Below are 111,203 nucleotides of genomic sequence, written 5' to 3'. Positions count from 1 at the left end.
TCTATTTCGAACCGCTGACGGCCGAAGACGTGATCGAAATCATGCGCGCCGAGCAGGAAAGCGGCACGCTCGTCGGCGTCATCGTCCAGTTCGGTGGCCAGACGCCGCTGAAGCTCGCCGAGGCGCTGGAAAAGAACGGCATCCCGATCCTCGGCACCGCGCCGGATGCGATCGACCTCGCCGAGGACCGTGACCGGTTCCAGAAGCTCCTGATGAAGCTCGACCTGACGCAGCCGAACAACGGCATCGCCTATTCGGTCGAGCAGGCCCGCCTCGTCGCCTCCGAGATCGGCTTCCCGCTGGTCGTGCGCCCGTCCTACGTCTTGGGTGGCCGTGCAATGCAGATCATCCACAACGAAAGCATGCTGCAGTCCTACCTGCTCGACACCGTTCCGGGTCTTGTTCCGGAGGACATCAAGCAGCGTTACCCGAACGACAAGACCGGCCAGATCAACACCCTGCTCGGCAAGAACCCGCTGCTGTTCGACAGCTACCTGACCAACGCGGTCGAGGTCGACGTCGATGCGCTCTGCGACGGCGAGAACGTCTTCGTCTCCGGCATCATGGAGCACATCGAGGAAGCCGGCATCCACTCCGGCGACAGCGCCTGCTCGCTGCCGTCGCGCTCCTTCTCGCCGGAACTGCTGGACGAGCTGGAACGCCAGACCAGGGCGATGGCGAAAGCGCTCAACGTCGGCGGCCTGATGAACGTGCAGTACGCCATCAAGGACGGCACGATCTACGTTCTCGAAGTCAATCCGCGCGCCTCGCGCACGGTGCCCTTCGTCGCCAAGACCATCGGTGCGCCGATCGCCAAGATCGCCGCCCGCATCATGACCGGCGAGAAGCTCGACCAGGCGATCGCCGCCTATGGCAGGAAGCCGGATCCGCGCAACCTGAAGCACATCGCGGTCAAGGAGGCCGTCTTCCCGTTCGCCCGCTTCCCCGGCGTCGACACGCTGCTCGGCCCGGAAATGCGCTCGACCGGCGAAGTCATGGGTCTCGACACCGACTTTGCGCTGGCCTTCGCCAAGAGCCAGCTCGGCGCCGGCGTCGAACTGCCGCGTGAAGGCACGGTCTTCGTTTCGGTCCGCGACGAGGACAAGGAGCGGGTCCTGCCGGCCGTGCGCCTCCTCGCCGACATCGGCTTCAAGGTCATGGCGACCGGCGGCACCCAGCGCTTCCTCGCAGAGAAGGGCATCGACGCCGTCAAGATCAACAAGGTGCTCGAAGGCCGTCCGCATATCGAGGATGCCATCCGCAACCGCCAGGTCCAGCTCGTCATCAATACGACCGACGGCAACAAGGCGATCTCGGACTCCAAGTCGCTGCGCCGCGCCGCGCTGATGCAGAAGGTGCCCTACTACACCACCATGGCCGGCGCGCTGGCCGCGGCGGAAGCGATCCGGGCGCTCAAGAGCGGTCAGCTCGAAGTTCGGCCGCTGCAGAGCTACTTCTGAGACGGAACCACAACGCGAAAGCCGGTCAAGACACCCCTTGACCGGCTTCTTTTTACCCGGCGCTTGACCGTCAAGTTGCCTGCCTTCGCGATTGAACATGCGCACTGACCCGGCATAGCCGGACGGCAGCCGTCACCCTGCGCCGATCAACCGCAAATTGTTGTACGGCACACCACCTGCTATGCTTCCCGCGTGACGGCGGAGAGCGTGCATCATGGCGAAAAACATCGTCCTCCTGTTCGACGGCACCTCGAACGAGATTGCCGAGGACCGAACCAACATCCTGCGCCTCTTCGGGGCGCTGAAGCGAAACACCGACCAGATCGTCTATTACGATCCGGGCGTCGGCACCTTCGGTGCGGTGAACGCCTGGCTGAAGCCCTATCGCGATGCAGTCGAGATATGGGGTATGGGCACCGGCTGGGGCCTCGACCAGAACGTCAAGGACGCCTACCGCTTCATCGTCGAGAACTACGAATCCGCCTCTAGCGGCCGGGGCCGCAGGAAAGACGGCGAAGACGACCATCTCTTCCTCTTCGGCTTCAGCCGCGGCGCCTATACCGCAAGAGTGCTGGCCGGCTTCATCCATGCCCTCGGCCTCGTCAGCCGGCACAACCTCAACCTCGTCGACTACGCCTACAGCGCCTACAAGGCGATCCCGGATTTCGTCCCGCCGCCGGGGGACGCCGCCGCCGGCGAGGACACGCCTTCGGCCTTCTCCGTCATGCGGCTGCACGAGCGGGCGCTGAAGACCTACCGACCGAAGATCAAGATGCTAGGGCTTTTTGATACGGTGGGCTCGGTGATCGAGCACGGCTCCTCGGGTGTGCGGCTGAAGACGCATCCGTTCACCCGGCGCAATCCGAGCGTCGAGATCGTTCGTCATGCGCTGGCGATCGACGAGCGGCGGACGATGTTCCGCCCGCAATACTGGGAAATCGACCAACCTTACTGGGGCAGCCCCTTCCGTCCTAAGGACGATCCTCCACCGCAGGACGTCAAGGAGGTCTGGTTCGCCGGCTGCCACGGAGACGTCGGCGGCGGTCATCCGGAAAGGGAAAGCGCACTCATCAAGATCCCGCTCGCCTGGATGATCCGGGAAGCGACCGGCAAGGGGCTCGAGTTTATCACCCGCACGGTGAACGAGATCGTGCACGGGCAGAACCCGCAAAAGCCCCATGTCGCGCCTGACCCGAAAGGGCCGGCCCACGACAGCATGAACCCTGCCTGGCGGCTTCTGGAGCTCGTGCCCCGACGTATTCCGGACAGCTCATGGCGACGTCACGGTATCGCCGGCGGCGTCTACGTCCCGCTGAGCGACCCGCGTTTCATCCCGGATAATGCGCTGGTCCACCAGTCGGTCGTCGACCGTCTCGGCTCCCCGTTGCCCGAAGGGCCCTACGCGCCGGAGAACCTCCCCGCCCGCTATCGTGTGGAATCCTGATCGCGAAGGCAGCCGCAGGCGGGCGCGACAAAACCTCTGGAAATTCGGACCGCGCTGCTATACCTTTCGAACTGATGATTTGAAACACGGTTCCGGGGCGGCGCTCCGGAACCTGTTTTCTTTTATGTCTGCGCCATGCAGGCGCCACATGCGAAGGAAGTCGAAATGGTAGAAAAGGTACCGATGACGCAGAACGGTTTCGCCAAGCTGCAGGAAGAACTGCGCTGGCGGCAACAGGAAGAGCGCCCGCGGATCATCGAGGCGATCGCGGAAGCGCGGGCCCATGGCGACCTTTCCGAAAATGCCGAGTACCACGCCGCCAAGGAAGCCCAGAGCCATAACGAGGGCCGCATCACGGAACTCGAGGACCTGATTGCGCGCGCGGAAGTCATCGACCTTTCCAAGATGTCGGGTTCCAAGATCAAGTTCGGCGCGACGGTGAAGCTCGTCGACGAGGACACCGACGAGGAGAAGGTCTACCAGATCGTCGGCGACCAGGAAGCCGACGTGAAGCAGGGCCGCATCTCGATCTCCTCGCCGATTGCCCGTGCCATGATCGGCAAGGAAGTCGGCGACTCGATCGAAGTCGTCGCACCCGGCGGCTCCAGGGCCTACGAGATCCTGGCGGTGCAGTGGGGCTGAGGGCTCTGTCGCCGGAACAAGGATTGCCCGCGTGACGGATATCGCAGACGTCGAGGTCATCGCGCCGAATTTCAAGCAGCGGCTTTCCGGCGTCACCTCGACGATCATCCAGCTCGTTCCCGTACAGACCCGGCTCGGCCAGAAGGTTGCAACCCTCGGACCGGGCCTTCCCTCTTCGCTTCCGCGAATCGGCTATGCCGACCTGCTGCGGCTCTGGAAGAGGCTGCGCAGCGGGCGCAAGCGCGTCTGGCACGCGCGCCGCAACAACGAGATGCTCGCCGGCCTCGTGCTGCGTGATCTCCTGCGCATGCCGATCAAGGTTCTCTTCACCTCCGCCTCGCAGCGCAAACATACCCGCTGGACCAAGGCGCTGATTGCCCGCGTCGACGCCGTCGTCGCAACGAGCGCCCGCACTGCCGCCTATCTCGAAGTCGAAAACAGCGTCGTCATGCACGGCATCGATACGGCGCGCTTCTTCCCCCCCGCAGACAAGACTGCGGCGAAGCAGGCGGTCGGGCTCGATCCCGAAAAGAAGATCGCCGGCTGTTTCGGCCGCGTGCGCCACCAGAAGGGCACTGACCTCTTCGTCGACGCGATGATCGCCCTGCTGTCCGACCGGCCGGACTGGAGCGCCATCGTCGCGGGCCGGGCGACCGCCTCCCACGCCACCTTCGAGACCGAACTCAAGGAGCGGGTCACGAAAGCCGGGCTTTCGGACCGCATTCTCTTCGTCGGCGAACACGCCAACATCAACGACTGGTACCGGGCGCTCGACCTCTTCGTCGCGCCGCAGCGCTGGGAGGGTTTCGGCCTCACACCGCTGGAGGCGATGGCAACCGCCGTGCCCGTCGTCGCGACCGATGTCGGCGCCTTCCCCGAACTGGTGGTGACCGGGAGGGATGAGACCGGTATCGTCATCCCCGCCGACGACCTCGCCGCGATGACGAACGCCGCCGGCGCCTTCATGGACGATCCGGCACGCCTTTCCGCGGCGGGCGCCCGGGCGCTGGCCCACGTCTCCGGAAATTTCAGCATCGAGGGCGAGGCCCGCCGGCTCGGCGAAATCTACCGCCGCCTCATCGATGACGCCCCCTAGGCCCGACCATGGATGTGATCATCATCAATCTTGACAGGGCGACCGAGCGCATGGCCTTCCAGAAGGCTCAAATGGAGGCACTTGGGCTGACATACCGGCGTCTGCGGGCTTTCGATATGGCAAGCGCTCCGGCGTTACGTCCATCGACCTATTGGGACACCTGGGAACGCCCGCTCGTGGATGTCGAGAAGGCCTGCCTGCTCAGTCATCGCGCAGCTTGGGAAATGGTCGCGGCGAGCGACACGCCGTCCCTGATTCTCGAAGACGACGCGGTTCTTTCGAAGCGCGTCCCTGATCTTCTTGCCCGCCTGGAGAAACGGAACGACACAGATCTGGTGACGCTGGAAGTGCGTGCCCGCAAGAAACTGGTGTCGAAGAGCCCGAGCGGGCTCCACACTGACCTGCCGATCCGCAGGCTCTACCAGGACAGGACCGGCGCCGCCGCCTACGTGCTCTGGCCGGAAGGAGCGCGAAAACTCATGAAGAGAACCGCACGGAGAGCGGGACTTGCCGACGCCGTGATATGCGCCGCCTATGAACTGAAGGCCTATCAGGCGGACCCGGCTCTCGCGCTCCAGATCGACCGCTGCCGCCATTACGGCATTGAGGAGCCTATTGCCACACGGTCGGCGATCGACGCCGGCAAGAACGCAACGGAAGCCGACCCGCACAGGAAACTCGTCTTTCGGTTCCGCCGTGCCCTCGCGCAACTGCGCATGGGGCTTCGCCGCGTCATCAAGGCTCCCGTTGCCGTCCGCCGCGAAATCATGCTCGACCCTCGCGACTTCGACCATCTGAGGGAACTCACGCGCGGATGATTGCGGCTACCACCAGCCGGTACGGTCGCGTCGATGCAGCGCCCGAAGGCGGGCAAACACGGTATCGTTGACCTGAAGGCGGTCATAGACCGTCTTCAGGATCATCCCGAGCACCCCGTCGTCGAATGCTTTCTCGAGCCGCCAGCGCATGTTGCGGAGCGTGTCGTCGGTCCCGACGGTGAAACACGAGAGGCCCTCGAAAAGCGGCACGAGCTCGGTTTGCAGGAGTTCGATCCTGTCGTCGAGGACAGAATTGCCGGCAGCGGCCGTGATGAACCGCTCGGTCTCGTAGACCTTCACCGTATTGACCAGCAGCGACACGAGGAGCGCCGCGTTGCGCACGGCCCGGTCGGGATCATGATCTGCGAAGGTGTCCGCGGCGGAAACCAGCCAGCGGATGTTGAGATGTTCGCACAGGAACTCGGCTTCGCTTTCCCAAAGTCCCTTGAATTGGGCAAAGGTCTCCTTGACGCGGAACTCGCGGCGCAGGAGGACGATGAGCTTGGCATGATGGTAGACGAGCTCCGACCGACCCGAAAACTCGCGGCGCAGGTTGGCAAGATGCTCATCAAGCGATTTTTCCGAGCCGCGCGTCTGTTGCTGCTCGCCTCCCTCGACGATCGCCGCCTTCAGCACCGCGAAATCGACCTCGGTCGGCAGGTGCCGACGGGCACCCCACCGCTTGCGGTGCTGATTAAAGGAAAGGAAGCGTTCGAGCCCGGTTTTCTTGCGCGGCATGTGACCTTCTTTCGCAGCCGCGTCACCACATCTGGCGGCCTATCTGTGAATAGCAACAGCATCTTCGGATGGAAACAACAACCTTGACCGCTTCTTGACCCCGACAGACTTCCGGCCTTATCCACCGAAACACAGGCACTGAAGGGTTCAACCTATTGCGCCGGTCCCGATTCCATCGATAGCTTGCAACCAGTAACCGACACTCTTTTCCAGAATGGCGATCATGCTCGACAAGACAATCAAGACCCGATGGCTCAGCGCCAATTCATATGATGTGAAGTGGGGAGAGCGGAGCGGCGAATTGCTCTCCATGTTCCTCGATCACGAGAGCAAAGAAGAAAGGTGGACGTTTTCGGAGTACGGGTGCGGTCCCTACACCCCATTTCGAAAAATTGCGTCAACGCAATACGGATATCACGTAGACTGCTATGATTTGAAAAAATGGAGCGACGAAAATGAAGTCGTAGATTTGAATGAAGATGCGATTTCCGTCACGAAAAATTCCGTCGGGGTATTGAGCGGCGTTTGCGAGTACATGAACGATTTAGGAAAGACACTCGCGTTGCTGAGCGAATTCCATCAGTACTTCCTCCTCTCATATGGTCCCGTTCCTCTGTCGTCGGAGTTCCACGACGCAAAATACCTCAAAGAAATCCGGATCAGATCAACCAGCAGGGGCTGGCGCAATCATATGAACATGAAAGACCTCGTAGGCGTGATTTCAGCGGTCGGCTACATAGCCGATATCAGAAGCTGGGATCGGCAGGTCCTGCTCTACATCAGAGGCTTCAACACCAACCTGTAGACGTGTATGCCCGCTGGAAGGCGGGGCCTGCCCCCCATGTCATAACGTGCATCACGATGGCGCCTTGATTGTCAGGACGGATGTTGCTCGGAGGAGCGAATGCGATTAACGAGACGACCGATCCGTCTGTTCTTCAGTCGCCGACGCAATGGCGCAACAAACTTCGGTGACGATATATCGCCGATCCTAGTGTCTCACATTACTGGCCGGGAGGTTCATCACGCAACCGTATCGCGGTGCGACTGGGCGGCGATTGGCAGCATCATCGAAATGATCGCCGAACGGCGCATCAAGCGGATTCTGCACGGGCGCTTCCTTCCGATTCAGATATGGGGCTCCGGCTGCCTTCGTGCGGGCGACAATATCTCGCGCATTTTCACTAATGTGCTGGCTGTGCGAGGAGAGCACACAAGAGAGCGACTGGCCTGCCCTTGCGACTTGCCACTCGGCGATCCTGGACTGCTGTTCAATCGATTGCACCAACCGGCTTCAACCAAGCGCTACAAGTGGGGTATCACCGCGCATTATACCGACGCAGATTCACCGTTACTCAAGAAAATCGTCGAGCAAACGCCCAATTCACTGCTGATCCCGCTCGACATCGATCCGATGGATACATTGAGGCTGATCGGCGAGTGCGAGCATATCGCGTCGTCCAGCCTGCATGGACTGGTCGCAGCTGACAGCTTTGGTATCCCAAACTGGCGTATAGCATTGGGCGACCGAATTGCCGGAGGCAACTACAAGTTTGAAGACTATGCAAGCGCAATTGGGCGAACAGCGCCCCAACGGCGACACCTGGACCAAAGTGGAAATCTGGACCTCTTGCTCAACGAAGGGTATCCTGACTTCAGCTATATGCAGTCAATCGAGGAAATCGCCGGCAGGCTCGAAAAGGTCTTGCTGTCCGCCGCCGTCTAGAGCATCTCATGCTCTGAAGATCGTCTCGATCCGGGCGTCGAAACTGAAGTCGTAGACCTTCAAAGCGGTCATGAAGCCCTCCGACAGATCGTCGCTTCCCCGCTCATTCTCGCGCTTCTTCGAACCATCGACGAAAGCCTTGAGGGAACGTGAGGCCTGTTTCTGGTCAATGAAGGGCCGCATCTTCTTTTGCCTGGGATAGTAAAGGACGCGGTCGCGCAGATCCCGCAGCCACGGTCGCGGGAAGCGAAAGATGCCGTCATTCATCCAGAGCGTCGAAAGATCCCGCTCCCGCGCTGTCTGAAACCACGCAAGCGTCAGCAGCACCTGATCCCATACATGCGGATTGGCCCGGCAAAGTTCATTCCATCGACGCACGATGGCCCCCGCCCCCTCCGTCTTGTTCAGGTAGATCAAGCCCGACATGACATACCAACCGTGCCGCTGTACCGCCGAAAAGTCGAAGGGATTGTCGAACACGAAATAGGGCGTGCGGAGGACTTCTGCGTCGGCGTCGACCCAGCAGATCGGCCCGTCGCTTTCCTGCCAGACGCGCTCGATGAAGGCGGCCTTGAGCCCGGTATTGGCGACCCAGCTGCCGCGAGACGGGATCGCTTCGATACGATGCGGCAGGCCGAAACGGTCCAGCGACAGCCTCAGACGTTCGGCGAGTGCTTCGTAGGGCGTGTCTGCGGTGAAATAGGAGACGAAAAGCGGCGGCTTTTCCCTTCGTCTTTCCGCAAGGGCGATGAGATCCTTCAGACCGGCCTCGGCATATTGATCGCCGTCTTGCGGCCGGCGCAAATGGGCGACGACATGTCCTGCACGACGGTCCGCCGAAGGGGCTCCCGTTTCCAGCCGGATCGCGCCGAGAAAAGTCTCGATCGCCGCTGCCGAATTGCCGACCTGCACCAAACCTGTCACGTTCAGATCTCCACCAGCCCGAGCCGCTTCACCTGCCGGATGGTCAGCATCGTGCGGACGGTATGGACGTGGTCGTTGGCCGTCAGCACCTCGATGACAAAGTCCTGGAACTTCGTGAGGTTCTCGGCGACGCAATGGAGCAGGAAGTCGCTGTCGCCGGAGACCATCCAGGCCTGGCGGACGAGCGGCCAGCTTTCCGTCGCGGCGGCAAAGGCCTTGAGGTTGCTCTCCGACTGATGCTTGAGACCGACCATGCAGAAGGCGACGAGGTCGAAGCCGAGCTTCGGCGCGTTGAGGAACGCGTGATATCCCTCGATGATGCCGGCCTCCTCGAGCTTGCGCACGCGGCGCAGGCAGGGTGGCGCGGAAATGCCGACGCGCTCGGAGAGCTCGACATTGGTGATGCGGCCGTCGCGTTGCAGCTCGCGGAGGATACGGATGTCGATGGCGTCCAGCTCGGCGCGGAACAAGGGAGAAACCTTCTCAGATGTGGCTGCGCGGATATGTACCGCATTCCCGCGATTACGCAAGAATCAGTCCCCGCCAGGCACAATTATTGCCGTACGGTGTGGATGCCGTGCCGTTATTGCAAGGCTGACCTTGAATAAACGCATGGAGCAATCATAAATGGGGCGGCAGACATATGGCCCCGATGCGAATCGATCGTTCATCCTCTGCGACATCCCTGAAAGGAACGACCATGACTGCCCGTCATACCAAGGTGTTGATCATAGGCTCCGGCCCGGCCGGCTACACCGCCGCGATTTATGCAGCGCGGGCCATGCTGAAACCCGTGCTGATTGCCGGCATGGAACAGGGCGGACAGCTGATGATCACGACCGACGTCGAGAACTATCCGGGGTTTGCCGATCCGATCCAGGGGCCGTGGCTCATGGAGCAGATGCTGAAACAGGCCGAACACGTGGGCGCCGAGATCGTCAACGACCTCGTGACCGAGGTCGACATGGACCACCGCCCCTTCACGGTACGCACCGATTCCGGCGCCGTCTGGACGGCCGATACGCTGATCATCGCGACCGGCGCCAAGGCGAAATGGCTCGGGATTGAAAGCGAGCAGCATTTCCAGGGCTTCGGCGTCTCGGCCTGCGCCACCTGCGACGGCTTCTTCTATCGCAACAAGGATGTGATCGTCGTCGGCGGCGGCAACTCGGCGGTCGAGGAAGCGCTCTATCTGTCGAACATCGCGAAGTCGGTGACGGTCGTCCACCGCCGCGATTCCTTCCGCTCGGAAAAGATCCTGCAGGAGCGCCTGTTTGCGAAGGACAACATCAAGGTCGTCTGGAACGCGGAAGTGGAGGAGATCACCGGCGAGGCCGCAAAGCCGCCGATGCCGCCGTCCGTCACCGGTGTCCGCCTCAGGAACACGGTGACCGGCGCGGTCTCTGACATGGCGATCGACGGCGTCTTCGTCGCCATCGGCCATGCCCCGGCAGTCGAGCTCTTCAGGGACAAGCTGAAGCTCAAGTCCAACGGCTATCTCTGGACGGCCCCTGACTCCACCGCGACCAGCGTCGAGGGCGTCTTCGCCGCCGGCGACGTTACCGACGACGTCTACCGCCAGGCGATCACCGCCGCCGGCATGGGCTGCATGGCCGCTCTCGAGGCCGAACGCTACCTGACGGCCGTCTCCACCCGAGCCGAAGCGGCGGAGTGATCATGATGAGAGGCGGCGGAATGCCACTGGACTGGGACAAGCTGCGCATTTTTCATGCGGCAGCGGAGGCAGGCTCGTTCACGCATGCGGCGGACAAGCTGCATCTGTCCCAGTCGGCGATCAGCCGCCAGGTCAGCGCGCTGGAACAGGAAGTCGGCGTCAAGCTCTTCCACCGCCACGCGCGCGGCCTCATCCTCACCGAGCAGGGCGAGCTTCTCTACCGCACCGCCCACGACGTGCTGCTGAAGCTCGAGACGGTGAAGATGCAGCTCACCGAGACGACGGAGAAGCCGAGCGGCAAGCTCCGCGTCACCACGACGGTCGGCCTCGGCCAGGGCTGGCTCACCGACAAGATCCAGGAGTTCCTGCAACTCTATCCCGACATGTCGATCCAGCTCATCCTCGACAACGAGGAGCTGGACGTGAACATGCGCCATGCGGACTGCGCGATCCGGCTGCGCCAGCCGCAGCAGTCGGATCTGATCCAGCGCAAGCTCTTCACCGTGCACATGCACGTCTACGCGGCCCCCTCCTATATCAACCGCTACGGCGAGCCCCAGTCGATCGAGGACCTCGACAACCACCGCATCATCACCTTCGGCGAACCCGCGCCGATCTACCTGCTCGACGTCAACTGGCTGGAAGTCGCCGGCCGCACCTCCGACAACCCGCGCCAGCCGCACCTGCAGATCAACAGCCTCACCTCGATCAAGCGCGCCTGCCTGCTCGGGATCGGCATCGCGATGCTGCCGGACTATATCGTCGGCCGAGATCCCGGCCTGCTGCAACTCGTGACCGGCGCGGACGTGCCGTCCTTCGACACCTATTTCTGCTATCCGGACGAGATGAAGAACGCGGCGAAGCTGAAGGCCTTCCGCGATTTCATCGTGGCGAAGGCCCGAAACTGGAACTTCTAATTCGCGCGGTGCGTGCGGATTTTGCAAGGTCTGCAACATGTGCATGCCAGACATGCATTATAATGCATTGTTCACTGCACAAATAACGACCATATCGCACATAGCTGATGCACATGGTGGCTTTTCCTCCCAGTTCCACCGCAGCAGCTGTTCCCCTCTGGAGGTTTTTTTGACCTTCACACTTATAGGGCCCTGGAGCGATCCGGTGGCCCTCTTTTTTTGTCCTTTTCCGCTCCCCTTCGGGGCTGGCGCTATCTCGTATTTTCGAAATATATCGCATTCGCAGATGTTGATTCTCGGGCGCAGGCTCATATGTCAACGCGGGAGACGCGGAAAGGGAAACGACGGAAATGAACCTCGACGAAGTCCTCAAGGCGCTTGCTCATCCGGCCAGGATCGAAATGTTGACCTGGCTGAAGAATCCGCATGACCACTTCGAGAGCCAGCAGCATCCCTTCGACATCGGGGTGAGCGCCGGGCAATTCGAGCGGTGCGGGCTTTCGCAGTCGACCGTCTCGACGCATCTTTCGACGCTGCAGAGGGCGGGCCTGCTCTCCTCCACCCGCGTCGGCCAGTGGGTTTTCTACAAGCGCAACGAAGAAACCATCGGCGCGTTCCTCAGCGCCCTTGCCTCGAAACTCTGATTCCTGCCATTCTCCCCTCGCGACGGTCGTCCCGCCCTCCTCCCATCGGCGGATGAGCCGCCTCCTTCCGTTCCGAAAGGCATCATCCCATGACCACGCTCTTTGATCCGATCCAGCTCGGAGATATGCACCTGCCCAATCGCGTCGCGATGGCGCCGCTCACCCGCAACCGTTCGCCGGGTGCAATCCCGAATGACCTCAACGTCACCTATTACGTGCAGCGCGCGACGGCAGGCCTCTTGGTCAGCGAGGGCACCGCGATCACCCAGCAGGGCCAGGGCTACGCCCAGGTACCGGGCCTCTACAAGCCGGAGGCGCTCGCCGGCTGGCGGAAGGTGACCGACGCCGTTCACCAGGCCGGCGGCCACATCGCCGTCCAGCTCTGGCACGTGGGCCGCGTCTCCCACACCTCCTTGCAGCCGGGCGGCGGCGCACCGGTCGCCCCCTCCGCGATCCGCGCCAAGTCGAAGACCTATATTATCGGTGAGGACGGCAGCGGCGCCTTTGCCGACACGTCCGAGCCGCGGGCGCTTGAACTTTCGGAAATCCCCGGCATCGTCGAGGACTACCGCCGCGCCGCCCATGACGCGATCGATTGCGGTTTCGACGCGGTCGAGATTCACGGCGCCAATGGCTACTTGATCGACCAGTTCCTGCGCTCCGGCACCAATCACCGCACCGACGCCTACGGCGGATCGATCGAGAACCGCGTCCGCTTCGCGCTGGAGGTCGTCGCTGCCGTGACGAAGGAAATCGGCGGCAAGCGTACCGGCATCCGCATCTCGCCGGTGACACCGTCCAACGACGCCTCCGACCCGGACCCGCAGCCGCTCTTCAACCATCTCGTCGAACAGTTCGCGGCGTTCGACCTCGCCTTCATCCATGTGATCGAAGGTGCAACCGGCGGCGACCGCGATTTCCGGCAGGGCGACAAGCCCTTCGACTGGGCCGGACTGAAGGCGGCCTATCGCAGCAAGGGCGGCAAGGCCGTCTGGATGGTCAACAACGCCTACGATCGCGACAGCGCCATGGCCGCCGTGGCGAGCGGTTATGCGGACATGGTCGCCTTCGGTCGCGACTATATCGCCAACCCGGATCTCGTGCGGCGGCTACGGGAAAATGCCGAACTCAACACGCCGAACCGCGCCACCTTCTACGGCGGCGGCGCCGAAGGCTATACGGACTACCCCTTCCTCCCCTGAGGAGGGCATGCCCCGCAGCGTCCGTCGCGGGGCAACCGAAATGCTCAACCGCGGGCGGCGACGAGCCGCCCGTCCGCCTTCTGTCGAGCCGGCAGGCAGCCGAGGCTTGCCAGCGTCTCGGCGACCGCCAAATCGAGTGGCGTGTGCGGCTCGGCACCGAGCACCTCGACGAGGCGCCGGTTGCTCATCCGCAGCGGTTCCCGCCACAGATAGCGCATCTCCATGATCTCCCGGAAGAGCGGTACGAACGGCGCGGAGAAACGCACGAAGAGCCACGGGAAGCGCCGGAGCGGCAGCCTCGGGTCACCGACGACGCGGCGGATCGCTTCGGCAAGCTGCAGGCCGTCCGCATCGAAGACGCCCTCCATATGAAACCGTGCGAACGTCGGCAGACCATCGGCGCGCTCGACGAGCTGCATCATCGTTTCCGCAACATCCGGCAGATAGGCCCACTGGTGACCGATGCCGGGCGCTCCCGGAAGTGTGACCACCTTCAGCGGCGCCCCGGGCTTGACGAGTCCCAGGGCGAACCAGTTGTTTCCGGCGCCGGGTCCGAAGAAGTCCCCTGCCCTGACGATGATCACCGGCACGCCCTCTGCCGCAGCGGCTTCGAGACGCTCTTCGAGCGCGACGCGAATCTTGCCCTTCACGGTCGCCGGCCGCTGCGGGCTGTCCTCGTCGAGGACCGGGAAGGCGTCGGGACCGAAATTGTAGACGTTGCCAGGCATCAGAATGCGCGCACCGGCCGCCTTCGCCGCGGCGATCGTGTTGTCGATCATCGGCAGCACCAGACGCGCCCAGTCGCGGTAACCGGGCGGATTGACGGCATGCACGATCAGCGACACGCCTTCCGCCGCGGCAACGACGTCGGTGCGGTTCATGGCATCGCCCTGCCGCCAGTCGATCGAGGGATTGCGCGCCGCCATCGCCGCGGCATTCCTGTGCAGCGCGCGGACGCGGTAACCGCGGGCGGCGAGCTTCGCAGTCATGGCACTACCGATGCTTCCCGCTGCGCCGAGAACCAGCGCGACGGGTCGTGAAATCAGTTCCTCGGTCATCATCCTGCTCCGTGTGTCGTCGAGATGAGCGAAGCATGCGTCACGGCAGAGACATACGGAATTGCGATATTTCGTTCATCGGCTATACATATTTGCATGATGAAGGAAACCGAAAGCTGGGACCACTACCGCACCTTCCTCGCCGTCCTGGAGGAAGGGTCGCTCTCCGGCGCCGCCCGCGCCCTCGGCCTCACCCAGCCGACGGTCGGGCGCCACATGGACGCGCTTGAGGCCGCAAGTGGCGCGCCGCTCTTCCTGCGTACGCCGCGGGGCCTGCTGCCGACCGAGACGGCGCTGCAGATGAAACGCCACGCCGAGACGATGGCCGCCACCGCCGCGGCACTGGCGCGGGTAGCAAGTGCGGCGCCTGGCGAGGTGAAGGGCACCGTGCGCATCAGCGCCAGCGAGGTGATGGGAGTCGAGGTGCTGCCGCCGATCCTCGCCGAGCTTCAGGAGAGCCATCCGGGACTTTCGGTCGAACTCTCGCTCTCCGACGCGGTGGAGGATCTGCTGCGCCGGGAAGCCGACGTCGCGGTGCGCATGACCGCGCCCCGGCAGGAGATGCTCCTCAGCCGGCACGTCGGCGCGATTCCGCTGGGTTTCTACGCTCACGGCCACTATCTTGCGCGACACGGCACACCCGCAAGCCTGAAAGACCTTGCCGGCCACCGGTTGATCGGCTTCGACCGGGAACTCGCCTATGTGCACGCACTGCTGCGGGAGAAGCCGGATTTCGCAGCACTCGATTTTTCCTTCCGCACCGACAGCAACCTTGCCCAACTGGCGGCGATCCGTGCAGGCATCGGCATCGGCATGTGCCAGACGGGGCTCGCCCGCCGCGACAAGGATCTTGTCGGGCTGCTTGCCGGAGCGCTCGACCTGAAGCTCGAGACCTTCGTCGTCATGCATGAAGACCTGAAGACGACACCGCGATTCCGGGTCACCTTCGACGCGCTTGTTAACGGGCTGCTCGCCTATATCGCCGAAAAATAGCGGTCAGATCCGGGCGTGGGTGCAGAACCCCACCGCCTCGGAAGACGCTGTCATCGGGCATGAGCTGATGCCGCCATCTCCTTGATGCAACTCGATGGAAAGGCCAGATCGCCACGGCGGGCGTGGCGTCGTCCGTCGCGGGACTGAAGGCACGGATCAGGTCGCCGGCGAGCTTAAACCGAAGCCTCGCCGGGACGGAACCGGTCTATGATCTCGACCTCCGGCCGGTCGCCGCCGTCGCTGTACTCTTCGCGCCACTTGCCGGACTCGTCCTGGTAGCTGATCTCGACCGGCTCGTCGCCGACCTGCTGTTCCTGGACCACGATACGGACAGCTTCGAGCGCCTCGTCATGGCTGGCGAAGGTCTCGGAGTAGACATCACCAAGCTTGTACGCCCATCCACCGTCGTGCGGCACGATTTCGTAGGTGACCTTGACCATGCATGTCTCCTGGATGCGTTTTCTCGCCCACGGCACTATCTCATCAAAGCCGCCGATCTGCAAATTGCGGGAGCGGCACGAGGATCATGATACGCCGAAAAGGCTTTGTCCGGAACAGCCTGCAAGATGCCTGCGGCGGTACGACGCCCCTTTCTTCACGAGGCGCTCCGGGAAACGAGATCACTTCCGCGCGAGCGTCCGAAACTCTCGGTCCGCACCGGCCGTTTCTTCGGCCATTCCTTGCAGCCACCGGCGTGCTGCGCCGCAATCTGACCAAAATGCGCGACAACAACGCTTCCGCGCGGGATGGGGCGAAGCAAGTCGGGAGCACGGCTATTGAAGAGACTGGACCTCATCGACGGCATGCGAGGCTACTTCCTCGTCTTCATGCTGCTCAACCATCTGGTTTTCGCCGGCGGGCTGTGGCTCGTCCAGATCAATCACCGCAACCTCGCCTTCGTCGAGGACGCCCAGGGCTTCGTCTTTCTTTCCGGGCTGCTGACCGGCATGGTCTACGCACGCAAGATGCTGAAGAGCGGCTATGCCGCCGGTCGCGAGAGGCTGTGGACGCGCGCCCTCGAACTCTACCGCTACGCTATGGGCATCGTGCTCGTCATACTTCTGCTGCAGCACCTGCTGCCGGGTGCAGCGGCAATCTGGAAGGACTGGCTCGGCGGTACCCGGTTCGACGATCCGCTGCGGCTCGGCACGATCGCGGCCTTCCTGTTCCAGCCGACCTTCATGGACATCCTGCCGCAATACATCGTCTACATGGCCGTGGCGCCGTTCGTGATCCGGCTCTGCCTCGACGGCCGCTGGCGGACCGTCGCCATCACCTCGCTGCTGGTCTGGATGACCGGCCAGCTCGGCCTGCATCGCCTCGTCACCTATCCGCTCGACGGCTGGCTCGGCGCCACGCCACAGAAGGAGGGCATCCGCGCGAGCTTCAACCTGCTCGGCTGGCAGATCATCTTCTTCGCCGGGATCATCGCCGGCACGCTGACCTCGATGAAGAAGGTGGATTGGAAGGAGGTCTTTCGTCCCGACCAGACTTTTCTCGCCAAGATGTCGCTCGCCGTCTGCCTCTTCTTCCTGCCGCTGAGGCTCCTGACGGCGCATAACCTGATGCCCGGTTTCGTTCTCGAGAAGTTCGGACTGATGGAGATCCGCGCCGATTTCGGACCGGTGTACCTGCTGAACTTCGCCGCCGCCGCCTATGGCGTCGCCTGGCTGCTGATCGCCGGACCCCGCCATCACCGGGCGGTGATCCGCCGGATCGCGTCGATGCTGACCGGCCTCTTCTCGCTGAACTATCTGCAGCTCCTCGGGCGGCATTCCCTGCAGATCTACGTCTGGCACGTGCTGATCGTCTACGTGATCTTCTATCTCGACGGACGCACCGGCGAATTGACCCAGCTCACCAAGACGATGATCGCGCTCGGCGCGCTGGCGCTGCTCAGCCTGCCGGCCCTCTGGCGGGAGCGCGACCGTTTCCTCGGCCCGCCCTCGAGCCCGGCGCCGAGCGTCGCAAGCTGAGGCGCCTATACTCCAAAGAAAAAGGGCGGAGCCGCGAGGCCCCGCCCTTTCCGGTTCTTGTCGTCCGGCCGATTACTTGCAGTCGGCGCAGAAGCGCTGGATGCGGCGGCAGGCTTCCTCGAGCTTGTCGTTCGAGGTCGCGTAGGAGACGCGGAAGTTCGGCCCGAGGCCGAAGGACGAGCCGTGAACGGTCGCAACCCCTTCGGTCGCGAGCAGTTCCATGACGAAGTCCTCGTCGGTCGCGATGACCTTGCCCGACGGAGCCTTCTTGCCGATCAGCGCCGCGCAGGACGGATAGACGTAGAAAGCGCCTTCCGGCTTCGGGCAGACGAGGCCGTTCGCCTGGTTCAGCATGGAGACGACCAGGTCGCGACGTTCCTCGAAGGCCTTCTTGCTCATCGGAATGAAGTCCTGCGGGCCGTTGAGCGCCTCGACGGCGGCCCACTGGGCGATCGAGCAGGCACCGGAGGTCTGCTGACCCTGGATCATGTCCATCGCCTTGATGAGCTCGATCGGGCCGGCGGCGTAGCCGATACGCCAGCCGGTCATCGCATAGGCCTTGGAAACGCCGTTCATGGTGAGCGTGCGGTCGTAGAGGCCGGGTTCCACCTGCGCCGGGGTGTAGTAGACGAAATCGCCGAACACGAGATGCTCGTACATGTCGTCCGTCAGTACCCAGACGTGCGGATGCCGCATCAGGACGTCGGTCAGCGCCTTGAGTTCGTCATAGCTGTAGGCAGCACCCGACGGGTTCGACGGCGAGTTGAACATGAACCACTTGGTCTTCGGCGTGATCGCCTTTTCCAGCTGTTCGGCCGTCAGCTTGAAATTGTTCTCGATCGTCGTCTCGACGAAGACCGGCGTGCCGCCGCACAGCGCAATCATTTCCGGATAGGACACCCAGTAAGGTGCCGGGATGACGACTTCATCCCCCGGATTGATCGTCGCCATGAAGGCGTTGAAAAGAATCTGCTTTCCGCCCGTACCGACGATCGTCTGGCTCGGCTTGTAGTCCAGCCCGTTCTCGCGCTTGAACTTGGCGGCAATCGCCTCGCGCAACGGCTGGATGCCCGAAACCGGCGTGTACTTCGTCTCGCCGCGCTGGATGGCCGCGATCGCCGCATCCTTGATATTCTGCGGCGTATCGAAATCCGGCTCGCCGACCGACAGCGAAATCACATCCTTACCCTGGGCTTTGAGGTCCCGGGCCATCTGCGTGACGGCAATGGTCGCGGAAGGCTTGATGCGCGAAAGGGCGTCGGCGAGAAATGCCATGATTTGTGTGTCCTGAAGCTGTTGAACGGGGGAACCTCGTGGTGCAGGGCTCCAGGTTCAAGTTCTATGGCGAAATCACTCCGCTGTTTCAAGCCCAATCCGGCGTCAGCGCCGGGAAAACGCAAGGCCGGCGGACGTGCCGCGCAATTAATCGGCAGGTAAGCCTTCCGCGCTAGAACTGAGGCATGCGTGCAGAATTTCATCCGTGCGGGCCGTTCTGAATGACCACACCGAGCATCTTCAACAATCTGGTCCGGGGCGAGGACGGCGCCTGGTCGACCGTCTACGGCCCATTTGTTCTCAGGTGCGCGCTGCAACCGGTGTTCCGCCGGCTCTCCCCGAAGGTGCTCGACATCCATTCGTTCCAGGGTCTGGTGCGCGCGGAACGCAATGGCGAGCCCTTCGCGCCGGCGCACTTCTTCCCGCTGGTCGAGCCGAACGACCTCCCGGAAATCGAAAGCCTGCTGCGGACCATCCACATTCTGAATGCCGGCCTGCTGCACAGAAGACGGGCCATGGCCCTCGTCAGCTTCAACCCGGCGCTCTATCCGGACCCGACGCGCCTGCGCGTCGAATTCGACCGCATTCGTCTGGCAAGCCACAGTGCCGGGCTCGAACCCGGCCGCGTCATCTGCGACATCTCCGGCGCATCCGGGATCGAACTTCCGCGGCTGACACGCCACGTCGAGCGCCTCAAGGAAGCCGGCTTCCGCGTTTCGCTCACCGACCATGGCGCCGGCGACACCGACATCGAGCGGGTCCGCACACTGCGGCCCGACTTCGTGCGGCTCGACGGCGACTGGGTGCGCGACTACATGCACAATTCCGCGGGCTTCGCGCTGCTGCGCGTGGTCGTGCGGCAACTCTCCGAGCACGGCACCGAGACGATCCTCGAACGCCTCGAAGAGATCTGGCAGGTCGACCTCTGCGAGGAACTCGGCGTGTCGCTGATGCAAGGCTATGCGCTCGCCAGGCCCGAAATCGCTCCGACGAACTTCAACGCGGAATATCCCGAGATCATCCTTCCGCTCGCCGACCGCCACCCGGACCTGCCGGCCCCGGCGCAGGCGGCGATCCCTGCGACGACCCAGCCCGCCGCGAAGGCGGGGCCCCAGCGGACCACGCCCGTCTTCGGCAAGCGCCGCAGCTGACGACGGCGACCGGCGCACGGCGTTGACGAAGCGTTAAGCCTGCCGCGCAATTGCCGCGGAAAGACACACCGGCGCCACATTCCCGTCCCGGAGATGTCCACAAAGGCGGCGCACTATCCGAATGGATCCGGCAAACAGGACGTCGGCGCCTGCGAAATACCAGCTTCCCATTTCCGACGCCCGTCTACCGTCCGCCGTGTCGGCCGAGCTTCGTGACCGGGAGGCAAGATGCGTCCCCGAGGGCTTCAGTCATGCTGATCGACAACGAAGGAAAGACCGCACGCAAGAGAACGCGTGCGGGTATGACAACCGTTCTTTTCACCGCAGTCCTCCTGCTTCCATCCGGGGTGGGCCTTGCCGGGACGCCCGCGCGCGCCGCCATGCAGGTAACCGTTGCACAGGCGGCTCCCGCGCCTCCGGGGCCGAGCACCCCCGCCCCGCCCTCCGCCGGCATCACCGAGGCGCCGGAGCCCGACATCTCGCCACTCATCACCGGCTCGATCACGCCGGCGGTCCGGGCACAGAGCGCCGGTGTCATGGGGTCGGTCGACCGGCGCCTGCTGATGGCGCTGATGATGATCGGCTTCGTCGGGATGGCATCGGCCAGCGTCTCCCTGTGGCGCCGCAGCATTCGTGATTTCGTCCAGGCAGAGCGGAAACGCCGCGGCCGATAGGGCGCGTCGTCGGCTCGTCGCCGACGACGATCTTGCCAATCTGTCACCGCTCTCCAATATTCGGAATGGAGGAAGCGACAACGGCGGGAATGGGAGGCGTCATGCACATCAGACGATCGTTCGACACACGAATACTCGTAGCGGTCCTGCCGCTGCTCGGCTTCGGCGCTTCCTCCTCTTTCGCCGAGGAGTATCCCTCGCAGAAGGCCGAGCTGGAGGTCACGAAGATCGCCGGCGGCCTCGACCATCCATGGGCCGTCGAAGTCCTGCCGGACGGGGCCTATATCGTCACCGAGCGACCGGGACGCCTGCGGATCATCCGCGACGGCAAGGTCGGCGAGCCGATCTCCGGTCTGCCGAAGGTCTACGCCGAAGGGCAAGGCGGCCTGCTCGATGTCGCCCTCGCGCCCGACTTTTCCCGCAGCCGCAAGCTCTACTTCACCGCTTCCATCCCCGGCCCCGGCGGACAGGGCACGGCACTCTTCAGCGCCACCCTGTCACAGAACGAGGATCGCCTGGACAACCTCACCAGAATCTTCCAGATGAACCGCTTCACGGAGACCGAGGTCCACTTCGGCTCGCGGATCGCCGTCGCCGCCGACGGCAGCCTCTTCTTCGGCATCGGCGAGCGGGGCGAGATGGACCGTGCGCAGGACCCGCGCGACCATGCCGGCTCCATCCTCCACATCGAGCCGGACGGGAGCATCCCGCAGGACAACCCCTTCGCCAGAAGCGAGACGGCCGCCCATGAAATCTGGTCGATCGGCCACCGCAATCCCCAGGGAACCGTCATCGATCCCGCGGACGGAAAGCTCTTCGTGGTCGAGCACGGCGCCCGCGGCGGCGACGAAATCAACGCCGTGACCGCCGGCAAGAACTACGGCTGGCCGGTGATCGCCTACGGCAAGCACTATTCCGGCGCGGAGATCGGTATCGGGCAGGCGGCAGAAGGCTACGAACAACCGATCTACTACTGGGATCCGTCGATCGCGCCGGGCGCCATCGACGTTTATCACGGCAAGATGTTCCTCGAATGGGAGGGAAATTTCCTCGTCGCTGCGCTCAAGTACCAGTTGCTCGCGCGCATCGAGCGCGACGACAGCGGCACTCCCGCCCACGAGGAACGATTGTTCGAGGGGGAATTCGGCAGGCTGAGAGACGTCAAGGTCGCGCCCGACGGTGCGGTGCTGCTGGTGACCGACGAGGACGACGGTGCACTTCTGCGGGTTTCCCGCGCCGGCGCGCCCTGACCCTGGCGGCTTGCCTGCCGCCGGCGCTTGCTGCCCGGGAGACCTCCTGATAACTCTTGCCGCCTTCGAACCTCCCCGAGAGAAAGCCTGTCCGCGATGTCACGAATTCAGGCCAACCTGATCTTGCTGCTTGCCGCCGCCATCTGGGGTGGCGGTTTCGTCGCGCAGTCGAGCGCCATGGACATGCTCGGGCCGAACTGGTTCAACGGCATTCGCTTCGGTCTCGCCTTCCTCGCCGTCGTCCCCTTCGCTTGGCGCGAGGCAAAGAATGCCGCGCGACCGCTGGCAGCCGGCGACATCGGCGCATTCGTGGTTATTGGCGCCGTCCTCTTCGGCGCCCAGACGTTGCAGCAGATCGGCATCAAGACGACGACCGTCACCAATGCGAGCTTCCTCACCGGGCTCTACGTCGTCCTGGTCCCTGCGATCGCGGTGTTGATCCTGCGCCGCAAACCGCATTGGATCATCTGGCCCGCGGCGGCGTTGACGCTCGTCGGCATCCTGCTCCTGAGCGGCGGCTCCCTCTCCGGCCTGACGGACGGCGACCTCCTCATCATGGTCTGCGCCGTGCTCTTCGCCGTCCAGATCACCCTGACGCCGATCGCAGTCGGGAGGAGCGGCAGGCCGCTCGCGCTGGCGGCCCTCCAGTTCGGCGTCTGCGCGCTGGGTGGCAGCCTCGGCGGCGCGATCCTCGAGCCGATCACGGTCGATGCCATAACGGGTTCGCTCACCGAAATCCTCTATGCGGGCCTGCTCTCTTCCGGGCTCGCCTTCGTCCTCCAGATCATCGGTCAGCGCTACACGACGGCGCCGCAGGCGGCGATCTTCCTTTCATCCGAGGCCCTCTTCGGAGCGCTCTTCGGCGCCATCCTGATGGGTGATTCGCTTCCGGTGATCGGCTACGCCGGATGTGCGATCATGTTTGCGGCGATGCTGATGGTTGAACTCGTGCCGGAGCTGACGCGCCGCAGGGTAGCGACCGCCTGAAAAGGTGCGCGTCGGGTATGCGATTCTTGGCACTCCGGCGAAGGAAGTGCTGCCCGCGTGATATAACCCTTTTGGGCTAGCCCGCGAAAACTCGTAAAAATGACGAAGGATTTCAATGAAATCCCATAAAACCTTATGGCTACAATGCGTTGGTCGTCGTCGTCCAAAAAGTTTCGCTTGCCAATCTTTTATAAAGAAAGCACTGTTGCGCCGTTCGGGCAGTTTTACGAGCACGGGAAGACCTTAGAACCAATGCGCTCCGGATGCGCAAAAGATATCCGGGCAGCCGAGCGGCGAAGCGGTCGACAGGACTGGTTCGGCGTTTTTTGGTTGTTTAAGAGGGGTTCCTTTCCTCCTGCGTCAAGACGCGCCTGCACCACTCCGAATTGGGGTGAACTTGCAATGCTGCCCGCGATTTCGGGCAGAGAGAAAAGGACCTGACGCATGGCCGAGACTGGCATTGTAAAATTCTTCAATACCGACAAGGGCTTCGGCTTCATTAAGCCCGACAACGGTGGCGCGGACATCTTCGTCCACATTTCCGCCGTTCAAGCTTCCGGACTGACCGGTCTGAGCGAAAACCAGAAAGTAAGCTTCGACACCGAGCCGGACCGTCGCGGCAAGGGCCCGAAGGCAGTCAACCTGCAGATCGCAGGCTGATCTTCACGACGGCTTTCGTCTTCGCGTAGCGGCCCGGCATAACTGCCGGGTTTTTTTGTTCAGCTTGCGTTCAGGTCGGCTGCGTTAACTATTCCTCATCGTCGGAAAGACAGTGCGACGAGAGTCGCAGACGCAGGAAGGCAACGCCATGACCAAGTTCGCAAAATTCACCCTCTTGTCGGCAGCGGTTGCGACCGTCGTAGTGTCGGCTTCGAGCCCCGCCCTGGCCGGTCATCGCCACCACCGCAATGATGCCGCGATCATCGCAGGCGTCGTCGGACTGGCAGCCGGTGTTGCCGCGGGCAGCGCGCTGGCAAGCCAGCCGCGTTACGTCGAGCCGGACCCGGTCTATGTCGAGCGTCCGCCGGTCTACGTCGAGCCCCAGCCGGCCTATGTGGACGAATATCCGGCGCCCCCCCGCCGCACTTACGTCACCTATGATCTCGAGCCCTGGTCGCCGCAGTGGTACCGCTACTGCTCTGACCGCTACCGCAGCTTCAACCCGCGCTCCGGCACCTATGTCGGCTATGACGGCCGCGAGCACTTCTGCACCGCCGGCTGATCTGCGACCCCAAGTGTTGAATGCCCGATGCGCCGCCTCGCCGGCGCATCGTTCGTTTCGGGAAACCTCAGAGCCCCTGGAGATAGGGGTTTGTGCGGCGTTCCTCGCCGATCCGGCCACCCGGTCCGTGGCCGCAGATGAAGCCGACATCGTCTCCGAGCGGCAGGACCTTGTCCCTGATCGAATTCAGGAGCGTCTGGTGGTCGCCCCCCGGCAGGTCGGTCCGGCCGATCGACCCGTTGAACAGAACGTCGCCGACATGGGCGAAATTCTGCGCCCTGTTGAAGAAGATGACGTGTCCCGGCGCGTGGCCCGGGCAATGGTAGACCTCGAAGACGTGCTCGCCGAAGGAGACCTGGTCGCCATCCCTCAACCAGCGGTCGGGGATCACGTTGCGCACCTGCATCGGCACATTGAACATCAGCGCCTGTTTCTCGAGATTCTGCAGCAAGGGCAGATCGTCCTCGTGGGGACCGACGACCGGAACCCCGAGCGCCTCCCGAAGTTCGTCGGCGCCGCCGGCGTGGTCGATGTGACCGTGCGTCAGCCAGATCTCCCTGATCGTGATGCCGTTGCGCTCAATGGTCTGCCGGATGACATCGACATCGCCGCCGGGATCGATGACGACCCCTTCCTTCGTCTGCGAATCGAAGAGGATGGTGCAATTCTGCTGGAAGGGTGTGACCGGGATGATTCCGGCCTGCAACTGTCCCATGGCGTTCTCTCGAAGCTCCGGTCTCGCGTCTGTTCGCTACGGCGCATAACATGTCTGGCCGGAAACGAAAACCGAAGCCTGCCGGCTCGACACCCTCCTCGCCGTTTGGCGGGCGACCGGATGTCTTCCCCGTTCGCCGAAGGTCCGGAAGCAGCCACCACCGCCACGGCCGCACGAGGCCACCCTCACCCGCGAAACTGTGCGATTCTGCTAATTTCATTGGTGTTTCCGGTGATCTCCGCTTAGTTTTGGCCGCGACATCGGCGCGCCGATGCGAGACCTGCCGGCGGATGCCGGACAGCCGAATGAAAGGAAACGAGAAAGTCATGCGACAGTCTGCGGGCAAGACTGCCAGGAAGGAACTTCCGCAAATGCCGGTCGTCGACGACACGACGATCGATTTCGACACGATCGAACGCCTGTTCTTCGCCTACCGCGATTTCGTTTCGGACCCGGACGCGATCCTCGCCAAGATCGGTTACGGCCGCGCCCATCACCGCGTCGTCTATTTCGTGAGCCGCCGACCGGGCATGACGGTCGCCGACCTCCTCGGCATCCTGCAGATCACCAAGCAGAGCCTTGCCCGCGTGCTGAAGGAACTCATCGATTCCGGCTACATCCGCCAGATCGCCGGTCCGGCGGACCGCCGCCAGCGCAGGCTCTATTCGACCCTTGCCGGCCGGGAACTCGCCCTTGCCCTCTCGCAACCGCAATCACTGCGCATATCACGAGCACTCGAGGGCTTTACCCCCGAGATGAGGGAGGCGGTGAAACGGTTCCTGGAAGGCATGACCCAAACACCGGCAGCCGGCGAGCCGCAGACGTCCGGAGACGAATGAATGGCAAGAAAGAAGACGATTGCTGACGACGCACCGCATCTCCTCGTGGTCGACGACGACACGCGCATTCGTGACCTGCTTCACCGCTACCTGACGGAACAGGGCTTCCGCATCACCGTTGCGGCGGATGCCGGCGAGGCGCGGCGCAAGCTCGAGGGGCTGAATTTCGACCTTCTCGTCCTCGACGTGATGATGCCGGGCGAATCCGGCCTTTCGCTGACGCGCAGCATTGCCGACGAGAAGAGCATTCCGGTGATCCTGCTGACGGCGCGTTCGGAGGCGGAGTCGCGCATCGCCGGCCTCGAAGCGGGCGCCGACGACTATCTCGCCAAGCCCTTCGATCCGCGCGAACTGGTGCTTCGCATCAACAACATCCTGAGGCGCAACACCGTCGCCGATGCGCCGAAGATCGAACAGGTGATGTTCGGCCCCTACACCTTCTCGCTCTCGCGACGGGAACTGAAGAAGGCGTCGGAACTCATTCGCCTGACCGACCGCGAGCAGGAAATCATGGTGCTCTTCGCCAGCCGTGCCGGCGACACCATCCCGCGGCACGAACTTGTCGGCAACGACACCGAGGTCGGCGAGCGGACGATCGACGTACAGATCAACCGGCTGCGCCGCAAGATCGAGGACGACCCGGCCAACCCGGCCTGGCTGCAGACGGTGCGCGGCATCGGCTACCGCCTCAGCATGGACTAGGCGAACGCCGGACAGCACCACGACGGTAAAGGACATCATGGCTCTGTTCGACACCATCCGGCGAGATCACGAACGCCCCGGCGGCAGCGGCTACCGGGCGTTCTCGCGCTGGCTGCGGCACCGGCTGCCGACAGGGCTCTATGCGCGGTCGCTGCTGATCATCATCCTGCCGATGCTGATTCTGCAGACGGTGCTCGCCTTCGTCTTCATGGAACGCCACTGGCAGATGGTAACGGATCGCCTTTCGGCGGCCGTGACGCGCGACATCGCCTCGATCATCGAGTTCATCGAACTTTATCCGGGCGAGCAGGACCTTGAAAACATCGTCCGCATCGCCCGCGAGAAGATGAACCTCACCATTTCGCTGGAACCGGGCGGCGAACTGCCCGCACCGCGCCCGAAACCCTTCTTCTCCATCCTCGACCAGATCCTGAGCGACCAGATCGAAAACCAGATTCACCGGCCCTTCTGGATCGACACGGTGGGAGATTCCCGTCTGGTGGAAATCCGCATCAAGCTCGAGGAGCGCACGCTCCGCATCTTCGCCCGGCGCAACCAGGCCTATGCCTCGAACACCCACATCTTCCTCGTCTGGATGGTCGGGACCTCGCTGGTGCTGATCGTCATCTCGATCCTGTTCCTGCGCGGACAGATCCGCCCGATCCTGGCGCTCGCCCGCGCCGCCGAGAGTTTCGGCAAGGGCCAGAAGGCCGAGAACTTCGTTCCGCGCGGCGCCGACGAGGTCCGCCGTGCCGGTCTCGCCTTCATCCTGATGCGCGAGCGCATCGAACGCCAGATGGAGCAGCGCACCGCCATGCTGACCGGCGTCAGCCACGACCTGCGCACGATCCTCACCCGCTTCAAGCTGCAGCTTGCGCTCGCGGGCGACAATCCCGAACTCGAAAGCATGAACAAGGATGTCGAGGACATGCAGTCCATGCTCGAAGGCTACATGGCCTTCGCGCGCGGCGAGGCGGAGGAGGATGTCGGCTCGCTGCAGCTCAGCACGCTGTTCGAAAAACTGCGCAACGACTTCGCCCGCGAAGGCAAGGCGCTCTCCTATACGATCGAGGGTGAGGACGACGTCATCATGCGCCCGAACGCCTTTGCCCGGCTCGTCGGCAATCTCGCCTCGAACGCCGGCCGCTACGCACATCGCCTCGACATCGAGGCGAAGCACAGCGCCAAATGGCTGACGATCACCTTCGACGATGATGGGCCGGGGATTGCCCCGGAGATGCGGGAGGAGGTGTTCAAACCTTTCTTCCGGCTGGACAGCGCGCGCAATCTCGACTCTTCGGGAACGGGACTCGGCCTCGCGATCGCCCTCGACATCGCCCGCAGCCACGGCGGCAACATCACCCTCGGCGACAGCCCGCTCGGTGGCCTTCGGGCGACGGTGCGCGTTCCGGCATAATCAAACGGCAAGGGGCAGACGCATGACGATCGGCAACTGGAACGGCATGAGCTGGTTCAATCCGCCTCCTCTGCTCGAGATCGCGGCCGGCGATCTGCGGCTAGCGACGGGTGACCGGACCGATTTCTGGCAGCGGACCTATTACGGCTTCCGTCGTGACAATGGCCATTTCCTTCACCGCCGCCGCGACGGCGATTTCACCATGGAGACGGCCTTCACCGGCCGCTACGAGGCTCTATACGATCAGGCCGGCCTGATGCTGCGCCACGACGCGGAGAACTGGATGAAATGCGGTGTCGAGTTTACCGACGGCTGCCGCCATTTCAGCACGGTCGTGACCGTCGCCGGCCGTTCGGACTGGTCGGCCTTCGCCTTGCCCGACGGAAATGGTCCGGTGGAAGCCCGCGTCACCCGTCTCGCGGATGCGCTGTTCGTGCAGTACCGGCTCTCGGAACCGGATACCTGGAAAATGGCACGACTCGGCTACTTTCCGCCGGAACTGAAATCGCTGGAGGTCGGCGTGACCGCCTGCTCGCCGCAGAGAGCCGGCTTCGAAGTCACCTTTCACCGCTTCGTGCTCACGGACCCGCTCAGCCGCGACATCCACTGAGGCCGGACGGCCTCACATCAGCTTGCGGCCGTTCGGTACGGATCGTTCGACGGCGGCGAGCACGATGGCGCCGGTTTCGTCCTCGAAGCCGAGGGTCAGCACTTCCGAGCGGAAGGGGCCGATCTGGCGTGGCGGGAAATTGACGACACCGAGAACCTGACGGCCGACGAGCTCGGCTGCGCCATAGTGCACGGTGATCTGGGCGGAGGATTTCTTCACGCCGATCCCGGGGCCGAAGTCGATCTTGAGCTTCCAGGCCGGCTTGCGGGCCTCGGGAAACGGCTCGACCTCGATGATCGTGCCGACGCGGATGTCGACCTTCTCGAAATCGCTGTAGCTGATCAGTTCGCTGGTTCCCTCTGCCTCGCTCATTCGGCGAGCTCCTCGGCGCGCTTGCGGGCGGCCTCGACCGCCCGGTCGAAGAGCGGCTGCATGCCGTCGTCGGCCATCAGGACGGAAAGTGCGGCCGCCGTCGTGCCGCCCGGCGAGGTGACGTTCTGCCTCAGACGCTGAGCGTCGTCTGGGGACTGGTGAAGCAGTTCACCAGCCCCCGAGACAGTCTCCCGTGCAAGGCGCATGGCGAGGTCCGCCGGCAGGCCCGCTTTGCGACCTGCCTCAGCCATGCATTCCACGAGATAGAAGACATAGGCCGGGCCGCTGCCCGAGAGCGCGGTAACGGCATTGATGTCGGCTTCGGAGGATACCCATTCGACCGGGCCGGAAACCTTGAGCAGGCCGTCGACGACCTGCCGCTGCGCCTCGCTTACCCCGGCATTGGCGAAAGCGCCGGTGATGCCGCGGCCGACCATGGCCGGCGTGTTCGGCATGGCGCGCACCATCGGCGCGGCGCCGAGATGGCTCTCCATGAAGGAGAGCGTCTTGCCGGCCGCGACCGAGACCACGACCGTTTCCGGGCCGACCAGTGACTTCAGCGGCGGCAGTACCGCACCCATGACCTGCGGCTTGACCGCAAGGAACAGGATGCCGACCGAAAGCCCCTGCGGCACCTCGCTGGTATAGGTGGCGCCCGCTTCCCGGATCCGCGCCAGCATGGCCTCGGACGGACCGGGATCGATGACCGTGATCGAGGAACCCGGAATGCCGCTTTTCAGCCATCCCGCCAGCATGGCACCGCCCATGTTGCCGGCGCCGACGAGGACGATGTTGCCGGTCGCAGCCATGGATCAGGCCTCTCCGGCGGTTTCGAAGAGCACCGCGTCCATGGCGCTCTTGGCGTCCATGCCCGACCACACGACGAACTGGAAGGCCTGGAAATAGGCTTCGCACGCGTCGATCGCGCTCGAAAGCAGGACCTCGACCTGACGGTTGGTCGGCTCGGCGCCGCCGGCGAGCAGCAGCGACTGGCGGAAGATGATGACATCCTCCTGCCGCCACAGGTCGAAATGCCCCATCAGCACCTGGCCGTTGATGTAGGAGAGGAGCCGGATGACCTCGTTGACACGGGAGTCGGGAATGCGGATGTCGAAGGCGCTGGCGAGATGAAGCGCCTCGAACTCTTCCATCCAGGAGAACGAGACGTGGTAGTCCGCCCATCGCCCCTCAACCGTCATGGCGATTTCGTCTTCGCCCGAGCGCTCGAACGACCAGTCGTTGTTGGCTGCAACGAACTCGATCATGTCAACCGGATTGGACTGACGTTCAAATTCCATTTCCATAAGGCTCATGCAGCACCTTCTTGACCGGAGCGAAAGGCGACAATTCGCGTGGTGGCACACAAACGAACAGACATCATCCTGCCGGAAACAACACTGGGAATGATTCCCCCGCGACCATCAGGACACCATAGGCACCCTGCCCGAAACTTGTGATGGCCCGTTTCGAATCATCATTTAAAATCAGTGTATAATGGCGAAGTCGAAGTACCAGCCCAGAAATGCGTTTCGGCCGACGGGACTGTGGACAGGTTCGGTTCCACAATATCGGCAAGTAGACTTAAACGACTCTGCCGATTGGCTTTTCGGCCGCTGTCCACATGTGGACAACGAGGACGATTATTTTCGCTTGCAGCGACAGGCGAATCCGGCCGTCGGCGTTTCTTTCCGCAAAAGCACCCGTCGAAATGCGACCGCCGCCGAATCCCGCTGGAAGTTCGGTGACTTCCGGAGATTCGGCGGCGGTGTTGATCGTCGGTCGTGAAGGAGCCGAACGGCTCACTTGTCCTTGGCGTCGAGCCGTGCCTCGAGGGCCGCGATGCGGGCGAGCAGCGCGTCGTTTTCCTCGCGCGCCTTCACCGCCATTTCCCGGACGGCCTCGAATTCCTCGCGCTTCACCACATCCATGCTGTTCAGCCAGCGCTCGGCCTGCGCATGGAAGGCGGTCTCCATTTCCTTGCGAACGCCCTGGGCGGCGCCGGCAGCATCGGTCATCAGCTTGGCGAATTCGTCCAGAATGCGGTTCGGTCCAGTGGACATCGGGATCGGCTCCTCTTTCGCAGTCGACGCCGTCCGCCGGCGCCCTTGTTCATGGGTTTGAGGTAGGCATTTGCCGGGAGCGATGCAAGCCATAATCTTGCCGGGAGGGTCGGGCAGCTTGCCGGCCGTCCAGAATCCATCTTGACCGTCCCATTTCAGAACGCCATTTTCCGCCGACAATAACGAAGGTTCAACCGTGCAGTCAGCCGCCGCCCTGCTTTCCATCGTCAGCTTCCCGGCAATCGATCCCGTGGCCATCGCCATCGGGCCGATCGCAATCCGCTGGTATGGCCTCGCCTACGTCGCCGGCATCATGCTCGGCTGGTTCGTCGCCCGCCGCATGCTCGCCAACACGGCGCTCTGGCCGAACGGTACGCCCCCCTGCACGGCCGCACACCTCGACGACTTCCTCGTCTGGGTCGCGCTCGGCATCGTGCTCGGCGGCCGCATCGGCTACATCCTCTTCTACGATCTCGAAGCGGTGCTCGCCGAACCCGTGCGCGCCATCCAGATCTGGAACGGCGGCATGTCCTTCCACGGCGGCTTCCTCGGCGCGACCACGGCGATGATCCTGTTTTCCCGCCGCCACGCGATCCCGCTCTGGAGCCTCTTCGACATCGTTGCGAGCGTCGCGCCGATCGGCATCTTCTTCGGGCGGCTCGCCAATTTCATCAACGGCGAGCTCTGGGGCCGCATAACCGACGTTCCCTGGGCGATGGTTTTCCCGACCGGCGGCCCGATGCCGCGCCATCCGAGCCAGCTCTACGAGGCGGCCCTCGAAGGCCTCCTCCTGTTCATCGTCCTGCAAATCCTCGCACGCGCCTTCAAGGCGCTGCGCAGGCCCGGAACGGTGACCGGCGCCTTCGTCGCGCTCTATGCCCTCGCCCGCATTCTGGTCGAGTTCTTCCGCGAGCCCGATGTGCAGATCGGCTATCTTGCCGGCAACTGGCTGACCATGGGAATGGTGCTGTCCCTGCCCATGCTGGTGGCCGGGCTCTGGGCAATCCTTCGCGCGCGCCGAGCGAGCGGCCGTTGACAAAACGAGAGGCGTTGACGTGACCACACCGCTTGCCACCAAGATCAAGGCGCTTATCCGTGCGAACGGCCCGATCAGCGTCACCGACTATTTCGCGCTCTGCCTCGCCGATCCGGAACACGGTTACTACAAGACCCGCAATCCCTTCGGCAGCGATGGCGACTTCGTGACCGCACCCGAGGTCAGCCAGCTTTTCGGCGAGATGCTCGGCGTCTTCATGGTGCTGGCCTGGCGCCGCCACGGCGAGCCGCAGCCGGTGCGCTTCGTCGAGGTCGGCCCCGGCCGCGGCACGATGATGTCGGACATGCTGCGGGTGATCGCCCGCATCGCGCCCGCGCTCTACGAGGCGGCGACCGTCCATCTGGTCGAAACCAGCGGACGCCTTCGCGAGGTGCAGAGGAAGACACTCGCCGGCCATGAGGACAGGATCGCCTGGCACGAGAGCTTCGACGAAGTCCCCGCGGGTTTCGTCCTCGTCGCGGCAAACGAACTCTTCGACGCGATCCCGATCCGCCAGTTCGTGAAGACCCCCACCGGCTTTCGCGAGCGCATGGTCGGCCTCGACGCCGACGACGAACTGACCTTTGCCGTCGGCGTCTCGGGCATAGACCCCGCTCTGTTGCCGACGGCCGGCAACCTGCCGCCGGACGGCACCATTTTCGAGATCGCCCCCGCCCGCCAGGCGGTTCTGGAAACGATGTGCGACAGACTGCGCACCTCCGGAGGCACGGCCTTGATCATCGATTACGGCCATATGGCCACGGCCTACGGCGACACCCTGCAGGCGGTGCTCGCTCATGAATTCGATCCGCCGCTCGCCCATCCGGGCATGGCCGACCTGACGAGCCATGTCGACTTCGAGCAGCTTGCGATCACCGCGAGCGCCGCGGGCGTGCACGTCAACGGCTGCATGCACCAGGGCGATTTCCTCGTCGGCCTCGGGATCGAGGAACGCGCATCCGCGCTCGGCCGCGGCAAAGATACCAAGACCCAGACGGAGATCGTGCAGGCGGTCGAGCGGCTGGCCGGCGCCGGTGAAGGGCGGATGGGCGAGCTCTTCAAGGTTCTCGCGCTTTCGAGCCCCGCCGTGCCGCTTCCCCCCTTCAAGCCTGCGGATTGACAGAGGCGGCGGGCTTGGGTCACCATCCCGCCAAATCCGGCAGGGGCAGAAGGCGCCGTCTCTTTCACAAGACCCGGCAGGTGGACGAAGATCACTCTCACCAAACGCGGACACCGGAAAGCCATGCAGAATCAAGCGTCTCCAGAGCCGATCGAAAGTACGCTCCTCGCGAGGAACGGAAGGGATCGCTTTCGCCACGGCTTCTTCACCCGCAAGGGCGGCGTGTCGGAAGGCATCTATGAAGGCCTGAACGTCGGGCTCGGCTCCAACGATGCGCCCGAGCGCGTGCACGAGAACCGCAGCCGCGTCAGCCGCTGGTTCGGACTGCCTGCGGAGCGGCTCGCGACCGTCCACCAGGTCCATTCGCCGGACGTGATGGTCGTCGACGCCCGCTACGACGGTTCGCGCCCGCAGGCCGATGCCATGGTGACTTCGGCGCCGGGCGTCATCCTCGGCGTCCTCACCGCCGATTGCGGGCCGATCCTCTTCGCCGACCCGGAAAACGGCGTCATCGGCGCGGCCCATGCCGGCTGGAAGGGCGCCCTCACCGGCGTTCTGGAAAACACGATCGCCGCCATGGAACAGCTCGGTGCCGCCCGCGAGAGCATCGTCGCCTGCCTCGGCCCCTCGATCAGTGCGCAGAATTACGAGGTCGGCCCCGAGTTCGTCGCCCGCTTCCTCGAACAGGATCCGTCCTACGAGGCCTTCTTCTCTTCTTCCGCCAAGGAAGGGCACGCAATGTTCGACCTGCAGGGCCTGACGCTGAAACGGCTCACGGATGCCGGCCTCAAGGCCGAAAGCCTCGGCCTCTGCACCTATGCCGACCCCGGTTCCTTCTTCTCCTATCGTCGGACCACACATGCGGGGGAACCGGACTACGGCCGCCAGATTTCCGCAATCGCAATCACGGAGGACTGACATGGCGCTGCACTTCGACGCGAGCGAATACGCTGCCCGGCTCGACCGCCTGACGGCGCGCATGGCCGAAGAAAAGCTCGACGCACTGCTGCTCTTCGCCCAGGAGAGCATGTACTGGCTGACGGGCTACGACACCTTCGGCTACTGCTTTTTCCAGACGCTCGTGGTGAGGGCGGACGGCTCGCTGACGCTGCTCACCCGCTCCGCCGACCTGCGCCAGGCGCGCCACACCTCGACGATCGAGAACATCGTCGTCTGGGTGGACCGCGTGAATGCCGATCCGGCCATGGACCTGCGCAACCTGCTGAGCGACATGGACCTGCTCGGATGCCGCATCGGCGTCGAATATGACACCCACGGCATGACGGGCCGCGTCGCGCGGCTTCTCGACAACCAGCTCACGACCTTCGGCCAGATCGTCGATGCCTCTTACCTCGTCAGCAATCTCCGGCTGGTGAAGAGCACCGCCGAAATCGGCCATATCGAGCGCGCGGCAGCCCTTGCCGACGACGCGCTCGACGCCGCCTTGCCGCTCATCAGGGCAGGTGGAAACGAGGCGGACATCCTCGCGGCGATGCAGGGAACGATCCTGGCGGGCGGCGGCGATTATCCGGCGAACGAATTCATCATCGGTTCCGGGGCGGACGCCCTTCTCTGCCGCTACAAGTCCGGTCGCCGGACGCTTTCCGAGAAGGACCAGCTGACGCTCGAATGGGCGGGCGTCGACGCCCATTACCATGCGGCAATGATGCGGACGATCCTCATCGGCGAGGCGACCACGCGCCACCGCGAACTCTACGCGGCCTGTGAGGCGACGATCCGCGAGATCGAGGCGGTGCTGCGTCCGGGAAACACTTTCGGCGACGTCTTCGACACGCACGCCCGCATCATGGACGAGCGGGGCCTCACCCGGCACAGGCTGAACGCCTGCGGCTATTCGCTCGGCGCACGTTTCTCGCCGTCGTGGATGGAGCACCAGATGTTCCATGCCGGCAATCCGCAGGAGATCCTCCCCGACATGTCGCTTTTCGTGCACATGATCGTCATGGATTCCGAGCGCGAAACGGCAATGACCCTCGGCCACACCTATCTGACGACGGAGGAAGCGCCGCGTGCGCTCTCGCGGCATCCGCTCGAACTTCTCGTCCGCTGACGCGGCCTCGTGAAATTTCGGGGAATTGACAGCACCCCTCCCGGACCCGATAAGAAGGGTGGATGAAAAGCTTGACCGAACAGGAAGGGCAAATGGCAGGATGAAGTGGATCGCGATAGCATTGAACGTGCTGATCCCGGCGCTCGCCCTGTCCGGCTGCAATACCACCGATGCCCTGACGCCGCGCGCCGACGTCGGCGGAGGAACGCAGGTCGCGAGCTCCCCCGTCACGCAGTCCGACACCGACCAGATGGCCGGCGTCTCCGCAGGGCAGCAGTCGCTCGCCGGCCAGGAATACGCGACACCGCCGCAGAACACGCTCGAAGCCCAGGCCCAGGCGCTCGCCGCCGGCAGTCAGCCGATGCAGCCTCCCCCGCCGGTCGGAGGCGTGACGACCCAGCAGCAGCCGGCCGCTCAAGCGTCTTCACCGGCGCCGACACAGACGGCCGCCCTCGCCCCCGCAAAGGGTACGATCCGCTTCCTGCCGATCATCGGCGCGCCGATCCAGGCGGTAACGCCGCTCTCACGCCAGCTCGGGGCCGAGGCCCGTGCGCACGGACTGGCGATCAAGGGCTCGAACGACCCGGCGGCCGACCACATCCTCAAGGGCTATTTCTCGGCCTTCTCCGAAGGCGGCAAAGTCACGATCATCTATGTCTGGGATATTCTCAACCAGAGCGGAAGCCGCCTGCACCGTATCCAGGGCCAGGAGGTCGTTCCTTCCTCGGCGACCGAGGCCTGGGCCGGCGTGCCCGCCTCCCTCATGCAGCAGATCGCGACCAAGACAATCAACGAATACACGAGCTGGCTGGCCGGACACGGCGGATGACCACTGGTCACAAACTTTTCACGAATTTCGTGGTCGCGACCGCAAGGCCTCTTGCATTCAGGTTCAAGGACGCTAAAAAGCGCCCATCCAGCATGACAACAGGCGGGCCAAAATGAAGGTTTTCGCGGGGAATTCGAACCGGCAGTTGGCCGAGGCGATCTGCAATTATCTCAATGTTCCTCTTGGAAAAGCCACCGTTCGACGGTTCGCGGACCAGGAAATTTTCGTAGAGATCCAGGAAAACGTGCGCGGCGAGGACGTTTTCGTCGTCCAGTCCACCTCCTTCCCGGCCAACGACCACCTGATGGAACTGTTGATCATGATCGACGCGTTCCGCCGCTCCTCCGCCCGCCGCATCACCGCCGTGCTTCCCTATTTCGGCTACGCCCGCCAGGACCGCAAGCCGGGCCCGCGCACCCCGATCTCCGCGAAGCTGGTCGCCAATCTCATCACCGAGGCCGGCGCCGACCGCGTGCTGACCCTCGACCTGCATGCCGGCCAGATCCAGGGCTTCTTCGATATCCCGACCGACAATCTCTACGCCGTGCCGCTTCTCGCGCGCGACGTGAAGGAACGCTACGACACCAAGAACGTCATGGTCGTTTCGCCGGACGTCGGCGGCGTGGTTCGCGCCCGCTCGCTCGCCAAGCGCCTCGACTGTCTTCTCGCGATCGTCGACAAGCGCCGCGACCGTCCGGGTGAGTCCGAAGTCATGAACGTCATCGGCGACGTGACCGGCAAGGACTGCATCCTGATCGACGATATCGTCGACTCGGGCGGCACACTCTGCAACGCCGCGGAAGCGCTGCTGAAGAACGGCGCGACCAGCGTGACGGCCTATATCACCCACGGCGTGCTCTCGGGCGGTGCGGTGACCCGCGTCGCCTCGTCCAAGCTGCGCGAGCTGGTGATCACCGACTCCATCCAGCCGACGACCGCCGTCCAGTCCGCCCACAACATCCGCGTTCTGACGACCGCCAACCTGCTCGGCGAAGCGATCAACCGCACCAGCGCGGAAGCCTCGGTTTCGAGCCTCTTCGACTGAGGCTCGCCTCCCCTGTCGTAAACAATGACGGATGCCCGCATCGTCGCGGCATCCGAACATTCGACAGTGTTTACTTAAGATTGCCGTAAGCAATTTCCGCGACACTTCCGCGCAATCTAGTTGCGGGAGGAGAATATTTTATGTCGCGCACCGATATAGGGACGGACCGAATCCGTCCTCTGTCGTCCGTCAAGGCGAAATTCGCCGGCCTCGTCGTCGGAGCCACATTGGTCTCGTGCATGGCGGTCGGCCTGTTGAGCTACCAGATCGGCAAGGCGGGCCTGATCGACGCCAGCAAGTTGCGGCTGGAGTCGGTGGCTGCCACCCAGTCGAAGGAAGTCGCCTCCTATCTCGACCGCGTAGGCCAGTCGCTGGCCGAAATCGCGCAGAATACGGCGGTCGGGGAAGCGACCGACATGATGGTCAACATCATTCCCGTCGAGGCGCCGACGATCAAGAAGGTCTTCCAGCCGGACGGCTCGACCGTCGAAGAGCGGATCGCCATCGACGGCAGCAAGCAGAAGCTGCTCTACGGCGTGCGCCACGCGGCCATTCACGGCACGCTGTCGAGCACCTGGAAGAACACCAATGTCAGCGACATTCTGGTTGCCGACGTCAACGGGACGATCGTCTACACCGTAACCAAGGGTGGCGAACTCCTGACGACGCTCGACGATCCGGCCAATGCCCGCCTCAAGGAACTTGCCGAGCGTGTGAAGGCCGGCGGCGACCGCGACGTCCATTTCTCGCCCTTCGGTGACTACCCTTACGAAGCCGGCGTGCCCTCGGCCTTCGTCGCGCAACCGCTCGCCATTTCCGTCTGGGGCGAGACGCAGCGCAAGGGCACCGTCTTCATCCGCGTCTCAGCCGACAAGCTGTCGCAGATGATGAAGCCGGACGGGCTCGGCGCCACCATCGACGACGCCTTCCTCCTCAGCGACGACGGCAGCCTGCGCGGCGGCACGATTACCGGTGGCAAGGATGCAGTCGTCGCGCCGGAACTCGTGGAGGCGGCGAAATCCGGTGCCAGCGGCGCGACCTTCGCCGGTTCGGCGAACGGCACCTCGTTCTACGCCTATCGCCCCCTCGATCTCTTCGGGCAAAGACATCTCCTCGCGATCGGCCAGGAGGACGCCAAGGTTCTGGCATCGGCCAACGACCTCGCCAAATGGGCCTTTCTCGCGACCGTCGCGGTGCTCGCAGTGATGGGCGTCATCGGGACCTTCGTCTCGTCGAGCCTCACCCGCCCGCTGACCGATCTCGCGAAGCTGATGAACCGGCTGAACCAGGGTGACAAGAACATCGAAATCCGTGCCGCCGGTCGCCCCGACGAAATCGGCGTCATGGCCAGGGCGCTCGAATCCTTCCGGACCAGCGCGCTGGAAAAGGACCGGATGGAAACGGAGGCGGTCGAACGCGGCGAGCAGATCGAGGAAGAGCGCCGCCAGCGCGAGGCAGAGAAGGCCCGCAGCGCACAGGAACTCGAATATGCCGTCTCCGCACTCGCCGGCGGACTGCAGGACCTTGCCGACGGCAAGCTGAACGTCCGGATCGACACGCCCTTCGTGCCCTCGCTGGACCACCTGCGCCTCGACTTCAACCAGTCGCTCGAACATCTCGAACAGACGATCCGCACGATAAGCGAAAGCGCCGACGTCATCCGCAGCGGCTCTGCCGACCTCAAGGCCGCATCGGAAGACCTCGCACATCGCACCGAACGGCAGGCGGCGTCGCTCGAGGAGGCCGCCGCCGCCCTCGGCGACATGACGGGCTCCGTGAACGATGCGCTGAAGCGTTGCGAAACGGCGGTCCAGGTCGCAGCCGAAAGCCTCGCCGGTGCGAAGACCTCGTCCTCGGTCGTGGGCGAGGCGATCACCGCGATGGAGCGCATCGAAGGCTCCTCCTCGAAGATCCGCCAGATCATCGACGTCATCGACCAGATCGCCTTCCAGACGAACCTGCTTGCGCTCAATGCAGGCGTCGAGGCGGCCCGGGCCGGTGACGCCGGCAAGGGCTTTGCCGTCGTCGCGCAGGAAGTCCGCGAACTGGCGCAGAGGTCGTCCGGTGCCGCCCGCGACATCAGCCAGCTCATCAACACCTCGACGTCCGATGTCGAAGGCGGCGTCGCACTGGTGCTGAAGACCGGCGAAAGCCTGCATCAGATCGAGACCAACATCGCGGCGATCAACGACCAGATCGGTGCGATCGCCACCGCCTCGCGCGAGCAGTCGATGCGGCTTTCCGAGATCAATGCCTCCGTCAACGCGCTCGACCAGGTGACGCAGCAGAATGCCGCCATGGTCGAGGAAACGACGGCAAGCGCCTTCGCGCTGGCGCACGAGGCAGACGGCCTCACCGGCCAGGTGAACCGCTTCGCCATCGACCGCGGCGCAGCAGCCGTAAGACGTCAAGCGGCCTGAGCCGGTGACAATGACGACAGCAGCCCGCGGCGCTCCGGTGCCCGCGGGCTTTTTATGTCTTGGGACGGGACGGGGCAGGAATGCCGCACGAGGCCTCGCCGGATCCGAACAGCCGCGAGCGCGTGAGAAAGCGCCGCTCCCGGCCGTTGTCGAGCGAAAACATCCCGCCCCTGCCCGGCACCACATCGATGATGAGCTGGGTGTGCTTCCAGACCTCGTACTGGCTGCCGCTGATGTAGAACGGCACGCCGCCGATCTCGCCGAGCTTCACGTCAGTCTCCCCGACGCGGTATTCGCTCGCCGGATAGCACATCGGCGAAGAACCGTCGCAGCATCCGCCGGACTGGTGGAAGAGGATGTCCGGGTGGTCGCGCCGGATCTCAGATAGGAAATCGAGCGCCGCTTCGGTGGCAATCACGCGCGGTTCGCCGGCGGGACTTTCGGTCATCGTCGTTCCTTCCAAAGACGTTGCCAACACGCGAAACCCTCCCCTTGAGGGGGAGGGTCGGCACGCAAGTGCCGGGGTGAGGTGACCCTTGGTGGAGGTGCACAATCACCTCACCCGCAGCTCTGCTGCAACCGCCCCCATCGAGGGGGAGGTGGTGGAGGCCTCCTCAGAAGAAGCCGAGCGCCTTCGGGCTGTAGCTCACCAGCATGTTCTTGGTCTGCTGGTAGTGGTCGAGCATCATCTTGTGGGTCTCGCGGCCGATACCCGACTGCTTGTAGCCGCCGAAAGCGGCATGGGCCGGATAGGCGTGGTAGCAGTTGGTCCAGACGCGGCCGGCCTGAATGTTGCGGCCGAAGCGGTAGCAGCGGTTGGCGTCGCGGCTCCACACGCCGGCGCCGAGGCCGTAGAGCGTGTCGTTGGCGATCGACAGCGCCTCGTCCTCGTCCTTGAAAGTGGTGACAGAGACCACTGGGCCGAAGATCTCCTCCTGGAAGACCCGCATCTTGTTGTGGCCCTTGAAGACGGTCGGCTGGATGTAGAAGCCGTCGCTCAACGCGCCGCCCAGATGCGCACGCTCGCCGCCGGCGAGCACCTCGGCGCCTTCCTGCTTGCCGATGTCGAGATAGGAGAGGATCTTCTCCATCTGCTCGGTCGACGCCTGCGCGCCCATCATGGTGCTCATTTCGAGCGGGCTGCCCTGCACGATCGCCTTCACGCGCGGAAGGGCGCGCTCCATGAAGCGGTCATAGATCGACTCGTGGATCAGCGCCCGGCTCGGGCAGGTGCAGACCTCGCCCTGGTTGACCGCGAACATGACGAAACCTTCAATCGCCTTGTCGAAGTAATCGTCGTCCTCCGCGGCAACGTCGGCGAAGAAGATGTTCGGCGACTTGCCGCCGAGCTCGAGCGTCACCGGGATCAGGTTCTGGCTGGCATATTGCATGATCAGCCGGCCGGTCGTCGTCTCGCCTGTGAAAGCGATCTTGGCGATGCGCGGACTGGAGGCGAGCGGCTTGCCGGCTTCGAGGCCGAAGCCGTTGACGACATTGAGCACGCCGGGCGGCAGGAGATCGCCGACGAGGTCCATCAGCACGAGGATCGAGGCAGGGGTCTGCTCGGCCGGTTTCAAGACGACGCAATTCCCGGCGGCGAGCGCCGGCGCCACCTTCCATGCGGCCATCAGGATCGGGAAGTTCCACGGAATGATCTGCCCGACCACGCCGAGCGGTTCGTGGAAGTGATAGGCGACGGTATCGTGGTCGATTTCGCCGATCGAGCCTTCCTGTGCGCGGATGGCGCCGGCAAAATAGCGGAAATGGTCGATCGCTAGCGGAATGTCGACAAGCGTCGTCTCGCGGATCGGCTTGCCGTTGTCCCAGGTCTCGGCGCGCGCCAGAAGCTCGAGATTGGCTTCCATGCGGTCGGCGATCTTGTTCAGGATATTGGACCGCTCGGTGGTCGAGGTGCGGCCCCACTTGTCCTTGGCGGCATGTGCGGCGTCGAGGGCGAGATTGACGTCGTGCTCGTCGGAGCGGGCGACCTCGCAGAGCTTTCCGCCGGTCACCGGCGTGATGTTGTCGAAGTAGCGGCCGTTCACCGGATCGCGCCACTCGCCGCCGATGAAATTCCCGTAGCGCAGCTTGAACGGGCTCTCGGCAATGGTCTGGACTTGGATATTCATGAAATCATCCTCCCTGGATCGAGGTCCCTCCTCAGGACCGATGGGAGAATGATTGCCGGCAACGCCCTTCGCGGATAGGGGGATGACAGGATACCGCAGCGCACACTGTTTCAGTTCTGCGACACTTGCGGCGGCGTCACTGGAGGGCGAGGCGCTTCATCTTCCGGTGCAGGGTCGCACGGCTGATGCCGAGCACCTGGGCGGCCTGCGAGACGTTGCCATTGGTACGCGACAATGCCCGGCGCAGCGCCGCACGTTCCGCCTCGTCGAGGTCGGCGACACCGTCTCCCCTGCTCTCGCAGAGTGCATCCGAAGCCGGCAATCCTTGAGCGATCCGCTGGTCGTCGAGCCTCAGCGCCAGACGCGCCGCCCTGGTGGCTCCGAGCACGAGGTCGTCACCGTCGACGGCGAGAAGCGCGACCGAGCCGGCGCTCGCCGTCGGGACCATCACGAAACGGGCGCCCGGAAAGGCGAGCCTGAAGAGCGTCGCCTCGACGCGAACGGCCGCGTCGCGCACCGCCTGCGAGAGGATCGCAAGCGTCATGTCGGTGACGTCGTTGCGGCAGGTCGAGATGTCGAGCGCCGCGGCGACACGTCCGAGATGATCGCGGATCGGTGCCGTCACGCAGCTGAGCTCCGTGTTCGCGCTCAGGAAATGCTGGTCGCGGTGGATCATCACCGCCCGCTGGTCGGCGAGGGCCGTGCCGATGCCGTTGGTCCCGACGCTCGCCTCGCTCCAGACGGTCTGCGGCCAAAGCCCGAGGTCACGGAAGTCCGCATCGTCGGACGGCGCACCGCGGCGATCGAGCACCACGCCGTCGCGATCGGAAAGAAGGATGCAGCAACCCGACCGGCCGACGGTCTGATAGAGCCGATCGACCTCCTCGCTGCAGGCGAAAACCAGATGGCCTGCCCTCTCCCGCGCGGAGCGGAAGACCGTTTCGTCGACACGAACAGGCTTGCGGCGCTCTTCCGGCTGGAGCTGATGAAGGTCGAGGCAGCGGCGCCACGAGGCCGCAATCGGCGAACTGGCGGCGGCAGAACTCTGCGTCGCTGTCTGATAGACCAAGTCTGAGTGGTTGGGCTGCCGAGGCATCTGCTCCTCCCAAAGCATATGACATCATGCCTGCGCATGGACTATCTTTCAATCATCATCCGCTGATACAAGACCGATACGAATATCACCCTCGCATCTGTCGCAGTTTTGAGACACTCGCGGATGGCTTCATGCCGTTCCTTGCCGCACCGCAAGGAGGACGGGTAGTGTTTGTGCCGCCGTTCACGCGAAAAGCCCTGCAATTGCCGGCCTGCGCTTGCCTTTCGCGGCCTTCTGGTCTATAGCGCCCCCGTCCGCGTAGACACCCTTGGAGGCAACGCGGATGAGGCCGTCGCAAGACACCTCGGTTTCGCATGGCAGGTCAACATCGCCCTGCCCCGGAACTCTCCAAATAACCTTGAAAGGATAAAGCCATGAGCCACGCTTCTTACGAGCTCAAGGCCGTAGCACGCGAACGGGTTGGTAAGGGGTCCTCCCGTGAACTTCGCCGCAACGGTTCCATTCCCGCTGTCATCTATGGTGACAAGCAGGCCCCCATTTCCATCGCGCTCGACACCAACGAAGTCACCAAGCGCATCCACGCCGGCGGTTTCATGACCACCGTTGCGACGATCGACCTGAACGGCGAGAAGATCAAGGTCCTGCCGAAGGACTACCAGCTCGACCCGGTTCGCGATTTCACGATGCACGTCGACTTCCTGCGCGTCTCGGCCGACAGCCAGGTTTCGGTCCAGGTTCCGGTTCACTTCATCAACGAAGAGAAGTCGGCAATCAAGATCGGCGGCGTTCTGAACGTCGTTCGCCACGAAGTCGAGCTGCACTGCCCGGCCGATGCGATCCCGGAATTCATCACCGTCGACCTCGCCGGCCACAAGATCGGCGACAGCCTGCACATCTCGCATGTGAAGCTGCCGGCCGGCGTGACCCCGGTCATCGCCGACCGTGACTTCACGATCGCAACCATCGTCGCCCCGGCTGGCGGTGTTTCCGAAGGCGGGGAAGCTGCCGAAGCGTAATCGCGCAATCGGCACTCCGGACTTTTCCGATCCCGTCTCCGAAAGGAGGCGGGATTTTTCGTTTCCGGGCTCGAAAACCGGCCCGCTGCGGCATGAAAGCCCGTTGCATGAGGGCTTTAGCGAGATTTAATGATTTCGTGTCAGCCTTACCTGCCGCAAAAGTTGCGTAAGGGGGATGTGACACCGTGAGGGAAGCGATATCGGATCAACCATATCCTGGCGGTGACAAGCCATGACACGGTCGGTCGAAAGCCGTTTTCTCGCGATCATCGCAATCGCCGTCGGCATCCTCGTCATCCCTCTCCTCGGGCTCTTCCTCGCCCTGTCGTCGGAGCGCTCCGCGAAGGAGCTTGACGACCACGTCGAGATCCTCCTCGCCGCCAATGCACTGGCGCTGGCAAAGCCGCTCTGGGACTTCGACCTCGAGAGCGCCGAGCGGATCACCGCCGCACTTACCTCCGACGACGCGATCACCAAGGTCCGGGTCCGCGACGTGGCCGGCGGCATCAACGTCTCCATGCCGCCGATGCCGGCCTGGCCCAAAGGCGGCGTCCAGTCTCGTTATCGTCCGATCATCTACAAGACGCTGGACGGCCCGAAGACCGTCGGCACCATCACCGTCTATTACCACCGGCTCGGCATCTTCTCGGCTCTCCGGGAGGCGGAAGGTGTCTTTATCGGCATCTTCATCGTCGCGATCCTCGCCATGGTCGGCGCCGCCATCCTCGGCAACCGCATCATGATCGTCAAGCCGCTGCTGAAGCTGACGGCTGCCATCGAGGCGACCCGAAGGCTCGGATCGCGCCATCACGTCGACTGGAACTCAAACGACGAAATGGGCCGGCTCGCAAAGAGCTTCAACGCCATGCAGACGCAGCTGGAGCAGGAAGAACGGGAGCTCAAGATCGCGCACCGGCGGGCGACGGACATCTACAATCTGACACCCGCCATGCTGTTCTCGATCGATGAGAACGACCGTATCACCGACGTCAGCGACTATTGGCTGCTGGCGACGGGCTACGCGCGCGAGGACGTCGTCGGCAAGCACTTTGCGGATCTCGTCGATAGCCCCGTGCGCGGTGCGTATCTGGTCCACCGCCACGGTCCGAGCGACCGCAAGGTCGTCGAATGCACCACCAGGTTCGTCTGCAAGGACGGCCGTGTCATGGACGTGCTGATCGTCGAAAGCGGCAAGGCCGCCGGTGACTGCGAGACGGGCCTTTCCCTCAGCGTCATGACCGACGTGACCGAGCTCAAGCAGTCGGAAGCCAGGATCCGTCGGCAGGCGGTGACCGACCATCTGACCGGCCTCTTGAACCGGCAAGGCTTCGAGAGTGTCCTCGATGAGGAAATCCGCGAGACCGACGCCCGCCAGGGCGAGCTCGCCTGCATCTTCGTCGATCTCGACCGCTTCAAGTGGATCAACGACAATCTCGGCCACCAGGCCGGTGATACGGTGCTGCGCCGGCTCGTCGAACTCATGGAACAGCAGCTGCCGCCGGCAGCCACCGCCGCGCGTATCGGCGGCGACGAGTTCGCGGTCCTGCTTCGCTCAGACAATGCCGAAGCGGATGCGCTCGCCCTCGCCCATCGTCTCTGCGGGATGCTGGAGGAGCCCCTCCTCATCAACGGATCGACGGTGCGGCTGAGCGCCAGCATCGGTGTCGCGCTCTATCCCCGCCACGCGCACAATGCGGCGGAACTGCTGCAGAAGTCGGACATGGCGATGTACACCAAGAAGCGTGGCGGCAAGAACGGCGCGCTGCTCTACGACCCGCTGATCCAGGACAACACCCGCCAGCGGGCGGAGATCGAGCAGGACATCGAGGAGGCGCTTACCAACGACTGGTTCGAGGCCTATTTCCAGCCAATCGTCGACCTCGGCAACAACCGGGTGATCGGATACGAGTCGCTGATGCGCCTCGCCCACCCGCGAAAGGGACTGCTGCCGCCCTCCGACATCATCAGGATCGCCGAGGAAACCGGGGCGATCGGCCGCATCGGCAACCGCGTATTCGAAAAGGCGCTCGCCAACCTCGTTGCGCTCACCCGGGCGTCCGGCGACGACAAGACCTATCTCGCGGTCAATTTCTCTCCGCTCCAGCTCGAGCAGACGCTGCCGATGCTGCTGACGACGTTGACTGCCCGCCACCACATCGATCCGCGGCGCATCGTTGTCGAGATCACCGAGGCGACGCTGCTCCACGACAACCCGCAGATCCGCATGGTACTCGACGAATTCAGCCGCATCGGCTGCCGCATCGCACTCGATGATTTCGGCACCGGTTATTCTTCTCTCAGCTATCTCAGCCGCTTCCCCGTCGATATCGTGAAGATCGACCAGTCCTTCATCCGTTCCCTCGCCGCCGACGAGGCGGAATTGCGCCACAAGAGCCGCATGCTCGTCGAAGGCATCACCGCCATCTCCCACAAGATGGAATGCTCGGTGACCGCGGAAGGCGTCGAGACGAAGGAGCAGCGCGACCTCCTTCAGGGGTTTGGTGTCGACTGTGGACAAGGCTATTTCTTCGCGCGGCCGCAACCCGTGGAGCAATTGATCGCAGCCTACGACACTGCCCGAAAGACAACCTCCGTCGCCTGACCGCGGCGACAACCGAGCAAGGATGGCATGACATGAAGAGGCTTGCATTACTGCTGCTGCTCGGCACGGCGCCAGCCGCCGAGGCCGAAACCGTCCATTTCACGACGGAGAACTATCCGCCCTACAATTTCCGCGAAAACGGCGAGTACCGCGGCCTCGGCTACGAGCAGGTGGTGGCGCTGATGAAGGACACCGGCGTCGACTACACGATCGAGATGATGCCATGGGCCCGTGCGATCGCGCTTGCCGAGAGCGAGCCGCTCCACTGCGTCTTCACCACCGCGCACATCGCCGAACGCAACAGCCGTTTCAAATGGGTGGAGCCGCTCGCGATCGACCGCAACGTCATGGTGGCGCGGGAAGGTGCCGGCATCAAGGCGATCACCATCGCCGAGGCGCGGGAATACGTCGTCGGAACCCAGCGCAACGACTATACCCAGCAATTGCTGGAGCGGAACGGTTTTCCGAAGATCGACCTCGCGACCGATCTCGACCTGACACTCAAGAAGCTCCTGAGCGGCCGCGTCGACATGATGCCGATCTCGGAACGCTACTATCTCCAGCTGCGCGAAGAGGGCCACCGGCTCGAAAAGCGCTTCGTGCTGGCGGAGCAGAAGTTCAGCATCGCCTGCAACCTGAACTTTCCCGAGGATATCATCCGGAAGATGCAGGCAGGCCTCGACAAGCTGATTGCCGACGGCACGCAGAAGGCGCTCCTCACCAAGTACGGAATGCAAGTCCTCAACTGACGCGGACGCCCGCAGGGCTTGACATCCGCGCGGTTTCGCGGTGGTGGATCACAGACCCATTCCAAAGGCGGACCGTCCCATGCTCATCATCGCCGGCCTCGGCAATCCGGGCGCCAAGTATTCGGAGAACCGGCACAATATCGGCTTCATGGCGGTGGATGCGATCCATCGCCGCCACCGCTTCTCGCCCTGGAGCAAGAAATTCAAGGCGGAGATCGCCGAAGGCGAGATCGGCGGAGAGAAGGTGTTGCTGATGAAGCCACAGACCTTCATGAACCTTTCCGGCGAGGCGGTGGGCGAGGCCATGCGCTTCTACAAGCTGAAGCCTGCCGACATCGTGGCGATCCATGACGAACTCGACCTTCCCGCCGGCAAGGCGCGGATGAAGACCGGCGGCGGCCATGGCGGCCATAACGGGCTGAAGTCGCTCGACGCCCATTGCGGCAAGGACTACCGCCGGCTCCGGCTCGGCATCGGTCATCCCGGCGACAAGGAGCGCGTGCACGGCCATGTGCTCGGCGATTTTGCCAAGGTCGACCGGACCTGGCTCGATCCGCTGCTCGATGCGATCGCCGACAATGCCGACCTGCTGCTCCAGCCCGACGAGTCGAAGCTCATGAACAAGCTCGCACTTGCGACCGGCGGCAAGGAGGAGCCGGCGAAAGCGAAGCCGGAGAAACCGGCCGGCCAGTCGCACATCCGTCAGGCCCGCAACAACGCCCAGCCGAAGAAGCTGCCCGAAACCGGACCGATGGCGGAAATGCTGAAGCGGATGTTCTCGAAGAAGGACGATTGATGCGATGGCGAACCCGGTCGAGATACGGGCGCTGGGAAAGCCGGATCTACAAGGTCTGCTGTCACTCTACGACCAGTTGATCGAGAGCGATCTGCCGCTGGCGCCCGATCTCGCGGAAGTCCGCTTCGATGAAATCCTCGGTCACGACGGTCTCACCGTGTTCGGCGCCTTCGTCGACGGTACGCTCGCCAGCACCTGCACGCTGATCGTGGTGCCCAATCTCACACGCGGCGGCATGCCGTACGCCTTCATCGAAAACGTCGTCACCGATGCCCGGCATCGCCGCACCGGCCTGGGACGCCGGACCCTGCAAGCCGCAATCGACGCCGCTTTTCACGCTGGGTGCTACACCGTGCGGCTGATGACGGGCGCCAAACGACCGGGCACACTCGACTTCTACCGAAGCTGCGGCTTCGACACGACGAAGCACGGGCTGGAAATCCGCCTAATTCCACCGCGCTGAGCCGCGCCGCTACTCCTCCGGTTCGGTCGTGAACATCAGCGGAAAGCCCGCCTGCTTGCCGAGCTCCGTGCCTTCCTTGGCCTTGGTCTCGGCGATGTCGCGGACATAGACGCACACGACGCAGCTTCCCGAAACCGGATCGATGGCGGAGATGCTGAAGCGGATGTTCGGCAAGAAGGACGATTGATTCCCGCCTGCCCCGTCGCCAGACTTGGAACTCAATCGACCAAGCGGCAGGTCATTCTGTAGCCGCAGCAGAACGTCGATGCTTGATCGCAGTCTCCAGCAAGACTGCACCATCCTTTTCGAACCATGTAATCATCCTGCGAACAGGCTCCTCAGCTAGCCCCTTGCCACCTACCAACTCGGCCGAGGCCTCGGCCATGGCCGTTAGGATGCGCGACATCTCTGGGACGTAGGCGAGATTAGTGCGATCCTCATAGCGCATGCGGATAATCTCGTAACGCATGTTCTCCGGATAGGTCCACGCGCTTGTGAGGATATCCTGGACCGTCACGGGCTGTTCATTGACCACGACGTCGGCATCCCGATCGGCTTCAGTATAACCCGCCGCTTCGACGCGCTCACAGAAATCGATCGCCGCGTTCATCATGTTCCGGATGAGGCTCCAGTTGGTATTGCGCATGCCCTTCACTCCTCCGGCTCCGTCGTGAACATCAGCGGGAAGCCCGCCTGCTTTCCGAGCTCCGTGCCTTCCCTGGCCTTGGTTTCGGCAATGTCGCGGACATAGACGCAGACGACGCAGCTTCCCTTCTGGTGCGCCGTGATCATCACCCGGTAGCACATGTCCTCGCTCATGCGGAAAACCGCCTTGAGCACGACGACCACAAATTCCCGCGGCGTGTAGTCGTCGTTGACGAGGATGACCTTGTAGAGTCTCGGCCGTTCGATCCTGGGCCTGGTGCCCAGTTTCACCTTGACCGCAATATCATTGTCACTCATCGGAACGCTCCCGTGATGACAGATGGATGGGCAAAGCCTGACCGGACGATCTTGCCTCGCCAACGGACGCCGTTCAAGATCTTCGGGGCCGTCCATGCTCTGCAGACAGCAATTCAACCCCGCCGAACGGCCTTCCGATCGGCGCTCCGGTGACGACAGCCCTTGACCTTGCCCCGCCCATTTCGCAAAAGGCAGCAACGGAATTCTCAAGCTGAGCAGGTATTCAAGCCATGGGCTTCAAATGCGGTATCGTCGGACTGCCGAACGTCGGCAAATCCACCCTCTTCAACGCGCTGACCAAGACGGCGGCGGCGCAAGCCGCCAACTATCCCTTCTGCACGATCGAGCCGAACACCGGCGAAGTCGCCGTTCCCGATCCGCGCATGCCGAAGCTCGCGAAGGTCGCCGGCTCGAAGGAAATCATCCCGACCCGCATCTCCTTCGTCGACATCGCCGGCCTGGTGCGCGGCGCGTCGAAGGGCGAAGGCCTCGGCAACAAGTTCCTCGCCAATATCCGCGAAGTCGATGCCATCGTGCACGTCCTGCGCTGCTTCGAGGATCCTGACATCACCCATGTCGAAGGCCGCATCGATCCGGTCGGCGATGCCGACACGATCGAGACCGAGCTGATGCTCGCCGACCTCGAAAGCCTGGAGCGCCGCGTCGAACAGACCCGCAAGCGCGCGACCGGCAAGGACAAGGAGTCCATGGCGCAGCTTCCGGTCATGGAAGCGGTCATCAAGCTGCTGCAGGAGGGCAAGCCCGCCCGTCTGCTCCTGAAGACGCTCGGCGCCGACGAGATCCAGATCCTGAAGGAGCTGAACCTCCTCACCTCGCATCCGGTCCTCTATGTCTGCAACGTCGCGGAAAGCGACGCCTCGACCGGCAACAAGTACACGGAAGCCGTCGCTGAGATGGCGAAGGAACAGGGCGCCGAAACAGTCATCATCTCCGCGGCCATCGAGGCCGAGGTCGCCCAGCTTCCGGAAGAGGAATCGAAGGAGTTCCTCTCCGCACTCGGTCTGGAAGAAGCCGGTCTCGACCGGCTGATCCGCGCCGGCTATCACCTGCTCGACCTGATTACCTACTTCACCGTCGGTCCGAAGGAATGCCGCGCCTGGACGATCGTCCGCGGCACCAAGGCGCCGCAGGCCGCCGGCGTCATCCATACCGACTTCGAGCGTGGCTTCATTCGCGCCTTCACCATCGGCTATGACGACTTCATCGCCTATGGCGGCGAAGTCGGCGCCAAGGAAGCCGGCAAGGCTCGCGACGAAGGCAAGGAATACGTCGTCAACGACGGCGACGTGATCCACTTCCGCTTCAACACCTGAGCGGACCAACTCCCATCACACGACGAAGAAGGCATCGCCACCACCGTGGCGATGCCTTCTTCTTTTACGATCGGCGGGAACGCCTCACGCCTTCTTCGTAGGGCAGGACGAGATGCCCAGCATCGAATAGAGCAGGCAGCTTCCGAAGAGCCCCGTCAGCAGCGGCACGATCCCGATCAGCGTATAGTAGCGCCACCACGCGCCCGGATAGTAGAAGAACAGGGACAGCAGCACGAGGCCGAGTACAATGCGTATGACCCTGTCGACCGTTCCGACATTCTTGGCAAACATTGTCTTTCCTTTCCGCGTTGCAGGAGATTCCGCAATGTCGCAAGCATAGCCAAACGCGGTGCCCCGTCAGTGACTTAGTCACAGGACAGGAAACTTGGGCGGGATGCGCCTGTCAGTCGGGCGATGCCATGCGCCGGAGCTGGACGGGATCGCGGATGCGGATCTGCCCGCGCTCGCTGCTGACGATGCCGCGCGCTGAAAGCTCCTCCAGCCGCCGCGACACCACCTCGCGGGCCGAGCCGATCATCGCGGCAAGTTCCTGGTGGGTGGCGACGACGATCCCTTCCGGTCCCGCCCTTTCGAGCAGGGACTTGGCAAGACGCCGCTCGACCTTCACGAACGCCACCTGCTCCAGAAGCAGCATCAGTTCCGAAAGGCGACCGGCGAAGGCGCGGAAAACAAAGCCGCGGAAGGCGGCGGATGTCGCGAGCAGATCATCGAACATCTGTGGCGGCATCATGACCGCCACCAGATCCGTTTCGGCGATCGCCTCGCCCGTATACGGCGCGCCGCCGAGCACGCCGAGCGTCGTCTGCACACAGGTCTCGCCGGGGCAGACGGAATAGAGGAGAAGCTCGCGGCCGTTGCGGCCGGTCATGTAGACGCCGATGCGCCCTGAGAGAAGGATGAGAAAGACCTCGGCCCTGTCGCCCGGCCGGAAAAGCGTCGTCCGGTCCGGCACGTAATGCGGCTTCAAGGTGCCAAGCTGCGCACGCACCTCCGGCTCCAGTGCGGAAAGAAAGCCTGCCTGATCCACCCAACCCGCCATGGACCCTCCAGCGATTCCGGGGCATAAGACCCATTGTGCACACTTGGCGGACGGAGGGAACAGCCGATGCAGGCCGAACGGCTCCACTACGAGGACTTCACGCCCGGGCGACGCTTCGAGCTCGGGCCGCGGACGGTGATGGCCGCGGAGATCATAGAGTTCGCGAAGGAGTTCGATCCGCAGCCGATGCATCTTTCCGAAGAGGCAGGGCGCGCGAGCATTCTCGGCGGTTTGTCGGCGTCCGGCTGGCATACGAGCAGCCTCTTCATGCGCATGATGATCGACAGCTACGTGCTAGCGACGGCCTCGGAAGGGGCGCCCGGCATCGACGTCATGCAGTGGAGAAAGCCGGTCATCGCCGGTGATACGCTGAGCGGCCATTCGACGGTCGAGGCCGCGCGTCCGATGCGCTCGCGCCCCGGCCTCGGCATCGTCACCTTCGGCCACGAACTCTTCAACCAGCGCGGAGAGCTCGTTCTTTCCGCCCGCAATTCCATCATGGTGCGTCAGCGCAACCCCGAAAAGGCTTCCGCATGAGGATGCTCGACCTTTACCCCGCCGGTACGCGCCTCGCGCTCGGATCGGCAAGCTTCTCCGCCGAGGACATCGTCCGTTTTGCCGAAAAGTTCGACCCGCAGCCCTTCCATGTCGACGCCGAGGCGGCGAAGAATTGCGTCTTTGGAGCACTTTGCGCCTCCGGCTGGCACACCTGCGCCTGCTGGATGCGGTGCTTCATCGGCTTCTGGGAACGCGAGACGAAGCGCCTTTCGGCCGAAGGCATCGTACCGCCGAGGCTCGGCCCCTCCCCGGGGTTCGCCGAGCTGCAATGGCTGAAACCCGTCTATGTGGGCGATGTCGTCAGCTATTCGCTCACCAGCGTCGACAGCCGCCCCCTCGCCTCCCGGCCCGGACTCGCTCTCAACACCGGCCTCGCCGAAGGCATCAACCAGAACGGCGATCCGGTGCTACGGTTCAAAAGCAACATTCTCGAATTCCTGCCGGAAGACGAGGCCTGAAGGCCGGATCTCGCCAGGCTCAGTGGCCGGAGAACTCGACGAGCGTCCGCACTTCGACGCCAAGTTCCTCGAGCTTCTTGCGCCCGCCGAGATCCGGCAAGTCGATGACGAAGCACGCTGAGACGACGTCGGCGCCGATCTGCCGCAGCAGCTGAACCGCCCCGACGGCCGTGCCGCCGGTCGCAATCAGGTCGTCGACCAGGATAACCTTCTCGCCCGGATCGACGGCGTCCACATGCATCTCCATTTCGTCCACGCCGTATTCGAGGCTGTAGGCGATCCTGACCGTATCGTGGGGAAGCTTGCCCTTCTTGCGGATCGGCACGAAGCCGGCGGACAGCTGGTGGGCCACAGCGCCGCCGAGGATGAAGCCGCGCGCCTCCATGCCGGCGATCTTGTCGATCTTCATGCCCGCATAGGGCTGGACGAGGGCGTCGACGGCCCGGCGGAAGGCCCGCGGGTTGCCGAGCAGCGTGGTGATGTCGCGAAAGACGATGCCGGGCTTCGGATAATCGGGGATCGAGCGGATCGAGGATGCGAGCTCAAGCGCAAAGTTGCTCATGGTCTGTCCAGTGTCATTCACATTTCGGGAAGATTGCGCCGGACAGTAGCAAGTCCGGCTTTCCCGACCAACAAAAAAGGCGGTCCGAAGACCGCCTTTTCGAAGCACCGATCGCGGGGATCAGTGTTCCTTGTTCGCGTAGACCGACTTCTTCGTCAGGTAGACCAGAGCGGTGAAGATCGCGAGGAACACCATGACCATGAAGCCGGTGTGCTTGCGCTCTTCGAGGTGCGGCTCGGCAGCCCACATCAGGAACGCGGCAACATCCTTCGCGTACTGGTCGAGCGTTTCCGGCGACCCGTCGTCATAGGTGACCTGGCCGTCGCTGAGCGGCGGAGCCATCTTCAAGGCAGAGGCGCCTGCGAAGTAGGGGTTGAAATTCGTTCCCTCAGCCACTTCGACGCCTTCCGGCGCCGCCTGGTAGCCGGTCAGCAGCGAGTAGATATAGTCCGGACCGCCTTCCTGATACTGAGTGAAGATATCGAAGATGAAGGTCGGGAAACCGCGCTCGATGCCGCGAGCCTTGGCGAGCAACGACATGTCCGGCGGAGCGGCGCCGCCATTGGCAGCCGCAGCTGCTTCCTTGTTCGGGAAGGGCGACGGGAAGTAGTCCGACGGAACCGCCTTGCGGGTGTACATCTCGCCGTCGGCGTTCGGACCGTCCTGAACCTCATACTCGCCGGCAAACGCCTTGACCTGCTCTTCCGAGTAGCCGAGGTGCTCGAGCGTGCGGAAGGAAACGAGGCTCATCGAGTGACAGGCTGAGCAGACTTCCTTGTAGACCTTGAGGCCGCGCTGCAGCTGGCCCTTGTCGTACTTGCCGAACGGACCGGCAAAGGTCCACTCGACGTTCTTCGGCTTGAAGATCGGGTAGTGGCCGGCAGCCGCGGCGTGTTCCGCCGCCGCAGCAAGATCGGTTGCTTCCTGCGCGACCGCGGAAGAGGCGCCGAAGCCCGCCATGGCGGCGATCAGCGCGATGCTCGTTACAAGCTTTTTCATCTTATAATCCCTCTTTCGCGCGCTCAGGCCTGGGTTGCGGCGGATTTGCCGCTCTTTTCGAGAACCGCCTCGGTGATCGAGTTCGGAACGCGGCGCGGCTTTTCGAACAGGCCGAGCAGCGGCATGATCACGATGAAGAAGCCGAAGTAGTAGAGCGTGCCGAACTGGGCCATCAGCGTGTAGAGGTCGGACGGCTGACGCGAGCCGAGCCAGCCGAGCAGGATGCAGTCGGCGACGAACAGCCAGAAGAACAGCTTGTACCACGGACGGTAGACGGCCGAGCGGACCTTGGACGTGTCGAGCCAGGGCAGGAAGAACAGGATGATGATCGACCCGAACATCACCAGAACGCCGCCGAGCTTGGAGTCGATCGGGCCGACGTTGAAGGTGATGGCGCGCAGCATCGCGTAGAACGGCAGGTAGTACCATTCCGGAACGATGTGAGCCGGGGTCTTCAGCGGATCGGCCATCGTGTAGTTGTCAGGGTGACCGAGGTAGTTCGGCAGATAGAAGATGAACCAGGCATAGGCGATCAGGAAGACCGCTACGCCGAAGGCATCCTTGAGCGTCGCATAAGGCGTGAACGGAACGGTGTCCGTCTTCGACTTGACTTCGACGCCGGTCGGGTTGGTCTGGCCGGTGACGTGCAGCGCCCAGACGTGCAGGACGACGACGCCGGCGATCATGAACGGCAGCAGATAGTGCAGCGAGAAGAAGCGGTTGAGCGTCGGATTGTCGACCGCAAAGCCGCCGAGCAGGAACTGCTGGATCCATTCGCCGACCCCCGGGAAGGCGGTGAAGAAGCCGGTGATGACGGTCGCACCCCAGAAGGACATCTGACCCCAGGGCAGGACGTAGCCCATGAAGCCCGTCGCCATCATCAGCAGGTAGATCACGACGCCGAGGATCCAGAGGATTTCGCGGGGCGCCTTGTAGGAGCCGTAGTAGAGGCCGCGGGCGATGTGGAGATAGACGGCGATGAAGAAGAACGACGCGCCGTTGGCGTGCATGTAGCGCAGCAGCCAGCCGTGGTTGACGTCGCGCATGATCTTCTCGACCGAGTTGAAGGCGATCGTCGTTTCTGCGCCGTAGTGCATGGCGAGAACCACGCCGGTCAGGATCTGCACAACGAGCATCACCGACAGCATGGCACCGAACGTATAGGCATAGTTCAGGTTGCGGGGAACGGGATAGGCGACAAAACTGTCATAGACCATGCGCGGCAGAGGCAGCCGCGCGTCGATCCACTTCCCGAGACCGCTCGACGGCTGGTAGCTAGAATGACCACTCATATTATGTATCCCCTCAACCGATTTTGATCACAGAATCGGAAACGAATGCAAAGGTAGGAACGGCAAGGTTCTGCGGCGCAGGACCCTTGCGAATACGGCCGGCGGTGTCGTAGTGCGAGCCGTGGCAGGGACAGAACCAGCCGCCGAAATCGCCTGACTGGCCGAGCGGAACGCAGCCGAGATGGGTGCAGGAGCCGATCATCACGATCCAGTTTTCCTTGCCTTCGCCTGCGGAGCGGTCGAGATCGTTCGCTTCTGCATCAGGTGCGAGATTGGCGTTACGGGCGACCGGATCCTTGAGATCGGTGAGCGCGACCTGCTTGGCCTCTTCGACTTCCTTGTCGGTGCGGTTGCGGATGAACACCGGCTTTCCGCGCCACTTGACGGTGAGCGACATGCCGGGCTCGAGCGCCGAAACGTCCACTTCGATTGAAGCGAGCGCGAGCGTCGAGGCGTCCGGACGCATCTGGTCGATGAAGGGCCAGGCGACCGCAGCGGCACCGACCACACCGGCCATACCGGTCGTCAGATAAAGAAAGTCGCGGCGAGAAGGCTCGCCCAAGGTCTCGCTATTGATGTCGTGTTCGCTCACGGTCAAACCATCCTCTTCGCAAACGTCTGCGATAAACCGCATTGCCTCCGCGACAGGAAGCCTGTGCGCAGACACAGTTGCGCCACAGATTCCCCGCCAATTTGGCGCGTTCTAAGCCCGATAACAAAAGATGTCCAGCCTTGGCAGGGGGATGGGGGCACATTGTCGCGGAAAATCTTGGGAGAGTTCCGTCCGCGTCACACGAGGGGCTTTCAGGCGACGCCAGACCTCCTCCGAAAGGCGTAGAAGGCACCTCCCGGCCTGTCATTCGTCAACCTCACCGGCCTCGGCGACCGTATTCCAACCGCCGCGCCAACGCCCGGCGAGGTATCCGCCCTCAGCGCCGCGGCATCGGCGCCGAGACGGAGGACACCCTCCCCTCGCCACCCTCGCGGTCGCCCGCGCCGAGAAACCCGCCCGACTGCCGCGCCCAGAGCTCGGAATAGAGCCCGCCCGCGGCGACCAGTTCGGCGTGGGTCCCCTCCTCGACGATCCGACCCCTGTCCATCACCACGAGCCGGTCAAGGGCCGCGATCGTCGACAGCCGGTGGGCGATCGCCAGCACCGTCTTGCCCTGCATCAGCCGGTCGAGATTGGACTGGATCGCCGCCTCGACTTCCGAGTCCAGCGCCGAGGTCGCCTCGTCAAGAACGAGGATCGGCGCATCCTTCAGCATCACGCGGGCGATGGCGATCCGCTGGCGCTGACCGCCTGAGAGCTTCACCCCGCGTTCGCCGACATGTGCATCGAAGCCGCGCCGTCCGCGCTGGTCTTCGAGCCGCAGAATGAAATCGAGCGCCTCGGCCCGCTCCGCCGCGCGTTCGAGCTGTTTTTCATCGGCGTCATGGCGGCCGAACAGGATGTTGTCGCGGATCGAGCGATGGAGCAGCGCCGTATCCTGCGTCACCATGCCGATCTGCCGGCGCAGGCTTTCCTGCGTCACGGTGGCGATGTCCTGCCCGTCGATGAGGATACGCCCGCCTTCGAGGTCGTAGAAGCGCAGCAGCAGGTTGACGAGCGTCGACTTGCCGGCGCCCGAACGTCCGACGATGCCGACCTTCTCGCCGGGCCGGACGGTCAGCGTCAGGTGGTCGATGACGCCGCTCTTCCTGCCATAGTGGAAGGAGACGTCCTCGAACCGGATTTCCGGTCGCGCCACCTTGAGTTCCCCGGCGCCGGGACGGTCGACAAGTGCCAGCGGCTTCGAGACGAGCTCGGCCGAGTTCTGGATCGTGCCGATATTGCGCATGATGCTGTTCATCTGCGTCATCATGCGGCCGAGCAGCATGTTGAGGCGCAGCACGAGGCCGAGCGTGAAAGCGACGCCGCCAGCGGTGACAGCGCCCTTGAACCAGAGATCCACCGAAAGGAAGGCAACCATCAGGATCATCACACCCGAGAGCGTCGCAAGCGCCGCCCGCACGCCGGTCAGGAGCCGGGCGAAGGGCGTGAGTGTCGCCTGGAAGCGGTCGAAGCCGGCACGGATATAATGATCGTTCTCGCGCTCGCGCCCGAAAAGCTTCAACGTCTGGATATTGGAATAGCTGTCGACGAGCCGGCCGTTCAGCATCGAGGCGGCTTCCGCCGTCGCCCGGGCGTGGCGGCGGATGCGCGGCACGAAGTAGCGGGCGAGCAGGAGGAAGATGACCACCCAGCCGGCGATGATCGCCGCCAGCCGCCAGTCGAGCTGGGCGACGAGCGCCATGGTCGAAACCGTATAGATGACCATGAACCAGGCGACCTGCAGCAGCGAGGTCATGAGATCGCCGGTCGCCTGCCCCGCCGACCAGACCTTGGTGACGATGCGGCCGGAAAAGTCGTTCTGGAAAAAGGAAAGCGCCTGCCGCGCCACGTGCACATGCGCCTGCCAGCGCACGAGATTGAAGAAGTTGAGGACGATCACCTGTTCTTCGACCAGCGCGCCGAGCGTCACCACGACGAGGCGCACGACGAGCACGGTCAGCGCCATCACCGCGAGCTCCACGCCGTGCGCTGCGATCAGTCCGTTCCAGCCGCCTTCCCGCGGCACGGTGTCGAGGAGGTCGACGAGCCTGCCGACGAACCAGAAGAGCGCCGCCTCCAGCATGGCGACCGCGCCGCCGAGAACGGCCATGGCGGCGAAGGCCCATTTCGCCTGGCGCACGTAGAACCAGATGAACGCCGCGGTCCCTTCCGGCGGACGCAGGTCGTCCGAACGCGCAAAGGGGTCGATCCAGTTCTCGAAGAGGCGGGCGATCGGGCGAAACAGCATGGAAGGGATATAGGCGGATTCCCGCCCGGCGGAAAGGACGGCCGCCGCCGCACCACGGATGGTGATGCGGCAGCAGCCGGAATGGCGTGAGCCCGTAGTCTTTGCCGGCGGCGGAACTACTCCGCCGCCTGCTCCGTCTCGTCGAGGTCGTGGTCGGCGAGGAAGCCACCGGACTGGCGGTTCCAGAGATCGGCGTAGATGCCGCCGAGCGCCACCAGCTCCTGATGGGTGCCGGTCTCGATGATCCGGCCCTTGTCGAGCACGATCAGCCGGTCCATCTGCGTCAGCGTCGAAAGCCGGTGGGCGATCGCGATCACCGTCTTGCCCTCCATCAGCGAGAACAGGCTTTCCTGGATTGCCGCCTCGACTTCCGAGTCGAGCGCCGAGGTTGCTTCGTCGAGCACCAGGATCGGGGCGTTCTTGAGGAAAACCCGGGCGATCGCGATTCGCTGCCGCTGGCCGCCGGAGAGCTTGACGCCACGTTCGCCCACCTGGGCGTCGAGGCCGGTCCGGCCCTTGTAGTCGACGAGACCTTCGATGAACTCCCAGGCATTCGCCCGCTTCGCCGCCTCGATCACCTCCGCGTCGCTCGCTTGCGGCCGGCCGTAGGCGATGTTGTCGCGGATCGAGCGATGCAGGAGCGAGGTGTCCTGGGTAACGACGCCGATCATCGAGCGCAGGCTGTCCTGCGACACGGTCACGATGTCCTGCCCGTCGATCAGGATCTTTCCCTTCTCGAGGTCGTAGAAGCGCAGAAGCAGGTTCATCAGCGTCGTCTTGCCGGCCCCGGAGCGGCCGACCAGACCGACCTTCTCACCCGGATTGACGACCAGCGAGAAGTCCTCGATGACGCCCTTCGCCTTGCCGTAGTGGAAACGGACGTGATCGTAGACGATCTCGCCCTTCGCCACGGTGAGCGGCCTGGCGCCGGGTGCATCGACGACGTCATGCGCCTTGGTCATCATCTTCATGCCGTCGTAGACGGTGCCGATGTTCTCGAAGAGCGCCGAGACCTCCCACATGATCCATTGCGACATGCCGTTGATGCGCATGGCAAGGCCGATCGCGATGGCAATCGCGCCGACCGAGATCGAGCCGCCCAGCCAGAAGGCGATGGCGAGGGAACCGACCGCAAACAACGCGATACAGTTGTTGACGTAGACGAGGACGTGGAAGAGCGTCACCATCCGCATCTGCCGGTGCACGGTGACGAGAAACTCGTCCATGCCGTTGCGGGCGTAGTCCTCCTCGCGGCCAGCATGGGAGAAGAGCTTCACCGTCGCGATGTTGGTATAGCTGTCGACGATCCGGCCCGTCATCATCGAGCGCGCATCCGCCTGATCGGCCGATACCTTCCGTAGCCGCGGAACGAAATAGCTGACGATCGACACGTAGACGACAACCCAGATGACGAGCGGCGCGACGAGCCTCAGATCGGCCGTGGCGACGATCACGATCATCGAGATGAAATAGGTAACGACGTAGACGAAGACGTCGAGCACCTTCATCACCCCTTCGCGCACCGCAAGCGAGGTCTGCATGACCTTCGTCGCGACGCGCCCGGCGAACTCGTTGGCAAAGAAGGTCATCGAGTGCCGAAGCAGGAAGCGGTGCATCTGCCAGCGCGCGATCATCGGCATGTTGCCGAGCAACACCTGGTGCATGATGAGGGAGTCGATTGCCACGACGAGCGGCAGCCCGACGAGGACGACGAGCGCCATGCCGATGAGCCGCGGAGCTTCCGATTGCAGGAAGGTTTCTCTATCGGCCTTGGAAAGCCAGTCGACGATATCGCCGAGAAAACGGAAGAGCGTCACCTCGCCGACGGCGATCAGCGCCGTGCAGATCGCCACACCGAGAAGCCAGGGCGCCGCCGGCTTTGAATAGTACCAGCAGAAGCGGAAGAGCCCTTTCGGCGGCAGGGTCGGAACACCCGCCGGATAGGGATTGAGTCGCTGTTCGAACCAGCCAAACATGAATATCTCCACTCGTCTTGCCCCTGTCGACACCGCGCGGCGATGCCGCGACAAACGGAGTCAGGGGTTTGAACGGACGGCGCAATCCATCGGGGACTGCGCCTTGAACAAAACGGAAAGTCAGAAAAGGAGCGAACTGATCGCTACCACGCCGTCGGATGCATGTCCGGGACCGGGAGGCAAATAACGCCAGTGGGTATCATCAAGGCCTCCCTGTTGCGTGTTGAAGAGATGCGAAACCTAGCCGCCTCCCGTCGAATTGAAAAGCGTCAATCTGCTCCTTCTGCGCGCATCACTGCAGCGGTGTTGCCCATTGACCACAACTCTACCGCTCGCCGAACCGGCACTTGAGCTTGCGGCTCCACCTGGCCTAAGAAACGCGCCATGACCTCGTTGCGCATCGCCCTCTACCAGCCGGACATTCCAGGCAATACCGGCACCATCCTTCGCCTCGCCGCCTGCCTCGGCCTCGGCGTCGACGTCATCGAGCCGGCCGGTTTCGACATATCCGACCGCAACCTGAAGCGCGCCGGCATGGACTATCTCAACGCGGTTTCCCTCGTGCGCCACGTCAACTGGGAACGCTTCGAGGCATGGCGGGCGATGTCCGGCCGCCGCCTTGTCCTGGCCTCGACGAAGGCAGCCGTTCCCTATGTCGACTTCGCCTTCCGTCCCGACGACATCCTTCTCTTCGGCCGGGAAAGCGCCGGCGTTCCCGATCTCGTCCACGACGCTGCCGAGGGCCGCGTGATCATCCCGATGATGTCGGGCCAGCGCTCGATCAACGTCGCGATGTCGGCGGCGATGATCGCCGGCGAGGCCCTGCGGCAGACCGGGTTCGGGCAAGCCTGACCGCCTCTCGCCGCGCTGCGGCCCGCTTGGAAAAGCGTCTGTTTGACCGTATAAGACCTCAACCAATATTGAGGTCAACATGGTCGCGAAGAAATCCGATCCCGAAAAGCCGCGGCGCGAGCTAAGCGTCGGCGAGGTCGCCGAGCGCAGCGGCGTCGCCGTCTCGACGCTGCATTTCTACGAAGCCAAGGGTCTCATCCACAGCAACCGCAACCGCGGCAACCAGCGCCGCTATCCCCGCTCGGTGCTCCGGCGTGTCGCCGTCATCAAGGTCGCGCAGAAGACCGGGATCCCGCTTGCCGAGATCGGCGAGGCGCTCTCCGTGCTGCCGCACGACCGGCCGCTGACGGCCGAGGACTGGAGCCGCCTCTCCGAACGCTGGCGCGACGCGCTTGACCGGCGGATCGACCAGCTGCAGTCGCTCAGGAACCACCTCACCGGCTGCATCGGCTGCGGCTGCCTGTCGATGCGCGACTGCCCGCTCAGAAATCCCATGGACACTCTGGCCGAGAAGGGCGGCGGACCGCATCTGCTCGAAAGTTGAAGACGGCTGCGGCAAACACGCGCTTGGCGAAGTCCCGCCGTTGTGTCATGCTGCAGCGCGAAAGAACGACGAGGTGGCCTTATGTTCGATACGGCATTCACCTTGGGCTTGACGCAGTTCGCGCGCAGCCTGAGCATCCCCGAAAGGCTGCAGCACCGCCCCTTCCGAAACGTCGCGCTGGAGGCGCTGAGGGCGCGCAACACCGGCCTCGATGCGCTCTTCTATGACGTGAAGGCGCTTACCTCCGAGGAAGTCTTCTATATCAGCGACGCCATCACGGCCGAAGGCTTGATCATGATCGTGCCGCCGACCGGCGCCGGCATGCTGACGCTGTGCGACAGCGTCGACGAATACCTGCTGCGCGGCGGCAAGGACGTCCACGTGCTGGCGATCGCCGGTGTCGGCGGTTCGGCAATCGGGGCGGCGGCCTTCGCCCGCAACGTCGCGGACGCGGTCGGTGCTCCCGTTGCGGCGATCGTCTCCGGCTACGGCCTCGGCGACGTTTTCGTCGAGGCGATGGGCGGAAGCTTCTTCTTCGGCTGGCTCGGGCATTTCCGCAGTCAGATGGAAACGCTGGACGATGCGGTCGGCCGCCCGCAGCTCGGCGCCTATGCCCAGCGCCACCTGAACCCCGGGCGCGAGGGCGGCTCCTGCCTCGACGCCGACACGGCAGCCGAACTGCTCTGTGATCCGCGGCTCTCCTTCCACATGCTGGCAGCCCATTCGAGCGGCAACCGGGTGCTCTCGGAAGCACTCTATGGGCTGAGGCGCACAAACCCGCAGCGCGTCCGCGCGCTCGCCGACGGACTGAGGATCGTCACCTTCGGCGGACGCATCGTGATGCCACCGGAATTCACCGACGTCGTCGACGTGGTCGGCGAACTCGACTGGTATGGCGAAGTCAACTCGCGGCCGCAAATCGGCACCGACATCCGCGTGCCGCTCGCCGGGCATTCGACGAACACCGACTTGCCCGGCTCGCTACAGGTCACGAGTGTATTGAAGGAGATCATCGGGCACAGCCTGCCGGTCGTCGTGGAGACCGCCGCGCCGGCTCCGGCGGAGGTGACGGCTCTTCCGCACGTCGCCCCCGTCGCGGATGTCGCCGACACGGCGAAGGACGAGGTGGTCTCGATTGTGCCTGAGAAAGCCCCTGCCGCACCCGGCACACGCAAGCCCGCGGCACGGCGGAGATCTCCCAAGAAGAACTCCATCCACTGACGCGGCGCCTTCAGCCTGACGGTCGAGAAGAAGCCGTCAGCGGAACAGGTCGGACAGTACCCGCATGTCGCCGTTTGCGATGTTGAGGCCGGTCGCCTGAAGCTGGTCGCGGACCTGCAGCGCCGCACGCGAGGCCTCGTCACCGGTCATACCGGTTTCGATGCGTTCGCCGACAGCGCTTTCGGTCATTTCCGGGATGCTGTCGAGGAAGCCGTCTTCGCCGGCGATGCCCTTGCGCATGACGCCGAGCGAGGCACCGGCCTCGTAGAGACCGGTCAGCATGCTGTCGACGGCGGCAATCATGCCGTCGAGTTCCGTCGAACTCGTGTTGCCGGCAAGGGAGACCTCTCGCGCCGGCGAGGACGGCGGAACGGCGGCATTGGTATCGAGGAGGAAGTAGGCGTAGCCCCCGCCGCTGCGGGTGAGCCCGGCATGGGCGCGCGTCAGAACGCCGTCGGCCGCGTTTTCGCTGCTGGTGACCACGGATCGGCCGGTATCGAAATCCGCGACGTTGACGGAAAGCTCACCCGGCCCCGAGCGCGACACGGAGGCGATGACGGACTGCACCTTCGGCCGCTGTCCCGCGTCGAGATGGAGCCAGTTCTGTCCATCATAGGTGCTGGAAGCGGCGACCGCCGCCAATTGCTCCTTCAGCGCGCCGATCTCCGTATTGAGTGCATTGCGGTCGGCGCCCGGCGAGCGGGCCTCGACGAGCCGCTCGCGGATGTCCATGACGATACCGGTGGTCGTCTCGATGCCGAGGGCGGCGACATCGGTCAGCGCGGCCGCACGCCCCGTCGCGTCTGCGGCACTCGACAGGGAAAGACTGCCCATCCCGAGGCTCGTGGTGATCGACCAGTAACTGTCGTTTTCGGCGGCTGCGTCGACCTTCCGCGCGGAGACGGCTGGAGCCGGTACAACGGCGGATGGCGCGACACGCTCGCCGGCCCGCGAGAACGTTGCGGTAGAGGACAGGGATTGCAGGAGACTCATTCTCTATTGGTACTTTCCGATATCATTGCGGACGGATGGCCGGAGAGTGCCAAACCGGCATTTCGAAAGCTTTCAGCGCACGGATAAAATTTTACCGATCCCTGCCGCCGAGAGGGGGAAACATCCGATAGAACCAGAAGAGGTCAGTCTGCGGATGGAAGGCGCCGCATGGTGAACTCGATTCGGTCGCCCTCGAGCTGCCGCCAGCTTTCGACCTCCGTCCAGTAGGCGGCCTTGGGAAAGGCGTCGAACCACTCCTTGGCCTTGGCCCTCGCCTCCTCGCGCGACAGACAGAAGGTCTCGCGAACAAAATGCCCGGTCTCGGAACGGGACTTCGCCCTCCGATGTTTGGCAATTTCCTTCCTGAGACCGTCGAGCGGCGGCAAGCCGGGTATCTTCGTCATGAAACACCTCGCCTGCCCTGAAATGTAGTCGCGCAGCCGCCCGTTTGCGAGTCGAAATTCGGGGGACGGCGGGGAGCCTCTCTGGCTCGCCGCCGGGCGACCTGCTAAGCCATGGGTCGATGCGGCCGACTCGTTCAAGACGGCCGGTGACGAGGACCTGAGGAATGGAAAGACCCGACCTGCCACGGGAATTGCCCGAGAACATCGAAGAGAAGAAGAACGAGGCGCGCGCCTGGTTCGAGACGCTGAGGGACACCATCTGCGCCTCCTTCGAAACGCTCGAACAGGAGCTGGCGGGACCGCTCTCCAATCAGCCGCCCGGCCGGTTCGTCGGCAAGGACTGGCTGCGCGACGGCGGCGCCGGCGGCGGCGGCCGGATGTCGATGATGGAAGGCCGCGTCTTCGAGAAGGTCGGCGTCCACACCTCCACCGTCTACGGCGAGTTCTCGCCGGAATTCCGCAAGCAGATGCCCGGTGCCGAGGAAGACCCGCGGTTCTGGGCCTCGGGCATTTCCCTGATCGCCCATCCGGTCAATCCGAACGTTCCCGCCGTTCACATGAACACCCGCATGGTGGTCACCACCAGCCAGTGGTTCGGCGGCGGTGCAGACCTCACCCCGGTGCTCGACCGCCGCCGCACCCAGGAAGACCCCGACAGCCGTCTCTTCCACCGGGCGATGGAAATCACCTGCGGCAAGCATGCGGCCGTCGCGGACTACCCGCGCTTCAAGGCCTGGTGCGACGAATACTTTTTCCTGAAGCATCGCAACGAGCCGCGCGGCATCGGCGGCATCTTCTTCGACTGGCTGCATTCCGGGGCGGAACAGGGCGGTTGGGCCGCCGATTTCGCCTTCGTGCAGGATGTCGGCCGTGCCTTCAACCTCGTCTATCCGCGGATCGTCCGTTCGAACTTCAACAACGACTGGACAGAGGCCGATCGCGACGAACAGCTCGTACGGCGCGGACGCTACGTCGAGTTCAACCTGCTCTATGACCGTGGCACGATCTTCGGGCTCAAGACCGGCGGAAATGTCGAGTCGATCCTGTCTTCGCTACCCCCGGTCGTACGCTGGCCATGAAGACTGACCGCGTCGATTGAATCACAAACCCTAACGAATTTTATATTTTAGTGATCCCTAACGTCGTGCTATTCTCCCCGCGGTTTGCAGGAGGAGAAATGCAATGGCCCGTTCGACTAGCGCTCCCACTCCCAAGAACAGCGAAAACGCTGCCGAAACCGAGCGCATCATCGACCGTCTCGCGGAAGAACTCAGGGCGTCGGGCGGCGTCGACCTTCCCCACTCCTATTTCGTGGAGGAAGTCAGACTTCGTCTCGCCGGCCGTGATCTCAGCGCTCTGGACACCGATCAAGCAGTGAAGACCCTGATCCGCGGCTGGAAGCCGAAGGCAGCCCCTTCGGTGTTCAACGCCTGGGCTATGCCGGAACAGGTATAGATTCCCTTTTTCATTGCCTTGCGCCCGGTCGCGTGTGCGGGAGGGAACCTATGTGCCTTCGCGCCGATTAGAGAAAGGGTTGAACCCCACATGAAGAGGAGAAAGCCATGAAGCTGTTTGAATGCGGTTCGCTCGTGCCGGGCTGCCCGTGGCATACGCGGGCGGACGAGGAAGCGGAAGTCGTGCGCCGCGCGGTCGAGCATATGCGGACCGCGCATGGCGAAACCATAATCCGCGAGAACATGGTCGAGAACATCAAGGCCCGCATCGTCACGACGGAAAAGGCGACGGCCTGAACCAGATCAGGAAACACTCATCTCCTTGAGCCGGGCGAGCAACCTCGCCCGGTCCATCGAGAAATTGCCGGCAACCCATTCCGATTCCAGCGCTTTCAGCGCCTTTCCGACTGCCGGCCCCGGTGAAATGCCGGCAGCGAGCAGATCCGCGCCGGAAACCGGAAAGGATGGCTTTTCGAAGGCCTCGGTCCGTTTGAGAAGCGCCGAGAGCCGCGCAACCCGCGCCATGACCGCCGGGTCGTCCTCGCCCTTCGCCCGCACCGTGGCAAGCTCGAGCTTGAGGACCGTCGCGAGCCCCTCCTTGCCGTGGAGGTAGAGGTCGCGGTCGAACGCAGTATCCTTGACCGCGATATCCGGCTTCGGCGCACGCGCGAAATGATCGAGGAAGCGTGCTTCCGCCTTCGACATCCGCAGCCGTTCGGCCATCGCCGCGAGCCGTGCGGCGTCCTTCGGCACGATCGCAGCGAGCCTCAGCATCGGATCGGGATGCCAGCCGAGCGCCTGTTCGGCGGCGACCAGCCCGTGGATCGCGTCGATCCCCCACTTCTCCGTCTCCGGCAGGATTTCGGTGAGCACGCCGGACTGGCGCATCCACAGCAGCGCGCGGCCCGGATCACGCGCCTTGAGCAGCTTCTTGAGCTCCGACCATATCCGTTCGGCCGAAAGCGTTGCGAGCTTGCCGCGCGCGCGCATGCAGGCCTTGAGCCCTTCAGCGTCGGGGCGCCCGGCGCCGTAATGGGCAAAGAAGCGGAAGAAGCGCAGGATACGCAGATAGTCCTCGGCGATCCGCCTGTCGGCGTCGCCGATGAACCGCACCGTCCGCGTCTCGACGTCCGGCAGGCCGTTGACGAGGTCGATCACCTCGCCCGCCTGGTCGACGTAGAGCGCGTTGATCGTCAGGTCCCGCCGCTCGGCATCCTCCCGCCAGTCCGCCCCGAACTTCACCGTCGCGCGCCGCCCGTCGGTTTCCACATCGTGGCGAAGCGTCGTCACCTCGAAGGGTTTGCCGTCGACGACCAGCGTCACCGTGCCGTGGTCGATGCCGGTCGGCACCGCCTTGATGCCGGCAGCCTTCGCCCGCGCGGTCACCTGTTCCGGCTCCAGCGTCGTCGCAATGTCAATGTCAGCGACGGGGAGCCCCATCAGGCTGTTGCGAACGGCGCCGCCTGCAACCCGCCCCTCGCCGCCTTCGGCGTTCAGGAGGTCCATGACACGGATGAGCGCCGGGTCGCGAAACCAGGGCTCCTGCGACAGGTTGGTCATGCATAGAGCCTTTCATAGAGCGTGCGGATAATGCCGGCGGTGATGCCCCAGATATAGCGCTCAGCATAGGGCATCACATAGTAGTGGCGGAGGATACCGCGCCAGTCCCGGCTGTCGCGCTGGTGGTTTTCCGGGTTCATCAGGAAGGAAAGCGGCACTTCGAAGACGCTTTCCACCTCGTGCGGATTGGGCGTGATGGTGAAACCGCGGTTGACGACGGAGAGCACCGGGAAAATGCGGAAGCCGGTCGCCGAGAGATATTGCGGCAGGCGTCCCACTGTTTCGACATAGGCAGGGTCTAGGCCGATCTCCTCCTGCGCTTCGCGCAGCGCCGCCTCCTCGGGCGAGACGTCGGTCTCGTCGATGCCGCCACCGGGAAAGGCGATCTGGCCAGAATGCTTGCGCAGCCGCGTGGTCCGCTGGGTGAGGATCACCTTGGCACCATCGTCGCCGTCGTCGACGACCGGGACGAGCACGGCGGCATCCTTGAACTGAAGCCCTTCGATCTCCTGCAGCGTCTCCGGATTGAGCAGGTGGTCGCCGTGCTCGCGCCAGGCATGTTCGAGCGGCGCGCCGATCTGGTTGAGCGCCCTGTGCCGGAAGTCGGCGGCGGAAAAGCGGGGGGTGAGCGTCGAAAGCGTCATCGCGATAACGTGTCCAGTTCGTCCGCCCGCATGACCGGGAAGACCGTGCCGGCGGAGCGAACCGCAAACATCTCCACGCCATCGACCTCGATCACCTCGCCGCGTTCGACGAGATCGTACATGACGGCGCGCGACACCAAGGCCTCCAGCCGGCCGCGGACGTTGAGATAGGGCTTCAACTCGTGGTTCTCGCCGTGAACGACGAAACACAAGGGGTGATCCGGCCCCGCCTCGACGACATCGCCGACATTGGTGCGGAAGGTGAGCACCGGTTCGCCGTCGCGTTCGCCGGACACCATCTCGACGGCCAGAAACGGCGCATCCTCGACCCGGATTTCGACCTTTTCGACAGGAGTCACCAGATAGGTCTTGCCGTCCTCGTCCTTCCTGAGCACGGTCGAGAAGAGGCGCACCAGCGCTTCCCGTCCAATCGGCGTTCCCATGTAAAACCAGGTTCCGTCGGCGCGGATCGCCATGTCGATGTCGCCGCAGAACGGCGGGTTCCAGCGCTCGACGGGCGGCAGCCCCCTGTCCGCGGTCTGGTCGGCGGCACGCGCGACCAGCGCCGCCAGTCCGGCCGCATCCGTCGTCGCCTTCAGGGTCTCACCTGCCATCTTTGCGTCCCGGTTTGTCGATAATCGCTGTCTGTCACGAGATAGTCATTCCGCGCCCGCTTGTCAGCCGCCGATTGGGGAATAACTTCTTTTAGATGCGACGGAAGAACGGCGGCATGGTACGAATGTCCTGACGCCGGAACCAGAGGGAGAAGATCATGGGCATGATGACGTCGGCCGAACCCCCGCTCGACGAGAAGGCCATCATCGCCGCGGCCGAGAAGGCGCTGTCCGACATCGCCGAGGTGCGGCAGGAAGTCTCCAAGGTGATCTTCGGCCAGGAGCGCGTGGTCGAAAACACGCTGCTCGCCATCCTTTCCGGCGGCCATGCCCTGCTCGTCGGCGTGCCGGGCCTTGCCAAGACCAAGCTCGTCTCGACGCTCGGCAGCGTGCTGGGGCTCGAGGCGAACCGCATCCAGTTCACCCCGGACCTCATGCCCTCCGACATTCTCGGCACCGAGGTCATGGACCAGGACGAGACCGGGCGGCGATCCTTCCGTTTCATCAAGGGGCCGGTTTTCGCGCAGCTTCTGATGGCCGACGAGATCAACCGCGCGAGCCCCCGCACCCAGTCGGCACTCCTGCAGTCCATGCAGGAATACCACGTCACCATCGCCGGGCAGCATTACGACCTGCCCTCCCCCTTCCACGTGCTCGCGACCCAGAACCCGCTGGAGCAGGAAGGCACCTATCCGCTGCCGGAGGCGCAGCTCGACCGTTTCCTGCTGCAGGTCGACGTCGGCTATCCGGAGCTTTCGGCGGAGCGACAGATCCTGCTCGAAACGACCGGCGTCACCGAGGCGAAACCGTCGAGCGTCATCGATGCAGCGCGGCTCGTCGACATCCAGAAGCTGATCCGCCAAATGCCCGTCTCCGAAACCGTGGTGGATGCGATCCTGGCGCTCGTCCGCTCCGCCCGTCCGGGCCACGGGAACGCCGGCACAGACAAGAACGTCGCCTGGGGACCCGGTCCGCGCGCCGGTCAGGCGCTGATGCTCTGCGCCCGCGCCCGCGCCCTTTATGAAGGACGGCTCGCGCCCTCGCTCGACGACGTCATGGCCCTCGCCGAGCCCGTTCTCGAACACCGCATGGCGCTGACGTTTGCCGCCCGCGCGGAAGGCATGACGGTGCGCGACGTGATCCTCGATCTCGTCAAGCAGGCGCGAGGCTAGAAAGGCGGTCAGCGTGGCAGCAGTCGGCCAGATCGTCGAACAGACCTCCGGAAGCGATGCGCTGACGCGCGCGCGCCAGCGCGCCGCGCTCGTTCCCGACTGCATGGTCGAGGCGCGCCGGATCGCCAACACGGTGATCGCCGGCTGGCACGGGCGCCGCAAGCGTGGGATCGGCGAGAATTTCTGGCAGTTCCGTCCCTATGCGGAGGGCGAAAGCCTCTCGCGCATCGACTGGCGGCGCTCGGCCCGCGACGACCACACCTATGTCCGCGACCGCGAATGGGAGGCCGCCCACACCGTCTGGCTCTGGGCCGACATGTCGCCGTCGATGATGTACAAATCCTCCTTCGCACCCGTCTCGAAGGAAGGCCGCGCACTCGTTCTCATGCTGGCGCTCGCCGAAATCCTCGCCCGCTCGGGCGAGCGCATCGGCTGTCCCGGCGTCATGGACCCCGTTTCCTCGCGCAATGCCGCCGAACGGCTCGCCGCAGCGATCATGCACGCACCGCCGAGCGCCGGCCTCCCCGAAACGGCGATGATCCGCGGTATCAGCGACATCGTGCTGATCGGCGATTTCCTCGACGATGCCGACCGGATCATGGAACGGATCGCGCCGCTTGCCCGGCGCGGGCTGCGTGGCCATGTCGTCGAGATCGCCGACCCGGCGGAGGAATCCTTTCCCTACAGCGGGCGGACGATCTTCACCGATCCGGAAACCGGCGAGAAGCTTGTCTCCGGTCGCGCCGAGCGGCTGCAAGAGGACTATCGCCGCGCCTATTTCGCCCGCCGCGAGAGCCTCGGCGAAGCGCTGCGGCGGCTTGGCTGGAGCTTCGTCGCCCACCGGACCGACCAGCCTGCCTCGCAGGCGCTCGTCGCCGTCCACATGTATCTCTCCGGCAATCCGCCGCAGCCTGCGGGAGGAGTGCGATGAGCTTTCTTCCCCTCGCCTTCGGGACGCCGGCCATCCTCATCGCACTCGCCGCCCTGCCGCTCATCTGGTGGCTTTTGAAGCTCACGCCGCCGCGGCCGCGGACGGAGGTTTTTCCGCCGCTGCGCATCCTCGCGACCGTCCTGAAGCGCGAGGAGACACCGGACAAGAGCCCGTGGTGGCTGACGCTCCTCCGGATGGTCATCGCCGCCCTCGTGATCCTCGCGCTCGCCGAGCCGGTACTCAATCCACGCACGGCATCCGTTTCCGGCGACGGCCCGCTCGTCCTCCTCGTCGACAACAGCTGGGCGGCCACAGCCGACTGGGACCGCCGCGTCGCGACAGCCGAGGGCCTGATTGCGGAAGCCGACGGCGAAGATATTCCCGTCGCGATCGCCTTCACCGCCGACGCGAGCCACGACGCGGTGCCGGCAACGGCCGCCGCCGCACTGAAGAAGCTGCGCGCCGCGGAACCAAAGCCGCTGAGGCCGGATCGTCCGCGTGCCATCAAGGCGCTCAAGGAAGCGCTCGACGGAACCGCGCCCGGCTCGCTCGTCTTCGTCAGCGACGGCGTCGCCGCGACCGCCGAGGATGATACGGTCAAGCAACTGTCCGCGCTCGCGCCCCGGCAGCTGCGCCTCGTCGAAGGCGACGGACGCGGCGCGGTCGCGATCACCAACGCCGTAAACGGTGCGAACGAACTGGACGTCACGGTTTCCCGGTTGCCTTCCGCCGGCGAGAGCCGCCTGACGATCGATGCGCAGGACCGGCAGGGCCGAGCGATCGCCACCGGCGAGGCACGCTTTTCGCCCGGCGAGACGCTTGCCAAGGCGACCGTCGCCGCCCCGTTCGAGCTCCGGAACGACTTCACCCGGCTTACCGTCACCGGCGCTGCCAATGCCGGCGCCACCCATCTGCTCGACGACGGCTTCCGTCGCCGGCGCGTGGCGATGATTTCCGGCGAACCGGACGACGGCTTCCAGCCGCTGCTCTCGCCGCTCTACTACACCGAGCGCGCGCTTGCGCCCTATGCCGATCTGATCCGCTCGAACAATGCCGACCTCGCCGCCGCGATCCCCGAACTCCTTGCGCAAAACCCCTCAGTGATCATTCTCGCCGACATCGGCCGCCTGCCCGGCGAACTCTACGAGCCGCTCCAGCGCTGGATCGCCAAGGGCGGCACCGTCATCCGCTTTGCCGGTCCACGCCTCGCCGCCGCACCCGCGGACGATCCGCTGCTGCCCGTCATGCTCAGGCAGGGCGAACGCGTGCTCGGCGGCGCCATGTCCTGGGCCGAACCGCAGCCGCTCGCCGAATTCCCGAAGACCGGCCCCTTCGCGGGCATGAAGAAGCCGGAAGGCGTGCTGATCAAGCGCCAGGTGCTGGCCGAACCCACCCCAGATCTTCAGGAGCGCACCTGGGCGAGCCTCAACGACGGAACGCCGCTGGTGACGGTCAGGGAGAACGGCGCCGGTCGCATCGTGCTCTTCCACGTCAGCGCCGAGGTGACGTGGTCCGATCTGCCGATCTCGGGCGAATTCGTCGAAATGCTGCGGCGGATCGTGCAGCTGTCACACACCGGCGCGAGCGCCGAGGGGAACGGCACCGCCGCGGCGACGCTGCCGCCCTACCGCCTGCTGACCGCGCGGGGTGCGATGACCACGGACACCGCGACGGCGAGACCGATCAATCTCGGTGCCGGACGGCCGCTCGCTGCGACCTTCGACAACCCGCCCGGCCTCTACGGCAGCGAAGACGGCTTCGTCGCCTTGAACCTGCTCGAACCCGGCGCCGAACTCCTGCCGCTCCCCGTCGATCCGGCGGCCGCCGTGACCCGCGAAGCGCTCGCCGGCGATGCCGCGACGCCGCTCAAGCCGGCGCTGCTCGCGCTCGCCTTCCTGGCTCTCCTCGCCGACAGCCTGATCGTGCTCTTCATGAACGGCGTCTTCAGCGGCAGGCGCCGCGGCCAGGGCCTCGCAGCCGCTTTGGCCGTCACCGCGATCCTCGCTCTCCACCCGGACAGCAGCCATGCGGCCGATGCCCGCCCCGGCGATGAGAAGCTCTTGGAGCGGCTCGACAACACCCACCTCGCCTATGTCGTCACCGGCGAACCGGACGTCGACCGGCTTTCCGAACGGGGGCTTGCCGGCCTCACGGAATTCCTGACCTACCGCACCACGCTCGAGCCCGCAGAGCCGGTCGGGCTCGACCTCGAAACCGACGAGCTTTCCTTCTATCCGATCATCTTCTGGCCGGTCTCGGCGTCGGCACCGATGCCCTCGGCCGCCGCGATCAACCGGATTGACGCCTATATGCGCGCCGGCGGCACCGTCCTCTTCGACACCCGCGACCAGTATGCGAGCTTCGGCAGTGACGAAGGCCCGAGCGCGAACGGCGAGCGGCTGCGGGCCATCCTCGCCAATATCGACATCCCGCCGCTCGAACCTGTACCCTCGGACCACGTGCTGACACGCTCCTTCTACCTGCTGACGGGCTTTCCCGGCCGCTACAGCGGCAGCCCACTCTGGGTCGAGGCACGCCAGGAGGCGCGCAACAGCAATAGCGGCGTGGTTTCCTCCGCCGACGGCGTGTCTCCGGTCCTCATCACCGGCAACGACCTGCTCGGTGCCTGGGCGATCGATGACAACGGCATCTCGATGCTGCCGACCGTGCCGCCCGACGAAAGGCAGCGGGAACTCTCCTTCCGCGCCGGCGTGAACATCATGATGTACATGCTGACCGGCAACTACAAGGCCGACCAGGTGCACATCCCCGCCCTGCTCGAACGGCTGGGGCAGTGACGATGACGATCGAGTTCGCACCCTTCCTGCCCTTGCCTGCGCTTGCCGCCTTCGCGGTGATCGCGCTTGCCCTTGCGGTGCTCGGCTTCCGCTCTTCGATCCGCGGAACGGCGCTCCGCCTCACCGCCGCGCTCGCCGTGCTTGCCGCGCTCGCCAACCCGCTGCTCCTTCAGGAGAACCGCGAGCGCCTGACCACCGTCGTGCCGGTCGTCGTCGACCGCAGCCAGAGCCAGGAGACCGCCGGTCGGCGGGAGATGACCGACGCGGCGCTGACGGCGCTCAAGGAGCGGCTCGCGCGCTTCCCGCTCATCGAACCACGCATCGTCGAGGCCGGCGAGGCGAAGAACTCGGATTCGCCCTCCACCCGGCTGTTCGAGGCGCTGAGCTCTGCCATTTCCGACGTGCCGCCGGCACGCGTCGGCGGCGCGATCCTCCTGACCGACGGCCAGGTGCACGACGTGCCCGGCGCCGGCCAGTCACTCGGCTTCGAGGCCCCCGTGCACAGCCTCGTCACCGGCAAGGCCGACGAGCACGACCGGCGCATCGAGGTGCTGCGCGCGCCCCGCTTCGGCATCGTCGGGGAGGATCAGGAACTGACGTTCCGGGTCTTCGACGACGGGCGCTCCACGGGTGAGCCGGCAAGAGTGACCGTCTCGATCAACGGCGAACAGACGGCCGTCGTCGATGCGACGCCGGGAGCGGAGACGCCGTTCCCGTTCAAGGTGCCGCGCGGTGGCACCAACGTCGTGGAGCTTGCCGTCGATCCGGTCGCCGGTGAGGTGACGGAAGCCAACAATCAGGCAGTCCACCTCATCCAGGGCATCCGCGAGAACCTGCGCGTGCTGCTCGTCTCCGGCGAGCCGCATGCCGGCGAGCGCGCCTGGCGCGACCTCCTGAAATCCGACGCCTCGGTCGATCTCGTGCACTTCACCATCCTGCGGCCGCCGGAAAAGCAGGACGGCACGCCAATCAACGAGCTGTCGCTGATCGCCTTCCCAACGCGGGAGCTCTTCGTCGAGAAGATCGACGATTTCGACCTCATCATCTTCGACCGCTACCAGCACCGCGGCGTGCTGCCGATCCTCTATTACGACTACATCGCCGAATATGTGAAAAAGGGCGGCGCGCTGCTGATCGCCGCTGGTCCCGAGCATGCGAGCGAGGATTCGATCGCGCTGACACCGCTGGAAACCGTGCTGCCGGCAGCGCCCCTCGGCACCATGCATGAGGTGGGCTTCTATCCGCGGCTTTCCGACAAGGGCAAGCGCCACCCCGTCACCCGCGGCCTCGACGGTTCGACCGTCGAGCCGCCGCACTGGGGCCGCTGGTTCCGCACCGTCGACGTCGAACCGCCGAAGGGCGAGACGGTGATGACCGGCGACGGCGACCGGCCGCTCCTCGTCCTCGATCGCGCCGGCGAAGGCCGCGTCGCCATGCTGCTCTCCGACCAGGGCTGGCTCTGGGCGCGTGGTTTCGAGGGCGGCGGGCCGCATGTCTCGCTCTATCGCCGCATCGCCCACTGGCTGATGAAGGAGCCGGAACTGGAGGAAGAGGCGCTGACGGCCAAGGCCTCCGGCCACCTGCTCGAAGTGACCCGCCAGACGATCGGCGACGCGCCGGGCGCGGCGGTGGTCGAATACCCCTCCGGCAAGACCGAAAGCCTGCCGCTTACCGAGATTGCCCCCGGCCTCTACCGCGGCGAAAAGCGGATGGACGAGACCGGCCTCTTCAAGATCACCAATGGCGAGCTCTCGACGCTCGCCCATGTGGGCGCGGCCGATGCCCAGGAATTCAAGGCGATGGTCTCGACGACCGGGGCGCTGGAGCCGGTCGCCGAGCGCAGCAAGGGCTATCTCGGCAGGCTCGACGACGGCCGCGGCGGCTTGCGCATCCCCGATATCCTGCCGGTCAGAAGCGACATCCGCGTCAGCGACGACAAGCGGATGCTGATCCGCATGACCGACGAGACGGTGCTGAAGGGCATCGACACGCTGCCGCTATTCGCGGGCTTCGCCGGCCTTGCCGTGCTGCTGCTCGCGATGTCGGCCATGTGGTGGCGCGAGGGACGGTAGGTGACGAGGCAAGAGAGTCGTATCCCGGCCAACAGACGGCCGCTTCAAGCCAACAATCCTTGCCAGGGAATAGCAGCCGTGATTGTCGCAGCGTTTGGTGTTCTTCGTTTGTCCAGCATCCCCGATATGCATAGCAATCGCCTTATTCTTGTCATCTCCCTCTTTTTTCGAACAGAACAAAACTCAGGCGCAGAACCGAGTCAAATGCAGGGATTTTTGCGACGTGCATTGCATGTGGGATGAATTGTAAAACCGCCGCAATTGCTACGAAAATCCCGCATTATCAGAAGATAACAGATTGCGAACCAATGAAAATTGTCTTCAGTTTAATCCTAAGTGTCCTCCTGGCGATAATCCCGTATCAATTTGTTCTTGCAGATTGCAAGCCACCACCAGTGACCGGATTTGTGCTTAAAGGTTCGCTTGCGATCGATCCAAGAAATAAGCTGGTCTGGAACCGTTGTCCTCTTGGCATGACCTGGAGCAAAGAGGATCGGTGTACCGGCGAACCGAGCTACCTCAACCATAACGAGGCTATCAAGCAGGCCAAGGCATATGGGCAAGGATGGAGGCTTCCGTCTGGCCCAGAGATGGAAAAACTTTGGTTTCATTCTTGTGATGGGCAGACGATCGACACGAGGGTATTTCCGGGTGCCGCAATGTCTGATCAGGGTGAAGGAGCAGAATTCTGGACGACCAGCGAAGCCATTCCCAATATGTTCTACTACTTCGACTTCAGTGATGGAGTGGTCGACATGCACAGCCCAGGCTTTGCTTTGTCGGTTCTTGTCGTCAGGGATTTGTTCGAGGGCGAACGGTTCGAAAAGTAGGGCTCTGTTCACCGCTCGTATTCGGCAGAGACGGCGCAACCGTGATAGGGGCGGAACAAGATCCGAACGGTAAGCGGAGCAGGCGCAGGCATCCCGCGCTCGTGCGATTGCGCTCAAGGGATTTGCCGAAGCCTGCGGTAAAACTCTCTCGTCATGCAGGCCCGTCCATTTTGAGTGGACGAGCATCTGTGATCATGCTGCTTATTTTTCTGACAGTCCCTTCCCGGCTGGCTAGGACTAGTGGAATCTTGGTTATCTCATGGCAGCCAATTACATTCCCGTGTCCGCTTCGGACCTCCGCCCCCTCGACTCCTCCCCCGCTTCCCCCTACCCTCGCCCCATGTCCCTCGACCTCTCCCTGTCCGACACCGTCCCCGACGAAGCGCGCGACACAATCCGGGTACTCTCGACGATCAGGCCGCGTTCTGAAATTCCGACGGGAACGAAGACCATGATGCAGTCCTCGTGCGTCAGCTCTTCATAGGCGGTGGCGTCCTTGCGCCAGAGACGTCCTTCCGCCTTCGAGAAATCCATCATCCCGAGCTCTTTTCCTGTCCTTGAAAATGTCGGGAGGATGAGGAAGTCCCAGGTTTGAGCGGATTGATGGTACGGGGTGGGTGAGATGGTTATTGCAACTCTCGAGGGAGAATGAGATGGAGAGCGAAGGCCCGGAGCGAGAGTTCTCTCACCACCAGCACCCGGTGTTTTGGAGTTACGAGACATGCTGATCAAGAAGTTCGTTGTCTTTCTCGCTTCGTTCTGTTTTGCCGTCGGCGCGCACGCTGCCGGTCTGAAGGTCTTCGAGGTTCCCGCCGATGACGACGGCCCCGCCCTGAAAGCCGTGCAATGGTCACCATGCGCCCAACCCTCGCAGAGGATCGAACTTGGCCCCTTCGTACTGGACGCCGTTCGCGATTGCCCGCTTGCGGGCAATAAGCTGCCACTCATCGTCATATCGCACGGTTTCGGTGGAACCGGCTTGAGCCACCATGACACCGCAGAAGCCCTGGCGGACGCCGGCTTCATGGTCGTGGCACTCAATCATCCCGACGATAACGCCATCACGCTGGCGTCAAATCGCTCAAACACTCTGGCTGCACTCGTCAACCGGCCGCAGGACATAAAGCGACTGGTCGACTACATGCTCGCTTTCTCGGCCGACAGCACCGCGATCGATGCACGGCGCATTGGTTTCTACGGCTTTTCTCGGGGTGGCTATACAGGCCTTGTCCTTGGTGGGGCGAGCCCCGATTTCCGCGAATTGCGCCTGCCCTGTCAGGACCCGACTGGCATGACCTGCGAACGCGTAGCTCCTCAGTTGGCACCGGCCGGTCCCTGGGTTCACGATCCGCGCATCAAGGCATTTGTCATTGCGGACCCACTGAGCGATGTCTTTCCGGGCAAGGAGAATATACAGGCCGTGACGATGCCCATTCAGCTCTGGAGTTCCCAGAATGGCGGCGATGGCGTCTTACCCGCAGTAGTGGATGCGCTCGCCGCCAATCTCCCTGAGAAGCCGGACTTTCATGTCGTTCCCGATGCCGGGCACTTCGCCTTTCTGACGATGTGCCCGCCTGCCATGGCCAAGTCGGCACCAAAGATCTGCACGGACGGCCCCGGTTTCGACCGCGCCGCCTTCCACCAGTCCTTCAACGCTCAAGTGCTCACCTTCTTCCGTCAGCAGTTAGTGGAGGGGATATCGCCCTGACCGGCCTTTGCCGCGCTGCTTCTTTCAATTTCGGCGATGTGGTGGCGCGAGGGACGGTGGGATGGCTTATCCGTCGAGACTGGAATTCAAGCGAGTCACCACCCATAGTTGCGCGATGCTCGAGAAGATGGCATCGTGCATGACTAGTTCCCGGGTGTAGCTTTTCGACAATCGATTGCGACTGCCGCCGACCGGCAATAAATAGTCCACAAAATTCGTCTTTAAACGAACCTAATTTCATGTTAGAAATCCGGCACTACCTGACGCGCGACGGTCGAGATCTGCTTGCCGAGTGGCTTGCCAGCCTCCGCGATCCGCTTGCCAAGACGGCGATCATCAGGCGCCTGAACCGACTGGAACAAGGCAACTTTGGAGACTTCAAGGCTCTGCGAAGTGGTGTCTATGAATTGCGTGTCGATGTAGGTCCCGGATACCGTGTCTATTATGCAAGATCAGGGAAGACAGTGGTTCTGCTCTTGTGCGCTGGAAGCAAGCGAACGCAGGAAGCTGATATCGAGCGAGCCTGCTCTTGTTGGCAGGACTGGCTGAGCCGCCCGGATTGAGGAATGCGGAAAATGAAAGATCAGTCTCACGACGACGCCATGGCCGCACTTTTCCGTGACGACCCGGAACTCGCAGCAGCCACCCTCGATGCGATACTGGCCGACGGCGATCAGGGCGAGCTGCTGGTAACGCTGCGCCAGATGGCGAAGGCCTTCGGCGGCGTGCCGGCTGTCGCGAAGTCGGCGGACCTCAACCCGACCCAGCTCTATCGGACGCTCTCCGAAAAGGGCAATCCGGAGCTGCGGAGCCTCAGCGCCCTCCTTCGAAGCATGGGCCTCCGCCTTTCCGTCCAGCCGCTCGAAAAGCAGGGATCCAGCCCCTGAAGGTTCCCCCTCGACTCCTCCCCCGCTTCCCCCTACCCTCGCCCCATGTCCCTCGAGCTCACCCTCTCCGATACCGTCCCCGACGAAGCGCGCGACGCGATCCGTGATGCGATCCTCGCCCATAACGACAGGATGCTCGGGCCGACCGACCGGCGCGACCTGATGATCCCGATCCGTGACGGCGCGGGAAAGGTCGAGGGCGGGCTCATCGGCTATACCGGGCGCGGCTGGCTCTACGTGACGATGCTCTACATTCCGGAGCGCCTGCGCGGACAGGGCCTCGCGGGGCGGCTGCTGCAGATGGCCGAGGACGAGGCGAAGGCACGCGGCTGCACCGGCGCCTATATCGACACGATCAACCCGGATGCCCGCCGCGCCTATGCGCGGCAGGGCTACGAGGTCTTCGGTGCTTTGGAGAATTTCACCGGCGACTTTTCAATCACCTGGATGAGGAAGCAGCTCGCCTGAGGGAAAAGCCCCTCAAGGGCGCCAGGCGATCACGCCCTTGAGCCGCTCGTGGGCATCGGCGGCAAGCGGCACCGCGAGCACCCGGCCGGGGTCGACCGGTCCCGGAAATTCCAGCGCCTTCCACGCCACCTTCTCGAAGCCGAGCGGCATGTAATAGGGCGGGTCTCCGATGAGGATGACGGCTTCCGATCCGGCCCGCCGCGCCGCCTCGACGGCGATGCGGACGAGCTCGCGGCCGATCCCCATGTTCTTGTGGGCGGGGCGCACGGCGAGCGGCCCGAGCAGATGCCCCTTCACCGAGCCGGCGGTGACCGGCGTCATGCGCACCGAGGCGATCGTCTCGCCGTCGTCGGCGCAGATGAAGGAGAGGGTCCGGTCGTGCGGGCCCTGCTCGCGGATGCGCGCGGCGGCACGGGTGAACCGGCCGGGACCGAAGGCTTCTTCGTTGATGAGTTCGATGACGGCGTCGTGCGACGCATCCTCGGTGAGGTAGACAAGCTGGTGATTTTTCATGGGAAGACCAGGACCGGCAGACAGACAGGGAAAAATGGTTCACGGGACGCGCATGAGCACGTCGGGCAAAACATCAGCGTCGTCGCAGGGTCCGGGTTTCGGCCATCGGTTGTCTTTCCAGATGAGGTATCGACGCCGATAGCAGCATTTTTTTTTGCCGTCCATCGGAAAAACGCAGTGTTCAGCAATCGGCATCTCGCAATTGCCGGCCCATGGCATATTTTCCCCGGCAAGAGATAGCAAAGCAGGAAGGAAATTTGTCATGGGCATGCTCGTCGAGGGCGTCTGGCACGACGTATGGTACGACACCAAGGCGACCGCCGGGCATTTCCGGCGCAGCGAATCGGCCTTCCGCAACTGGGTGACGGCAGACGGCGCGCCTGGCCCGAGCGGTACGGGCGGTTTCGAGGCCGAGGCCGGGCGCTATCACCTCTACGTCTCCTATGCCTGTCCCTGGGCGCACCGGACCCTCATCTTCCGCAAGCTCAAGAAGCTCGAGGACCTGATCTCGGTCTCGGTCGTCGATCCGCTGATGCTGGAGAAGGGCTGGGAGTTCAAGGACCGCGACGGCGGCACCGTCGACCACCTGTTCGGCGCGAAAACGCTTGCGGACATCTACGTGAAGGCGGATCCGTCCTATACCGGCCGCGTCACCGTGCCCGTCCTCTGGGACAGGAAGCGGCAGACGATCGTCTCGAACGAGTCGGCCGAGATCATCCGCATGTTCAACCGCGCCTTCGACGGGCTGACCGGCTCGACCGACGACTTCTGTCCTGAGGAACTGCGCGCCGAGATCGACGTGATCAATGCGAAGATCTACGACACCGTCAACAACGGGGTCTACAAGGCGGGCTTCGCGACCACGCAGGAAGCCTATGAGAGCGCCGTGCTACCCCTCTTCGAGACGCTCGACTGGCTCGACGGCCGGCTTTCGACCCAGCGCTACCTCTTCGGCGACCGGCTGACGGAGGCCGACTGGCGGCTCTGCACCACGCTGGTGCGCTTCGATGCCGTCTATGTCGGGCATTTCAAGTGCAATATCCGCCGGATCGCCGACTACCCGAACCTCTCGGGTTACCTGCGCGATCTCTACCAGGTGCCGGGCGTCGCCGGGACGGTCAACATGGCGCACATCAAGGCGCACTATTACCGCAGCCACAAAACGATCAACCCGACCGGCGTCGTGCCCATCGGACCGGAGCTCGACCTCGACCGGCCGCACGGCCGCGACAGCCTCGCCGAAGCCGGTTCGCTCACCAGAGATCGTCGGGCGGAACCTCGCCGCTGAGCTCCCGCAGGCGTCGCTGCGTCGCCGGCGTCACCCCGCGCGGGAGGTCGTGGAGGGCAAAGAAGCCGCTCTCGACGATTTCCAGATCGGGCCTGCGCGGCGCCGTCTGCAGGACGTTTACCCGGTAGAACAGCACGTGGTCGCGGCGACTGACGCGGGTGTTGAAATAGACGTGGAAGAGCTGCGCCGGGCCGGTCATTTCGAGGTTGCCCTCTTCCCGCAGCTCCTTTGACAGCGCCTGCAGAACCGTTTCCCGTCGTTCGACGCCGCCGCCCGGCATGTGCCAGCCGGGCACATAGGAATGGCGCACGAGGAAGATGCGGCCTGCATCGTCATAGCAGGCGGCCCGCACGCCGAGCGTCATGCCGCGGGAAATCGCGAAATAGCCGTGCAGCATGCGTGTGACCAGCCGGGAAGCGGCGCTGCGTTTTTCTTCGATCGTCCTGTCCTCCCCCATCGGGCTTGCTCCGGGTCTGCTGCGCCATTATGAAGGCGCCATGTTCAAGCTCGCGCATATCTCCGACGTTCACCTCGGGCCGCTTCCCGCCCTGACCATCCGTGAACTCGCCTCGAAGCGCATTACCGGATATGTGAACTGGCACCGCAACCGGCGCAAGCATCTTTTTGCCAATGCACTTGATTTGATACTTGCCGACCTGCGCCGCCACGAGCCGGATCACCTAGCGATCACCGGCGATCTCGTCAATCTCGCCTCCGGCATCGAGATCCGCCGGGCCGCGGAATGGCTGAAGGAGGCAGGCGCGCCCCTCGACACCTCGGTGGTTCCCGGCAACCACGACGCCTATGTTCCCGGCGCGCACGACGAGTCCGTGCAGGCCTGGTACGACTACATGCGCGGCGACGACGACCCGCTGATCTGGCGCAAGGGCCACAAGCTCTTTCCCTATATCCGCCGCCGCGGCCCCATCGCACTGATCGGCTGTTCGACCTCGGTCGCGACGCCGCCCTTCTCCGCCACCGGCTATTTCGGCGAGCGCCAGGCGCGGGAGACGGCCGAGCTGCTGAAGGCGGCAGGCAAGGAAGGCCTCTTCCGGGTGGTGATGATCCACCATCCGCCGATCCGCGGCGCGACCTCCCCCTACAAGCGGATGATCGGCATACGCCGTTTCGCCGCGGCAATTTCGGTCGGCGGCGCCGAGCTCGTGCTGCACGGCCACACGCATCTCAACACGCTCTACTGGCTGGAAAGCCATGGCCGCAAGGTCCCGGTCGTCGGCATCGCCTCCGCCTCGCAGGGGCCGGGCAGCCACAAGCCGCCGGCCGGCTACAACCTCTTCTCCATCAGCGGCGAACCGAAAGCCTGGCGGCTGCAATGGGACCGCCACTGCATCGCCGGCGCGAGCGGCCAGATGAAGGTCGACCACCACCAGTTCCTGATCGAGTGATGCGCAGCATTCAGCCCGCGACCGCACCCACCGCGGCGGCGAGAACGCGCGCCACCTCCTGCGGACACTCTTCCGGCAGCATGTGCCCCGCCGAGGGCAAGAGCCGGATCGTTGCGGCGCCTTCGAGGGAGCGGGCCTGCCCGGGCGGCAGGATACGATCCTCGAGCCCCCAGAGAAGATATTTCGGCATCGGCAGGCTGCGGAGGTCCTCGACCGGCAAGGTGCCCTGACGCGGCTCGCCGGCCTCCGTCGTCTCCGAAAGGATCGCCTTCAGAACCGTGCCGAGTGCCTCGCGCACACCCGGCGCACGCCGCGCCGCAAGCATCGCCCGGACGGCTTCCCCGGATATCGCATGGTCCGGCGCGACCATGACCTCCATGGCGGCCTGCATCTCCGCCGCCGTGTCGGCAAAGGCGAATGCGGAAAGAACGGCACCGTTGATCTCCGGGCCGAAGCCGCCGGGGGCCACGAGCGTCAGGCTCGCCACCTTGTCCGGCGCCTTCAGGGCAAGGATCGCGGCGATAGCCCCGCCGAGGGAATGGCCCGCGACATGGAAGCGTTCGATCCCGCGCGCAGCGAGATCGGCGGCGACCGCCTTCGCCATCCGCCCGGCGCCGCCGAGACCGTCGGCACCAAGCGAATGGCCGTGGCCCGGCAGGTCATAGGCAAGAACGGGAACCGTCGGCGAAAGGTGCCGCAGCACCGCCGTCCAGATGCCGGAGCTGCCGCCGAAGCCGTGCAGCAGCACCAGCGGTGCCGCCGCAGTTCCGACCTCGCCCCGGACCGCCGCGTGAAGGCCCATCGCTCAGGCCTTCGCGCGCTCTTCCAGCACCCGGTTCGCCGCCGAGATGATCGCTTCGAGCGAAGCCGCGACGATGTTGGTGTTGATGCCCACGCCGAACAGCGTTCCGCCCGGATGGGAGACCTCGACATAGGCGATCGCCGAAGCATTCGAGCCGTGCTGCAGCGAATGCTCGGAATAGTCCTGCACCGACATCTCGAAACCGAGATAGGTGGAAAGCGCGTTGATGAAGCCGTCGATCGGGCCGGTTCCCCTGCCCTCGATACGCTTCACCTCGCCACCGTCGGTGATCTCGGCCGCGACGATGCGCATGCCCTTGTGCTCGGTGTCCGGATAGGTGTGGTGGTCGACGAATTTCAACCGCGCCTCGGGCTGCGTCACGTAGCGATCGAGGAAACGCTCATAAATGCGCTTCGACGGCAGCTCCACGCCTTCTTCGTCGGTGATCCGCTGGATGTCCTCGCGGAACTCCACCTGCAGGTTGCGCGGCAGGTTGATACCGTAGTCCTCCTGCAGGATGTAGGCGATGCCGCCCTTGCCGGACTGCGAGTTGATGCGGATGATCGCCTCGTAGGTGCGGCCGACGTCCTGCGGATCGATCGGCAGGTAGGGCACTTCCCAGATCGGAGAATTGGCCTTGCGGATCGCCTTCATGCCCTTGTTGATCGCGTCCTGGTGCGAACCGGAGAAGGCCGTGTAGACGAGTTCGCCGACGTAAGGATGGCGCTCGGGGATGACCATCTGGTTCGAATATTCGTAGACCGCCTTGATCCGCTCGATGTCGGAACAATCCAGTTTCGGATCAACTCCTTGGGTGAACATGTTGAGCGCCAGCGTGACGATGTCCACATTGCCGGTGCGTTCGCCATTGCCGAAGAGCGTACCTTCGACGCGGTCGGCGCCGGCCATCAGGCCGAGTTCGGTCGCCGCGATCCCGGTGCCGCGGTCGTTGTGCGGATGCAGCGAGACGATGACGTTCTCGCGGTTGTCGATGTTGCGGCACATCCATTCGATCATGTCGGCATAGATGTTCGGCGTCGACATTTCGACGGTGGACGGAAGGTTGAGGATCAGCTTGTTGTCGGGGGTCGGCTTGATGATGTCGATGACCGCGTTCGAGATTTCCAGCGCGACGTCCAGTTCCGTGCCTGTGAAGCTCTCCGGCGAATACTCGAAGCGATAGCCGCCGCCGGCCTTGGCCGCCATGTCGGTGATCATCTTGGCCGCGTCGACGGCGATCTGCTTGACGCCCGCGACATCCTTGCCGAACACGACGCGCCGCTGCAGCTCCGAGGTCGAGTTGTAGAAGTGGATGATCGGCTTGTGTGCACCTTCCAGTGCCTCGAAAGTACGGGTGATCAGCTCCGGCCGGCACTGGACCAGCACCTGCAGCGACACGTCCTCGGGCACATTGCCCTCCTCGACGCACCAGCGGGCGAAATCGAAATCCGTCTGCGAAGCCGAGGGGAAGCCGATCTCGATTTCCTTGAAGCCCATCTCGATGAGCAGCTGGAACATGCGGGCCTTGCGGTCGTGGCCCATCGGGTTGATCAGCGCCTGGTTGCCGTCGCGCAGGTCCACCGAGCACCAGATCGGCGCCTTGGTGATGGTCTTGCCCGGCCAGGTGCGGTCCGGAATGTCGATCTGCGGATAGGGCCGGTACTTCACCGCGGCTTCCGGCATGCCCTGCTTGGCGATGTGGGTCTTGATGTTCATCGTCGTTTCTTCCTCTTCCCGCATTCACCGCCGCTCTCGAAGGCCTGACAATCGCGGCCGGAGCGGACGGAAAATGCTTGGGTCCCGTCGGGACTGCATCAAACTGGTTTCATGAATTTTTCGAGGAGCTGAGCCGGACGGGCTTATCGGCCGCCGGGCGCTCCTCAGTGGACCCGGCAACCGCGGATAAGGCCAAGAAGAAGAAGCGAGTTTAGGGCGAGCATCGACGCGCCGGCCGGAATGCGGCCTGCGACGGGAGAAATCGAGATGCTGTTGCCCGTGTTCGTCATGATGCCGAGTGATAACGCGCGATGACCGATCGCGCAAGCGTGTTGTTATTCCGCAGCCGGTTTCGCTTCCAGCCGCTCGCGGACCCATTCCGAAATCAGTTGATCCCGCGTCATATTCAGGCGCGACGCCTCGGCATCGAGCTCTGCCATACGCTCCTTGGGCAATTCCAGTTCGATCAATTCATGCTCAAACTGGATACGCCGGACCTTCGAGAGATCGAAATGCTGCAGGACATCCTCTTCGCCGCCATCAAACAGCTTATCCAGATCCTTGGCTTTCATACAGATCAACCTCTTGTTCTCGAGACCGTCGCACGGAGATAATTCTGGTACGGCCTTCGCGATACACGACGATGGCGGACCAATGCTTGCCTGCGATCCGGCCAATCGCCATCATTCTCGGTTCATCGACATCACGAGCCGGAAACTCGATAGCATAAGGATCCAGCCACAGGGACTGGGCCTCGACGAAATCGATCCCGTGCTTCTGCTTGTTGGTGGCGCTCTTTGCGGGATCGAACTCGAAGTCCATGTCCCAATATAAGCCGCAAGCGCGTTCTTTGCGAGTCGGCTACCGCCTGCCCTTCGCCACCCGCATCAGCATCATCATCAGGCCGCCGGCGACGAGCCCCCAGAAGGCGCCCGAAATGCCGCCGAAGGAGACGCCGGAGGCGGTGATCAGGAAGGTGACGGCGGCGGCCTCCCGCGTCTCGACCTCCTTGAAGGCGGCGACCGCCGAACCGGAGAAAGCGGCGATCAGCGCAAGTCCCGCCACCGCCTGGATGAGGATCGGCGGCGCGAGCGAGACGAAGGCGGTGACGGCACCGGCGAGCAGTCCGAGCACGACATAGCCAAGGCCGCAGACGACCGCCGCCCAGTAGCGCTTCTTCGGGTCCGGGTGGGCGTCCTCGCCGGCGCACATGGCCGCCGTGATCGCCGCGAGGTTCACCGCATGGCCGCCGAAGGGCGCAGAGAGGAGCGAGAAGAGGCCCGTCGCCGCGAAGAGCGGCCCCGGCATCGGATTGTAATGGTTGACCTTCAGCACCGCGATGCCGGGAATATTCTGCGAGGCCATGGTGACGATGAAGAGCGGCAGCGCAATCGAGATCAGCGATGGTAGCGTGAACGCCGGCATGACGAGTTCCACGGGTGGCTTGAGCGACGCCGCCCAGCTTGCCATCGCCCCGTCCGGCAGGTCGACGCCGAAGGCGATGACCAGCGCGAAGGCCGCAAGCGCCGCGGGCACGGCATAGAGCCGCTTGAACGCCGCGACCACCGCCCAGGCAGCGAGGATCGGCAGGCCGAGACGCGGATCGAAGGCGATCGCCTTGAAGGGCGCGAAGCAGAGTCCGAGGATCACCCCGGAGAGCATGGCATTGGCAAGCGGTGCCGGGATTGCCGCAACCGCCCGACCGAGCGGCCGGAAGAGGCCGGCAACGACGATCAGCACGCCGCAGACGAGGAAGGCTCCGACCGCGACCGGAAAGCCGCCCTCCGGCACGCCGGCGGTCACAAGCAGTGCGGCACCCGGCGTCGACCAGGCGATCGACACCGGAAGCCGCGTGACGAGGCTCAGCACCACGCCGCAAAGCCCCATGGAGACAGAGAGCGCCATCAGCCCGGACGCGGCCTCGAGATCGGTCGCGCCGACCCCTTTGAGGCCCTGCAGCACGACGGCAAACGAGCTCGCGAAACCGACGAAAGCGGTCAAAAGCCCCATGAACAGGCTTTGCGCGGAAAGGTCTTTCAACATGGCGGGCTCGGAGATCAGGGGGCGTAAAGCTATCGAAGAACAAACCGCAGACAGTTTGACAAGCCAGAACACCCCGAAATCGGTACACCGTTCATTGTCGGCGAGCGCGCACGCAACTGCCGCGCACGCCTCCGACGATGCCGCTCCTGTTCAATGCGCGGCCACCTGCATCGCCGTGTCATCCTTGTCATGCAAGGCGAAGCGGTCGAGCATGTGAGAGCTCGCCTCGTTGGCACCGATCACCTCGACGTCGATGTTATGGCGACGGTATTTGAGGACGACCTTGTCGAGCGCCCCGACGGCGGTGATGTCCCAGAAATGCGCCTCGTGCACATCGATGACGACTTTGTCGAGCGGTTCGATGAAATCGAATGCCATGACGAATGTCTCGGCGGATGCGAAGAAGACTGCACCGTCGACGTGATAGGTGCGGACCTTGCCGTCAGCGCTCAGCGTCGAGCGGACATGAAAAAGATGCGCAACCTTGCTCGCGAAGAACACCCCGGAAAGCAGCACGCCCACGAGAACACCCTTGGCGAGGTCATGCGTACCGACGGTCACGACGACAGTCTCCAACATCACGACGGACGACTGCCAGGGGTTTCGCCGCAGGTCCAGGATCGAACGCCAGGAGAAGGTGCCGATCGAAACCATGATCATGACCGCGACCAGCGCCGCCATGGGAATAACACGGACGATGTCATCGAGCACGAGGATCAGAAACAGCAGGAAGGCGCCGGCGACGAACGTCGAGAGCCGGCCGCGACCTCCCGACGTCACGTTGATGACCGACTGGCCGATCATGGCACAACCGCCCATGCCCCCGATCAGACCCGAGGCGATGTTGGAGGCGCCCTGCCCGATGCACTCCCGGCTCTTCGAACTGGCGGTGTCCGTCATGTCGTCGACGATCTGCGCCGTCAACAGCGATTCCAGCAGCCCGACGGCAGCGAGCCCCACCGAATAGGGGAAGATGATCTTCAGCGTGTCCCAGGACAGCGGAACCTGCGGCAGGGCGAAGACCGGCAGTGCCGACGGCAGTTCGCCAAGGTCGCCCACGGTGCGCAGGTCCATGCCGGTAAACCACACGACCAGGGTCAGGGTAACGATGGCGACCAACGGCGACGGGATCGACTTGGTTACGTACGGGAAGAGATAGATGATCGCGAGCCCGGCGGCGACCATGACATAGGTCGTGTTTGCAACGCCGATCAACTCCGGCAGCTGCGCCATGAAGATCAGGATCGCCAGTGCATTGACGAAGCCCGTGATCACCGATCGCGAGACGAAGCGCATCACGCGGCCGAGCTTGAGGAAACCGGCGAGAATCTGGATCAGTCCCATCAGCAGCGTCGCGGCGAACAGGTATTCGATCCCGTGCTCCTTGACCAGCGTCACCATCAGTACGGCGGTGGCCGCCGTAGCAGCCGATATCATCGCAGGACGCCCCCCGACAAAGGCGGAAACGCAGGCGATCGCGAAGGACGCGAAGAGACCCACCTTCGGGTCGACGCCGGCTATGACCGAGAAGCCGATCGCTTCGGGGATGAGAGCCAGTGCCACGACGACACCGGACAGGATGTCGCCACGGACGTTGGAGAACCATTCACGTTTGTAACTCGTCAATTTCATGGATTTTCCGCAAAAGTAGTGCACCTGGCCGCTGGGATGTGCAGGCCATTCAAGGTTTGATGCTGATGCGTTGTCTGGCGGATCGGCGGCCAGAAGAGCCACCCGGATTTTCACCGGGTCCGGGGTGATTGATGCGGTTATAGGCAAGCGGCGCTTACCTGACAACCGTCAAAATGCTGCCATGCAGCATTCCCGGCGAACGTTCGCCCCAAACACAAAACCCCGCCGGATCGCTCCGACGGGGTGCTTCAATTCCGTGTTCCGGACCGTCCGGCTCAGATGTCCGACTGGCTCTCGATGATGCGGGAGACGAGGCCGTACTCCTTGGCCTCCTGCGCCGACAGCCAGTAGTCGCGGTCGGTGTCCTTGGCGATCTTTTCGACCGGCTGGCCGGTGGCGGCTGCGAAGATCTTGTTGAGCCGCTCGTTCATCTTGATGATCTCGCGAGCCTGGATCTCGATGTCGGAAGCCATGCCGCGGGTGCCGCCGGAGGGTTGGTGCAGCAGGAAGCGGGTGTTCGGCAGGCAGAGGCGCTGTTCCTTCGGAACAGAGACATAGATCAGCGCGCCGGCGGAGGCGACCCAGCCGGTGCCGATGATCCAGACCTTCGGCTTGATGAACTTGATCATGTCGTGGATCGAATCGCCCGATTCGACATGCCCGCCCGGCGAATTGACGAAGACACGGATGTCGTCGTCGCTGGCGGCGGCCAGTGCCACGAGCTGGGTGCAGACCTTCTGGGCGAGTTCCTGGGTGATCCCGCCATAGATGAAGATCGAACGCGACTTGAAGAGGTTCGCTTCCGTTTCCTTGCCGAGCGGCAGTTCCTTGCTCTTGTCGTCGTCGTCTTCATTCATCGGACATTCTCCACTTGGGGTTCACTCTCCCGCACATAGTGCGACTCAAGTCCTAAAACAATGCGGGAAAAAGGGGAAGCACCGAACCGGTGAACAGGCGGTTAGCGAAGGGAACCGAGAGCGACGCGGCGGTGGTGCCCTTGCCCGCGGCGGATGGCTACCGCGAGATCCGCGTCGACAGGATGATCGAGGAGAGCGTGCGCTCGACGCCGGCCAGTTCGCCGATCCGGTCGATCAGCCGGTCGAGCTCGGCAATCGAGGCGGCGGCGATGACGGCGATCAGGTCGAAAGGGCCGTTGACCGAATGGAGCGTCGTCACCTCGCGGATCGCCGCAAGTTCGGCGGTGACCGCCGAGAGCGACTTCGGGGCGATGGTGATCAGCACGTGCGCGCGCACGAGCCCACTCAGATAGGCGTCCGAGAGCTTCAGCCCGTAGCCGGCGATCACACCGTCGCGTTCCAGCCGCTCCAGCCGCGCCTGTACGGTCGTCCGCGACAGGCCGAGCCGCCGTGCCAGCGTCGCGACCGGCATGCGGGCATTCTCGCCGAGCAGCGCCAGCAATTCCTGGTCCTTGGCCGAAACTTGCATTTTGTCCATTCCCTTTGCCGATATGCCGAGACAGGCACATCATATCGCACAAATTGCAGCTATGAAACGACCAATTACGGCGTCATTCTGATGCTTTCCGTTTGCAGAACTTCCAAGGGGACATCAATGAAGGACATTGTCGTAATCGGCGCAGGCAAGATCGGCGGCGCAATCGCCCACATGCTCGCCGCGACCGGCGACTACCGCGTGACGGTAGCCGACCGCAGCCGCGAACAGCTGGACGCTATCGCACCGCACGAGGCCGTTTCCACCGCCGCCGTCGACATCTCCGACAGCGCCGCGCTGGATGCCCTGCTTTCGGGCAAGTTCGCGGTCCTGAGCGCCGCGCCCTTCCACCTGACGGGCGCGATCGCCGAAGCCGCCGCCCGCACCGGCATCCACTATCTCGACCTGACCGAGGATGTCGCCACCACCCGCAAGGTGGAAGCACTCGCCAAGGGCGCCAAGGGCGCCTTCATCCCGCAATGCGGGCTCGCGCCGGGCTTCATCTCGATCGTCGCCCATGACCTCGCGACCGGCTTCGACACGCTGGACAGCGTGCGCATGCGCGTCGGCGCCCTGCCGCAATATCCGTCGAACGCTCTGAACTACAACCTGACCTGGAGCACCGACGGGCTGATCAACGAGTATATCGAGCCCTGCGAGGCGATCGTCGAAGGCAAGCTCGTCACGGTCCCGGCCATGGAAGAGCGCGAGGAATTCTCGCTCGACGGCGTCACCTACGAAGCCTTCAACACCTCCGGCGGCCTCGGCACGCTCTGCAAGACGCTCGAAGGCCGCGTGCGCACAATGAACTACCGCACCATCCGCTATCCCGGCCACCAGGCGATCGTGAAGGCACTCCTGAACGACCTCAACCTCAAGAACCGCCGCGACGTGCTGAAGGACCTTTTCGAGAACGCCCTGCCTGCAACCATGCAGGATGTCGTCGTAATCTTCGTCACCGTCTGCGGCACCCGCGAAGGCCGCTTCATGCAGGATACCTACGCCAACAAGGTTTATGCGGGCGTCGTCGCAGGCCGCAAGATGAGCGCCATCCAGATCACCACGGCGGCTGGCATCTGCACCGTGCTCGACATGCTGGCGAACGGCGAACTGCCGCAGCAGGGCTTCGTCCGGCAGGAGGAGATCAGCCTCGAGCGCTTCCTCGCAAACCGCTTCGGCCGGGTCTATGATCCGGAAACCCTGCGCCTGCCGAAGGCGTCGTAAGTCTCCGCATTTCGCTCTGGCGAATCGTCGAACGGGGTGAGAGTGTCCGCACTCTCACCTCTTCTCTTTATGGAAAGGCCACCATGCCGAAGGCGCTGCTGATCATCGATGTCCAGAATGCAATCCTGGCCGGCAAGGGCACGCCCGAACGCCAGCCGGTCCTGGACCGCGCCCTCGACGAAACCGTCTCACGACTGAAGACACTGAAGGACAGGGCAAGAGCGGCCGGCATCCCCATCGTCCTCGTCCAGCACGACGGCCCGGCCGGCCATCGCCTCGCCGCCGGCACACCCGGCTGGGACATCCGCCCCGAGATCGCGCCGGCGCCGGGCGACATCGTGGTCCACAAGCAGGCCTGCGATTCCTTCTTCGAAACCGACCTGAAGGAAAGGCTCGACGAGAGAGGCATAGACACGCTCGTCATCGGTGGCTGCATGACCCAGTTCTGCGTCGACACGACGACGCGGCGCGCGGTTTCGCTCGGCTATGACGTCACGCTGGTGGCGGACGGCCACATGACCGCCGATGCCGGCGCCCTCACCTACGATGAGATCATCGCCCACCACAACGCGACGCTCGACGGCTTCGATGCCGCCGACCGCGCCGTCAGTGTTCGCCCGGCTGCCGGGATTGCATTCTGACGCCGGTCACGTCCCGCAGAAGGTCCGCGCGACCCGTTCCTCCGGCTTCGGCGGCTCCATGAAGGCGGCGAATTCCGGCCGCTCGACGTAAGGCTTCGACGTTGCTTTCAGCATTTGCTCGAAAGGTTTGAAATCACCGGCGAGACCGGCGGAGATCACCGCCTCGATATGGTGATTGCGCGGAATGACGGCCGGATTGACCGCCTCCATCGCCGCCTGACGGTCCGCGGCCGGCCGCAGATCGGCGCTTAGGCGGGCGCGCCACCGGGAGAGCCAGTTCGTGACGCCCTCCGCATCAGAGAAGTGTGCCAGCAGAGGCGCATCCGGCGCGCCGCCGGCGAGCTTGGCGAGTGCCCGGAAGGTCAGCGTGAAATCGGCCTCACCCCGATGCATTAGCGCGAGAAAATCGTTGACGAGCGGCAGATCGTCATCAGCTTCGCCGGTGAGTCCGAGCTTCTCGCGGAAGGCCTCGAGCCACCGCGCCTGGAAGACGCGGCCGAACTCGGCAAGCGCCTCGTTGGCGGCTTCGACATTCTCGTCCTCGCGCCCGCCCATCAACGGCAGCAAGGTCTCGGCAAACCGGGCCAGATTCCATTGGGCGATGCCCGGCTGGTTGGCGTAAGCGTAGCGGCCGCGTTGGTCGATCGAGGAGAAGACCTTGCGCGGATCGTATTCATCGAGGAACGCACACGGGCCGAAGTCGATCGTCTCGCCCGAGACGGTCATGTTGTCGGTGTTCATGACGCCGTGGATGAAGCCGATCGACATCCAGCGCGCGACGAGCGCCGCCTGGCAGGCCGCCACCGCCCGGAAAAGCGCAAGATAGGGATCCTGCAAGTCCGCAAGCTCAGGATAATGGCGGGCAATCACATGACCGGCGAGCGCACGCAAGCCGTCGATATCGCCCCGAACGGCGAAATACTGGAAGGTGCCGATGCGGACATGGCTCGCCGCGACCCGGGTCAGGATCGCCCCCGGCAAAGCCGTCTCGCGGTAGACCGGCTCACCCGTCAGCACTGCGGCAAGCGCCCGTGTCGTCGGAATGCCGAGCGCGTGCATGGCTTCAGAGACGATATATTCCCGCAGCACCGGCCCGAGCGCCGCGCGGCCGTCGCCCTGCCGGGAGAACGGTGTCTCGCCTGCCCCCTTGAGCTGGATGTCGCGGCGAATTCCGTGGCGGTCGAGCACTTCGCCGAGCAGGATCGCCCGACCATCACCGAGCTGGGGCACGAAATTGCCGAACTGATGGCCGGCATAGGCCATGGCAACCGGGGCGGCCCCTTCCGGCAGGGCATTGCCGCTGAAAAGGCGCGCAAGCGCGTCGTCGTCGAACGCGCCGAGGTCAAGGCCGAGTTCGTCGGCAAGGGAGGCATTGAAACGGATGAGGCGCGGTGCGGCGACCGGGCAGGGCTCGACCGGCCTGAAGAAGCGCTCGGGCAAGCGGGCATAGCTGTTGTCAAAGGCAATCAAGCTTGCGTCTCCTTCGCAAGGCCCGTGCAACCGGGCACATGGGGCAACCATCTCGAATATGGGATCGTCTGCCGTCGGAGCAAGCGGCGAGCCGTGAAAAGCCGCCGTCCATCGGTTTTCCGGGGGTTATGCCGCCCATTTTTGGGCGGACCGGACGTGTCCTGTTGTCTCGCCTTTTGCCGGCGAACTAACGTCGCCGCTACAAGCCGACAGATCGAGAGGACCCCGCGACCGCGCTTGCGAGGGGAACGGTCTGCCGGATGGCTGGGAAACGACAGGGGTATCCGACATGAAGATCCGTCTCGCCGCACTGGCGCTTGTGGCTGCAGCACTCGTGAGCTGCACGACCACGGAAGAAGCCAACACCGTCATCCAGTCGCGCTGGATCGGGCAGCCGTCCGAACTCTTCTTCTCCCGCTACGGGCCGCCGGTCTCGGAATTCCGCACCGCCAGCGGTAACACCATCTATACATGGCGTGGCGGGGAAAAGACGCAGTACATCCCCGCGCAATATTCCACACCGGCCGAGCAGCCGGTCTACGGCAAGACCGTCACCAAGACGACCAGCCGCGAAAAGGAGCCGGGCGTCACCGTCACCAAGACGACGACGAGCAGCATGGGCGTCTACGTGCCGCAGCAGCCGCAGATGATTTCTCCCGCCCGTGTCGAGGAACTCTTCTGCGAGGTGCAGATCACCGTCGACGCGACCGATCGCATTCGCGCGATTCGGGCGAGCAACGACACGACCGGCGAAGGCTTCAGCCTGTCGCGTTGTGCCGAAGTTCTCGACGCCCAGAAGTAAGGCGAGCTTCTTCCGCCACCGCGCCGTCCCGCGCCCAATGTCGCAATTGCCGATCCCGGCGCCGCAAAGGCTCCGGGATCGTTCATTTCGCTGTGCGTATTTGTTACCGGTGCGAAAATTGCTGCCGAACCGGGCTGACCGGCTTACGTCACGCGTTCGGATGGCCTATAGCTTCGAGGGCAGGCGTGACCGATTTCCGGGCGCCGTGTCGACCAAACCGAGGGACAAGAGATGTTCAAACGACTTTCACTTTCTGCCGCCTTCATCGCCGCTGCCACGGCCCCGGCCTTCGCCCACCTCGATCCGACCGAGCACGGCTCGATGATGGCCGGCGTGTCGCATCCCCTGAGCGGTGCCGACCACGTGCTCGCCATGGTGGCCGTCGGCCTCTGGGCCTCGCAGATCGGCGGCCGTGCGCTCTTCGCCGTTCCCGCAGCTTTCGTGACCACCATGGCCGTCGGCTTCCTGCTTGCGGTCTCCGGCATCGGCCTGCCCTTCGTCGAGCCGGCCGTGCTGGCCTCCGTCATCGGCCTCGGCCTGCTGATCGCAACCGCCGTCCGTCTTCCGACCGCGGTCTCGGCGGCGATCGTCGGCCTCTTCGCCCTCTTCCACGGCCATGCCCATGGCGGCGAACTCGGTGCCGCCGGCGCCGTGCAGTTCGGCCTCGGCTTCCTCGTCTCCACCGCGCTCCTGCATGCGGCGGGCGTCGGCCTCGGCATCTCGCTGTCCCGCATGGGAACGATCACCACTCGCCTTCTCGGCGCTGCGACCGCACTCGGCGGCGCGGCCCTCGTCTTCGGCTGATCCGAGAGCATCCCCAAAACCAGGACGGCGGGCACCAGGCCCGCCGTTTTCATTTGTGCCAATCCTGGGAGGGCTATTCCTCGATCTTCGACGGCCGGCCGCCCTTTCCGCGGCAGCCGGCCGGTGCACACGATTCAGCCGCGGCCGCGATAGGTCGGAACGCCCTGGTCGGGAAGCCACACGCCGGCGGGCACCTCGCCCGTCTGCCAGAACACGTCGATCGGAATGCCGCCGCGCGGATACCAGTAGGCGCCGATCCGGAGCCATTTCGGCTGCAGGAGGTCGACCAGCCGCTTGGCGATATAGACCGAGCAATCCTCGTGGAAGGCACCGTGGTTGCGGAAGGAAAAGAGGAAGAGCTTCAGCGATTTCGATTCCACCAGCCAGTCGCCGGGAATGTAGTCGATGACGATGTGCGCGAAGTCCGGCTGGCCCGTCATCGGGCAGAGAGACGTGAATTCGGGCGCGGTGAAGCGGACGACGTAGTCGGTCCCGGCATTGCCGTTCGGCACGCGTTCGAGGACCGCGGATTCGGGGGTCGTGGGCGCCTCGACGGACTGACCGAGCTGCGTCAACCCGGAAACGTCGGTCTTGCTCATCATGAAACTCCTTCAGATTTCGACGCCGTTGCCGTGCGCCATTTCGTTCTCCGGCTCGACATGGATCGTGACGCGGGTGCCGGGCAGTGCCTTGTGCAAGGCCATTTCCAGCCGGTCGCAGATCACATGGGCATCCCCCACGGTCATCCTGGACGGTACCACCAGGTCGAAGGCGACGAAGGTGGCGGCACCGGCTCGACGTGACCGAAGATAATGCACCCCGAGCGAGCCTTCGGAATTCTCCTTGATCGTCTGCTTGATCGCCTCTTCCTCCTCCGGCGTGACCGCCTGGTCCATGAGGCCGGCAACGGAATGCGAGATCACCTTCCAGCCCTGGAAGATGATGTTGAGCGCGACGAGGATGGCGAGCAACGGGTCGAGGATCGCGTAGCCGGTGACTATGGCAAGCACAAGGCCGATCAGCACGCCGCCCGACGTCACCACGTCGGAGAGCACGTGGTGGCCGTCGGCCTGCAACGCCGGGGAACGATGCGTCTTGCCGACACGAATGAGTGTCAAGGCCCACACGCAGTTGATGACGGCCGCGAGCGAGTTGATGGCAAGACCGAGCACCGGTGCGTCGAGAAGCTTCGGATTGGGGAGAGCACCGACCGCTTCCTGAAGGATCAGCAGTGCCGCGACGACGATCAGCACGCCTTCGAGGACCGCGGAGAAATACTCCGCCTTGTGGTGACCGTACGGATGGCTCGAATCCGCCGGCTTCTGGGCGTAGCGGATGACGAAGAATGCGACGACCGCCGCCACCACGTTGACCGTCGATTCCAGCCCGTCTGAGAGCAGCGCCACCGACCCCGTCACCTTCCAGGCGACGAGCTTCAGCCCCATCACCCCGATCGAAAGGGGAATGCCCCAGAAGGCCAGGCGCCTTACCAGACCGTTGCTCGCTGTCGTCATCTTCCTGCCGCCCCTGCACTTGCAAGCGAATTGCATTCGCTAGTTCCACAACGACGAAACCGCCCACGGACGGTGGACGGTTTCGCAATCAGGTCCCTATGACAAATGGCGGTACGGGGTCAAGCGTTCGCCGTCGTCACGCCGCCTTTTCCTTCGCACGCCGTGCGAGATGCGCAACCACGTTCTCGATCATCCGCATGCCGGCGTCCTGCCCGAGCGTCATGATCGATTCGGGGTGGAACTGCACCGCCGCGACCGGCTCCTTGGTGTGCTCGATGCCCATGATCGTGCCGTCCTCGCTCTCCGCCGTGATCATGAAGTCGCGGTCGAGCGTCGCGGGATCGGCGAAGATCGAGTGGTAGCGGCCGACCGTCACTTCCTTGGCAAGGCCGGAGAAGACGATGCCGGGTTCGAGAACGCGGATGCGCGAGGGCTTGCCGTGCATCGGGATCGCGAGCTGGCGCAGCTCGCCGCCATAGGCTTCGGCAAGCGCCTGCAGCCCGAGGCAGACGCCGAAGATCGGCAATTGCCGCGCCCGCGCCTTCTTGATCGTCGCCTTGCAGTCGAAGTCCTTCGGGGTACCGGGGCCGGGCGAAAGCACCACGAGGTCCGGCTTGAGGCGGTCGAAGACCTCGTCGGCGACCGGCGTGCGCACGGTCGTCACGGTGGCGCCGGTCTGGCGGAAATAGTTTGCGAGCGTATGGACGAAGCTGTCCTCGTGATCGACGAGCAGGATGTTCACGCCCTTGCCGACGGCGGCGACACCGCGCTTCGACTTTTCGTCGTTTCCGGATTTCGCATCGCGAATGGCAGAAATCATGGCGGATGCCTTCAGTTCGGTTTCGGCCTCTTCCTCTTCCGGCATGGAATCGTTGAGCAGCGTCGCGCCGGCGCGCACCTCGGCGATCCCATCCTTGATCCGCACGGTCCGGAGCGTCAAGCCGGTGTTCATGTCGCCGTTGAAGCCGACCATGCCGACCGCCCCGCCATACCAGGCGCGCGGGCTCTTCTCATGCGCCTCGATGAAGCGCATCGCCCAGAGTTTCGGCGCACCCGTCACCGTCACCGCCCAGGCATGGGAGAGGAAGCCGTCGAAGGCGTCCATGCCGTCGCGGAGCCGCCCCTCGATGTGGTCGACGGTGTGGATGAGGCGCGAATACATCTCGATCTGGCGGCGGCCGATGACCTTGACCGAGCCCGGCTCGCAGACGCGGGACTTGTCGTTGCGGTCGACGTCCGAGCACATGGTGAGCTCGCTCTCGTCCTTCTTGGAATTCAAAAGCTTCAGGATCTGCTCGCTGTCGGCGATCGGGTCGGCGCCGCGCTTGATCGTGCCCGAGATCGGGCAGGTCTCGATGCGCCGGCCGGACACGCGCACGAACATTTCCGGCGAGGCCCCGACCAGATATTCCTGGTTTCCGAGATTGATGAAGAAGGAATAGGGAGACGGATTGATCTCCTTCAGCCGCTTGGAGATTTCCGACGGCTTCGACTCACAGCGCTCCATGAACTTCTGGCCCGGCACCACCTCGAAGAGGTCGCCGCGGCGGAAGCTCTCCTTGGCCTTGACCACGAGTTCGGCATATTCGCCCGGACGATGGTCGCCGCGCGGCGGGATCGTGTCGGTCGCCTTGAACGGTTCCGGCGCGATCGCATCCGCCTTGCCCTCGGTCGTCACGCCGTCCTTCTCGAAATCATAGCGGTCGATCCAGGCCTTGGCGGAGTAGTGGTCGACGACGAGGATCTCGTCCGGCAGGAAGAGCACCATGTCGCGCTGGTCTTCCGGACGTTCGAGCGACAGCTTGATCGCATCGAACTGGAAGGCGAGATCGTAGCCGAAGGCGCCGAAAAGGCCGATCGAGCTGTCGGCTTCGGAATGGAAGAGATCGGTGATCGCACGGAGCACGGTGAAGACCGTCGGGATCTTCGAGCGTTCCTCTTCGGTGAAGATGCGGTCGGGCTCGTTGACCGAAAGATCGAGACGGCGCGCCGTCGAGGCGCCGAGCGCGATTTCCGCGACCGTCCGCAGCCTTGCGGTGATGAAGGAGAGCAGCACCTCGCCGCGCTCGTTGTAGGCCTCGATCCACATCTTGCGGCCGAAGCAGGAAATGCCGAGCGGCGGATCGACGATCGCCGTGTCCCAGCGCGTATAGCGGCCCGGATATTCGTAGTTGGAGGAGAAGACCGCACCGCGGCGCTCGTCGAGCCTGTCGATGTAGCCGTTGATGGCATCGGCATAGAGCGCCGCCCGGCGCGAGCGCGTCACCTTGATACCGCCGCGGGTGGTATAGGTCTCCCCGCCATCATCCCGAATGATCGTCGTCATGCTCTCTCTTCACTCCGTCGTTCAAGGCCCGGATGGAGGCGCCTGAATACAAAAAAGCCGCCTCAGGTTTTCCGGGCGGCTTTGGGTCACTTGTCTTTAGGACATGACTGGTCAAGGCCGCGTTAGCGAGCCCACCACCAGTTACCGATGTTCAAAAACGTCGTCATGACGAAACTCATACCGTCAAGCCGGCGGCCGCGCAAGAGGGCTTGGAGGACTGTATTTCCGGCTATCGATGAAACCAAATACGCGCTAGGCCGTTGTCGACAGGCCCTACAACGGAGACAGGACGGTTGCTGAGACTTCTTCTGCTGGCGGCAGCACTCGCCGCCGCCACCGCCATGGCTGCGCCGGACAATCCTCCGCTCCCCCTGCCGAAACCGCCTCAGGCCGACCAAGCCCCCGCCGCAGGGCCTCCCCTACCCGCTGAAAAGCCGGAGGAAAGGCAAGAGCCGGCGGCACCGGAACCGGAGAAGAAAGAGGAACCGGCAGCGCCGACCGTACCCGCCCCTCCGCCGCCACCGATCGAAACCGAAGACCAGGCGACATTCGATGCCTGCACGGCCGAACTGAAGGAACTCGGCGCGGCGTTCAAGCTACTCCCGCGCATCGACGACGGCGAGGGCTGCGGCATCGACAAGCCGATCGCGATGACGCGGCTCTCGGCCGACGTCGCGATCGAACCCGAGGCGACGGCGCGCTGCGAGACGCTGCTGCAACTCGCCCGCATGACCCGCGATCTCATCGCGCCCGCGGCGCGCCTCGGCCTGCCGGACATGGGCAGGCTCGAGGTCGTGCACCAGGCCTCAGGTTATGTCTGCCGCAAGCGCAACAGTGCCGACACGGGAAAGATCTCGGAACACGCACGCGGGAACGCGATCGACATCGCAGGCCTCGAATTCGAGAAGGGCCTGGTTCCCATGAAGATCGTCGGGCAGGAGGATTCCGATCTCGCCGCGGCCTTCCAGCGGGCGCTGAACGCCGCCGCCTGCCTCTATTTCACCACCGTCCTCTCCCCCGGCAGCGACGGCACGCACGAGGACCACATGCATCTCGACGTGATGAAGCGGACGGGCGGCTATCGGTATTGCCGGTGAAGTCAGGGGAAGATGCAGGCGTAGGAGGATGAATTTGCGCCAGTTGCGCACCTGTCGGCCTGGGCTATTTCGCTCATGGCGCATGACAGTGTATGCCGGAGGGAACTATGTTCTCCACGGGAGGCAAAGGCGAATGGCCGGCGATCGAGCCAGTTCTGAAAATCATACGGATGTGCTTGCACTGGCGGAAGATCTTCGCGCCACGCTTGGGAGATTTGTCCGTCTCGTCAGGAGTGAGGCGAATACGCCGACCACGTCTCAGTCGGAGACCCTGTCGCTTCTTGATCGGAGCGGTCCGCTGAGTGTTGCCGAACTGGCGAACCTCCGCAATGTCAGACACCAGAGCATGCGACTGGTCACCGCACAGCTGGAGCTTGACGGGCTGGTCGACAAACTGCCCAATCCGGCCGACGGGCGCAGTCAACTTCTTTCCATAACCCCAAAGGGGCGGGAAGAATTGTCCCGCTCCCGCGAAGCCCGGACATCGAAGATTGCGGCCCTGATCGAAGAGCGGCTATCCAGCCAGGACAAACAGACGCTTCAAGCCGCAATCCTCGTCATCGAGCGGCTGATGTAGCCCGGACCGCTATGCCTTCGACAGTACGGCGAGGACATTGGACAGGGTGTTCAGCCCCCAGTGCTCGGCATACCTGCCGTCCTCCACCCGCACGATATCGATGACGCTGATGGCGACGTCCCGGCCTGTGGCGGGAATTCCCATCAATGTGCCGGAGTGAACGCCACTGATCGTCTTTCGGGTCGTCACCTTGTCACCCTCGGCGATCTGATCGTGGATTGTTATCTTCAGGTCGGAAAAGGCGGGGCGAAGGACGTTCTGGAAGGTGTTCCACATGCTGTCCGGGCCATTCGGCATTCCCTGCGGCGCTGAGTGGTTGATGAAATCCGGAGCCATCAGGGCATGGAATTCGGTCTCGTTGCCGTTTTGGATGACCTCGATGTTGAAGCGGCGAACCACCTCCTTGTTGTCGGCAGACATGAGTGATCCTTCCCGTCAGCTATCGTATCGAAATTATACAGTTTAACTGTATAGTTTCGATTTATCCGCTGCGGCGCCGGTTTTCAAGTGATGCCGTGGATGGAATACGATCAAAGGCGCGTCATGAGACGTCCGCCTCGATCTCGGCCTCGGTGTCCGTGCCGAAATGGTTGATCGCAACGGCCACCGCCGCCGCCTTCCAGCGGGCGCTGAACGCCGCCGCCCGCCTCTGTTTCACCACCGTCCTCTCCCCCGGCAGCGACGGCACGCACGAGGACCACATGCATCTCGACGTGATGAAGCGAACGCGTGGGTATCGATATTGCCGGTGAAGGCAGCGGAGATGGGGGCGTGGGGGATTGCGGCGGGAGCGGACCTCCGCTCGCCCGCGATAGATGACCGACTTGGGCTCGGAAGGTCACGGTCCGCAATTGGAACGAAAGTACCAACCATCGCAAGCCTTTGCTGGGGCCGCGTCGGAGGTTCATTGTCCGGCGGATCATCCTCACACCGTATGCCAGCTTGTAGAGAGAAGCCCGCATTGTATAGGAATAGATGATAATAGTTTGAATGCTGCGTCGGCTCTAAAGAGGAGCGAGACGAAGTTGGAGAAGATTGTCCATGAGCCTACCCACCTCGCTCTATCCCGAGAGAAATGTTGTGGACCTCGCAGCACTGGCAAGACTGCAAGACGCAGGTTGCCGGGAGCGTCGTACGCGCCTTTCCAATTGGCTTGTTGAGGTTGGCCTGGATGGGGCCCTGGTCACGCGACCTCAGCACCTGACATACTTTTTTGGATTGCGAGGATGGAGAAGCTCGCCAGCCTCGGGGTTCGTCGGCCGTGACGGCTTCGGTTTGATCTCGGTCGGCAATTCAATGGAGTCTGACGTCTACGCCGATGAAACAGTCCGGTTCGACGATTCGATGTTCACGACCACTTTCGAAGACCGCGAGCGAGCGGGACTTGCGGCGTTGGATATCCGCCTGGCTAAAACGAAGGCGCTTGGCGCGGATTGCACCGATATCGCAGGACAGACCACCACACCGATATCCGGGCATATCTCGTCGATGCGCCGACGCAAGTACCCGGATGAAGTCGCGCTAATTTCCGCGGCCATTGCCGCCAATGAAGCTGGATACCGTGCGATTGCGCCGCATATCGCCCCCGGACTTCTGGAAACCGAAGTGTTTGCCCTATTTCAGGGAGCTGCAATTGTGGCTGCGGGACAGACGATGGGGGAGCTAGGCAACGATTTTCGCGGGGGACAGCCAGGCGGCCGGCCTCGACCCGTGCCCCTGGTGGAGGGCGATCTTCTGCCCGTGGATGCCGGAGCGGTTGTCGGAAACTATTTTTCCGACATGTGCCGGACTTTCGCTGTGTCGGGGACACGAGCGCCAGTGCAGGAGGAAGCCTTCGGCCGCGTTGTTCATGCACTGTCAATAGCCGAAGACATGATCCGGCCGGGCGTTCGATGCGGGACAGTTTTCCAGGAGGTTGCTTCCATCCTGAATAGCCACCGCGATGACTGGCGCTTTGACCATCACTTGGGCCACGGGCTTGGCCTGGATCCGGTCGAGCGCCCGTTCATAAACTCGGGTTCGAACGACATCTTTGAAGAGGGCTGTACGTTCACTCTCGAACCCGGCTTGTACGGTGACAATCTCCGGGGTGGAATACGTCTCGAGCAGAATTACGTCATAGAAAATGGCGCTCTTCGCCGGCTGTCCAACTTACCTCTGGACATCTGAAAATGTCGCGGCCCCGAAAGCTCGCTCTGGGGAGGGACCGCCGCTCATCCTGATGCTGGATGAGCCGATCTCTGCGCTCGACGTATCGATCCAACAGGAAATCCTGAACCTGCTGATGCACCTGCGCGAGCACGAGGGTCTGACCTACATCCTCGTCGGCAACGATCTTGCCGTCATCTCTCATCTCTGTGATCGCACCGCCGCCTTCCAGCGGGCGCTGAACGCCGCCGCCTGCCTCTATTTCACCACCTTCCTCTCCCCCGGCAGCGACGAGACGCACCGCGACCACATGCATCTCGACGGGAGGAAGCGGACGGGCGGGTATCGGTATTGCCGGTGAAGGGCGGAGAAGATGGGCGGTTGGGGGAGGATGGTTTTGGGGCTGGAGCGGAAGCAGGGGGCTGGCGTGAGCGGGGGACAGACTGAGGGCCGTATCCTGACGATCAGGTCTTAGGGGTCACGACCCGTTCTCCTGCCGTAGAGCGACTGTGACTCGGTGACTGCATCTGCCCCGTTTCGGGCATCTGAGGACACCTTTCGGCTTCCTCAATGCTGCCGTTTGAACTGCTGTTCAAGGTTTCGATAGCTCCGCATGCGTAGGATCCGTTTCGCGCGGTAGATACTATCCCCAGAAGGATCGTGTTTCGGAGATTATTTCACCAGCCTTAGATGACCACGAGGAGGCGTACTTGGCGCCGTCCGCGGGGACGACGGCACACCGACGGTCACGAGACCAAACAACAGTTTCGCGAGTTCCGCCTCAGGCAACGACAGAAGCTCGGACAAACCGACTAATCCGAACTGTTCCTCCCGGCGAACTTCACCCAGCACCTTATGCCATATCTGAGACTGCTCGCGTCGAATCGGCGAAGGCTCTTCAACCCGCCAGCCACGCCTTGAGATCTCGATAAAGATCTGCTGGTAATTCCATTTGGTAAGGAGGCCGATCTCGTGCAGTCGGTAGGCCATAGCAGCAACGGACACCGCCCAATCCTGCTTCAGTTGCACGACTTTAGGAAGCCCTGAAACGCGGCCCACAGCCCGAAGTGGCGCCTCGGGCATCAAGAAGGCCGCCGCGAATTCATTAGCTTGCTTTTCTGCCTCCAGGCCATTTGGCGCAGCATGCTTGTGCAACACGAGGTGCCCGAGCTCATGAGCAGCGTCGAATCGGCTTCGCTCTGCCGATTTCTGAGTGTTTAGAAAGACATAAGGCCGTGCTCCCCGCCACAATGAGTATGCATCGACTTCTTTGCCGTCCTCTCCAAGAGAGAAGACTCGAACACCTTTCAGCTCCAGCAGGTGAACCATGTTCTTAATGGGTCTGTTGCCCAGGCCCCAATAGTCTCGCAGTCCAGCCGCAGCAGTCTGAGGCAACTCTTCTCGCATGTCGGGTAGATCAGCGTCCGGCAGATCAAACTCGCCTTCCAGCCAGTCCGACAAAAGGAAGGCTACAGCGCCAGCGGCGATTGCACCATCCCGCTGCCGAGCCGTCATTTTGCTCATAGACCGAAAACTCACACCTTCCACTTGGGGTATGTCCAGGTCGTCAGCCATGAAGAATTCCAACGGGAAGCCGAGTACCCGCGCGAATCTCCGAGCGACCTCATCGCTCGGCAGGTATTCTCCAGCCTCATAGCCGGTCACAGTACGAGGTTCGATACCAACTCTGGACGCGAGTTCTCGCATCGTCAGCCCAGCGCGCTGACGAGCGACTTTCAGCCGCGATTTGTTGAACATTTTATGCAGCCTTGCGCTTCACCGGCACGTCGATATCGGGCGCGTCATCTACTTTCTCGGGCACGCCTCCGTCCACACCAGGTATGGGGATAAATATGCGTTCAGCCCAGTCGGTCACCATCTGGTCGTCGAAGTTCGACGGCAGGGACAGCTCGGCCCGACATTGTTCATCATCAATGTTTATGAGCAGCATATACGTCTTGTAGTTAAGGACGGTCGCAGCCCGCCGAAGATCAGCTTCCACCGTCTCGGGGAAAAGGTCGCCCTCCAGCCTGTTCTTCAACACAGCTGCCTCAGTAAAGAGGCCCTTGAGGGACTTGGTTCTCGGTCTGCCAGGCCACCTGCAAGTGAGATCGTCGGCACTCGCAACTACGATGTTGATCTCGCTCGAATCATTGATCACCAAAGAGTAGTTGCTCGGGTCGTCCTTGCGCCAACCAAGAGGCACCAATTCATCCCGCAGGGTACGTACAACCATCCTCCAAGCCTCAGTTCCCGGGATGAACGGTGGGTCGTTATCCGTGCAGTTCAACCGGGCCACGTGCCCCGCCTGAACAGCCTTGACTAAGGCTTCGACAGAAATGCCCAGCTCCATCAGACGACGACGAGCGTCAAAAGGATGCTGATAGAGTGCAGTGCTCGCAACAGTGCTCATCCACAGGCTCCGACTTCATTTTCTTCACCTTATAGCAGGTAGAAAAAATGAAGTCCACTAGCGATTTTTCAGAAGTCGACGAATCCTTTCAGATCGGCCAAAACGGATGAAGACCCCTCGGCCGCCTTCGGTGAGTGTCCGCTTCCAACCAACCACTCCCCTCCCCCTCAGAACAGCCCCTCGATATACCCCTCTTCATTGAGGAATATCCGCTCGGCGGCGGGGGATTGCGGCAGGCCCGGCATGGTCATGATCTCGCCGGTGATCGCCACGACGAAGCCGGCGCCGGCGGAAAGCCGCACCTCCCGCACGTTGACGACATGGCCCTCCGGCGCGCCGCGAAGGCCGGGATCGGTGGAGAAGGAATACTGGGTCTTGGCGATGCAGACCGGCAGCCCGCCATAACCCTGCTCCTCCCATAGCCGCAATTGCTCGCGCACCTGCTTGTCGGCGGTCACCTCGCCGGCGCGGTAGATGTCGCGGGCGATGCGCTCGATCTTCTCGAAGAGCGGCAGCTTGTCGGGATAGAGCGGCGAGAAATGCGCGGTGCCGGCGTCCGCCAGATCGGCCACCCGCGTGGCGAGTTCGGTAATGCCGGCTGAGCCCTCCGCCCAGTGCCGGCAGAGGATCGCCTCGGCGCCCTGGCGGGCGGCGCAGCGCTTCACCGCCTCGATCTCAGCCTCGGTGTCGGAGCCGAAATGGTTGATCGCGACGACCACCGGGACGCCGAACTTGCGGACGTTCTCGATATGGCGGGCGAGGTTTTCCGCGCCTGCGACGACCGCGTCCACATTCTCCTGCCCGAGCTCGTCCTTCTTCACCCCGCCGTTCATCTTGAGCGCCCGGACGGTCGCGACGATCACCGCCGCCGCCGGCTGCAGGCCGGCCTTGCGGCACTTGATGTCGAAGAATTTCTCAGCCCCGAGATCGGCGCCGAAGCCCGCCTCGGTCACCACGTAATCGGCGAGCTTCAGCGCCGTGCGGGTGGCGACCACCGAATTGCAGCCATGCGCGATGTTGGCGAAGGGGCCGCCGTGCACGAAGGCGGGATTGTTCTCGAGCGTCTGTACGAGGTTCGGCTGCATGGCGTCTTTGAGGAGCACCGCCATGGCGCCGTCGGCCTTGATGTCGCGGGCACGCACCGGGCTCTTGTCGCGGCGATAGCCGATGATGATCTCGCCGAGGCGGCGTTCGAGGTCGGCGAGATCCTCGGCAAGGCAGAGGATCGCCATCACCTCGGAGGCGACCGTGATGTCGAAGCCGGTTTCGCGCGGATAGCCGTTGGCGACCCCGCCGAGCGAGCAGACGATCTCCCGCAAGGCCCGGTCGTTCATGTCCATGACGCGGCGCCAGGTCACGCGGCGGCTGTCGATCGCCTGTTCGTTGCCCCAGTAGATGTGATTGTCGATGAGTGCCGAAAGCAGGTTGTGCGCCGAGGTGATCGCGTGGAAATCGCCGGTGAAATGGAGGTTCATGTCCTCCATCGGCACGATCTGCGCATAGCCGCCGCCGGCCGCCCCGCCCTTCACCCCGAAACAGGGTCCGAGGGAGGCTTCGCGAATGCAGACCATGGCGTTCCGGCCGATGCGGTTCAAACCGTCGACGAGGCCGACGGTGGTCGTGGTCTTGCCCTCGCCGGCCGGCGTCGGGTTGATCGCGGTGACGAGGATGAGCTTGCCGTCCGGCCGGGAGGAAAGCGACTTAATGAAATCGGCGGAAACCTTCGCCTTGTCGTGGCCGTAGGGAACGAGCTTCTCCGGCGGAATGCCGAGCTTCGCCCCGATCTCGGTGATCGGCCTCTTTGCCGCCGCACGCGCGATCTCGATATCCGATTTCATTCCGGTCATGCACACCCCTCCCCTTTGTCTCACGTCCTGAAACCGGGCAAGGCGCTCTCCGCCTGCACGAAAACGGCGTGATATACCTGATCCTTAACCGGCGGACGGCGCCCCAGCAAGCGTTTCCGGGCGACGATTTCGGGACCAAATGGCGCAGGCCCGGGTATCGGAGAGTGGTCGCCCGGGTGCCGGGCGACCCGGTTCGTCCTCAGCCCTCGCCGATGGCGATCAGGCTCGCATTGCCGCCGGCGGCCGCCGTGTTGACCGAGACCACCTGCTCCTGCGCAAAGCGCATCAGATAGGCCGGTCCGCCCGCCTTGAAGCCGGTGCCGGAAAGGCCCGAACCGCCGAAGGGCTGGGTGCCGACCACCGCGCCGATCATGTTGCGGTTGACGTAGACATTGCCGGCATCGAGGGTCTCGGCGACGGTGCGCACCGTCGCCTCGATGCGGCTGTGGACGCCGAGCGTGAGCCCGTAGCCGGTCGCCGCGATCACCTCGACGACCTTCGGCAGGTCCTTCGCCTTCCAGCGCACGACGTGCAGGACGGGACCGAAGACTTCCTTGGTGAGCGCCTCCGGCCGGTCGAGCTCGATGATGTGCGGGGCGACGAAGACGCCGGTATTCGGAACCGTCCCGGCATAGCGGACCTTCTGCGACTTGCGCATGTCCTCGATGTGGCCGGTCAGCATCGCCTGCTGCTTCTCGTCGATCACCGGACCGACATCGGTGGTGATCCGTGCCGGATCGCCGAGGGTGAGCTCACGCGCCGCCCCTTCGATCATTTCCAGCATGCCGTCGGCAATGTCTTCCTGCAGGTAGAGGATCCTGAGCGCCGAGCAGCGCTGGCCCGCCGAGCGAAAGGCTGACATCACCACGTCGTCGGCCACCTGCTCGCCGAGCGCGGTCGCGTCGACGATCATCGCGTTGATGCCCCCGGTTTCGGCAATCAGCGGCACGATCGGCCCGTTCTTGGCGGCAAGCGAGCGGTTGATCGCCTGGGCCGTCGCGGTCGAACCGGTGAAGGCGAGCCCGCCGAGCTTCGAATGGGCGGCGATCGCCGCGCCGACTTCGCCGGCACCCGGCAGCAGGCAGAGCACGTCGGCCGGAACACCGGCCCTGTGGAAGAGCCGGACCGCCTCGTAGGCGACGAGCGGCGTCTGCGGCGCGGGCTTGGCGAGCACCGCGTTGCCGGCGACGAGCGCCGCCGACACCTGTCCGAGGAAGATCGCCAGCGGGAAGTTCCACGGCGAAATGCAGGCGAACACGCCGCGGCCGCGCCAGAACAGGCGGTTGTCCTCGCCGGTCGGGCCGGGCATCGCTTCCGCCTCGGCGAAGAGCCGCCGCGCCTCGCCGGCGTAGTAGCGGCAGAAATCGATCGCCTCGCGCACCTCGGCAATGCCGTCGTCGAGCGTCTTGCCGGCTTCCGCGGAAAGCAGCGCGACGAACCGGATGCGATCGGCTTCCAGAAGCTCCGCCATCCGTTCGAGGCAGGCGGCCCGCGTCTCGACCGGCTCGCGCGACCAGGCGGCAAAGCCCTTGCGGGCGGCAACGAACGCCTTGTCGACGTCGGCGGCGGTGGCGTTCACCACCGTGCCGATGCGGCGCGACCGGTCTGCGGGAGAGAGCACCGGCTGCACTTCGCCGGCCGGCGCCACGCCCGGAACCAGCGGCACGGCGGCGATGTCGAAACGCGCGGCGGAGAGTTCATTCACGAGTTGCGCGAGGCTTTCGCGATGGCCGAATTCGAATCCGGCGCTGTTCTTGCGGGCGCCGTAGATCTGCAGCGGCCGCGGGATCTGGCTGTGACGGACGCTGCGGCCCTGATCGAGCCCGAGCCGCTCCGCCGGCCGTTCCAGCAGCTTGGCGACCGGCACGTTCTTGTCGCCGGCAACCGCGACAAAAGAGGAATTGGCGCCGTTTTCAAGCAGGCGACGGACAAGGTAGGCGAGCAGGTCGCGATAGCCGCCGACCGGCGCATAGATGCGGCAGGCGACGCGATCCTCGCCGGAGAGAAGGCTGTTGTAGAGCGCCTCGCCCATGCCGTGGAGGCGCTGGAACTCGAAGCCGGAGCGGTCCGCGCCGGCAAGTTCGAGGATGGTCGAGACGGTCAGCGCATTGTGGGTCGCAAACTGCGGAAAGATGCGTGCCCGCTTGGCGAGCAGCCGGCTCGCGCAGGCGAGATAGGCGAGGTCCGTCGCCGGCTTGCGCGTCCAGACCGGATAATCGTCGAGCCCCCGCTCCTGCGCCCGCTTGATCTCGGTATCCCAGTAGGCGCCCTTGACGAGGCGAACCATCATCCGCCGGCCATGGGCCGTGCAGAGAGCGTCGATGTAGTCGATCACCTCCGGCGCGCGCTTCTGATAGGACTGGATCGCCAGACCGAAGCCGTCCCAGCCGGCAAGCGAGGGATCGGCGAAGACGGCGGCGATCACGTCGAGCGACAGTTCCAGCCGGTCGGCCTCTTCCGCGTCGACGGTGAAGTTGAGCTCGTGGGCCTTGGCCATCTGCGCGAGCTTCAGGAGGTCGGGCACCAGTTCGCGCATGACGCGGTCGCGATGGGTCGCGAGATAGCGCGGGTGCAGCGCCGAGAGTTTGACCGAGATGCCCATGCGGTCGGGCAGCCGCTTGCCCTTGCCGTGCTTCGCCATGAAGGCGCCGATCGCCTCGATCGCCTCGGCATAGGACTGGAAGTAGCGCTTGGCGTCGGCCGATGTCCGCGCGCCCTCGCCCAGCATGTCGAAGGAATGGCGATAGCCCTTCTCCTCGCTCTTGGCCGCACGCGACAACGCATCCTTCATCGTCTCGCCGAGCACGAAGTGATGGCCGAGGAACCGCATCGCCTGCTTGGTGGCGCTGCGCACCGTCGGAAGCCCGAGCCGCTTGACGAGGCCGCGCACGACACCCTCCGGCGTCTCGCCCGGACGGATGACGCGGGCGGACAGGCCGAGCGCCCAGGCGGACGCCGAAACGAACCAGCTGTCGCCATGCGCCTCATGTTCGCTCCAGCCGCCTTCCTTCAACTTGTCCTCGATCAGCCGGTCCTGCGTCAGGGCATCGGGCACGCGCAGCAGCGCCTCGGCAAGCACCATCAGCGCCAGCCCCTCGCGGGTGGAAAGCCCGTATTCGCGCAGAAAATCCTCCACCCCGCCGATCGAGCCGGAATTGTCGCGGATCGCCTCGACGAAGCGCGTCGCACGCCGATCGATGGCGGCATTCTGGGCAGGCGTGAAGGAAATCTCCGCGGCAAGTTGCCCGAGAAGAGCGTCGTCGTCGCCGGCAAAGGGAGCGCTGAAGGGCGGAACTGCGGGCATGTCTGCGTTGATCATTGTCACCTCCGTGTTATCGGCAACATATCGACAACATACTAGCGATACTCGCCATGTTTTGATATAGACTCAGAGAAAATGTCCACGAATATCGATATCCGTAGGGAACAATGAAAGAGCTTGACCGCCTCGACCGCAAGATCCTCCGCGCCCTCCAGCAGGAGGGCCGGCTCACCAATATCGAACTGGCCGAACGCGTGAGCCTTTCGCCCACAGCCACGGCGGAGCGGGTCAAGAGACTGACCCGCGACGGCTTCATCACCGGTTACATGGCGATCCTTTCGCCGCAGAAACTCGGGCGCAGCCTGCTCGTCTTCATCGAAGTCAAGCTCGACCGCACCACACCCGATGTCTTCGACGCTTTCGCGGCGGCGGTGAAGCGCAGCGACGATGTGATCGAATGCCACATGGTCGCCGGCGGCTTCGATTATCTCGTCAAGGCCAGGGTGGCCGGCATGGAGGCCTACCGGCAGTTTCTATCCGAAGTGATTCTGCCACTCCCGGGCGTGCGCGAGACGCACACCTATGCCGTCATGGAGGAAGTCAAAGCCGGCTCACTCCTTCCCGTCTGACATATAGAAAAGATAACATATTGTGATTTAACGATAAATCGAAGCTTCCCGAAATTATTCCCGTCACTGCCGGCGACGGCGGTAAAAAAAGCTGACTTTTTAATCATTCTGCTATATTCGCTAAAGTTAACATTCTAACAGGTCTAGTTCGAACCCGCTCAGATGATAGCCGCCCAACGCCAGTCGCTCCTCAGCAGCGAGATTACCAGCATCGAGACACGTTCCGGATTCATGGAGTGCATGATGCGGGTGGCGGAGCGGTTCGGGCTGCAGCATGTTTCCGTGCTCACCGTCCCGTCTGCGGATGACGAGTTCCTGGCCCCGCACTTCCTCGAAACCACCCTTCCCGCACAGTACGTCCGCGAGTTCGACTCCAACCGCCTGCTGCGCTACTGCCCGGTCCTGCCGCAACTCAGCCGGTCGGTGATGCCGCAATGCTGGACCGTCGACGACGACGGCGCCTGCGATTTCGACTTCCCG

At 63.8% G+C, this 111,203-nt stretch carries 113 protein-coding genes, 3 pseudogenes and 1 other annotated feature (2 of these 117 only partly in view); of the genes and pseudogenes, 66 read left to right on the top strand and 50 right to left on the bottom strand.

What is annotated here, in order from left to right; all coding sequences use genetic code 11:
* From carB to DFR48_RS01425, 5 genes are all read left to right on the top strand, one after another.
* On the top strand, positions 1-1,460 hold the final stretch of the coding sequence (gene carB / locus DFR48_RS01445; RefSeq protein WP_114361374.1) for a carbamoyl-phosphate synthase large subunit. 2,035 nt of this gene lie to the left of the window's left edge; 1,460 of the gene's 3,495 nt are visible here — the last part of the coding sequence; its start codon lies off the left edge, out of view; the stop codon is at positions 1,458-1,460.
* Positions 1,461-1,674: 214 nt separating this feature from the next.
* On the top strand, positions 1,675-2,904 hold the full coding sequence (locus tag DFR48_RS01440; RefSeq protein ID WP_114361373.1) for a T6SS phospholipase effector Tle1-like catalytic domain-containing protein: 1,230 nt from the start codon (positions 1,675-1,677) through the stop codon (positions 2,902-2,904).
* Between the two features lie 165 nt (positions 2,905-3,069).
* Positions 3,070-3,546: a transcription elongation factor GreA gene (gene greA / locus DFR48_RS01435; RefSeq protein ID WP_114361805.1), complete on the top strand. Its 477-nt coding sequence runs from the start codon at positions 3,070-3,072 to the stop codon at positions 3,544-3,546.
* 31 nt (positions 3,547-3,577) lie between these two features.
* Positions 3,578-4,642, top strand: a complete 1,065-nt coding sequence (locus tag DFR48_RS01430; protein WP_114361372.1) for a glycosyltransferase family 4 protein — start codon at positions 3,578-3,580, stop codon at positions 4,640-4,642.
* Positions 4,643-4,650: 8 nt separating this feature from the next.
* Positions 4,651-5,460, top strand: coding sequence for a glycosyltransferase family 25 protein (locus tag DFR48_RS01425; protein WP_114361371.1), 810 nt, complete (start codon positions 4,651-4,653; stop codon positions 5,458-5,460).
* A gap of 6 nt (positions 5,461-5,466) precedes the next feature.
* On the opposite strand, the gene DFR48_RS01420 is transcribed toward DFR48_RS01425, so the two are convergent.
* Positions 5,467-6,198 carry a hypothetical protein gene (locus DFR48_RS01420; RefSeq protein WP_114361370.1) on the bottom strand — a complete coding sequence of 244 codons (732 nt, stop codon included), beginning with the start codon at positions 6,196-6,198 and terminating at the stop codon, positions 5,467-5,469.
* Between the two features lie 223 nt (positions 6,199-6,421).
* Between DFR48_RS01420 and DFR48_RS01415 the strand changes: the two genes are divergently transcribed.
* Together DFR48_RS01415 and DFR48_RS01410 are read left to right on the top strand one after the other, a co-directional pair.
* Positions 6,422-7,003 carry a hypothetical protein gene (locus tag DFR48_RS01415; RefSeq protein ID WP_147273499.1) on the top strand — a complete coding sequence of 194 codons (582 nt, stop codon included), beginning with the start codon at positions 6,422-6,424 and terminating at the stop codon, positions 7,001-7,003.
* A gap of 99 nt (positions 7,004-7,102) precedes the next feature.
* Positions 7,103-7,924, top strand: a complete 822-nt coding sequence (locus DFR48_RS01410) for a polysaccharide pyruvyl transferase family protein (RefSeq protein ID WP_114361368.1) — start codon at positions 7,103-7,105, stop codon at positions 7,922-7,924.
* A gap of 6 nt (positions 7,925-7,930) precedes the next feature.
* On the opposite strand, the gene DFR48_RS01405 is transcribed toward DFR48_RS01410, so the two are convergent.
* Both DFR48_RS01405 and DFR48_RS01400 read right to left on the bottom strand, forming a co-directional pair.
* Positions 7,931-8,848, bottom strand: coding sequence for a hypothetical protein (locus DFR48_RS01405; RefSeq protein ID WP_147273498.1), 918 nt, complete (start codon positions 8,846-8,848; stop codon positions 7,931-7,933).
* Positions 8,849-8,850: 2 nt separating this feature from the next.
* The gene (locus tag DFR48_RS01400; RefSeq protein ID WP_114361366.1) at positions 8,851-9,318 is read right to left on the bottom strand and encodes an Lrp/AsnC family transcriptional regulator; all 468 of its coding nucleotides are present in this window, start codon (positions 9,316-9,318) and stop codon (positions 8,851-8,853) included.
* Positions 9,319-9,548: 230 nt separating this feature from the next.
* Between DFR48_RS01400 and trxB the strand changes: the two genes are divergently transcribed.
* The 4 genes from trxB (at position 9,549) to DFR48_RS01380 (ending at position 13,286) form a co-directional block, all read left to right on the top strand.
* Entirely contained in the window at positions 9,549-10,523 is a 975-nt protein-coding gene (gene trxB / locus DFR48_RS01395; protein WP_114361365.1) for a thioredoxin-disulfide reductase, read from the top strand.
* 20 nt (positions 10,524-10,543) lie between these two features.
* Positions 10,544-11,440 carry a LysR family transcriptional regulator VtlR gene (locus DFR48_RS01390; protein ID WP_114361804.1) on the top strand — a complete coding sequence of 299 codons (897 nt, stop codon included), beginning with the start codon at positions 10,544-10,546 and terminating at the stop codon, positions 11,438-11,440.
* Between the two features lie 350 nt (positions 11,441-11,790).
* On the top strand, positions 11,791-12,084 hold the full coding sequence (locus DFR48_RS01385) for an ArsR/SmtB family transcription factor (protein ID WP_114361364.1): 294 nt from the start codon (positions 11,791-11,793) through the stop codon (positions 12,082-12,084).
* Between the two features lie 89 nt (positions 12,085-12,173).
* Positions 12,174-13,286, top strand: a complete 1,113-nt coding sequence (locus DFR48_RS01380; RefSeq protein WP_114361363.1) for an alkene reductase — start codon at positions 12,174-12,176, stop codon at positions 13,284-13,286.
* Between the two features lie 44 nt (positions 13,287-13,330).
* Here the strand turns inward: DFR48_RS01380 and DFR48_RS01375 are convergent, their stop codons facing one another.
* Positions 13,331-14,344, bottom strand: a complete 1,014-nt coding sequence (locus tag DFR48_RS01375) for an NAD-dependent epimerase/dehydratase family protein (RefSeq protein ID WP_210205950.1) — start codon at positions 14,342-14,344, stop codon at positions 13,331-13,333.
* 99 nt (positions 14,345-14,443) lie between these two features.
* Between DFR48_RS01375 and DFR48_RS01370 the strand changes: the two genes are divergently transcribed.
* Complete coding sequence (locus tag DFR48_RS01370) at positions 14,444-15,337, top strand: LysR family transcriptional regulator (RefSeq protein WP_425359230.1); 894 nt, start codon at positions 14,444-14,446, stop codon at positions 15,335-15,337.
* Positions 15,338-15,510: 173 nt separating this feature from the next.
* On the opposite strand, the gene DFR48_RS01365 is transcribed toward DFR48_RS01370, so the two are convergent.
* Entirely contained in the window at positions 15,511-15,777 is a 267-nt protein-coding gene (locus DFR48_RS01365) for a DUF2188 domain-containing protein (protein ID WP_114361361.1), read from the bottom strand.
* A 336-nt stretch (positions 15,778-16,113) separates the two neighbouring features.
* Here DFR48_RS01365 and DFR48_RS01360 point away from each other — a divergent pair, with 336 nt between their 5' ends.
* The gene (locus tag DFR48_RS01360; RefSeq protein ID WP_114361360.1) at positions 16,114-17,313 is read left to right on the top strand and encodes an OpgC family protein; all 1,200 of its coding nucleotides are present in this window, start codon (positions 16,114-16,116) and stop codon (positions 17,311-17,313) included.
* Between the two features lie 72 nt (positions 17,314-17,385).
* Here the strand turns inward: DFR48_RS01360 and DFR48_RS01355 are convergent, their stop codons facing one another.
* The gene (locus DFR48_RS01355) at positions 17,386-18,588 is read right to left on the bottom strand and encodes a pyridoxal phosphate-dependent aminotransferase (protein WP_114361359.1); all 1,203 of its coding nucleotides are present in this window, start codon (positions 18,586-18,588) and stop codon (positions 17,386-17,388) included.
* A gap of 221 nt (positions 18,589-18,809) precedes the next feature.
* On the opposite strand from DFR48_RS01355, the gene DFR48_RS01350 reads away from it, so the two are divergent.
* The 6 genes from DFR48_RS01350 (at position 18,810) to DFR48_RS01325 (ending at position 23,872) form a co-directional block, all read left to right on the top strand.
* Positions 18,810-19,739 (top strand): EAL domain-containing protein, encoded by a 930-nt coding sequence (locus DFR48_RS01350; RefSeq protein WP_114361358.1) that lies wholly within the window; start codon positions 18,810-18,812, stop codon positions 19,737-19,739.
* A gap of 302 nt (positions 19,740-20,041) precedes the next feature.
* Positions 20,042-20,413, top strand: a complete 372-nt coding sequence (locus tag DFR48_RS01345; RefSeq protein ID WP_147273497.1) for a hypothetical protein — start codon at positions 20,042-20,044, stop codon at positions 20,411-20,413.
* A 101-nt stretch (positions 20,414-20,514) separates the two neighbouring features.
* Positions 20,515-21,663 carry a PQQ-dependent sugar dehydrogenase gene (locus DFR48_RS01340; RefSeq protein ID WP_114361802.1) on the top strand — a complete coding sequence of 383 codons (1,149 nt, stop codon included), beginning with the start codon at positions 20,515-20,517 and terminating at the stop codon, positions 21,661-21,663.
* Positions 21,664-21,759: 96 nt separating this feature from the next.
* Positions 21,760-22,650, top strand: coding sequence for a DMT family transporter (locus DFR48_RS01335; protein WP_114361356.1), 891 nt, complete (start codon positions 21,760-21,762; stop codon positions 22,648-22,650).
* Positions 22,651-23,094: 444 nt separating this feature from the next.
* Positions 23,095-23,310: a cold-shock protein gene (locus DFR48_RS01330; protein ID WP_112690789.1), complete on the top strand. Its 216-nt coding sequence runs from the start codon at positions 23,095-23,097 to the stop codon at positions 23,308-23,310.
* 148 nt (positions 23,311-23,458) lie between these two features.
* Positions 23,459-23,872 carry a BA14K family protein gene (locus tag DFR48_RS01325; protein ID WP_114361355.1) on the top strand — a complete coding sequence of 138 codons (414 nt, stop codon included), beginning with the start codon at positions 23,459-23,461 and terminating at the stop codon, positions 23,870-23,872.
* 67 nt (positions 23,873-23,939) lie between these two features.
* Here DFR48_RS01325 and DFR48_RS01320 read toward each other — a convergent pair whose 3' ends face one another.
* Entirely contained in the window at positions 23,940-24,587 is a 648-nt protein-coding gene (locus tag DFR48_RS01320) for an MBL fold metallo-hydrolase (protein WP_114361354.1), read from the bottom strand.
* A 326-nt stretch (positions 24,588-24,913) separates the two neighbouring features.
* Between DFR48_RS01320 and DFR48_RS01315 the strand changes: the two genes are divergently transcribed.
* The 4 genes from DFR48_RS01315 to DFR48_RS01300 are packed head-to-tail and all read left to right on the top strand — an operon-like array spanning position 24,914 to position 28,155.
* Positions 24,914-25,426 (top strand): MarR family winged helix-turn-helix transcriptional regulator, encoded by a 513-nt coding sequence (locus DFR48_RS01315; protein ID WP_114361353.1) that lies wholly within the window; start codon positions 24,914-24,916, stop codon positions 25,424-25,426.
* Positions 25,427-26,128 (top strand): response regulator, encoded by a 702-nt coding sequence (locus tag DFR48_RS01310; RefSeq protein WP_114361352.1) that lies wholly within the window; start codon positions 25,427-25,429, stop codon positions 26,126-26,128. It abuts the gene before it with no gap.
* 37 nt (positions 26,129-26,165) lie between these two features.
* The gene (locus DFR48_RS01305) at positions 26,166-27,545 is read left to right on the top strand and encodes an ATP-binding protein (protein ID WP_114361351.1); all 1,380 of its coding nucleotides are present in this window, start codon (positions 26,166-26,168) and stop codon (positions 27,543-27,545) included.
* 22 nt (positions 27,546-27,567) lie between these two features.
* Entirely contained in the window at positions 27,568-28,155 is a 588-nt protein-coding gene (locus DFR48_RS01300) for a DUF1349 domain-containing protein (RefSeq protein ID WP_114361350.1), read from the top strand.
* Between the two features lie 12 nt (positions 28,156-28,167).
* Here the strand turns inward: DFR48_RS01300 and DFR48_RS01295 are convergent, their stop codons facing one another.
* The 4 genes from DFR48_RS01295 to DFR48_RS01275 form a co-directional block, all read right to left on the bottom strand.
* Entirely contained in the window at positions 28,168-28,527 is a 360-nt protein-coding gene (locus tag DFR48_RS01295; RefSeq protein ID WP_114361349.1) for a tRNA-binding protein, read from the bottom strand.
* Positions 28,524-29,336, bottom strand: a complete 813-nt coding sequence (gene proC, locus DFR48_RS01290) for a pyrroline-5-carboxylate reductase (RefSeq protein ID WP_114361348.1) — start codon at positions 29,334-29,336, stop codon at positions 28,524-28,526. Before proC ends, DFR48_RS01295 begins: the two co-directional genes overlap by 4 nt.
* Positions 29,337-29,339: 3 nt before the next feature.
* Positions 29,340-29,840, bottom strand: coding sequence for a type III secretion system chaperone family protein (locus DFR48_RS01285; protein ID WP_112690798.1), 501 nt, complete (start codon positions 29,838-29,840; stop codon positions 29,340-29,342).
* Positions 29,841-30,326: 486 nt separating this feature from the next.
* Entirely contained in the window at positions 30,327-30,587 is a 261-nt protein-coding gene (locus tag DFR48_RS01275; RefSeq protein WP_114361346.1) for an accessory factor UbiK family protein, read from the bottom strand.
* Positions 30,588-30,783: 196 nt separating this feature from the next.
* Between DFR48_RS01275 and lgt the strand changes: the two genes are divergently transcribed.
* The 7 genes from lgt to DFR48_RS01240 all read left to right on the top strand — a co-directional run bounded on the left by lgt (position 30,784) and on the right by DFR48_RS01240 (position 39,108).
* Positions 30,784-31,623, top strand: a complete 840-nt coding sequence (lgt, locus tag DFR48_RS01270) for a prolipoprotein diacylglyceryl transferase (protein WP_114361345.1) — start codon at positions 30,784-30,786, stop codon at positions 31,621-31,623.
* 19 nt (positions 31,624-31,642) lie between these two features.
* The gene (locus DFR48_RS01265; protein ID WP_114361344.1) at positions 31,643-32,743 is read left to right on the top strand and encodes a class I SAM-dependent methyltransferase; all 1,101 of its coding nucleotides are present in this window, start codon (positions 31,643-31,645) and stop codon (positions 32,741-32,743) included.
* A 123-nt stretch (positions 32,744-32,866) separates the two neighbouring features.
* The gene (pgeF, locus tag DFR48_RS01260; RefSeq protein ID WP_114361343.1) at positions 32,867-33,661 is read left to right on the top strand and encodes a peptidoglycan editing factor PgeF; all 795 of its coding nucleotides are present in this window, start codon (positions 32,867-32,869) and stop codon (positions 33,659-33,661) included.
* Between the two features lies 1 nt (position 33,662).
* Positions 33,663-34,814 (top strand): M24 family metallopeptidase, encoded by a 1,152-nt coding sequence (locus DFR48_RS01255; protein WP_114361342.1) that lies wholly within the window; start codon positions 33,663-33,665, stop codon positions 34,812-34,814.
* Positions 34,815-34,914: 100 nt separating this feature from the next.
* Entirely contained in the window at positions 34,915-35,643 is a 729-nt protein-coding gene (locus tag DFR48_RS01250; RefSeq protein ID WP_114361341.1) for a hypothetical protein, read from the top strand.
* Positions 35,644-35,755: 112 nt separating this feature from the next.
* Entirely contained in the window at positions 35,756-36,688 is a 933-nt protein-coding gene (locus tag DFR48_RS01245; RefSeq protein WP_112690805.1) for a ribose-phosphate pyrophosphokinase, read from the top strand.
* 140 nt (positions 36,689-36,828) lie between these two features.
* On the top strand, positions 36,829-39,108 hold the full coding sequence (locus DFR48_RS01240) for a methyl-accepting chemotaxis protein (protein WP_114361340.1): 2,280 nt from the start codon (positions 36,829-36,831) through the stop codon (positions 39,106-39,108).
* Positions 39,109-39,160: 52 nt separating this feature from the next.
* On the opposite strand, the gene DFR48_RS01235 is transcribed toward DFR48_RS01240, so the two are convergent.
* From DFR48_RS01235 to DFR48_RS01225, 3 genes are all read right to left on the bottom strand, one after another.
* Entirely contained in the window at positions 39,161-39,556 is a 396-nt protein-coding gene (locus tag DFR48_RS01235) for a DUF779 domain-containing protein (RefSeq protein WP_114361339.1), read from the bottom strand.
* Between the two features lie 166 nt (positions 39,557-39,722).
* The gene (gene adh / locus DFR48_RS01230; protein ID WP_114361338.1) at positions 39,723-41,237 is read right to left on the bottom strand and encodes an aldehyde dehydrogenase; all 1,515 of its coding nucleotides are present in this window, start codon (positions 41,235-41,237) and stop codon (positions 39,723-39,725) included.
* Between the two features lie 136 nt (positions 41,238-41,373).
* Entirely contained in the window at positions 41,374-42,333 is a 960-nt protein-coding gene (locus DFR48_RS01225) for a helix-turn-helix domain-containing protein (protein WP_114361801.1), read from the bottom strand.
* Positions 42,334-42,707: 374 nt separating this feature from the next.
* Between DFR48_RS01225 and DFR48_RS01220 the strand changes: the two genes are divergently transcribed.
* The 5 genes from DFR48_RS01220 (at position 42,708) to DFR48_RS01200 (ending at position 47,920) form a co-directional block, all read left to right on the top strand.
* On the top strand, positions 42,708-43,310 hold the full coding sequence (locus DFR48_RS01220) for a 50S ribosomal protein L25/general stress protein Ctc (RefSeq protein ID WP_114361337.1): 603 nt from the start codon (positions 42,708-42,710) through the stop codon (positions 43,308-43,310).
* A gap of 232 nt (positions 43,311-43,542) precedes the next feature.
* A complete protein-coding gene (locus DFR48_RS01215) occupies positions 43,543-45,912 on the top strand; it encodes an EAL domain-containing protein (RefSeq protein ID WP_114361336.1) in 2,370 nt (789 codons plus the stop codon).
* A gap of 32 nt (positions 45,913-45,944) precedes the next feature.
* Positions 45,945-46,661: a substrate-binding periplasmic protein gene (locus DFR48_RS01210; protein WP_114361335.1), complete on the top strand. Its 717-nt coding sequence runs from the start codon at positions 45,945-45,947 to the stop codon at positions 46,659-46,661.
* Between the two features lie 79 nt (positions 46,662-46,740).
* Positions 46,741-47,457: an aminoacyl-tRNA hydrolase gene (gene pth, locus DFR48_RS01205; protein ID WP_114361334.1), complete on the top strand. Its 717-nt coding sequence runs from the start codon at positions 46,741-46,743 to the stop codon at positions 47,455-47,457.
* A 4-nt stretch (positions 47,458-47,461) separates the two neighbouring features.
* Complete coding sequence (locus tag DFR48_RS01200) at positions 47,462-47,920, top strand: GNAT family N-acetyltransferase (RefSeq protein ID WP_114361333.1); 459 nt, start codon at positions 47,462-47,464, stop codon at positions 47,918-47,920.
* A 9-nt stretch (positions 47,921-47,929) separates the two neighbouring features.
* Here DFR48_RS01200 and clpS (DFR48_RS01195) read toward each other — a convergent pair.
* The 3 genes and pseudogenes from clpS (DFR48_RS01195) to clpS (DFR48_RS01185) all read right to left on the bottom strand — a co-directional run.
* Positions 47,930-48,049, bottom strand: a pseudogene (clpS, locus tag DFR48_RS01195) (ATP-dependent Clp protease adaptor ClpS); the annotation flags it as partial.
* A 109-nt stretch (positions 48,050-48,158) separates the two neighbouring features.
* Complete coding sequence (locus tag DFR48_RS01190; protein WP_114361332.1) at positions 48,159-48,566, bottom strand: hypothetical protein; 408 nt, start codon at positions 48,564-48,566, stop codon at positions 48,159-48,161.
* Between the two features lie 5 nt (positions 48,567-48,571).
* Positions 48,572-48,883: an ATP-dependent Clp protease adapter ClpS gene (gene clpS / locus DFR48_RS01185; protein ID WP_114361331.1), complete on the bottom strand. Its 312-nt coding sequence runs from the start codon at positions 48,881-48,883 to the stop codon at positions 48,572-48,574.
* Between the two features lie 230 nt (positions 48,884-49,113).
* Here clpS (DFR48_RS01185) and ychF point away from each other — a divergent pair, with 230 nt between their 5' ends.
* Complete coding sequence (gene ychF / locus DFR48_RS01180; protein ID WP_114361330.1) at positions 49,114-50,217, top strand: redox-regulated ATPase YchF; 1,104 nt, start codon at positions 49,114-49,116, stop codon at positions 50,215-50,217.
* Positions 50,218-50,301: 84 nt separating this feature from the next.
* Here the strand turns inward: ychF and DFR48_RS01175 are convergent, their stop codons facing one another.
* Together DFR48_RS01175 and DFR48_RS01170 are read right to left on the bottom strand one after the other, a co-directional pair.
* Entirely contained in the window at positions 50,302-50,508 is a 207-nt protein-coding gene (locus DFR48_RS01175) for a YgaP family membrane protein (RefSeq protein WP_114361329.1), read from the bottom strand.
* Between the two features lie 112 nt (positions 50,509-50,620).
* A complete protein-coding gene (locus DFR48_RS01170) occupies positions 50,621-51,277 on the bottom strand; it encodes a Crp/Fnr family transcriptional regulator (protein ID WP_114361328.1) in 657 nt (218 codons plus the stop codon).
* A 66-nt stretch (positions 51,278-51,343) separates the two neighbouring features.
* Here DFR48_RS01170 and DFR48_RS01165 point away from each other — a divergent pair, with 66 nt between their 5' ends.
* Positions 51,344-51,814 carry a MaoC family dehydratase gene (locus DFR48_RS01165; protein ID WP_114361327.1) on the top strand — a complete coding sequence of 157 codons (471 nt, stop codon included), beginning with the start codon at positions 51,344-51,346 and terminating at the stop codon, positions 51,812-51,814.
* Complete coding sequence (locus DFR48_RS01160) at positions 51,811-52,293, top strand: MaoC family dehydratase (protein ID WP_114361326.1); 483 nt, start codon at positions 51,811-51,813, stop codon at positions 52,291-52,293. The genes DFR48_RS01165 and DFR48_RS01160 overlap by 4 nt, the downstream gene beginning before the upstream one ends.
* 19 nt (positions 52,294-52,312) lie before the next feature.
* Here the strand turns inward: DFR48_RS01160 and DFR48_RS01155 are convergent, their stop codons facing one another.
* The 6 genes from DFR48_RS01155 to DFR48_RS01130 form a co-directional block, all read right to left on the bottom strand.
* On the bottom strand, positions 52,313-52,855 hold the full coding sequence (locus DFR48_RS01155; protein ID WP_114361325.1) for an adenine phosphoribosyltransferase: 543 nt from the start codon (positions 52,853-52,855) through the stop codon (positions 52,313-52,315).
* A gap of 120 nt (positions 52,856-52,975) precedes the next feature.
* A complete protein-coding gene (locus DFR48_RS01150) occupies positions 52,976-53,854 on the bottom strand; it encodes a cytochrome c1 (protein ID WP_114361324.1) in 879 nt (292 codons plus the stop codon).
* Positions 53,855-53,877: 23 nt separating this feature from the next.
* Positions 53,878-55,146 carry a cytochrome b gene (locus DFR48_RS01145; RefSeq protein WP_114361323.1) on the bottom strand — a complete coding sequence of 423 codons (1,269 nt, stop codon included), beginning with the start codon at positions 55,144-55,146 and terminating at the stop codon, positions 53,878-53,880.
* A 13-nt stretch (positions 55,147-55,159) separates the two neighbouring features.
* Positions 55,160-55,738 carry a ubiquinol-cytochrome c reductase iron-sulfur subunit gene (gene petA / locus DFR48_RS01140; protein WP_114361800.1) on the bottom strand — a complete coding sequence of 193 codons (579 nt, stop codon included), beginning with the start codon at positions 55,736-55,738 and terminating at the stop codon, positions 55,160-55,162.
* A 337-nt stretch (positions 55,739-56,075) separates the two neighbouring features.
* A complete protein-coding gene (locus DFR48_RS01135; RefSeq protein WP_114361322.1) occupies positions 56,076-57,989 on the bottom strand; it encodes an ABC transporter ATP-binding protein in 1,914 nt (637 codons plus the stop codon).
* Positions 57,990-58,105: 116 nt separating this feature from the next.
* A complete protein-coding gene (locus DFR48_RS01130; RefSeq protein ID WP_114361321.1) occupies positions 58,106-59,965 on the bottom strand; it encodes an ABC transporter ATP-binding protein in 1,860 nt (619 codons plus the stop codon).
* Between the two features lie 384 nt (positions 59,966-60,349).
* Between DFR48_RS01130 and DFR48_RS01125 the strand changes: the two genes are divergently transcribed.
* The 3 genes from DFR48_RS01125 to DFR48_RS01115 all read left to right on the top strand — a co-directional run bounded on the left by DFR48_RS01125 (position 60,350) and on the right by DFR48_RS01115 (position 62,582).
* Positions 60,350-60,817 carry a tRNA (cytidine(34)-2'-O)-methyltransferase gene (locus DFR48_RS01125; protein WP_114361320.1) on the top strand — a complete coding sequence of 156 codons (468 nt, stop codon included), beginning with the start codon at positions 60,350-60,352 and terminating at the stop codon, positions 60,815-60,817.
* A 79-nt stretch (positions 60,818-60,896) separates the two neighbouring features.
* Positions 60,897-61,361 (top strand): redox-sensitive transcriptional activator SoxR, encoded by a 465-nt coding sequence (gene soxR / locus DFR48_RS01120; RefSeq protein ID WP_114361319.1) that lies wholly within the window; start codon positions 60,897-60,899, stop codon positions 61,359-61,361.
* Between the two features lie 81 nt (positions 61,362-61,442).
* A complete protein-coding gene (locus DFR48_RS01115) occupies positions 61,443-62,582 on the top strand; it encodes a cell envelope biogenesis protein OmpA (protein WP_114361318.1) in 1,140 nt (379 codons plus the stop codon).
* A gap of 36 nt (positions 62,583-62,618) precedes the next feature.
* Here the strand turns inward: DFR48_RS01115 and DFR48_RS01110 are convergent, their stop codons facing one another.
* Both DFR48_RS01110 and DFR48_RS01105 read right to left on the bottom strand, forming a co-directional pair.
* On the bottom strand, positions 62,619-63,575 hold the full coding sequence (locus DFR48_RS01110; RefSeq protein WP_114361317.1) for a flagellin N-terminal helical domain-containing protein: 957 nt from the start codon (positions 63,573-63,575) through the stop codon (positions 62,619-62,621).
* Positions 63,576-63,718: 143 nt separating this feature from the next.
* A complete protein-coding gene (locus DFR48_RS01105) occupies positions 63,719-63,979 on the bottom strand; it encodes a hypothetical protein (protein ID WP_114361316.1) in 261 nt (86 codons plus the stop codon).
* A gap of 164 nt (positions 63,980-64,143) precedes the next feature.
* On the opposite strand from DFR48_RS01105, the gene hemF reads away from it, so the two are divergent.
* The 3 genes from hemF (at position 64,144) to DFR48_RS01090 (ending at position 65,730) form a co-directional block, all read left to right on the top strand.
* Positions 64,144-65,058 (top strand): oxygen-dependent coproporphyrinogen oxidase, encoded by a 915-nt coding sequence (gene hemF, locus DFR48_RS01100; RefSeq protein WP_114361315.1) that lies wholly within the window; start codon positions 64,144-64,146, stop codon positions 65,056-65,058.
* Between the two features lie 103 nt (positions 65,059-65,161).
* Complete coding sequence (locus DFR48_RS01095) at positions 65,162-65,434, top strand: hypothetical protein (protein ID WP_112690833.1); 273 nt, start codon at positions 65,162-65,164, stop codon at positions 65,432-65,434.
* Between the two features lie 107 nt (positions 65,435-65,541).
* The gene (locus DFR48_RS01090) at positions 65,542-65,730 is read left to right on the top strand and encodes a DUF1059 domain-containing protein (protein ID WP_114361314.1); all 189 of its coding nucleotides are present in this window, start codon (positions 65,542-65,544) and stop codon (positions 65,728-65,730) included.
* 6 nt (positions 65,731-65,736) lie between these two features.
* Here the strand turns inward: DFR48_RS01090 and DFR48_RS01085 are convergent, their stop codons facing one another.
* From DFR48_RS01085 to DFR48_RS01075, 3 genes are read right to left on the bottom strand one after another with little or no spacing between them, the layout of a single operon-like run.
* Positions 65,737-66,993 (bottom strand): CCA tRNA nucleotidyltransferase, encoded by a 1,257-nt coding sequence (locus tag DFR48_RS01085; protein ID WP_114361313.1) that lies wholly within the window; start codon positions 66,991-66,993, stop codon positions 65,737-65,739.
* Positions 66,990-67,637 (bottom strand): CoA pyrophosphatase, encoded by a 648-nt coding sequence (locus DFR48_RS01080; RefSeq protein WP_114361312.1) that lies wholly within the window; start codon positions 67,635-67,637, stop codon positions 66,990-66,992. Before DFR48_RS01080 ends, DFR48_RS01085 begins: the two co-directional genes overlap by 4 nt.
* On the bottom strand, positions 67,634-68,251 hold the full coding sequence (locus DFR48_RS01075) for a DUF1285 domain-containing protein (protein ID WP_114361311.1): 618 nt from the start codon (positions 68,249-68,251) through the stop codon (positions 67,634-67,636). The genes DFR48_RS01080 and DFR48_RS01075 overlap by 4 nt, the downstream gene beginning before the upstream one ends.
* A 158-nt stretch (positions 68,252-68,409) precedes the next feature.
* Here DFR48_RS01075 and DFR48_RS01070 point away from each other — a divergent pair, with 158 nt between their 5' ends.
* The 5 genes from DFR48_RS01070 to DFR48_RS01050 all read left to right on the top strand — a co-directional run bounded on the left by DFR48_RS01070 (position 68,410) and on the right by DFR48_RS01050 (position 76,054).
* On the top strand, positions 68,410-69,423 hold the full coding sequence (locus DFR48_RS01070; RefSeq protein ID WP_114361310.1) for an AAA family ATPase: 1,014 nt from the start codon (positions 68,410-68,412) through the stop codon (positions 69,421-69,423).
* A 13-nt stretch (positions 69,424-69,436) separates the two neighbouring features.
* Positions 69,437-70,354: a DUF58 domain-containing protein gene (locus tag DFR48_RS01065; RefSeq protein WP_114361309.1), complete on the top strand. Its 918-nt coding sequence runs from the start codon at positions 69,437-69,439 to the stop codon at positions 70,352-70,354.
* A complete protein-coding gene (locus DFR48_RS01060; protein ID WP_114361308.1) occupies positions 70,351-73,152 on the top strand; it encodes a DUF4159 domain-containing protein in 2,802 nt (933 codons plus the stop codon). The genes DFR48_RS01065 and DFR48_RS01060 overlap by 4 nt, the downstream gene beginning before the upstream one ends.
* A gap of 2 nt (positions 73,153-73,154) precedes the next feature.
* Entirely contained in the window at positions 73,155-75,224 is a 2,070-nt protein-coding gene (locus tag DFR48_RS01055; RefSeq protein WP_114361307.1) for a hypothetical protein, read from the top strand.
* 308 nt (positions 75,225-75,532) lie between these two features.
* Positions 75,533-76,054 (top strand): Lcl C-terminal domain-containing protein, encoded by a 522-nt coding sequence (locus DFR48_RS01050; RefSeq protein ID WP_170141770.1) that lies wholly within the window; start codon positions 75,533-75,535, stop codon positions 76,052-76,054.
* 327 nt (positions 76,055-76,381) lie between these two features.
* Here the strand turns inward: DFR48_RS01050 and DFR48_RS01045 are convergent, their stop codons facing one another.
* Positions 76,382-76,591, bottom strand: a complete 210-nt coding sequence (locus DFR48_RS01045; protein WP_114361305.1) for a hypothetical protein — start codon at positions 76,589-76,591, stop codon at positions 76,382-76,384.
* A gap of 184 nt (positions 76,592-76,775) precedes the next feature.
* On the opposite strand from DFR48_RS01045, the gene DFR48_RS01040 reads away from it, so the two are divergent.
* The 4 genes from DFR48_RS01040 (at position 76,776) to DFR48_RS01025 (ending at position 79,117) form a co-directional block, all read left to right on the top strand.
* Positions 76,776-77,762 (top strand): alpha/beta hydrolase family protein, encoded by a 987-nt coding sequence (locus tag DFR48_RS01040; protein WP_114361304.1) that lies wholly within the window; start codon positions 76,776-76,778, stop codon positions 77,760-77,762.
* 239 nt (positions 77,763-78,001) lie between these two features.
* Positions 78,002-78,325, top strand: coding sequence for a type II toxin-antitoxin system RelE/ParE family toxin (locus tag DFR48_RS01035; RefSeq protein ID WP_114361303.1), 324 nt, complete (start codon positions 78,002-78,004; stop codon positions 78,323-78,325).
* A 12-nt stretch (positions 78,326-78,337) separates the two neighbouring features.
* The gene (locus tag DFR48_RS01030) at positions 78,338-78,649 is read left to right on the top strand and encodes a helix-turn-helix domain-containing transcriptional regulator (RefSeq protein WP_114361302.1); all 312 of its coding nucleotides are present in this window, start codon (positions 78,338-78,340) and stop codon (positions 78,647-78,649) included.
* Between the two features lie 45 nt (positions 78,650-78,694).
* Positions 78,695-79,117, top strand: coding sequence for a GNAT family N-acetyltransferase (locus DFR48_RS01025; RefSeq protein ID WP_114361301.1), 423 nt, complete (start codon positions 78,695-78,697; stop codon positions 79,115-79,117).
* 12 nt (positions 79,118-79,129) lie between these two features.
* Here DFR48_RS01025 and DFR48_RS01020 read toward each other — a convergent pair whose 3' ends face one another.
* Complete coding sequence (locus DFR48_RS01020) at positions 79,130-79,630, bottom strand: GNAT family N-acetyltransferase (protein WP_114361300.1); 501 nt, start codon at positions 79,628-79,630, stop codon at positions 79,130-79,132.
* 262 nt (positions 79,631-79,892) lie between these two features.
* On the opposite strand from DFR48_RS01020, the gene DFR48_RS01015 reads away from it, so the two are divergent.
* Entirely contained in the window at positions 79,893-80,918 is a 1,026-nt protein-coding gene (locus DFR48_RS01015) for a glutathione S-transferase family protein (protein WP_114361299.1), read from the top strand.
* Here the strand turns inward: DFR48_RS01015 and DFR48_RS01010 are convergent.
* Positions 80,884-81,375, bottom strand: coding sequence for an NUDIX domain-containing protein (locus tag DFR48_RS01010; RefSeq protein ID WP_114361298.1), 492 nt, complete (start codon positions 81,373-81,375; stop codon positions 80,884-80,886). The genes DFR48_RS01015 and DFR48_RS01010 overlap by 35 nt on opposite strands.
* 40 nt (positions 81,376-81,415) lie before the next feature.
* Here DFR48_RS01010 and DFR48_RS01005 point away from each other — a divergent pair, with 40 nt between their 5' ends.
* Positions 81,416-82,324, top strand: a complete 909-nt coding sequence (locus tag DFR48_RS01005; protein WP_114361297.1) for a metallophosphoesterase family protein — start codon at positions 81,416-81,418, stop codon at positions 82,322-82,324.
* Between the two features lie 10 nt (positions 82,325-82,334).
* On the opposite strand, the gene DFR48_RS01000 is transcribed toward DFR48_RS01005, so the two are convergent.
* From DFR48_RS01000 to DFR48_RS00965, 8 genes are all read right to left on the bottom strand, one after another.
* On the bottom strand, positions 82,335-83,126 hold the full coding sequence (locus DFR48_RS01000; protein ID WP_114361296.1) for an alpha/beta fold hydrolase: 792 nt from the start codon (positions 83,124-83,126) through the stop codon (positions 82,335-82,337).
* 3 nt (positions 83,127-83,129) lie between these two features.
* Complete coding sequence (leuA, locus tag DFR48_RS00995; RefSeq protein WP_114361799.1) at positions 83,130-84,842, bottom strand: 2-isopropylmalate synthase; 1,713 nt, start codon at positions 84,840-84,842, stop codon at positions 83,130-83,132.
* Positions 84,843-85,177: 335 nt separating this feature from the next.
* Complete coding sequence (gene brnA, locus DFR48_RS00990; protein ID WP_114361295.1) at positions 85,178-85,414, bottom strand: type II toxin-antitoxin system BrnA family antitoxin; 237 nt, start codon at positions 85,412-85,414, stop codon at positions 85,178-85,180.
* A complete protein-coding gene (locus DFR48_RS00985; protein ID WP_114361294.1) occupies positions 85,392-85,664 on the bottom strand; it encodes a BrnT family toxin in 273 nt (90 codons plus the stop codon). Before DFR48_RS00985 ends, brnA begins: the two co-directional genes overlap by 23 nt.
* A 39-nt stretch (positions 85,665-85,703) precedes the next feature.
* Positions 85,704-86,885 carry a benzoate/H(+) symporter BenE family transporter gene (locus DFR48_RS00980; protein ID WP_114361293.1) on the bottom strand — a complete coding sequence of 394 codons (1,182 nt, stop codon included), beginning with the start codon at positions 86,883-86,885 and terminating at the stop codon, positions 85,704-85,706.
* 150 nt (positions 86,886-87,035) lie between these two features.
* Positions 87,036-88,517 carry a SulP family inorganic anion transporter gene (locus DFR48_RS00975; protein ID WP_114361292.1) on the bottom strand — a complete coding sequence of 494 codons (1,482 nt, stop codon included), beginning with the start codon at positions 88,515-88,517 and terminating at the stop codon, positions 87,036-87,038.
* 68 nt (positions 88,518-88,585) lie between these two features.
* Positions 88,586-88,641: a sequence feature (sul1 is cis-regulatory element that is thought to sense ions involved in sulfur or methionine metabolism; They are found in Alphaproteobacteria), on the bottom strand.
* Positions 88,642-88,792: 151 nt separating this feature from the next.
* Positions 88,793-89,374 carry an ATP-dependent Clp protease proteolytic subunit gene (locus DFR48_RS00970; RefSeq protein ID WP_112690860.1) on the bottom strand — a complete coding sequence of 194 codons (582 nt, stop codon included), beginning with the start codon at positions 89,372-89,374 and terminating at the stop codon, positions 88,793-88,795.
* A gap of 157 nt (positions 89,375-89,531) precedes the next feature.
* Positions 89,532-89,963 (bottom strand): Lrp/AsnC family transcriptional regulator, encoded by a 432-nt coding sequence (locus tag DFR48_RS00965; protein ID WP_112690878.1) that lies wholly within the window; start codon positions 89,961-89,963, stop codon positions 89,532-89,534.
* A gap of 126 nt (positions 89,964-90,089) precedes the next feature.
* Here DFR48_RS00965 and DFR48_RS00960 point away from each other — a divergent pair, with 126 nt between their 5' ends.
* Positions 90,090-91,193 (top strand): saccharopine dehydrogenase family protein, encoded by a 1,104-nt coding sequence (locus tag DFR48_RS00960; protein ID WP_114361291.1) that lies wholly within the window; start codon positions 90,090-90,092, stop codon positions 91,191-91,193.
* 83 nt (positions 91,194-91,276) lie between these two features.
* Positions 91,277-91,834, top strand: coding sequence for a cysteine hydrolase family protein (locus tag DFR48_RS00955; RefSeq protein ID WP_114361290.1), 558 nt, complete (start codon positions 91,277-91,279; stop codon positions 91,832-91,834).
* 6 nt (positions 91,835-91,840) lie between these two features.
* On the opposite strand, the gene DFR48_RS00950 is transcribed toward DFR48_RS00955, so the two are convergent.
* Positions 91,841-93,355: a protein adenylyltransferase SelO gene (locus DFR48_RS00950; protein WP_114361289.1), complete on the bottom strand. Its 1,515-nt coding sequence runs from the start codon at positions 93,353-93,355 to the stop codon at positions 91,841-91,843.
* A 238-nt stretch (positions 93,356-93,593) separates the two neighbouring features.
* Here DFR48_RS00950 and DFR48_RS00945 point away from each other — a divergent pair, with 238 nt between their 5' ends.
* Positions 93,594-94,106 (top strand): hypothetical protein, encoded by a 513-nt coding sequence (locus DFR48_RS00945; RefSeq protein ID WP_114361288.1) that lies wholly within the window; start codon positions 93,594-93,596, stop codon positions 94,104-94,106.
* 231 nt (positions 94,107-94,337) lie between these two features.
* On the top strand, positions 94,338-94,910 hold the full coding sequence (locus tag DFR48_RS00940) for a HupE/UreJ family protein (RefSeq protein ID WP_114361287.1): 573 nt from the start codon (positions 94,338-94,340) through the stop codon (positions 94,908-94,910).
* A gap of 134 nt (positions 94,911-95,044) precedes the next feature.
* On the opposite strand, the gene queF is transcribed toward DFR48_RS00940, so the two are convergent.
* The 3 genes from queF to DFR48_RS00925 all read right to left on the bottom strand — a co-directional run bounded on the left by queF (position 95,045) and on the right by DFR48_RS00925 (position 98,750).
* Positions 95,045-95,509 carry a preQ(1) synthase gene (queF, locus tag DFR48_RS00935; protein WP_112690879.1) on the bottom strand — a complete coding sequence of 155 codons (465 nt, stop codon included), beginning with the start codon at positions 95,507-95,509 and terminating at the stop codon, positions 95,045-95,047.
* A gap of 12 nt (positions 95,510-95,521) precedes the next feature.
* A complete protein-coding gene (locus DFR48_RS00930) occupies positions 95,522-96,424 on the bottom strand; it encodes a cation diffusion facilitator family transporter (RefSeq protein WP_114361286.1) in 903 nt (300 codons plus the stop codon).
* A 136-nt stretch (positions 96,425-96,560) separates the two neighbouring features.
* Positions 96,561-98,750 carry an anthranilate synthase gene (locus DFR48_RS00925; RefSeq protein ID WP_114361285.1) on the bottom strand — a complete coding sequence of 730 codons (2,190 nt, stop codon included), beginning with the start codon at positions 98,748-98,750 and terminating at the stop codon, positions 96,561-96,563.
* Between the two features lie 293 nt (positions 98,751-99,043).
* On the opposite strand from DFR48_RS00925, the gene DFR48_RS00920 reads away from it, so the two are divergent.
* Positions 99,044-99,847, top strand: a complete 804-nt coding sequence (locus DFR48_RS00920; RefSeq protein WP_245415484.1) for an extensin-like domain-containing protein — start codon at positions 99,044-99,046, stop codon at positions 99,845-99,847.
* 133 nt (positions 99,848-99,980) lie between these two features.
* A complete protein-coding gene (locus DFR48_RS00915) occupies positions 99,981-100,424 on the top strand; it encodes a MarR family winged helix-turn-helix transcriptional regulator (protein ID WP_170141767.1) in 444 nt (147 codons plus the stop codon).
* Between the two features lie 9 nt (positions 100,425-100,433).
* Here the strand turns inward: DFR48_RS00915 and DFR48_RS00910 are convergent, their stop codons facing one another.
* The gene (locus DFR48_RS00910; protein WP_114361283.1) at positions 100,434-100,844 is read right to left on the bottom strand and encodes an ester cyclase; all 411 of its coding nucleotides are present in this window, start codon (positions 100,842-100,844) and stop codon (positions 100,434-100,436) included.
* A 194-nt stretch (positions 100,845-101,038) separates the two neighbouring features.
* Between DFR48_RS00910 and DFR48_RS22135 the strand changes: the two are divergent.
* The 3 genes and pseudogenes from DFR48_RS22135 to DFR48_RS00895 all read left to right on the top strand — a co-directional run.
* A pseudogene (locus tag DFR48_RS22135) lies at positions 101,039-101,176 on the top strand (extensin family protein); the annotation flags it as partial.
* A 289-nt stretch (positions 101,177-101,465) separates the two neighbouring features.
* Positions 101,466-102,593: a M24 family metallopeptidase gene (locus DFR48_RS00900; RefSeq protein ID WP_114361281.1), complete on the top strand. Its 1,128-nt coding sequence runs from the start codon at positions 101,466-101,468 to the stop codon at positions 102,591-102,593.
* Between the two features lie 40 nt (positions 102,594-102,633).
* A pseudogene (locus DFR48_RS00895) lies at positions 102,634-102,933 on the top strand (extensin family protein); the annotation flags it as partial.
* A gap of 311 nt (positions 102,934-103,244) precedes the next feature.
* On the opposite strand, the gene DFR48_RS00890 reads toward DFR48_RS00895, so the two are convergent.
* From DFR48_RS00890 to putA, 4 genes are all read right to left on the bottom strand, one after another.
* Positions 103,245-104,330: an ImmA/IrrE family metallo-endopeptidase gene (locus DFR48_RS00890; protein ID WP_114361279.1), complete on the bottom strand. Its 1,086-nt coding sequence runs from the start codon at positions 104,328-104,330 to the stop codon at positions 103,245-103,247.
* 1 nt (position 104,331) lies between these two features.
* Complete coding sequence (locus DFR48_RS00885) at positions 104,332-104,985, bottom strand: hypothetical protein (RefSeq protein WP_114361278.1); 654 nt, start codon at positions 104,983-104,985, stop codon at positions 104,332-104,334.
* 167 nt (positions 104,986-105,152) lie between these two features.
* A complete protein-coding gene (locus tag DFR48_RS00880; RefSeq protein WP_114361277.1) occupies positions 105,153-106,832 on the bottom strand; it encodes a formate--tetrahydrofolate ligase in 1,680 nt (559 codons plus the stop codon).
* A 199-nt stretch (positions 106,833-107,031) separates the two neighbouring features.
* The gene (gene putA / locus DFR48_RS00875; protein ID WP_245415483.1) at positions 107,032-110,151 is read right to left on the bottom strand and encodes a bifunctional proline dehydrogenase/L-glutamate gamma-semialdehyde dehydrogenase PutA; all 3,120 of its coding nucleotides are present in this window, start codon (positions 110,149-110,151) and stop codon (positions 107,032-107,034) included.
* Positions 110,152-110,261: 110 nt separating this feature from the next.
* Between putA and DFR48_RS00870 the strand changes: the two genes are divergently transcribed.
* Both DFR48_RS00870 and DFR48_RS00865 read left to right on the top strand, forming a co-directional pair.
* Entirely contained in the window at positions 110,262-110,723 is a 462-nt protein-coding gene (locus DFR48_RS00870; protein WP_114361276.1) for an Lrp/AsnC ligand binding domain-containing protein, read from the top strand.
* Between the two features lie 162 nt (positions 110,724-110,885).
* Positions 110,886-111,203, top strand: partial view of a helix-turn-helix transcriptional regulator gene (locus DFR48_RS00865; RefSeq protein WP_114361275.1) — the 5' portion only. Its footprint extends 399 nt past the window's final position; the window shows 318 of its 717 coding nt (coding positions 1-318); it begins with the start codon at positions 110,886-110,888; the stop codon falls past the right edge of the window.

It is taken from the genome of Ciceribacter lividus (assembly GCF_003337715.1).
GTDB classification, from domain to species: domain Bacteria; phylum Pseudomonadota; class Alphaproteobacteria; order Rhizobiales; family Rhizobiaceae; genus Allorhizobium; species Allorhizobium lividum.
The sequence above is the reverse complement of the archived record's forward strand: the minus strand, read 5'-3'. Positions and strand labels throughout refer to the sequence as shown.

Excerpts from the sequence above, each read along its gene's own strand:
- DFR48_RS01440 (WP_114361373.1), top strand. The coding sequence starts at position 1,675 with ATGGCGAAAAACATCGTCCTCCTGTTCGACGGCACCTCGAACGAGATT.
- greA (WP_114361805.1), top strand. The coding sequence starts at position 3,070 with ATGGTAGAAAAGGTACCGATGACGCAGAACGGTTTCGCCAAGCTGCAG.
- DFR48_RS01425 (WP_114361371.1), top strand. The coding sequence starts at position 4,651 with ATGGATGTGATCATCATCAATCTTGACAGGGCGACCGAGCGCATGGCC.
- DFR48_RS01420 (WP_114361370.1), bottom strand. The coding sequence starts at position 6,198 with ATGCCGCGCAAGAAAACCGGGCTCGAACGCTTCCTTTCCTTTAATCAG.
- DFR48_RS01415 (WP_147273499.1), top strand. The coding sequence starts at position 6,422 with ATGCTCGACAAGACAATCAAGACCCGATGGCTCAGCGCCAATTCATAT.
- DFR48_RS01410 (WP_114361368.1), top strand. The coding sequence starts at position 7,103 with ATGCGATTAACGAGACGACCGATCCGTCTGTTCTTCAGTCGCCGACGC.
- trxB (WP_114361365.1), top strand. The coding sequence starts at position 9,549 with ATGACTGCCCGTCATACCAAGGTGTTGATCATAGGCTCCGGCCCGGCC.
- DFR48_RS01390 (WP_114361804.1), top strand. The coding sequence starts at position 10,544 with ATGCCACTGGACTGGGACAAGCTGCGCATTTTTCATGCGGCAGCGGAG.
- DFR48_RS01385 (WP_114361364.1), top strand. The coding sequence starts at position 11,791 with ATGAACCTCGACGAAGTCCTCAAGGCGCTTGCTCATCCGGCCAGGATC.
- DFR48_RS01380 (WP_114361363.1), top strand. The coding sequence starts at position 12,174 with ATGACCACGCTCTTTGATCCGATCCAGCTCGGAGATATGCACCTGCCC.
- DFR48_RS01375 (WP_210205950.1), bottom strand. The coding sequence starts at position 14,344 with ATGACCGAGGAACTGATTTCACGACCCGTCGCGCTGGTTCTCGGCGCA.
- DFR48_RS01370 (WP_425359230.1), top strand. The coding sequence starts at position 14,444 with ATGAAGGAAACCGAAAGCTGGGACCACTACCGCACCTTCCTCGCCGTC.
- DFR48_RS01365 (WP_114361361.1), bottom strand. The coding sequence starts at position 15,777 with ATGGTCAAGGTCACCTACGAAATCGTGCCGCACGACGGTGGATGGGCG.
- DFR48_RS01355 (WP_114361359.1), bottom strand. The coding sequence starts at position 18,588 with ATGGCATTTCTCGCCGACGCCCTTTCGCGCATCAAGCCTTCCGCGACC.
- DFR48_RS01350 (WP_114361358.1), top strand. The coding sequence starts at position 18,810 with ATGACCACACCGAGCATCTTCAACAATCTGGTCCGGGGCGAGGACGGC.
- DFR48_RS01345 (WP_147273497.1), top strand. The coding sequence starts at position 20,042 with ATGACAACCGTTCTTTTCACCGCAGTCCTCCTGCTTCCATCCGGGGTG.
- DFR48_RS01340 (WP_114361802.1), top strand. The coding sequence starts at position 20,515 with ATGCACATCAGACGATCGTTCGACACACGAATACTCGTAGCGGTCCTG.
- DFR48_RS01335 (WP_114361356.1), top strand. The coding sequence starts at position 21,760 with ATGTCACGAATTCAGGCCAACCTGATCTTGCTGCTTGCCGCCGCCATC.
- DFR48_RS01330 (WP_112690789.1), top strand. The coding sequence starts at position 23,095 with ATGGCCGAGACTGGCATTGTAAAATTCTTCAATACCGACAAGGGCTTC.
- DFR48_RS01325 (WP_114361355.1), top strand. The coding sequence starts at position 23,459 with ATGACCAAGTTCGCAAAATTCACCCTCTTGTCGGCAGCGGTTGCGACC.
- DFR48_RS01320 (WP_114361354.1), bottom strand. The coding sequence starts at position 24,587 with ATGGGACAGTTGCAGGCCGGAATCATCCCGGTCACACCCTTCCAGCAG.
- DFR48_RS01315 (WP_114361353.1), top strand. The coding sequence starts at position 24,914 with ATGCGACAGTCTGCGGGCAAGACTGCCAGGAAGGAACTTCCGCAAATG.
- DFR48_RS01310 (WP_114361352.1), top strand. The coding sequence starts at position 25,427 with ATGGCAAGAAAGAAGACGATTGCTGACGACGCACCGCATCTCCTCGTG.
- DFR48_RS01305 (WP_114361351.1), top strand. The coding sequence starts at position 26,166 with ATGGCTCTGTTCGACACCATCCGGCGAGATCACGAACGCCCCGGCGGC.
- DFR48_RS01300 (WP_114361350.1), top strand. The coding sequence starts at position 27,568 with ATGACGATCGGCAACTGGAACGGCATGAGCTGGTTCAATCCGCCTCCT.
- DFR48_RS01295 (WP_114361349.1), bottom strand. The coding sequence starts at position 28,527 with ATGAGCGAGGCAGAGGGAACCAGCGAACTGATCAGCTACAGCGATTTC.
- proC (WP_114361348.1), bottom strand. The coding sequence starts at position 29,336 with ATGGCTGCGACCGGCAACATCGTCCTCGTCGGCGCCGGCAACATGGGC.
- DFR48_RS01285 (WP_112690798.1), bottom strand. The coding sequence starts at position 29,840 with ATGAGCCTTATGGAAATGGAATTTGAACGTCAGTCCAATCCGGTTGAC.
- DFR48_RS01275 (WP_114361346.1), bottom strand. The coding sequence starts at position 30,587 with ATGTCCACTGGACCGAACCGCATTCTGGACGAATTCGCCAAGCTGATG.
- pgeF (WP_114361343.1), top strand. The coding sequence starts at position 32,867 with ATGCAGAATCAAGCGTCTCCAGAGCCGATCGAAAGTACGCTCCTCGCG.
- DFR48_RS01255 (WP_114361342.1), top strand. The coding sequence starts at position 33,663 with ATGGCGCTGCACTTCGACGCGAGCGAATACGCTGCCCGGCTCGACCGC.
- DFR48_RS01250 (WP_114361341.1), top strand. The coding sequence starts at position 34,915 with ATGAAGTGGATCGCGATAGCATTGAACGTGCTGATCCCGGCGCTCGCC.
- DFR48_RS01245 (WP_112690805.1), top strand. The coding sequence starts at position 35,756 with ATGAAGGTTTTCGCGGGGAATTCGAACCGGCAGTTGGCCGAGGCGATC.
- DFR48_RS01240 (WP_114361340.1), top strand. The coding sequence starts at position 36,829 with ATGTCGCGCACCGATATAGGGACGGACCGAATCCGTCCTCTGTCGTCC.
- DFR48_RS01235 (WP_114361339.1), bottom strand. The coding sequence starts at position 39,556 with ATGACCGAAAGTCCCGCCGGCGAACCGCGCGTGATTGCCACCGAAGCG.
- adh (WP_114361338.1), bottom strand. The coding sequence starts at position 41,237 with ATGAATATCCAAGTCCAGACCATTGCCGAGAGCCCGTTCAAGCTGCGC.
- DFR48_RS01225 (WP_114361801.1), bottom strand. The coding sequence starts at position 42,333 with ATGCCTCGGCAGCCCAACCACTCAGACTTGGTCTATCAGACAGCGACG.
- DFR48_RS01220 (WP_114361337.1), top strand. The coding sequence starts at position 42,708 with ATGAGCCACGCTTCTTACGAGCTCAAGGCCGTAGCACGCGAACGGGTT.
- DFR48_RS01215 (WP_114361336.1), top strand. The coding sequence starts at position 43,543 with ATGACACGGTCGGTCGAAAGCCGTTTTCTCGCGATCATCGCAATCGCC.
- DFR48_RS01210 (WP_114361335.1), top strand. The coding sequence starts at position 45,945 with ATGAAGAGGCTTGCATTACTGCTGCTGCTCGGCACGGCGCCAGCCGCC.
- pth (WP_114361334.1), top strand. The coding sequence starts at position 46,741 with ATGCTCATCATCGCCGGCCTCGGCAATCCGGGCGCCAAGTATTCGGAG.
- DFR48_RS01200 (WP_114361333.1), top strand. The coding sequence starts at position 47,462 with ATGGCGAACCCGGTCGAGATACGGGCGCTGGGAAAGCCGGATCTACAA.
- DFR48_RS01190 (WP_114361332.1), bottom strand. The coding sequence starts at position 48,566 with ATGCGCAATACCAACTGGAGCCTCATCCGGAACATGATGAACGCGGCG.
- clpS (WP_114361331.1), bottom strand. The coding sequence starts at position 48,883 with ATGAGTGACAATGATATTGCGGTCAAGGTGAAACTGGGCACCAGGCCC.
- ychF (WP_114361330.1), top strand. The coding sequence starts at position 49,114 with ATGGGCTTCAAATGCGGTATCGTCGGACTGCCGAACGTCGGCAAATCC.
- DFR48_RS01175 (WP_114361329.1), bottom strand. The coding sequence starts at position 50,508 with ATGTTTGCCAAGAATGTCGGAACGGTCGACAGGGTCATACGCATTGTA.
- DFR48_RS01170 (WP_114361328.1), bottom strand. The coding sequence starts at position 51,277 with ATGGCGGGTTGGGTGGATCAGGCAGGCTTTCTTTCCGCACTGGAGCCG.
- DFR48_RS01165 (WP_114361327.1), top strand. The coding sequence starts at position 51,344 with ATGCAGGCCGAACGGCTCCACTACGAGGACTTCACGCCCGGGCGACGC.
- DFR48_RS01160 (WP_114361326.1), top strand. The coding sequence starts at position 51,811 with ATGAGGATGCTCGACCTTTACCCCGCCGGTACGCGCCTCGCGCTCGGA.
- DFR48_RS01155 (WP_114361325.1), bottom strand. The coding sequence starts at position 52,855 with ATGAGCAACTTTGCGCTTGAGCTCGCATCCTCGATCCGCTCGATCCCC.
- DFR48_RS01150 (WP_114361324.1), bottom strand. The coding sequence starts at position 53,854 with ATGAAAAAGCTTGTAACGAGCATCGCGCTGATCGCCGCCATGGCGGGC.
- DFR48_RS01145 (WP_114361323.1), bottom strand. The coding sequence starts at position 55,146 with ATGAGTGGTCATTCTAGCTACCAGCCGTCGAGCGGTCTCGGGAAGTGG.
- DFR48_RS01135 (WP_114361322.1), bottom strand. The coding sequence starts at position 57,989 with ATGCTGTTTCGCCCGATCGCCCGCCTCTTCGAGAACTGGATCGACCCC.
- DFR48_RS01130 (WP_114361321.1), bottom strand. The coding sequence starts at position 59,965 with ATGTTTGGCTGGTTCGAACAGCGACTCAATCCCTATCCGGCGGGTGTT.
- DFR48_RS01125 (WP_114361320.1), top strand. The coding sequence starts at position 60,350 with ATGACCTCGTTGCGCATCGCCCTCTACCAGCCGGACATTCCAGGCAAT.
- soxR (WP_114361319.1), top strand. The coding sequence starts at position 60,897 with ATGGTCGCGAAGAAATCCGATCCCGAAAAGCCGCGGCGCGAGCTAAGC.
- DFR48_RS01115 (WP_114361318.1), top strand. The coding sequence starts at position 61,443 with ATGTTCGATACGGCATTCACCTTGGGCTTGACGCAGTTCGCGCGCAGC.
- DFR48_RS01110 (WP_114361317.1), bottom strand. The coding sequence starts at position 63,575 with ATGAGTCTCCTGCAATCCCTGTCCTCTACCGCAACGTTCTCGCGGGCC.
- DFR48_RS01105 (WP_114361316.1), bottom strand. The coding sequence starts at position 63,979 with ATGACGAAGATACCCGGCTTGCCGCCGCTCGACGGTCTCAGGAAGGAA.
- hemF (WP_114361315.1), top strand. The coding sequence starts at position 64,144 with ATGGAAAGACCCGACCTGCCACGGGAATTGCCCGAGAACATCGAAGAG.
- DFR48_RS01095 (WP_112690833.1), top strand. The coding sequence starts at position 65,162 with ATGGCCCGTTCGACTAGCGCTCCCACTCCCAAGAACAGCGAAAACGCT.
- DFR48_RS01090 (WP_114361314.1), top strand. The coding sequence starts at position 65,542 with ATGAAGCTGTTTGAATGCGGTTCGCTCGTGCCGGGCTGCCCGTGGCAT.
- DFR48_RS01085 (WP_114361313.1), bottom strand. The coding sequence starts at position 66,993 with ATGACCAACCTGTCGCAGGAGCCCTGGTTTCGCGACCCGGCGCTCATC.
- DFR48_RS01080 (WP_114361312.1), bottom strand. The coding sequence starts at position 67,637 with ATGACGCTTTCGACGCTCACCCCCCGCTTTTCCGCCGCCGACTTCCGG.
- DFR48_RS01075 (WP_114361311.1), bottom strand. The coding sequence starts at position 68,251 with ATGGCAGGTGAGACCCTGAAGGCGACGACGGATGCGGCCGGACTGGCG.
- DFR48_RS01070 (WP_114361310.1), top strand. The coding sequence starts at position 68,410 with ATGGGCATGATGACGTCGGCCGAACCCCCGCTCGACGAGAAGGCCATC.
- DFR48_RS01060 (WP_114361308.1), top strand. The coding sequence starts at position 70,351 with ATGAGCTTTCTTCCCCTCGCCTTCGGGACGCCGGCCATCCTCATCGCA.
- DFR48_RS01055 (WP_114361307.1), top strand. The coding sequence starts at position 73,155 with ATGACGATCGAGTTCGCACCCTTCCTGCCCTTGCCTGCGCTTGCCGCC.
- DFR48_RS01050 (WP_170141770.1), top strand. The coding sequence starts at position 75,533 with ATGAAAATTGTCTTCAGTTTAATCCTAAGTGTCCTCCTGGCGATAATC.
- DFR48_RS01045 (WP_114361305.1), bottom strand. The coding sequence starts at position 76,591 with ATGATGGATTTCTCGAAGGCGGAAGGACGTCTCTGGCGCAAGGACGCC.
- DFR48_RS01040 (WP_114361304.1), top strand. The coding sequence starts at position 76,776 with ATGCTGATCAAGAAGTTCGTTGTCTTTCTCGCTTCGTTCTGTTTTGCC.
- DFR48_RS01035 (WP_114361303.1), top strand. The coding sequence starts at position 78,002 with ATGTTAGAAATCCGGCACTACCTGACGCGCGACGGTCGAGATCTGCTT.
- DFR48_RS01030 (WP_114361302.1), top strand. The coding sequence starts at position 78,338 with ATGAAAGATCAGTCTCACGACGACGCCATGGCCGCACTTTTCCGTGAC.
- DFR48_RS01025 (WP_114361301.1), top strand. The coding sequence starts at position 78,695 with ATGTCCCTCGAGCTCACCCTCTCCGATACCGTCCCCGACGAAGCGCGC.
- DFR48_RS01020 (WP_114361300.1), bottom strand. The coding sequence starts at position 79,630 with ATGAAAAATCACCAGCTTGTCTACCTCACCGAGGATGCGTCGCACGAC.
- DFR48_RS01015 (WP_114361299.1), top strand. The coding sequence starts at position 79,893 with ATGGGCATGCTCGTCGAGGGCGTCTGGCACGACGTATGGTACGACACC.
- DFR48_RS01010 (WP_114361298.1), bottom strand. The coding sequence starts at position 81,375 with ATGGGGGAGGACAGGACGATCGAAGAAAAACGCAGCGCCGCTTCCCGG.
- DFR48_RS01005 (WP_114361297.1), top strand. The coding sequence starts at position 81,416 with ATGTTCAAGCTCGCGCATATCTCCGACGTTCACCTCGGGCCGCTTCCC.
- DFR48_RS01000 (WP_114361296.1), bottom strand. The coding sequence starts at position 83,126 with ATGGGCCTTCACGCGGCGGTCCGGGGCGAGGTCGGAACTGCGGCGGCA.
- leuA (WP_114361799.1), bottom strand. The coding sequence starts at position 84,842 with ATGAACATCAAGACCCACATCGCCAAGCAGGGCATGCCGGAAGCCGCG.
- brnA (WP_114361295.1), bottom strand. The coding sequence starts at position 85,414 with ATGAAAGCCAAGGATCTGGATAAGCTGTTTGATGGCGGCGAAGAGGAT.
- DFR48_RS00985 (WP_114361294.1), bottom strand. The coding sequence starts at position 85,664 with ATGGACTTCGAGTTCGATCCCGCAAAGAGCGCCACCAACAAGCAGAAG.
- DFR48_RS00980 (WP_114361293.1), bottom strand. The coding sequence starts at position 86,885 with ATGTTGAAAGACCTTTCCGCGCAAAGCCTGTTCATGGGGCTTTTGACC.
- DFR48_RS00975 (WP_114361292.1), bottom strand. The coding sequence starts at position 88,517 with ATGAAATTGACGAGTTACAAACGTGAATGGTTCTCCAACGTCCGTGGC.
- DFR48_RS00970 (WP_112690860.1), bottom strand. The coding sequence starts at position 89,374 with ATGAATGAAGACGACGACGACAAGAGCAAGGAACTGCCGCTCGGCAAG.
- DFR48_RS00965 (WP_112690878.1), bottom strand. The coding sequence starts at position 89,963 with ATGCAAGTTTCGGCCAAGGACCAGGAATTGCTGGCGCTGCTCGGCGAG.
- DFR48_RS00960 (WP_114361291.1), top strand. The coding sequence starts at position 90,090 with ATGAAGGACATTGTCGTAATCGGCGCAGGCAAGATCGGCGGCGCAATC.
- DFR48_RS00955 (WP_114361290.1), top strand. The coding sequence starts at position 91,277 with ATGCCGAAGGCGCTGCTGATCATCGATGTCCAGAATGCAATCCTGGCC.
- DFR48_RS00950 (WP_114361289.1), bottom strand. The coding sequence starts at position 93,355 with ATGGTTGCCCCATGTGCCCGGTTGCACGGGCCTTGCGAAGGAGACGCA.
- DFR48_RS00945 (WP_114361288.1), top strand. The coding sequence starts at position 93,594 with ATGAAGATCCGTCTCGCCGCACTGGCGCTTGTGGCTGCAGCACTCGTG.
- DFR48_RS00940 (WP_114361287.1), top strand. The coding sequence starts at position 94,338 with ATGTTCAAACGACTTTCACTTTCTGCCGCCTTCATCGCCGCTGCCACG.
- queF (WP_112690879.1), bottom strand. The coding sequence starts at position 95,509 with ATGAGCAAGACCGACGTTTCCGGGTTGACGCAGCTCGGTCAGTCCGTC.
- DFR48_RS00930 (WP_114361286.1), bottom strand. The coding sequence starts at position 96,424 with ATGACGACAGCGAGCAACGGTCTGGTAAGGCGCCTGGCCTTCTGGGGC.
- DFR48_RS00925 (WP_114361285.1), bottom strand. The coding sequence starts at position 98,750 with ATGACGACGATCATTCGGGATGATGGCGGGGAGACCTATACCACCCGC.
- DFR48_RS00915 (WP_170141767.1), top strand. The coding sequence starts at position 99,981 with ATGGCCGGCGATCGAGCCAGTTCTGAAAATCATACGGATGTGCTTGCA.
- DFR48_RS00910 (WP_114361283.1), bottom strand. The coding sequence starts at position 100,844 with ATGTCTGCCGACAACAAGGAGGTGGTTCGCCGCTTCAACATCGAGGTC.
- DFR48_RS00900 (WP_114361281.1), top strand. The coding sequence starts at position 101,466 with ATGAGCCTACCCACCTCGCTCTATCCCGAGAGAAATGTTGTGGACCTC.
- DFR48_RS00890 (WP_114361279.1), bottom strand. The coding sequence starts at position 104,330 with ATGTTCAACAAATCGCGGCTGAAAGTCGCTCGTCAGCGCGCTGGGCTG.
- DFR48_RS00885 (WP_114361278.1), bottom strand. The coding sequence starts at position 104,985 with ATGAGCACTGTTGCGAGCACTGCACTCTATCAGCATCCTTTTGACGCT.
- DFR48_RS00880 (WP_114361277.1), bottom strand. The coding sequence starts at position 106,832 with ATGACCGGAATGAAATCGGATATCGAGATCGCGCGTGCGGCGGCAAAG.
- putA (WP_245415483.1), bottom strand. The coding sequence starts at position 110,151 with ATGATCAACGCAGACATGCCCGCAGTTCCGCCCTTCAGCGCTCCCTTT.
- DFR48_RS00870 (WP_114361276.1), top strand. The coding sequence starts at position 110,262 with ATGAAAGAGCTTGACCGCCTCGACCGCAAGATCCTCCGCGCCCTCCAG.